Here is a 113473-nt window from a genome sequence, read left to right on the forward strand (position 1 = left end):
GCATCGAGCGCCTGGCCTATACCGACAACCTGACCAACCTGGGCAACCGCCCAGCGTTCATCCGCAACCTCGATACCCACTTCACCCGCGACGGTGACAGCCCGATCTGCCTGCTGCTGGTGGACATCGACAACTTCAAGCGGATCAACGACAGCCTCGGCCACCAGACCGGCGACAAGCTGCTGGTGAGCCTGGCCCGACGCCTGCGCAACAGCCTCAGCCCCAATGACATCCTTGCCCGCTTCGCCAGCAACGAGTTCGCTGTGCTGCTCAACGGCACCAGCCTGGAGGATGGCCAGGGCGTCGCCCTCCAACTGCTGCGCACCCTCGACAAACCGATGTTCGTCGACAACCAGCTGATCAACGTCACCGCGTCGGTGGGCTTGGCCTGCGCGCCCATGCACGGCAGCGACCCGACCACCCTGATGAAGAATGCAGGCCTTGCCCTGCACAAGGCCAAGGCCAACGGCAAGCATCAGGTGCAAGTGTTCACCGAGGTGCTAAACGCCGAGGCCAGCTACAAGCTGTTCGTCGAGAACAACCTGCGCCGCGCCCTGACCCAGAACGAGCTGGAGGTGTTCTACCAGCCCAAGCTGTGCCTGCGCAGCGGCCGTTTACTCGGCCTGGAAGCACTGCTGCGCTGGAACCACCCCGAGCGCGGCATGATTCGCCCGGACCAGTTCATCAGCGTGGCCGAGGAAACCGGCCTGATCATCCCCATCGGCAAATGGGTGGTGCGCCAGTCGTGCCGCATGAGCCAGCAACTGCGCGAGGCCGGCATGGGCAACCTGCACGTGGCCATCAACCTGTCGCCAAAGCAGTTCTCCGACCCCGACCTGGTCGCCTCGATCAGCTCGATCCTCAAGGAAGAAGAACTGCCACCGCACCTGCTGGAGCTGGAACTTACCGAAGGCCTGCTGCTGGAGGCCACCGAAGACACCCACCGCCAGCTCGATGAGCTCAAGGCCCTGGGCCTGACTCTGGCCATGGACGACTTCGGCACCGGTTACTCATCGCTGAGCTACCTGAAGAAGTTTCCGATCGACATCATCAAGATCGACCGCAGCTTCATCAATGAAATCCCGGACAACCAGGACGACATGGAGATCACCTCGGCGGTGGTGGCCATGGCCCACAACCTCAAGCTCAAGGTAGTGGCCGAAGGGATCGAAACTCCAGAACAGCTGGCGTTCCTGCGCAGGCACCGTTGCGATGTCGGCCAGGGCTACCTGTTCGACCGGCCCATTCCGGGCCGGGAGCTGGCGGAAAAACTCAAGCGCTACCCGCGCGGTCCAATGGACTGACAGCAGCCTCAACCTCGGGCACTATAGAACCCATTCGGCCTCATCGCCGGCAATCCCCAGTACCTGCGGAACGACCCTGTAGGCGCCGGCTTGCCGGTGATCGAGCCCCCATCTACCTGACACACAGAGGAACGGCCATGGTCCTGCGTTCGGAAATCCTGGTGAACAAAAACGTCATGCCTACTGCGGAACAGGCCCTGCCTGGCCGCGAAACCCCAATGGCCCTGCCCGAATTCCACTATGTCTTCAAAGACACCCCACTGCTGGGCCCCTTCTTCGAGGGCAGCATCGACTTCGCCATCTTCGGCCTGGGCTGCTTCTGGGGTGCCGAGCGCCGCTTCTGGCAGCGTGAAGGCGTGGTCAGCACCGTGGTCGGCTATGCCGGTGGCTTCACGCCAAACCCCACCTACGAAGAAGTCTGCTCGGGCCTGACCGGCCATACCGAAGTGGTGCTGGTGGTGTTCGACAAGGATAAGGTGAGCTACCGCGAACTGCTGGCGATGTTCTGGGAACTGCACAACCCGACCCAAGGCATGCGCCAGGGCAACGACATCGGCACCCAGTACCGCTCGGCGATCTACTGCACCAGCCCAGAACAGCTGGAGCAGGCCAAGGCCAGCCGTGATGCGTTCCAGGCAGAACTGACCAAGGCAGGCTTTGGTGAAATCACCACCGAAATCGACCAGGCCCCGACCGTGTACTTCGCCGAAGCGTACCACCAGCAGTACCTGGCCAAGAACCCCGATGGCTATTGCGGCATCGGCGGTACTGGCGTGTGCCTGCCACCCAGCCTGCAGGGCAACTGAGCCATGAGCACGATGACCCTTTTCCACGGGCCACTTTCGCCTTTCGTGCGCAAAGTCATGGTGGTGCTGCACGAAACCGCCCAGCTCGACCGCGTGGCCCTGCAGCCCGTGAACATCAGCCCAGTGAGCGGCGACGAGCAACTCAACCAGGGCAACCCCATCGGCAAGATCCCAGCACTGCGCCTGGAAGATGGCACCGTGCTGCACGACAGCCGCGTCATTTGCGAGTACCTGGACTGCCAGCACGTCGGCACTCCGCTGATTCCCCGGGAAGGCTCGGCGCGCTGGCGGCGCATGACCCTGGCCTCCCAGGCCGATGCGATCATGGATGCGGCGGTATCGACCCGCTACGAGACCTTCCTGCGACCGCAAGACAAGCGTTGGGATGGCTGGGTGGCCGCGCAAAGCGAGAAGATTCGGCGCAGCCTGGCCAACCTGGAACGCGAGCACCTGGCCGAGTTGGCATCGGGGTTCGACATCGCGGCGATTGGTGTGGCCTGTGCGCTGGGTTACCTGGACTTGCGTCAGCCTGAGTTCGGCTGGCGGGCGCAACAGCCCGGACTCGCGGCGTGGTATGCCGAGGTGATCAAGCGGCCGTCGATGGTAGCGACGGCGCCGGCTGCCTGATCAGGCGCATCGCCGGCAAGCAGGCTCCCACAGGGGTGTGAAATCTGTAGGAGCCGGCATGCCGGCGATGCCGCCATCATAGCCAAAACCGAATCAGCAGTCCGGCTTGCCCGCCGTGAACCGCTTGGCCGGGTTGACCGCGGCCTTGAACTCGCGCAGCGCCTTGGCGCCCACCAGCAATGGGTAGTTGAAGCTGCTGCGGTCGACCAGATTGACCTCCACCGTGCGCTTCACATCACCCAGACACAGTTCCAGGTCGACCACCGGCCGTTTCGAGAGCTCCGGTGCATCGCCCTCCTCCTCTTCGTCAGCACGGTTCTTGATCTTGCTGATGCGCGCCAGCTTGTGCTCATAGACCTTGCCGTCGGCGTCCTTGGTCGCCAGGCGGAAGCGGACCCACTCCTCGCCATCGCGGGTGAACAGCTCGATATCCTTGGCCGACAGCGACGCGGTGTAGGCACCGGTATCCATCTTGGCTTTCAGGGTTTCGCCAATCTCAGGCAGGGCGATGTATTCGTAGCGACCGTATAGGGTGGGCTCGGCAGCCATCACCGGCAACGCCAACAGCGACAACAGGGCAAGCAGAGGTTTCACAGGCAAACTTCCTTGAGAAGAGTCAGTGCTTAGACTGCGCAAGCAGGATAGGTTCGTTGTCACACCTTAAACAACACAATGTGAAACATTTGTACCAACCGTCGAGCATTCGACGTTTGGCGTATGGCACAGCCCTGCTTATCATTGCCACCCGCAAAATTCACACAACAAGAGTCTGCTTATGCGTCGCCTGTTTACCGGCATTCTTACGACCACCCTGCTGCTGCTCAACACCCTGGTGCTGATCGGCCCGCTGCTGGTCTTCGCCCTGCTAAAACTGGTGTTGCCAGGCCGTGGGCGAGACTACGCCTCGTGGGCGGTGATGTGGATTGCCGAAACCTGGTCGGAGATCGACAAGATGATCTTCGCCCTGTGCATCCCGACCCAATGGGACATTCGCGGCATCGAGAAGCTGCGTCAGGACACCTCGTACCTGGCCGTCAGCAACCACCAGACCTGGGTCGATATTCCGGCGCTGATCGAAAGCCTCAACCGTCGTACGCCGTTCTTCAAGTTCTTCCTCAAGAAGGAGCTGATCTGGGTGCCCCTGCTGGGCCTGGCCTGGTGGGGGCTGGATTACCCCTTCATGAAGCGCTACAGCAAGGCCTTCCTGGAAAAACACCCCGAGCTCAAGGGCAAGGACCTGGAGATCACCAAGGCGGCCTGCGAGCTGTTCAAGCGCCAGCCGGTGACCGTGGTCAACTACCTGGAAGGCACCCGTTTCAGCGAGGCCAAGCGCCAGGCGCAGCAGTCGCCCTACCGCCACCTGCTCAAGCCCAAGGCCGGCGGCGTGGCGTTCGTGCTGGCGGCGCTGGGCGAGCAGCTCGATGCACTGCTGGACGTGACCATCGTCTACCCCGGCAACCAGGCGCCTGGGTTCTGGGCGTTGCTCAATGGCAGCATTAGTCGGGTGATTATCGACATTCGGGTGCGCGAGCTGGACCCGGTATTGTGGTCGGGGGACTACGAGAACGACCCCGCGTTTCGCCAGACCATACAGGCCTGGGTAAACCAGTTGTGGGTGGAGAAGGACCAGCGGATTGAACAATTGCGCGCCGAGATGAACTGAATTAATTGCCTGTAAGGGCCTCTGCACGGGTTTACCCGCGAAGAGGCCGGCACAGGGTTAGGCGTAACCCCGATTAAAAACGAGGCTAATAATTAGAATAAGTAATACTTTTTTGTCATTACCTACCTAAGTGGATAAAAATCGACCAAAGCACAACTACAAAAAGCCTGGATCGAGTCGATGGCCAATCAACCTAGCTCCGCCCCCGCCCAACTGCGCCGTGTCCTAGGGCTGCCCGCCCTGGTGTTCTTCGGCCTTGTGTACATGGTCCCGCTGACCATCTTCACCACCTACGGCATCGTCACTGAACTCACCGGTGGCCGCACTGCCGGCGCCTACCTCGTCACCCTCGTAGCCATGCTGTTTACCGCTGCGTCCTACAGTTTCATGGTCAAGCGCTTCCCAGTCGCGGGCTCGGCGTACTCGTACACCAACATGGCCTTCGGCCCCAATGCGGGCTTCCTCGCAGGCTGGTCGCTGCTGCTCGACTACCTGTTCCTGCCGATGATCAACTACCTGCTGATTGGCCTGTTCCTCAACATTGCTTTCCCGGCCGTTCCCGCCTGGGCCTTCGTGCTTGGCTCGATCGCACTGGTGACAGTGCTCAATGTGGTCGGCATCAACTCGGTGGCCAAGACCAGCAACCTGATCGTCGGTGCGCAGATCGTCTTCATTGGCGTGTTCATCGGTCTATCCTGCAAGACCTTGGCGGGCCAGCCGCTCGACCTGCTGTCGCCGCTGCTGGGTGACGGCACCAAGCCAGGCTTCGGCCCCCTAATGGCCGGCGCGGCGGTACTGTGCCTGTCGTTCCTCGGCTTCGATGCCGTCTCGACCCTGGCCGAGGAGTGCCGCGACGCCCGCCGCGATGTACCCCGGGCGATCATCCTCACCACCCTGTTTGCCGGGTTGCTGTTCACTGTGTTGGCCTATGCCAGCCAGCTGGTGTTACCAGGCAGCAGCTTCGCTAACGCCGATGCGGCGGCCAATGAAGTGATGTTCAAGGCCGGGGGCCAGTTCCTGACCAACTTCTTCACTGCCGCCTATGTCGCCGGCAGCCTGGGCTCGGCGCTGGCCTCGCAGGCGGCGGTGTCGCGCATCCTGTTCACCATGGGACGGGACAACGTGCTGCCGCAGCGCACGTTCGGCTACCTGTCGCCACGCTTCGGCACGCCAGTGTTCGCCATTGCCCTGGCGTCTGCGTTCTCGCTGCTGGCGTTGGTGATCGACCTGTCGACCCTCGCTTCGCTGATCAGCTTCGGGGCGCTGGTAGCGTTTTCGGCGGTAAACCTGGCGGTGGTGAAGACGCACCTGATGAACGATGGGGCTCAGCGTCACCTCGTAGGGCTGCTGCGCTATGGCGTGGTGCCGTTGGTGGGGTTGGGGCTGACCTTGTGGCTGTGGACCAGCCTGTCGGCACTGACGCTGGTGATCGGGTTGTGCTGGTTTGCACTGGGGTTAGCCTACCTGGCGGTGCTTACAGCCGGCTTCCGTCGTCCAGTCAGTTTGGTGGATTTCTCCGAAGCGGGCTGAGCTTGGCCTGCGGATACTGATAATTCTGCTAGTTGTGCGAGGCCTCGCAAAGGCAAAGACTTACGTAGCACCGTCTATTGCGAGGTATCTGCCATTGAAGATAGCCGCTTTGGCCTACACCCCATACGGATACATCGACAGTCAAGCTTGGTTTGGCACCCTGCTTGGCTTCAATGGCGAAAAGAGCGATCCGCTGACCGACAGCTACCCATTGGGACAATGGTTACCGTAGCTACAGTCCAACCCTAATGCGCTTCCATAAGCCCGATAATCTCAGCCCCTTTGGGCAGGGCGGATATAACGCTTATGCAGACTGTAACTGTAATCCGATCAATTTCCGGGATGACACAGGTCATGCGCGAACATTTGCTCAGCTACGGAAGTTTTGGGCTGAAAATAGCCAGCCGCCCCACCCTCAACTACCCAGTTGAAACGCGCGCCAAAAAAGAAAGTAACATTTGATAGGAAAATAACTAGCGTCATCTACACGGACGAACACGACATACAAAGAAGCCGGCCTATTAAAGAAAAGCAGTCCTTACAAGACTACATTCAAAAATTTACTCAACGCGTAAGGCGGAAAACAAAAGAATTCAATTTTCTCATGGAGCCCTCGACGTCCGTCTTCGCGAAAAGTTTGGGCATCAGTGCGAAAAGATACCAGACTGAACTGGAGGAACTTGCAACGTGGCTTGACGAGGCGCATGACCGATTGAAATATCTCAACGTCACACTCAGAAGCTATCGAGTTTAAGGGGAACGCATGTGAAATATCGGATAAATAGTGCATCGCTTCGCGCTTACACACCTTATGGACATGTTCAATATCGCTTTTCACATCAGGAACTACTCGGCTTCAACGGGGAACTGCTAGAAAGGCACTCTGAAACATACCTGCTTGGAAATGGCTATCGTCCTTACAACCCGGCAATCATGCGTTTTAGCGCACCTGATAACTTGAGCCCGTTTGGCAAAGGCGGCCTGAATGCGTATGGCTATTGCACAGGTGATCCAGTGAATCAACGAGACCCCAGCGGGCATGCGGGCATGCAACAAAAAGTCAGACCTGATTTGTGGCGCTCCCGGGGGCCGATTGTTGAACCCGAGCAAATGTTTCAACAGCAGGGTCGGCGGTTAATGCCTAGGCAACAACACGCCGCCCGACAGCCTGGTAGACACCCGTTTGCTCCAGAAGGTGGCCGTGGATTGTATTCGCGACGGGATGTAGCCAACGCCCGAGCTGGCCAGGCTCACAACGCGCCTGCCCGGTCAGGCGATAGGATCGCAGTGCCCAGTGCTGCGCAACCTAGCACGCCACCGACACGGAGCATGGAAGATGCCTCAAGGATTTACGATGACTTGGTGGTGGCTCATGGGCACATACAGCGATTCGAGCGAGACGTTGCCCTTCTGACACCCGGCACCGAACTCTATATCGACCATCAAAACACCATCGATAGCATCCGAAGACATGCTGCCAGCCTGCGGTCGCAGCTTGGCGTTGATAACCTACGCTGGCTTCACTTGTGAAAGGCCACGGCCATTTCAATCGGCTCAACTGAACAGTGCCAATCAAACCGACGGTGTTGTCGCCGGTACCGGCGTGGTCCACAGGCTACCCAGGTTCTGCAGCAGCGACCCAGCGATGCCCTGCTGTCCGAGGTACTGCAGGATCAGTGGAGCAAACTGCCCGATCATCCCAGTGTCCATGCCCAGCGCCTTGAACGCAGTGTCTAGGTCGCTGCGGTTTTCCACGTTGTTACCCAACGCGTTACTCAGCGCCGACTGGCTTTCGCTGTTCTTGCCCAACAAATCGCCCAACCCACTCAACCCGCCCAGCGCATTGGCGCCCGACAGCAGGTCCAGCCCTGGCACAGCCTTGGTCAGCTGGCCATAGTCGTCGCTGCTCAGGTTGTTACGCGCCAGCCCCAACATCGCCCCTGCCCCGCCGATGGCCTGTTCCGGGGTGATGTTCAGTTCGCTGCCCAAGGTATTGAGCAAACTGGCCTGCGCTTCGGGCGCCTGTATCTGGCCTTGCTGGCTCTGATTCTGGTTCTGCATGGCCGACACGGCATTGGCGGCGTCGCTGAGGTTGAAGGCGAACACCGGGCTTGCGGCCAGGGTCATCAGGGTTGCCAGGGTGAATGCTTTCATCGGGAGGGACCTCATGGGCCGGAATGGCCGGGGAAACGAGGCGTTGGACTGGGCGTTTGGAGGTTTGTTCCGGGCCGCGTATCGGAGGAAGCGTCAGCATACCGATACGACACCCTAACAATCTGGCGCTCCTTTACCGCTACGCATGTTCAATGACCTGATATTTCTGCCAGTTGTTGCCAACGGCTCGCAGGCGCAGGCTTTGCAGTCAGGTGAAAGTACATTGGGCGATCAAGCATCACGCCTAGAGGTTTCCGATACCTCCAGACGAGTTGGCCAAAGGTATCGGCAAGCCGACTCTGGCTTTTCCAGGAGCACTGCCATGGGGTGAAAGGGACCACAGGGCAGCCGTCGGAAAGATAGCAGCAAAGCACCACATATCAGTGAACGAGGACTTAACATTGAAACGACACACTACTGAGAAAAGTTTGCTCTTCTACAATGACGGCCAGTTAACCAATATACAGCGGGGCAATTTGACCAGCTCAGTTATTAGACATAGGAGCTTGCCACTGGCTGAGAGATATAGCGAGTCAGGCACCTTCGGAGGAAAACGTATAGCGACTGATGATTCGGGCTCTGTTTTTCTTATCAAAACCTCAAACATGCCTAACGTGTTAAGCTATGCTGCATACGGGTACTGTCCGACTGCGCAGGCACAGCTTTCACTGCTGGCATATAACGGCGAATACGTGAATGCTACAGGCACCTATCTGCTAGGCAATGGCTACCGGTGCTACAACCCCAGCCTAATGCGTTTCCACTCAGCTGACGACCAGAGTCCTTTTGACGCTGGGGGAGTGAACGCCTATGCATATTGCGAGGGTGATCCGATAAACAAAATTGATCCGTCAGGTCATAGCAGCATTTGGAATTTTTTCACAAATAAGAGCAAACGTCCCACATCGGCTGAGCGACTGGAAGCGGCACACCTCCCCCTCAAGGATCTCGCTCAAGCAAAACAACAATCATTAAGCAAGACAGAGTACAATAAATTAAAGAAAAACATGCAAATAACAACCTCTTTCCTCACCAGAAAAGTCAAACAGTACAAGGCCATAAACGCACCGAACTACGGAAGCAAGACAGCGCCTGGAAACACGCGTACAGAAGGAATTAAATTGAGCGAATACGAGACGCATCTCGGTTACGCCATAGAAAACCAAAAAGCGTTAGAGACGTTCACAAAAATAACACTCGGCGGTAAAGAACGATACATGACCCAGGCGAACCAGGAAAGCTACCTGAAGCTTCTAACGACAGACACCAAGGATACCGCCAGCGATATTAGAAAAACTTGAGGTCTTACCTGGCCTCATCTACCGCGGCACCTAAAATTCCTATCTGGGGTTTCAGGTGTCGCCGAAGTTTATATTTTGAGCAGTGCTATCGCTAACTTGTTAAATGCCTAAACTCTATGCAAAAGACGGCATTATCAACTGACAAAGATCACGTTCTTCTTGGCCTCCCAGTAGATTCTTCGGACTTCCCCTAATCCCTGTAAGACGTTTCCGAAACATACTCGCAATCCCCCAAAGCCATTGCGGTGATCTGGGTCGCGCTCTAGTGTCGGGCGGTCGTTACTGATCAACGACCGGCTTTGACAGGCCGATTTCGACGGACGCATTGTGGATTGCCTTATATGGTGGCTGTGCGTGGGGCACCTCGTGTGCGCCGGGTTTACTCTGTCGACCGGTCTGTCAACCCGCGTACAGCCGCCACCCATATGTTTGACAGCAGGGGCGTCGGCGCAACCGACAGAGGTTTACACCATGCTAACGATGATCCCCGATCCACCCCACAATTCCCCTTCCTCGAAGACACCCTTATCCAGGCCACGGACTATGCCTGCGCTCAAACCGTCGTGCACCAGGCCATTCTGCTGCAGCCCAAGTCGCCGACCTCGATCCTTATCATGGCCACGATGCATGAGCTTGAAGCGCTGCGCATACTGCTGAAGACGGCGTTGATACACGTGCAGATGCCAGCGGAACCGCGAACGCTGCATTAAGGCGTGAGACTTGTGTTGGCTGGGCTGGCCCTATCGCGGCTAAAGCCGCTCCTACAAGTATTGCGCTGGGCCTGTAGGAGCGGCTTTAGCCGCGATAGGGCCGGGCCTGGCAGTCGAGAAACTGCAGGGAGGTTGAATGATGACCAGCGACGACACCAAGACCACCGTCGGCAAGACCTCTTAGGAGTTTACCTATTCCGTGTAGGACGTTTGCGAAACATACTCGCAATCCCCCAAAGCCATTGCAGTGACCTGGGTCGCGCTCTAGTCTCGGGCGGTCGTTACTAATCAACGACCGGCTTTGACAGGCCGATTTCGTCAACCACATGGCTTTGCCTCTATGGCAGCTGTGCATGGGGCACTCACGTGCGCCGGGTTTTGGTTGACCTACCGGTCTGTCAACCCATGTACAGCTGCCGCCTTCTTGTTTGACAGCAGGCTGGTGGTGGCACCATTAGAGGTCATCCATCATGCTCAAGATCGTCCCCGATCCACCCCACAATTCCCCTTCCCTCGAAGACACCCTCATCCAGGCCACGGACTATGCCCTGTGCGCCCAAACCGTCGCGCACCAGGTCATTCTGCTGCAGCCCAAGTCGCCGACCTCGATCCTGATCATGGCCACGATGCATGAGCTTGAAGCGCTGCGCGTACTGCTGGAGACGGCGTTGATCCAGGTGCAGATGCCAGCGGAACCGCGAACGCTGCATTAAGGCGTGAGACTTGTGTTGGCTGGGCTGGCCCTATCGCGGCTAAAGCCGCTCCTACAAGAATTGCGCTGGGCCTGTAGGAGCGGCTTTAGCCGCGATAGGGCCGGGCCTGGCAGTCGAGAAACTGCAGGGAGGTTGAATGATGACCAGCGACGACACCAAGACCACCGTCGGCAAGACCTTTTTCTACCAGGCCGAAGGCCACAACCACCCGTTGTTCTGCATTGCACCGGGCATTCCCTGCCAGAGTGCCCGCGAACAGGCTTCGGAGCTGATGGGCTATGTCCGGGATTTGACCATTGACGGGCTGATGGACAACAAGCCGCAGTTGCTCTGGGCTTCACATTATCTGAGCGCATTGGCCAAGGCGCTGCTGGATGATGCCGAACTGGGGATGATGCGCTGAGCCATGGGTCGCCAGGGCTGGCCTCTTCGCGGGGCAAGCCCGCTCCCAAACTGTTAATTCTGCCAGTATCAAAATTCCTGCGGCTGTTCAAAATGGGCTTCGAGCAGCCTCCATTCAACCGATACGGCAGGGACTTGAATCATGAGCACATCATCGAAACGCAAGCTTTTCTTCTACAACACCGACAAGCCAACTACCGTAAAAGAAGGCGACTGCTACCACATCATCATTCGACATGCCGATATGCCCTTGGCCGAGCAGCGAGTAGACGTGGTATCGAGCACAGGGTTGCTGGCAACCGATGACAAAGGCTCTGTATTCGTGGTGCAAGGCAAAGAAAGCGAAAGCTCCACCACCCGCAATGACCAGGCGAACTGACCCGCTCCACCGCCCTCGGACAACCCAGAAAAAACAAAGCCCCTCACGGGAGGGGCTTTGTCTTGTCAGTCACTTCACGCCGCGCCCCACATCTTGTGTGGGTCGATCACGAATTTCTTCGGCGCACCGGCATCGAACTCGCCGTAGCCTTCCGGCGCCTGATCCAGGTTGATCACCTGCACGCCCACCACTTCGGCAATATTGATGCGGTCCCACATGATCGCCTGCATCAGCTGGCGGTTGTACTTCATGGTCGGGGTCTGGCCGGTGTGGAAGCTGTGCGACTTGGCCCAGCCCAGGCCGAAGCGGATGCTCAGCGCACCGATCTTGGCAGCGGCATCTACCGCGCCCGGGTCTTCGGTCACGTACAGGCCCGGGATACCGATGTTGCCGGCGACGCGGGTAACCTGCATCAGCGAGTTCAGCACCGTGGCCGGGGCTTCGTGCTTGGCACCTTCGTGGCCATGGCCACGTGCCTCGAAGCCTACGGCGTCGACGGCGCAGTCCACTTCCGGCTCGCCGAGGATGTCGACGATCTGCTCGTGCAGCGGGGTGTCCTTGGACAGATCGACCACTTCAAAGCCCTGGGACTTGGCGTGGGCCAGGCGGGCTGGGTTGAGGTCGCCGACAATGACGCAAGCAGCGCCCAGCAGGCGTGCCGAGGCTGCAGCAGCCAGGCCGACCGGGCCGGCACCGGCAACGTAGACGGTACTGCCTGGGCCTACGCCGGCAGTCACGGCACCGTGGTAGCCGGTTGGCAGGATGTCGGACAGGCAGGTCAGGTCACGGATCTTCTCCATCGCCTTGTCGCGCTGTGGCAGTTTCAACAGGTTGAAGTCGGCGTAGGGCACCAGCACGTACTCAGCCTGGCCGCCGGTCCAGTCGCCCATGTCGACGTAGCCGTAGGCACCGCCGGCGCGGGCCGGGTTGACGGTAAGGCAGACACCGGTGTGCATCTCTTTGCAGGAGCGGCAGCGGCCGCAGGCAACGTTGAACGGTACCGAGACCAGGTCGCCGATCTGCATGCGCTCGACGTCGCGGCCCTTCTCGACGATTTCACCGGTGATTTCGTGGCCCAGAACCAGGCCGACCTGGGCAGTCGTGCGGCCACGGACCATGTGCTGGTCGGAGCCGCAGATGTTGGTGGAAACCACCTTGAGGATCACGCCGTGCTCGATCTTCTTGCCGCGTGGGTCTTGCATTTTCGGGTAGTCGATCTTCTGTACTTCGACCTTGCCAGCGCCGAGATACACCACTCCACGATTGCCAGACATGCTCTTACCTCGCTTGATTTGTATTTATGCAGCGTTGGTTGAAGCGCCACCATCCATGGGCGGCTTGTGTTACTGGAATGCAGAGAATTGTGGGCCTGATACCGCAGGGTGCACTGACTGGGAGCGACAAGCAGATGCCTTTTAGCGGCAGCAGTGTCGCGGGGAAACCGGCGGGATGAAACCGAGGGGGTGAACTGTTCGGGCCTCTTCGCGGCCAAGGCCGCTCCTACAGGTACCACGTTGCCCCTGAAGGCATGATATCCGTGCGGGAGCGGCGTCAGTCGGGAAGAAGCTGGAACAGCCGTTAGAGAACGACAGTCCGATTGGCGTTCAGGAACACCCGCCGCTCGATGTGATAGCCCACCGCTCGCGCCAGGGTCAGGCACTCGATATCACGCCCTTTGGCGATCAGGTCTTCCGGGTAATGGCTGTGGTCCACCACCTCGACGCCCTGGGCGATGATCGGCCCCTCGTCGAGGTCGTTGTTGATGTAGTGCGCGGTGGCACCCACCATCTTCACGCCCTTGTTGTAGGCCTGGTGGTACGGCTTTGCGCCTTTGAAACCAGGCAACAACGAGTGGTGGATATTGATCGCCCAGCCATCCAGGCGCCGGCACAGCTCAGGCGACAGTACCTGCATGTAACGCGCAAGAATGACCAGCTCGGCGCCAGTTTCCTCGATCACGTTCAACACCTTGCGCTCTTGCGCAGGCTTGTCCTTGGGGTCGAGGGCGAAATGGTAGTAGGGGATCTTGTGCCACTGCGCGAGCGGTTCGAGGTCGGGGTGGTTGGACACCACCGCGACCACGTCCATGCCCAACTGGCCGATGCGCTGGCGATACAGCAGGTCGTTCAGGCAGTGGTCGGCCTTGGACACCATGATCACCACCTTGGGGCGGTGATTCGGCGCGGTCAGCTCGAACGTCATGCCGAACGCATCGCTACGCTCGGCAAGGCCGGCACGGAAACCGGCTTCGTCGAAATCGTCCGGCTGGCGGAACTCGACGCGAATGAAAAAGCGCCCCGACAGCCGATCATCGAAGGAGTGGTGCTCCGTGACATAGCAACGCTGCTCGAAGAGGTAACGCGTCACCACATCGACGGTGCCGAGCATGCTCGGGCAGTCGGCGGTGAGAATCCAAGTATCCGGTGCCCGACTCATGTTCCGTTCTCCTTAGGCTTCGATGCTCAGGCCATACTCGGCCGAAGCGTCCTGCAGCCACAGCCACCAGTAGTCGGAGAAGCTGCGGCGAACCACCAGTTCCCAGGTGTCCTCGGCAGTACGGCGGATCACCAGTTGCGACTTGGCGAACACGGTACCGACCGCCTTGCCCACCGGGAAGTTGTTCGGGTGAACATCGTAGCTGGTTGACTTCATCAGCACGTCGCGCACGTTCGGGCCGCGTAGCTCCAGCACGCTCTGTCCGCCGCTGACGTTGACCACTTGAATGTGCTGGCCTTCGAGGGCCGCACGCAGTTTCTGCTCGGTTGCGAACTCCTGGCCGCCTGGGACGATCAGTAGCCACTCATCTGGGCCCATCCATTGCAGCGACATTTCGCCATTGGCGACCACGGTCAGCGCCACCGGCAGCTCCAGGCCCAGGGCCTTGTGCACGCCTGCGGCGAACTCTGGGTCATGGCCATCGCCACGGATGGTCAGGTGACCGAGGAATTTCTTCTCACGCAGGGTCACGCCTGCGTTCTTGCGGCCTTTGCCCACCAGGCTGGCCAGGTCGGCGTGGTGCAGTGGCGACTGGGCCTTGGCCTCGGCGCCGGGGTTTTGCTGGAAGACGTTGATAGCGCTCATTTCTTACCTGCCTTGAATTCTTGTTCGTCGATGCGAAGCAGCTTCTGTGGTGTGGCCACCGGCACTATCGCCGGCAAGCCACCCCCCACAGGGCCCAGAGTCAAACGTTCTGCCGCTCACCCTTCGGATCGAAGAACACCGAAGACACGATTTCCGCCTCGATCACGCTGCCGTCGGCCTGCGGCGAGTAGACACGCTCGCCCATGCGCTTGAGGCCGCCCTTGACCACACCCATGGCGAACGAGTAGCCCAGGGAGTTGGCCGCGTAGCTGGAAGTGACGTGCCCGACCATGTCCATCGGGATCGGCTGTTTCGGGTCGAACACCAACTGAGCACCTTCCGGCAGCCACTTGGTTGGGTCCACGGGCTTGAGGCCCACCAGCTGCTTGCGGTTTTCGCGCACGCAGTCTTCGCGGTTCATGCCACGCAGGCCGATCCACGAGAACGGCTTGTTGCGGCCCACGCACCAGCTCATGTTCAGGTCGTCCGGGGTCATCGAGCCGTCGGTATCCTGGCCAACGATGATGAAGCCCTTCTCGGCACGCAGCACGTGCATGGTCTCGGTGCCGTACGGGGTCAGGTTGTACTTCTTGCCTGCCTCGACGATCTTCTCCAGCACACCCATGGCGTAGTTGGCCTGGACGTTCACTTCGTACGAGAGCTCACCGGTGAACGAGATTCGGAACACACGGGCCGGCACGCCGCCGACGGTGCCTTCCTTCCAGGTCATGAACGGGAAGGCTTCCTTGTCCAGGTCGATGTCGTCGGTCAGCTCGCTCAGCAGCTTGCGGCTGTTGGGGCCGGACAGGGTCAGTGTGGCCCAGTGGTCGGTGACCGAGGTGAAGTACACCTTCATCTCTGGCCATTCGGTCTGGTGGTACAGCTCCAACCACTGCAGCACACGGGCGGCGCCGCCGGTGGTGGTGGTCATGTAGAAGTGGTTGTCGCCAACGCAGGCGGTCACGCCGTCGTCGAAGACCATGCCGTCTTCCTTGCACATCAGGCCGTAGCGAGCCTTGCCCACGTCGAGCTTGGTCCAGGCGTTGGTGTACACGCGGTTGAGGAACTCGCGGGCATCCGGGCCCTGGATGTCGATCTTGCCCAGGGTCGAGGCGTCCAGCAGGCCCACGCTGTCGCGCACGGCCTTGCATTCACGGGCCACGGCGGTGTGAATGTCTTCACCCGCCTTGGGGAAGTACCACGGACGTTTCCACTGGCCGACGTCTTCGAATTCGGCGCCGTTCTTCACGTGCCAGGCATGCAGGGCGGTGAAACGCACAGGCTCGAACAGGTGGCCGCAGTGGCGACCGGCTACCGCACCGAAGGTCACCGGGGTGTAGTTCGGGCGGAACATGGTGGTGCCCATTTCCGGAATGCCGATACCCAGCGAACGGGCAGCAATGGCCAGGCCGTTGATGTTGCCCAGCTTGCCCTGGTCGGTACCGAAGCCCAGCGCGGTGTAGCGCTTGACGTGCTCGACCGACTCGAAGCCTTCGCGAGTGGCCAGTTCGATGGCCGCGGCAGTGACGTCGTTCTGCTGATCGACGAACTGCTTCGGCGCACGGGCAGTGCCCTTGTCGTGCGGAACCTGGAACAGCGCGACGGTCGCTTCTTCCTTGCGCTGCACGGCTTTTGGCAGGGTGCCGACGGTAGCCTTGAAGCCGGCTTCGGTGGCGGCTTGCACACCACCTTCGAAACCATTGGCAATCACGTCACCGAGTGGGTACACGCCGTTCACGCCGCCTACGCACACGCGCTTCTGCGGTGCGTCGCCCGGCACGAAGCCGAGGATATCTTCACGCCATACCGGACGGCCGCCCAGGTGCGAGGCCAGGTGAACGACCGGGCTGTAGCCGCCGGAGGTGGCGATCAGGTCGCATTCGAGCACTTCGCCAGGGCTGGTGACCTTGTGCGCTTGGACGTCGATGGCGGCCACACGGGCGCCGGTGACGTGCTTGCTGCCCTTGGCCTCGATCACAGCGCTGGAGGTGAGGATGCGAATGCCCTTGGCGCGCGCTTCCTCGACCAGCGAACCGCGTGGATTGTGGCGCGCGTCGGCGATCGCCACCACTTGCAGGCCGGCGTCGTGCCAGTCCAGCGCGGCGCGGTAGGCGTGGTCGTTGTTGGTCGACAGCACCAGTTTGCGGCCTGGGGCCACGCCGTAGCGGCGTACGTAGGTGGAAACGGCACCGGCCAGCATATTGCCCGGCACGTCGTTATTGCCGTACACCAGTGGGCGCTCGTGGGCACCGGCCGCCAGCACCACGCGCTTGGCGCGGACACGGTGGACGCGGTGACGCACCTGACCGATCGGGGCACGGTCACCGAGGTGGTCGGTGAGGCGCTCGTGGATGGTCAGGAAGTTGTGGTCGTGGTAGCCGTTGACCGTGGCACGCGGCAGCAGGGTCACTTCCGGCAGGCTTTCCAGCTCTTTGACGACGCTGTTGACCCAGTCCGCGGCAGGCTTGCCGTCGAGGGTTTCGCGGCTGTCGAGCAGGCTGCCACCGAACTCTTCCTGTTCGTCGGCCAGGATCACACGGGCACCGCTACGGGCGGCGGCCAGTGCGGCGGCCAGGCCAGCAGGGCCGGCACCGACGATCAGCACGTCGCAGTGCTGGTTCATGTAGTCGTAGCTGTCCGGGTCGTTCTGCAGCGGCGCGCGGCCCAGGCCGGCTGCCTTGCGGATGTACTTCTCGTAAGTCATCCAGAACGATTTCGGGTACATGAAGGTTTTGTAGTAGAAGCCCGGCGGCATCATGCTGCCGCCAACCTTGCCGAGAATGCCCATGACGTCGTTGTTGACGTTCGGCCAGCCGTTGGTGCTGGTCGCGACGAGGCCTGCGTACAGCGCCTGCTGGGTGGCACGCACGTTAGGGATCTGGGTGGCTTCGCTGGAGCCGATCTGCAGGATGGCGTTCGGCTCTTCGGTCCCGGCGGCGATGATCCCGCGAGGGCGCGAATACTTGAAGCTACGACCGACGATGTCGACGCCGTTGGCCAGCAGCGCGGCGGCCAGGGTGTCACCGGCATAGCCCTGGTAGGTCTTGCCGTTGAAGGTGAAGTTCAGGACCTTGCTGCGGTCGATACGGCCGCCGCTGGCGAGGCGATAGGTCTGGCTCATACTTTTTCCCCTTGGCCTTTGACGGTCGACGGTGCGCTGCTGGCCTTGCCGTTGGCGGTCACCTGTGGCTTCTCGCCAATCTTGTAGGTTTCCAGAATTTCGTAAGTCACGGTGTCACGGGTGACGTTGAAGTACTGACGGCAGCCGGCAACGTGGTCCCACAGTTCGTGGTGAATACCGCGAGGGTTATCGCGGAAGAACATGTAGGTGCCCCACTCCTCGTCGGAGCAGGCGTTGGGGTCCAGCGGGCGGGCGATGTGCGCCTGGCCAGAGGCGTGGAACTCTTCTTCGGAGCGCAGCTCGCCGCAGTGGGGACAGAAAATTTGCAACATGACGGTTGTCTCCGGTTAGTGGGCGACGGCAGCAGCGCCGTGTTCGTCGATCAGTGCGCCGTTGTAGAAACGGTCGATGGAGAAAGGCGCAGCCAGCGGGTGCATCTCGCCCTTGGCCAGGCTCGCCGCGAAGACGTTGCCCGAACCCGGGGTGGCCTTGAAGCCGCCGGTACCCCAACCGCAGTTGAAGAACATGTTCTTGACCGGGGTCTTGGAGATGATCGGGCACGCATCCGGGGTGGTGTCGACGATGCCGCCCCACTGACGGTTCATGCGCACGCGGGACAGGTTCGGGAACATTTCGACGATCGCTTGCAGGGTGTGCTCGATGATCGGGTAAGAACCACGCTGGCCGTAGCCGACCCAGCCGTCGATACCCGCACCGATCACCAGGTCGCCCTTGTCGGACTGGCTGATGTAGCCGTGCACGGCGTTGGACATGATCACGCTGTCGATGATCGGTTTGATCGGCTCGGACACCAGTGCTTGCAGCGGGTGCGATTCCAGCGGCAGGCGGAAGCCGGCCAGTTTGGCCATGTGCCCGGAGTTACCGGCGGTGACCACGCCGACGCGCTTGGCGCCGATGAAGCCCTTGTTGGTTTCCACGCCGATGACCGCGCCGTTTTCCTTGCGGAAACCGATCACTTCGGTCTGCTGGATCAGGTCCACGCCCAGGGCATCGGCGGCACGGGCGAAGCCCCAGGCCACGGCGTCGTGACGGGCCACGCCGCCACGGCGCTGAACGGTCGCGCCGAGGATCGGGTAACGGGTGTTCTTCGAGCAGTCCAGATACGGGATCTCGGCCGCGACCTGGGCGGTGTTGAGCAGCTCGCCATCCACGCCGTTGAGGCGGTTGGCGCTGACACGACGCTCGGAGTCACGCATGTCCTGCAGGGTGTGGCACAGGTTGTAGACGCCGCGCTGGGAGAACATCACGTTGTAGTTGAGGTCCTGGGACAGGCCCTCCCACAGCTTCATGGCGTGCTCGTACAGGTGCGCCGACTCGTCCCACAGGTAGTTGGAACGCACGATGGTGGTGTTACGGGCAGTGTTGCCGCCGCCCAGGTAGCCCTTCTCGACTACCGCCACGTTGGTGATGCCGTGCTCCTTGGCCAGGTAGTAGGCCGTGGCCAGGCCGTGGCCGCCACCGCCGACGATGACCACGTCGTAGACCTTCTTAGGGGTCGGCGTGCGCCACATGCGCTGCCAGTTCTCGTGGTGGCTGAGAGAGTGTTTGAAGAGGCCGAAGCCCGAATAACGTTGCATGGTGGGTTACTCCCTCAGCGGTAAACCGGGAAATCGGCGCACAGGGCGGCGACGTTCTTGGCCACATCGGCTTCGACGTCGGCATCGCCGAGGTTGTCGAGGATGTCGCAGATCCAGCCGGCCAGGGCCACGCACTGGGCAACCTTGAAGCCGCGGGTGGTGACGGCCGGGGTACCGATGCGCAGGCCAGAGGTGACGAACGGCGACTGCGGGTCGTTCGGTACGGCGTTCTTGTTGACGGTGATGTGGGCGCGACCCAGGGCGGCGTCGGCGTCTTTGCCGGTCAGGCCCTGACGAATCAGGCTGACCAGGAACAGGTGGTTGTCAGTGCCGCCGGAGACCACGTCGTAGCCGCGATCGACGAACACCTGGGCCATGGCCTGGGCGTTCTCGATGACTTGTTTCTGGTAGGCCTTGAATTCAGGTTCCAGCGCTTCCTTGAAGCACACGGCCTTGGCAGCGATGACGTGCATCAGCGGACCGCCCTGGGCGCCTGGGAAGACGGCCGCGTTGAGTTTCTTCTCGATCTCTTCGTTCGACTTGGCCAGGATCAGGCCGCCACGAGGGCCGCGCAGGGTCTTGTGGGTGGTGGTGGTGACCACATCGGCGAACGGAATCGGGTTCGGGTACAGGCCAGCGGCGACCAGGCCGGCCACATGGGCCATGTCGACGAACAGCAGCGCGCCCACTTTGTCGGCGATGGCGCGGAAGCGTGGGAAGTCGAGGGTCTTGGAGTAGGCCGAGAAGCCAGCAACGATCATCTTCGGCTTGTGCTCGACAGCCAGGCGCTCGACTTCGTCGTAGTCGATCAGGCCGGTGTTGGTGTCGATGCCGTATTGGACGGCGTTGTACAGCTTGCCCGAGGACGACACCTTGGCGCCGTGGGTCAGGTGGCCGCCATGGGCCAGGCTCATGCCCAGGATGGTGTCGCCGGCCTGCAGCAGGGCCAGGTAGACAGCGCCGTTGGCCGAGGAGCCAGAGTGTGGCTGGACGTTGGCGTAGTCGGCGCCGAACAGCTGCTTGGCGCGCTCGATGGCCAGCGCTTCGACTTTGTCGACATGCTCGCAGCCGCCGTAGTAACGCTTGCCTGGGTAGCCCTCGGCGTACTTGTTGGTCAGGCCGCTGCCCTGGGCCTGCATCACGCGCTTGCTGGTGTAGTTCTCCGAGGCGATCAGCTCGATGTGATCTTCCTGACGCTGTTCTTCGGCATTCATCGCCGCCAGCAGTGCATCGTCATAACCTTGGATCTGGTCTTGCTTGCTGAACATCTTGTTTCTCCCGGCAGCGATCGTTTCTTGTCTGTAAGGCACTGTGGCCCTTTATGGCGATGGTATGACTGGCCGGGGTGACTCAGATGCCTGCGCACGCCTTGCAATGGCGCGTTTACGACATTCGTCGTTGTGCTGTTTATGCCGGCCCTGTCACGGGCGAACCCGCGTCCACAGCCAGTGCGGTGTGCTGAAGGCCTGTGGTATCGCTGTGGGAGCGGGTTTACCCGCGAGAAGGCCAGCCCGGCCACCACACATATCAACCGATTCGCAGCTTGTATAGGCAACCGCCGAAGCGATGGTTTAGAGTGCTGTTCTGCGTCGTTCACAGGACCGTGTCATGCCAGATAACAGCCAACAATTCGCCAGCGACAACTACTCCGGAATCTGCCCCGAAGCCTGGGCGGCGATGGAAAAGGCCAACCATGGCCACGAACGCGCCTACGGCGACGACCAGTGGACCGAGCGCGCCTCGGAGTACTTCCGCAAACTGTTCGAAACCGACTGCGAAGTGTTTTTCGCCTTCAACGGCACTGCCGCCAACTCCCTGGCCCTGGCCTCGTTGTGCCAGAGCTACCACAGTGTGATCTGCTCTGAGACCGCCCACGTCGAAACCGACGAATGCGGCGCGCCGGAGTTCTTCTCCAACGGCTCCAAGCTGCTCACCGCGCCTAGCATCGCAGGCAAGCTGACCCCGGCGTCGATCCGCGAAGTGGCACTCAAGCGCCAGGACATCCACTACCCCAAGCCACGTGTGGTCACCATTACCCAGGCCACCGAAGTGGGCACCGTGTACCGCCCCGACGAGCTCAAGGCGATCAGCGCCACCTGCAAGGAGCTGGGCCTTAACCTACACATGGACGGGGCGCGCTTCACCAATGCCTGTTCGTTCCTCGGCTGCTCGCCGGCCGAGCTGACCTGGAAGGCCGGCGTCGACGTGTTGTGCTTTGGCGGCACCAAGAACGGCATGGCCGTCGGTGAGGCGATCCTGTTCTTCAATCGCGCCCTGGCCGAAGACTTCGACTACCGCTGCAAGCAAGCCGGGCAACTGGCTTCGAAGATGCGTTTCCTGTCGGCGCCATGGGTCGGGCTGCTGGAGGATGGCGCCTGGCTGCGCCACGGCGCCCACGCCAACCGCTGCGCACAGTTGCTGGCGTCGCTGGTCAGTGATTTGCCTGGGGTGGAGCTGATGTTCCCGGTGGAGGCCAACGGGGTCTTCCTGCAGATGCCGGAACCCGCCATCGAAGCGCTGCGTCAAAAGGGCTGGCGGTTCTACACCTTCATTGGTAACGGTGGGGCGCGCTTCATGTGCTCGTGGGATACCGAAAAGGCCAGAGTTCGCGCGTTGGCGGCGGATATCAGAGCCATCATGGGCCATTGATCGAGCCCACTATTGAGGCTCGGCACATCGGGCCTCAATACCGGTTAATTAGTTGCAAGCTGCAACTGGCAGTTCTGACAGTTGTGCACTTTCCGACGGGCGCCCTATTTTGATATGCCTCGTGACGTGACCGAATACCCACAGGAAGGTGCCAGATGCCAAGTGCGAATAAAAAAATCGATAAAAATTTAGTCATCATCGACCATACCCCCTATACATTAGATGAGTTTGCCGGGTTACCCTTGTTCTGCCTGACCGCCAATGACTGGTTCACTTATGTGACGGGCGGAGACTTTCAGACTTTCATTCTCAAGGAAGTACAAAAAAAGCAGGAGGCAGACTGGAGTACAAGGCTCAACCTAACTTCGACAAATGGCGGAGTAACCACCGAGGCACCCGCGCCTCTACTTGAACTTGCACAACGCAGTCCAACCCCAAACGGAAATAGCCTCACACTCACGGTCGATAATGAAGGCATCATAATCCAAGATAAAATAACTGTTTATGACGTGCTCACCACATTGGCCCAGTCAGCGGATCGAAGAATCGCCTTCAGCAGCAAAAAGTATCGAGTGAAACTCTATCAATATGCTTACTTTAGCGAGCAGGGTTTCGCCTTTGTAAACCTTAACCTCGAATCGCTCTGACACAACTGAATTACGCTTTCGCCCGAACAGCAGGCCTGTTCGTTGCGTCGTCGAGGCAGCATCGCTGGCAAGCAGGCTCCTACAGAGAGCGGACAGCACCTGTAGGAACCGCTTGCCGGCGATGAACGCAGCACCAATCTAAAGCTTGAACCCGCCCATTTGCCGCGCCAGGTCATCGGTCAACCCGCGCAAGGCCTGACACTCTTGCCTACAGCCCTGCACCTCGGCCGCCGTCTCCCTGGCCAAGTCGGAAATCCCCTGCACTGTCCGATTGATTTCCTCGGTCACCGCCGACTGTTCTTCGGTCGCCGTGGCCACTTGGCTGTTCATGTCGCTGATGTGCTCGACCTGATCGGTAATCGCGCCCAGCGATGTCCCGGTGCGCTGGCTGGACTCGACACCGCTACCGGTCGCCTGCTGCCCGGCCTGCATCGAACTCACGGCCATGCCGGCGCCATGCTTGAGGCGCTGGATCATGTGCTGGACTTCGTCGGTGGACACCTGCGTACGCCGCGCCAACGTGCGTACCTCGTCGGCGACCACCGCGAAACCACGGCCCATTTCCCCCGCCCGCGCCGCTTCGATGGCAGCGTTCAGCGCCAGCAGGTTGGTCTGCTCGGAAATGCTGCGGATAACGGCAAGAACTTCGTCGATAGAGGAGACTTCATCCGCCAACTGCGCAACTGCATCCGCCGCTTTGCCGATATCGCCGGACATGCCCTCGATGCCCTGTATCGACCGGCGCACCACCTCGCGCGCCTGCAAGGCTTCGTCACGAGCCGACTGCGATGCCTGGGCTGCATCACCGGCGTTGCGGGCGATGTCCTGCACGGTCAGGCCCATCTCGTGCACAGCCGTGGCGACCATCTCGGTCATTTCCTGCTGCCGCCCCGAGCGCTCGGCGGTGTTGTCCACTACCCGGGTCACTTGCCCGACCGCCAGGTGCAGGCGCTCGGTGGTGCGCAGCACCTCGCCGATCAGTGCGCGCTGGCTGTCGACGAACTGGTTGAAGCCGCGCGCCAGGTCGCCAAGCTCATCTTCACGCGAGTCATCCAGGCGCTGGCTGAGGTCTCCCCCGCCACTGCCGATCTGCACCAATGCCGCAGTGACCTGGCGGATTGGCCGCACCAGCCCGCGCGCCATCAGTACCACCAACAGCAATGAAACCAGCGCCACGGCACCACCGATCAGGCTGGTGAGCCACACGGCCTGGCGCGCCTGGGCGTAGATCTCGGCTTCCGGCACTTCGGCCACCAGCGTCCAGTTCAAGTCGCGCAGGGGCAGGCCCAGGGCCAGGTAGTCTTCACCGTCACGGCTGAAGCGGGTGCTGTGCAGGTTGTCACCTGCAGCCATGACCGCCTTGGCGGCCTCGGCGCCGATCTGCTCCGTAAGCTGGCGTTTGCCGCTGAACGTGTTCTCTGGATGCACCTGGATCAGGCCATCGTTGCGCACCAGCATGACCCGTCCGTGCTCGCCGAAGCTGAAGTCATGGATCAGCTTCGACAATTCGGTCATGCGCAGGCCCATGCCCGCCACACCCACCAGTTGGCCGTTCTTTTCCACGCGATAGTCGATGAACAGCGCCAGCTCCCCGGTGGAGCCGTCGATGTCGATATTGATCAGGCGCTCGGCGCCGCTGTCGATGTAGCCATAGAACCACGTGTCCTTGGGGTTGTCGCGGCTCAGGGTTCGGTCCAGGCCCTTCTCGTTGTAGTAGTGGCCAGTTTCGGTCGAGGCGAACAGGGTGGTGAAGGCTCGGTTGCGCTGCTTGGCAGCCTCCAAGTACTCGATGAAACGGGGCGCTTCGGCGGGGTTCTCACCGGCTGCGAGCCAGTCGCGCAGCAGGGTGTTGCCCGCGATGTCGGCCGCTGCGGTCAGCGGCTGCCCGAGCATACGCTCGATGTCGTTGCGGATGGCTTCGATGCTGGCCGGCAATGCCGTGTCGACCAAATACCGGTCGGTCAGGCGGTTGACCGCCACCGTATAGATCGCCACCACCACCAGGATGCTCGCCAGCAGGGCCGCGCCCATGCTCGCGATCAACTGCCACTGGATACTGCGCCGCCAGATACGCATGCCACCACTCTCCCACCAATTATTGTTTTGGGGGAAGTGTATACACTTACGTATCCAGTTAATCCAGCGATCTGACGCAAGCTGCTGCGCCTTGTGGGAGCGGGTTCGCCGGCGAATGCGATGTTGCGTTCACCGCCGCATTCGCGAGTAAACCCGCTCCTACAAAGGGTCGGTGCAGAAGTTATTGCTCGGCAATGGTCCGAACGATCGCGTCCACGGTGGCGTCGATCTGCGCCTGGGTACGCTCAAGGGTCTGCTGGTGTTCGCGTTGCAGTTCAACCTGCTTGGAACACAGATTCAGGGCCGCCAGCACCAGCAGTTTGTCACCGATCAGGGTCGGGTACTGTCGCTTGGTCTCGGCCAGGGCGGTGTTGAGCATCCGTACCGCCTGCGCCAGGGTCTCCTCCTGGCCTTCGGGCGCCTTGATCGAATAGTCGTTGCCAAGGATCGACACGACGTTGATCGGCTGCGCTTGCAGTCTCATGCGCCGACGACACCTGCGCTGGCGCGCTCAACCAATGCCTGGATACGGGCAGCGGTAGCACCGTGCTTTTCTTCCTGCTCCATCAGCGACAGCTGCAGGGTCTCGTTTTCCTCCTTGGCTTGGGCCAATTGCTGGCCGAGGGCGGTATTTTGCTCGGTGAGCTGAGCGTTTTTCTGCATCAGGTCGCTGACCAGTTGCTCGAGTTGATTCAGGGAGGCTTCCAACATAGGTCTATCTCGGGTTGTTGCAAAGGGCGCACACGATAAAGAAAAGCGCGAACCCTCGCCATTAAATATCGGATTCTCAAGGCTATTGCCTGCGCAGATTGACAGGGTAAGCAGCACCTTGTTCCGACCTGGGTCAACCGCCGGTCAGGAAAACCGTTAGCGACCTCACATAATTGTCCGGTCGCACTCAAGACCGATCAGTCACGTCCGATAGCTTGTCAGGTCATATTTTGTCGCACGGACCGCGCCTTCATTTCTCTGGACCCCTCTCCCATGTCCCTACGCAACATGAACATTGCCCCGCGCGCACTCCTCGGGTTCGCGCTGATCGGCCTGCTGATGCTCGGCCTCGGTGTTTTCTCGCTCATCCAGATGGGCAGCATCCGACAGGCGGGCGTCGCCATCGAGAACATCAGCGTGCCGAGCATCAAGACCCTCGATGAGCTGACATCGCTCAACCTGCGCCTGCGTACCCTCTCGTACCGCCTGTTGACCAACCGGGAGCCAGAAACTCAGCGCGATACCCTGGCCCTGCTGGACCAGCGCAATGCCCAGATCGACCAGGCCCGTCGTGCCTACGAGCCACTGATCAGCGCAGCCGATGAACAGGCCGCATTCGACCAGTACACGCAACTGCTCAATCAGTACCGTCAGCTCGAAGCCCGCATGCGCAGCCTGAGCCAGGCCAATCGCACCGACGAGCTGCGCGACCTGCTCAATCGCGATCTGTTGGCAAACTCCGAACAAATCAACAAGGTCATGGATACCCTGGTACGGATCAACACCGAGCAGACCCGCGCGACCAACGAAACCGCCGCCAGTCAGTACGACACCGCCTTCGCCCTGGTGGTCGGGCTGTTGATTGCCGCCACCGTACTGACCTTCCTCTGCGCGTTTCTACTGACCCGCAGCATCGTCAAACCTATCGAGGAAGCGCTCAAGTGCGCCGAACAGGTGGCCGATGGCGACCTGACCCACACCATCCGTGCCGAAGGCACCGACGAAGCTGCTCGCCTGCTGCGTGCCATGGCCCGCATGCAGGACAAACTGCGCGACACTTTGCAATTGATCGCCGGCTCCGCCACCCAGCTGGCGTCGGCTGCCGAAGAGTTGAACAGCGTTACCGACGAAAGCGCCCGTGGCCTGCAGCAGCAGAACAATGAAATCGAACAGGCCGCCACCGCCGTCACCGAGATGACCAGCGCAGTGGAAGAAGTGGCGCGCAATGCGGTCAGCACTTCGGAAGCCTCCAGCGAGGCCAGCCGTTCGGCAGGCGATGGCCGCGACCTGGTGATGGAGACGGTCGGTGCCATCGAACGCATGAGCGGCGATGTGCAGGCCACTGCCAAGCTGATCACCCACCTGGCCGAGCAATCACGCGACATCGGCAAGGTGCTGGATGTGATCCGGGGCCTGGCCGACCAGACCAACCTGTTGGCGCTCAATGCCGCCATCGAGGCCGCCCGCGCCGGTGAAGCTGGCCGTGGTTTCGCGGTAGTGGCCGATGAAGTGCGGGCGCTGGCCCATCGTACCCAGCAATCGACCAGCGAAATCGAGCGCATGATCGGTAGCATCCAGGGCGGTACCGACGAGGCCGTGGCGTCGATGCGCACCAGCACCGAACGCGCCGAGTCCACCCTCAACATCGCCCGTGGCGCCGGTATGGCGCTGGATACCATTGCCGGCGCAGTGGCGCAGATCAATGAGCGAAACCTGGTGATCGCCAGCGCGGCGGAAGAGCAGGCCCAGGTGGCGCGGGAAGTGGACCGCAACCTGGTCAACATCAATGACCTGTCGGTACAAAGCGCGACAGGAGCGCATCAGACCAGTGCGGCGAGTGCGGAGTTGTCGCGCCTTGCAGTGGATTTGAATGGACTGGTGGCGCGGTTCCGCACCTGAGAAAGCGGGGCCGCTCGCGGCCCATCGCAGCAAGCCGGCTCCTGCACAAAAGGGTGCAGGAGCCAGCCATTTCGGATCAGTATTCGATCCGTACATCCCCCTTCGGCACACTGCAGCACGACAGGATGTAGCCTTCGGCTTCGTCTTCCTCGGTAATACCGCCGTTGTGCTCCATCTCCACTTCGCCACCGAGCTTGAGTACCTTGCAGGTGCCACAGATGCCCATGCCGCAGGCTTTGGGAATCATCAGCCCGACCTTTGCCGCCGCCGCATGCACTGTCTCGCCCGGCGCGACGCGGATGCTCTTGTCGCTGCCGACGAACTCCACCAGGTTCAGGTCCGATGCGTCCAGTTCCGGCGCGTCGGCGGCCTGTTCGGCATGTTCGACCGCATCGGCCTTGGCCTCTGGCGGCGTGGCGCCGAACGACTCTTCGTGGTAGTTCTTCATGTCGAAGCCCACCGCTTCGAGCATGCGCTTGACCGCGCTCATGTATGGCGTCGGCCCGCAGCAGAACACCACGCGCTCCATGTAGTCAGGGGCGATCAGCTCCATCAGCCGCTGGTTCAGGTAACCACGGTAGCCCGCCCACGGCTCGCCCAAACCATGCTTCTCGCAAATGATGTGCAGGCTGAAGTTAGGGATGCGCGACGCCATCTGCTCCAGCTCGCGGTGGTAGATGATGTCTTTGGGCGAACGGGCGCTGTGGACGAACACCATGTCGACATTGCCGTTGGTGTCATAGAACCAGCGCGCCATCGACATCACCGGGGTAATGCCCACGCCACCCGACAGGTAAAGCACTTTCGGCGCGGGGAAGTCGATGGCGTTGAACAGCCCGACAGGGCCGTGCACCGGCACCTCAAGGCCTTCGTGCATAGTGTCGTGCAGGAAGTTGGACACCAGCCCCCCCGGCACGCGCTTGACGGTGATCGAGAAGCTGTAGGGCACCGATGGCGAGCTGGAGATGGTGTACGAACGCATTACCTGCTTGCCGTCGATTTCAAGCTCCAGGGTGACGAACTGCCCTGGCTTGAAGAAGAACATGATCGGCTGGTCGGCCATGAAGCAGAAGGTGCGCACGTCCCAGGTCTCCTGGATGACCTTGACGCAGCGCACGATGTGGCGGCCGTTGGCCCAGGTCTGGGTGGTGACCGGATTGAGGAAGGTATCGGACATGTTCATCTCCAGCGGCCGACTATTGGCCTTTTATGGCTTGGATAATGCGCAAGCTGAAGGCGACGTACATTCCTGCCAGCGACATCGGCGTGCTTATCGCGACCAGCCGCGCACTACAAGGGTTGGCGCGTCGGAATTCGAATCGGCCATGTCGCCCATGGATACGGTTGCTGACGTCTTCGGACGCACACTCCACGGCAAAACAACATGCTGTTTCTTGACGAGCAGCCTTGCGGCACCACAACAACGATTAGCCACCTTTTGCCGGCCGCACACGGCCCCGAGGAATACACGATGGACGTCACCGCAACACTGAGCCTGGGCGATCCACTGGAACCTGCACGCAAGGCCACCGCCGAGATGCTGCAGACCCGCGAGCGCACCTTCTCGCTGCCCCAGCCGTTCTACAACGACGAGCGTCTGTTCCAGATCGACATGCAGGAGATCTTCCACAAGGAATGGTTGATCGCGGGGCTTGTCAGCGAGATCCCGACCAAGGGCAACTTCCTGACCCTGCAGATCGGCAAGAACCCGATCATCGTGATCCGCGGTGCCGAGGGCAAAGTGCATGCCTTCCACAACGTCTGCCGTCACCGCGGCTCGCGTCTGTGCACCAGCGAAAAAGGCAAGGTGGCCAAGCTGGTCTGCCCTTACCACCAGTGGACCTACGAGCTCGACGGCCGCCTGCTGTTCGCCGGCACCGAAATGGGCGCCGACTTCGACATGAACCAGTACGGCCTCAAGCCTGTGAATGTGAAGGTCGCCGGTGGCTACATCTTCATCAGCCTGGCGGAAAACCCACCCGCCATCGACGAGTTCCTGGCCACCCTGGACCACTACATGGAACCGTACGACATGGAAAACACCAAGGTGGCGGTGCAGACCACCTTGATGGAAAAAGCCAACTGGAAACTGGTGCTGGAAAACAACCGCGAGTGCTATCACTGCAACGGCTCCCACCCTGAGCTGCTGAAAACCCTGCTGGAATGGGACGACACCAACGACCCACGCGCCGACCAGGCCTTCAAGGACCACGTGGCCGCCTCCGCCGCTGCCTGGGAAGCCGAGAAGATCCCGTACCTGCACAAGAGCCATGGCCTGCGTAACCGCATCGTGCGCATGCCGCTGCTCAAGGGCACCGTGTCCATGACCATGGACGGCAAGCAGGCGTGCAAGAAGTTGATGGGCCGCATCAAGAACCCGGACCTGGGCTCGATGCGCATCCTGCACCTGCCGCACTCGTGGAACCACTGCATGGGCGACCACATGATCGTGTTCACCGTGTGGCCGATCAGTGCCCAGGAAACCATGGTCACCACCAAGTGGCTGGTGCATAAGGATGCCGTGGAAGGCGTGGACTACGACCCTGAGCAGATGCGCAAGGTATGGGACGCCACCAACGACCAGGACCGCCGTCTGGCGGAAGAGAACCAGCGCGGGATCAACTCCACCGCCTACCAGCCTGGGCCGTATTCGAAGACCTATGAGTTCGGCGTGGTGAACTTCATCGATTGGTACAGCCAGCGGTTGCTGAACAATCTGGGGGCCGAGCCTGCGCCGTATCTGAAGGAAGTTCAGGCACAGTGATCGATGCCGCGCCTCGCCCACACTGGGCGAGGCGCGGTCAACCCGGGCCCCGCCGGACGGTACGACACCGACCCGGTCAGCGGCTTCTAACCATCACGCTGTTCAACACATCCTCATCTGCACGAGAAACCTGCCTGGCCAGCGCGGCCCCTGGTAGTCGATAGGCCCAGTGCACCGTATCCAGTGCCGCCTTCCCTGTTCTGATCCCTGCCTGCAAGGCCGCCCTTCGCACGAAAGAAGGGAGAAGCACCTGGCCCATGGCCTCTATCGCTACGCTCCATCTATTTATTCCGTGCTGGTCAGCCAGCGCGGTCCAGGTTCTGAATGTCTGGTAACTGTGCAAATTGGTCCCCACTGCGACAAAACCACTGCTTGCGGCCCCGGCCCAGGCGAGCTGCCCTGCCAATGACGCTGCAGGGGATGAGGGGGTCTGGAGGACATTTCGGGTGACATTGGCGACAGCCCCCATGGGCGCTGCGGCGTAACCGATCAGACTGTCCGCAAGCTCGGGGAGCAAGGGCGCCTGGCTCACCGTCTCACCTTGTGCCCTTTGCACCCGCTGTTTAGTCACGACCAGCGCCCTACGATTGCCAGCGGCAAGCGCCGTCGACAGGCTGGAAAATGCCTGAGTGCCCACAGGGATCCACTCCAGAACGCGACCTGTCGGATCATATTTGTTCACCGGGTCGCCCGCGCAATAGGCGTAGCTGTTCACCCCCCCCTCACCGAAGGGGCTGCGTGAATCCGGCGAGTGGAGACGCATGATCGCTGGGTTGAATTGACGATACCCATTGCCCAAGTGGTAGCAAGCTGTCAGCTCATCTCTGGGCTCCCCACAGAATGCACTCATTGGCCCACCCTGGGCGGCAGTCGATCCATAGGCTGTGTAGGCTCTTGCTTGGTTGTGCGCACCATTGAGGACCGAATGCTGCCGATCAGTCGCCAACAACTGCACAAAGCTCATGGTGACAGGCTCCAAAGAATGGTTGTGCCCAACCTAGTGGAGTTCGAAGCGGCTGAAAACTAGCAAAAATGATAGGTGTGAAGCCTCTTACTCACAGACTTACCCACAACCCAAGTACAAAGACAACGCGCGTCTACCTCTCGTCATACGACCGTGTGTTTGATCATTTTCTGATCAAACCTCTACAGGCACTGTAAACAAAGGCCTGGAAGCCTCTGCGAACACATTGTCCACAGAGCAACCAACAAAGAATGTGGGAAACAGCAGTTCAGCCGAAAAGGGATGTGGAAAAGTGTCTAGAACTCCCGAAATCAGTGGCTTGTGTGCGTAACAGGAGAATTTGGACAAAAAATGATCGTTTCCATGAAGCCCTTTGATTTCACCGCATCCAGGGATGGGCGAACATATTATCCACAGACCGGCTAACAGGGATTGTGGGCAATATCAGGTCAATGCCGCGAATCACGACTCAAGCACGCTCGCTGAAGGCTGATCATTTTTTGATCTAATCTCTGAAAGGCGCATGATCAAAGGCGCACAGCCATGCACCAACACTTTATCCACACCTTGGCGAACAGATTCCGTGGGCAAAATTGCGGTTCACCTGGTATTTCTGCCAGTTTCGCTCCTGGGAGGGGCGTGATGAAGTGGATGCCACTATTAAGGCATCACTGCGAGCGCACTTATGCACAATCGTCTGCTGGGTACCGTGAAGTGGTTCAACGAAGACCATGGGATGGGTGTTATCAGCAGCGATGAGGAAGAGGTGGATTACTTCGTGACTCAGCTTGCGATCATCGAGGGTGGCCAGGGCAGCCTGCAGGAGGGAGAGCGGGTATCGTTCGAGCCGGTGATAGAGGGAGTCGCTTGTTGGGCGTTCAATGTCATACGGGAACAGCCTTGAAGGCCCTATCGCCGAGAAGCCGGCGACAGGGCCGTTGGATTCAGCGCAAGACCCCCTCCTCCACCAGCAACTTGAGGATGGCCTCGGCCCCTTCCTGCGGCGAAACGTCCTTCAACACCTTGCCCCCACCACCGCTGGCCTTGGCCGTCGCCGCCTTCATCCGGTCGGCTCCGCTCTTGGCCTTGATCACCTTCAGCCGCTTTGGACGTGGCCGCGCCGGTTGCAGCTCGGCGTCCGCCAGCAGTTCATCCTCGAGGATATCCACATTGCGCGCCGCCAACACGCCCCGGCGCGCTGGCCCAAAGGCGCTCTGACGGGGCTTAGGTGCGGCGTTATCCACAGTCGCCAGCAGCGGCAGGCGTACCTTCAAACGGCGTCGCTGACCACGCGGCAGCGCTTGCAGTACCTGGGCAGTACCGTTCTCGATGGATTCGACTTCGGCCAGCCCTACCACCAGCGGCCAACCCAGCTTCTCAGCCAACAGAAACGGCAGCATGCCCGAACCTTCACCCGTCTCGGCCTGGCTTCCGGTCAATACCATTTGGGCCCCTGCGTCACGCAGGTAGTCGCTCAACACTCCCAGCACATCGGCGCCGGCAGGCTGTTCCAGCACATCCAGGTGATCCAGCCCCATGCCCAGGTAAGCACGCAGCGCTTCCTCACGAGGGTCACCTGCGTGCACCACCTGCAAGTTATCCCCAGCCAGTTGCAAACCCAGTTCCACGGCTCGGGCGTCCTGCTCGGCGCGACGGGCGCGGCCGGAGCTTGGGTGGGCACCGATGGAAACCAGGCTGATGACTTTCGTACTCATGCTCGTGCCCTTATGCCGCGTCGCGCTGGCCGCCGCTGCGGAAGTTGTCCACAGCCTCGATCAGTGCCTTGAGAATCGCCGAACTGTCGCCAATCACCGACAGGTCCGCCCGTTTGATCATGTCGCAGCCAGGGTCCATGTTGATCGCCACCACCTTGTCGCAGGCACCGATGCCCTGCAGGTGCTGGATCGCACCAGAGATACCCACCGCCACGTAGACCCGCGCGGTTACCCAGGTACCCGTGGCACCCACCTGACGGTTGCGCGGCATGAAGCCGTCGTCCACCGCCACCCGCGAGGCGCCTTCGGTGGCACCGAGCGCTGCGGTGGCCTTGTGGTACAGGTCCCAGTCCTTGACACCATTGCCACCCGAGACGATGAACTCGGCCTCGGCCATGGCGATGGTGGCCGGATCGACCGCGACCGAACCCAGGTCTTCAATACGCGACAGGCTGCGCGCAACGCTTGTGGACAACTCCACCGGCAAGGCTTCGTGACGGGTTTCGCTGACCGGCTCGGCGCACTCCGCGGCGGCCAGGATCAACCGAGGCACACTGCGTTGCAGGTCCTGCTGACCGGCACCGGCGCGGCCGATGCACTGGCCGTCCTTGACCTGCCAGACCCGCGTTGCCGGGCGCTCGCCCAACGTCGCGCCCAGACGCCGCCCCAGTTCGCCGCCCCCGGTGCGGCTGTCGGGCAGCAACCAATGGCGCGGGGTGAATTGGTTATCCACAGCGCGCAGGGCTTGTACCAGTTGTTCCGGCGCATAACCTTGGTACTGCTCGCCTTCGATGACCAGCAAGCGGTCGACGCCGGCTGTGGAAAAGTTGCTTTCCTTGTGCTCGCCAAACACGATCGCCAGCACCGCACCGTCGCTGCCAGCCAGGCTATGGGCCAGGCCAAGCAGGTCACGGTCGTGGCTGCTCAGGCGACCACCGACCATGTCTGGAACCACGGCGATGTAGAACGCCGGGGCCGGCACCTGGTGCAGCGGCAGCTGCACTTGCGCGGCGGCGGCGCGGCGCCCGCCCACACCAGTGCCCTGCTGGGCGCCACTGCGGTCGATGCGCTTGATGCCATGGGGGCCGATGAAGCCTGCGGCAATGGCATGGGGGTTCTTGCGGATGAGGCCGTTGGGCCCCATCCAGCTGGTCTGCTGCGTCTGCATCGCCGCGTGCAGCGGATGCAGACGGTTACGGGCGATCCACTCGGCGCGTGGGTCGCGGCGGATGATGTCGCTCATCAGTGCACCTCCGCAGGTTCACGTTTGGCCGCTTGCGACTTTGCGCTTGCAGGGGTTTCCTCTTCGATCAGCACATCGGCCACCAACTCGGCGAGGTCCTTGATCTGTGGACGCGGTTCGACCACGCCTTCGAGCATTGCCGTGCACTGCGGGCAACCAACCGCCACCAGCTCGGCTTCGGTCTGGCGGATATCGTCCATGCGCATGTCCGGAATACGTTGCTTGCCAGGGATGTCAGTGATCGGCGCACCACCACCACCGCCGCAGCAGCGGGAGCGGAAGCCCGAACGCTCCATCTCGCGCACTTCGATACCCAGCGCCTTGAGCACCGCGCGCGGGGCTTCGTACTCGCCGTTGTAGCGCCCCAGGTAGCATGGGTCGTGATAGGTGACGCTGCCGCCCTTGTGCTGGCCGAGGTTGAGCTTGTTCGCGGCGATCAGCTCGGCGATGTAGGTGCTGTGGTGCTGCACCTGGTACTCGCCACCCAGCGCGCCATACTCGTTCTTCAGTACGTGGAAGCTGTGCGGGTCGCAAGTGACGATGCGCTGGAACTTGTACTTGGCCAGGGTCTGGATGTTGCGCTTGGCCAACTGCTGGAAGGTCGCTTCATCGCCCAGGCGCCGCGCCACATCACCGCTGTCGCGCTCTTCCAGGCCGAGCACGGCGAAGTCCACGCCAGAGGCCTTGAGCACTTTCACGAACGAGCGCAGGGTGCGCTGGTTGCGCATGTCGAAGGCACCGTCGCCGACCCAGAACAGCACCTCGGTGGCTTTCACGTCCGACAGCAGCTTCAGGTTGAGGTCGGCCGCCCAGTTCATGCGCCCGCCAGGGTTGAAACCGCCCGGGTTGTCGGTGGCGATCAGGTTGTCCAGCACCTCGGCGCCTTTGTTGGGGGTCGCACCTTTTTCCAGGGTCAGGTGGCGGCGCATGTCGACGATGGCATCGACGTGCTCGATCATCATCGGGCATTCCTCGACGCAGGCGCGGCAAGTGGTGCACGACCACAGCGTTTCAGCGTCGACCAGGCCGTTGACGATCGGCTGGTGCGGGTGGCCGCCGTGTTCGCCGATCGGCTTGCCCGGATATGGGCTGCCCGCGAACTGGGCGTCAGTACCACCGGCCAGGCCGATGACCATGTCCTGAATCAGTTTTTTCGGGTTCAGCGGCTGACCGGCGGCGAACGCCGGGCACATCGCTTCACATTTACCGCACTGCACGCAGGCATCGAAGCCAAGTAGCTGGTTCCAGGTGAAGTCCACCGGTTTTTCCACGCCCAGCGGTGCGTTGGGGTCTTCCAGGTCCAGCGGCTTGAGGCCGGTGGAGCGGCCACCGCCAAAGCGTTCTGCGCGCCGGTGCCAGGCCAGGTGCAAAGCCCCGGCGAAGGCGTGCTTCATCGGGCCTCCCCAGGTCATGCCGAAGAACAGCTCCGACACGCCCCACAGCACGCCCAGGCCCAGAACCGCGACCATGACCCAGCCGCCGGTATCGGCCGGCAGGATGCCAGCGACTGGCAAGGTGGCGATGAAGAAGCTCGCGGCGAACGCCAGCAAGCTCTTGGGTAGCCGCATCCACGGGCCCTTGGACAGGCGTGCGGGTGGGTTGCGACGGCGTTTGAAGACGAAGATGGCGCCGCTGAACATGATCACCGTGGCTACCAGCAAGGCATAGCCAAGAATCTTGCTCTGCAGGCCGAAGCCATGCACAAGGATCGCCAGAACGGCCGACAGCACGAAGCCGCCCGCGGTGGCGACGTGGGTCTTGGACATGTACTTGTCGCGCTCGACCACATGGTGCAGGTCCACCAGGTAGCGCCTTGGCATGGCCAGCAGGCCGCCGATCAAGTCGACCTTGGCGGCCCGACCACGCCGCCACATGCGCACGCGACGCAGGGCGCCGAGCACTGCCAGGCCAAGGGCAGCGAACAGCAGGATGGGTAGAAGGGTGTTCAACATGGGAGGCTCCCACAACAGCTGAATTCTTGCGCCGCCCTGAAGGTCGGCGCGGACCCCTGTAGGAGCGAGCGTGCTCGCGATAGCGACCGATCAGACAACCTGGTTGCCAGGGCTGCCGCCATCGCGAGCGAACTCGCTCCTACAGGGGGGCCAGTCCGCCTCTAGAGAGGCGGAGCGATCAGAAGTCCTTGCACAGGCGAAGGGCGTCATAGATCGCAGCATGCACGTTGCGCTGGGCCACGCAGTCACCGATGCGATACAGCAGGTAACCTTCGCCCGGCTGGCTGAGGATCGGCTGCGGCTTGATCGCGAACAGGGCCTCGATGTCGATCTGGCCTTTGTTGCGCGAACCCTCCTTGAGCGCGTAGTACAGCTGCTCGTCAGGACGCACGCCGTTCTCGATCACCACCTGGTCGACCACCCGTTCTTCCTTGGCGCCGGTGTACTCGTTCTCCAGCACCGCCACCACCTTGTCACCCTCGCGGTAGACCTTTTCCAGCATCATGTCGCCGGTCATGATCACTTCTTTCGGGTAGATGCTGCGGTAGTAGGTCGGGAAGGTGGTCCCCCCCATCGCGACACCCGGCTTGATATCGTCAGTGACGATTTCCACCTGGCTGCCCTTGTCGGCCAGGAAGTCCGCGGCAGACATACCAGTGAATTCGCAGATGGTGTCGTACACCAGCACGTTCTTGCCCGGCGCGACCTTGCCGTCGAGTACGTCCCAGCTGCTGACCACCAGCCCTTCGGCAGCGCCCCAGTGCTCGTTCTGTTCGACGAACGGATGGCCGCCCACCGCCAGGACGATGATGTCCGGACGCAGGTCCTGGATGGCATCCACGTCAGCGGCAGTGCCCAGGCGCAGGTCGACTTTCAGGCGGGCGAACTCCAGCTGGTACCAGCGGGTGATACCGGCGATCTGGTCGCGCTGCGGCGCCTTGGCGGCGATGGTGATCTGCCCGCCGATCTGGTCTTTCTTCTCGAACACGGTCACGTCGTGGCCACGCTCGGCGGCGACACGCGCAGCTTCCATACCGGCAGGGCCGGCACCGACCACCACCACCTTGCGCTTGGGCCCGGTGGACTTCTCGATGATGTGCGGCACGCCCATGTATTCACGGGAAGTCGCGGCGTTCTGGATGCACAGTACATCCAAGCCCTGGTACTGACGGTCGATACAGTAGTTGGCACCGACGCACTGCTTGATCTGGTCGACCTGGCCCATCTTGATCTTGGCGATCAGGTGCGGGTCGGCGATATGGGCGCGGGTCATGCCGACCATGTCCACGTAGCCGCCTTCCAGGATACGCGTGGCCTGGTTCGGGTCCTTGATGTTCTGCGCGTGCAGCACCGGGACCTTGACCACTTCCTTGATGCCCGCCGCCAGGTGCAGGAACGGCTCCGGCGGGTAGCTCATGTTCGGGATGACGTTGGCCAGGGTATTGTGGGTGTCGCAACCCGAGCCGACCACGCCGATGAAGTCGATCATGCCAGTGGCGTCGTAGTAGGCAGCGATCTGCTTCATGTCCTCGTGGCTCAGGCCATCAGGGTGGAACTCGTCGCCACAGATACGCATGCCCACGCAGAAGTCGTCGCCGACTTCCTTGCGCACGGCCTTGAGCACTTCCAGGCCGAACTTCATGCGGCCTTCGAAGGTACCGCCCCATTCGTCGGTACGTTTGTTGACCCGAGGGCTCCAGAACTGGTCGATCATGTGCTGGTGCACGGCCGACAGTTCGACGCCGTCCAGACCACCTTCCTTGGCACGACGCGCAGCTTGCGCGTAGTTGCCGATCACGCGCCAGATCTCTTCCACCTCGATGGTCTTGCAGGTAGCGCGGTGCACCGGTTCACGGATGCCCGACGGCGACATCAGGGTCGGCCAGTTGAAGCCGTCCCAACGCGAACGACGACCCATGTGGGTAATCTGGATCATGATCTTGGCGCCATGCTTGTGCATGGCGTCGGCCAAGTTCTGGAAGTGCGGGATGATCCGGTCGGTGGACAGGTTCACCGACGACCACCACTCCTGCGGGCTGTCGATGGCGACCACCGACGAGCCACCGCAGATGGCCAGGCCGATGCCGCCCTTGGCCTTCTCTTCGTAGTACTTCACGTAACGGTCGGTAGTCATGCCGCCGTCGGTGGCGTAGACCTCGGCATGCGCGGTGCTGAGCACGCGGTTGCGGATGGTCAGTTTGCCGATCTGGATCGGCTGGAACATTGCTTCGAATGCCATGACGCTCTCTCCGACTTACAACGGCTTGACGACGAACAGGCCGTCATCGTGACCTTCTTCCGAACCGCCGTAGACCTGCTCGGCCACGGTGCGGATCGAACTGCCACGGGCGGCGAGAATCTGGTCCATGGCACCGGCGAACCAGCCAGTGAACATGTAGTCGACCTTGCGGCCGCACTTGCCATAGACGTACACGAACGCCGAGTGCTTGAGCTTGACGCTGCAGGTGCCTTTGTCGAGGTCGATGTCCTGGATTTCGAACAGGCCCCAACCACGCTGGGACAGGCGCTTCATGTAGTGCTCAAACACCGCGACGCCTTCCAGGCCATGGCATTCGGCTTCTTTTTCACACCAGTGCCAGGCGGACTTGTAGCCGGCCTTGTACAGAATCTCGGCGTAGGCTTCGGCGCCCAGCACTTCCTCGATGCCGATGTGGTTGTTAACGAAGAAATGGCGCGGCACGTACAGCATCGGCAGGGCGTCGCTGGTCCAGACACCGGTCTCGCTGTCGACTTCGATTGGCAATTGCGGGGCGATCTTGGCCATGGAAACTCAACTCCATAAAAATTTTTATGTGGGTGCCCCGGCGTTGCTGGCAGGGGCTATCAGGCTTGGAGAGCGGCTTACTCGCCCCAGACATCCTTGAGGACGTTGACCCAGTTCTCGCCCATGATCTTGCGCACCACACGTTCGGAGTGGCCGCGCTTGAGCAGGGTTTCGGTGAGGTTGGGGAACTCGCCGACAGTGCGAATGCCGAGCGGGTTGATGATCTTGCCGAAGTTGGTCAGGCGACGGGCGTAGCCCTTGTCATGGGTCAGGTATTCGAAGAAATCCTGGCCGTGGCCTTGGGTGAAGTCGGTACCGATACCGATAGCGTCTTCGCCGACGATGTTCATGGTGTACTCGATGGCCTCGGCGTAGTCGTCGATGGTCGAGTCGATGCCCTTGGCCAGGAACGGTGCGAACATGGTCACGCCGACGAAGCCGCCGTGGTCGGCGATGAACTTCAGCTCTTCGTCCGACTTGTTGCGCGGGTGCTCCTTCAGGCCAGAAGGCAGGCAGTGGGAGTAGCAGACCGGCTTTTTCGATTCGAGGATGACTTCCTCGGAGGTCTTGGAGCCCACGTGGGACAGGTCGCACATGATGCCGACGCGGTTCATCTCGGCGACGATTTCGCGACCGAAGCCCGACAGGCCGCCGTCACGCTCGTAGCAGCCGGTGCCAACCAGGTTCTGGGTGTTGTAGCACATCTGCACGATGCCCACGCCCAGCTGCTTGAACACGTCGACGTAGGCGATCTGGTCTTCGAACGCATGGGCGTTCTGGAAACCGAAGAGGATGCCGGTCTTGCCCAGTTCCTTGGCCTTGCGAATGTCGGCGGTGGTACGTACCGGCATTACCAGGTCGCTGTTCTCGCGGATCAGCTTCTGGCTGGCGGCGATGTTATCGACGGTGGCCTTGAAGCCCTCCCACACCGACACCGTGCAGTTGGCCGCGGTCAGCCCGCCCTTGCGCATGTCCTCGAACAGCTCGCGGTTCCATTTGGCAATGATCAGACCGTCGATGACGATGCTGTCGGCGTGAAGTTCGGCTGGGCTCATCAGGCTGTCCCCTTTTATCGAGTTGGCTCGCGCCAAACCTTGTGCCGGCGCTTTGGAGCCAGCATATGCCTGTGCCCCGAGGCGCCCCGATGCAAAAACGACAGGGGGTTTGCCGAAAGCGTCAATGCGCGACATGGCACGCTCTGGCGCGCCATCCGCCGATGAGAGCCAGTCTCGATAACGACATTCGCCAGGCGTTTATGAACATTTCGTCAGGGAGCTACCGCACAGACGTGGGCTGAGCGAGAATCGCGGCGATTCGTCAGCCGGTTCGAGGAGATAACGGATGAAATCAATGGCATGGCTGGTTCTGATGGCCTTTGCGATGGGCGCCCAGGCCGGCGAGGAAGAAAGCACGCCCTGCGATAACGTCGAGAGCGACCAGCAGGCCTTCGCTTGCGCGGCGTTCAATAAACAGACCGCCGAGCGCGAGTTGAAGTCGGCGTATGACGACCTGATTCAGCGCATTCGCGACCAATATGCCGATGAAGGCGACAAGGCCACAGCCCTGGTCGGGCGCATGGATGCCGCCGAAAAACTGTGGACGCAGCTGCGCGATGCCGACTGCAAGGTCGAAACCTATGCCGAGAAACCCGGCAGCAAAGCGTTCCAGGCGGCCTGGGATACCTGCGTTGCACAGCGCAGCGATGACCGCTCGGAGTACCTGCAATCCATCGGTCAGCAGTAGCCCTGTAACGGCCTCTTCGCGGGCAACCCCGCAAAGAGGCCAGCGCAGGAAGACCTCAGACCACCCGAGCCAACCGGTCCTCCCGCGGGCAGCGCTCGAACCGCGTTCGGTAGCAGCGGGTAAAGTACGACGCAGACTCGAACCCGCATGCCACGCCGACCTCCAGCACGCTCATGTCGGTCTGACGCAACAACTGCCGCGCCTTGTCCAAGCGCAGCCGCAAATAGAAGCCACTGGGCGTGTCGTTCAGGTACAGGCGAAACAACCGCTCGAGCTGCCGCCGGGTCACCTGCACGGCATCGGCCAGCACCTGGGTATTGAGCGGCTGCTCGGTGTTGCGCTCCATCTCGCCAATGACCTTCACCAGCTTCTTGTTGCTGATGCCGTAGCGGGAGGCGATCTGCATGCGCTGGTGATCCTGTCGCGGACGGATACGCCCCAGCACGAACTGCTCGGAAACCTGCACCGCCAACTCGCTGCCATGGGCCTGGCCAATCAGGTCGAGCATCAGGTCGATCGACGCCGTGCCACCCGCGCAGGTAATTCTTCGGCGGTCGATCTCGAACAGCTCCTGCGTCGCCTGCAACCGTGGATAACGCTCCTTGAAAGCCTCCAGCGCCTCCCAATGCAAGGTCGCCCGATGCCCATCCAGCAGGCCCGCTTCGGCCAATACCATCGCGCCGGTATCGATGCCGCCCAGAATCACCCCCTCGTGGTCGAGACGACGTAGCGCTTGTTGCAAGCCATGGCCATAACTGGCCAACGGATCGAACCCTGCGACCACCAGCAGCATCTGCCCGTGCGGCTCATCGCCCAACGCGCCATCGGCGTTGACCGACATACCGTTGCTCGCCTGCACCGCCCCGCCATCCAGGCTCAGCACCTGCCAACGGTACTGTGGCCCACGGAAGCGGTTGGCCACGCGCAGCGGCTCCAAGGCGCTGATGAAGCCCATGGCCGAAAAGCCTGGAAGCAGGAGGAACTGGATAGTTTGCGACATCGAGGTTTCTCTGATGAGGACAGGTCGCCAGGGTGCAAGTGTGAGTCGCCAGCGTGCGATTTTCCAGTGTGCCACCCGCGTAGCTTAAACACACGGTCCAGAGAGACCGGCCCCTATAACAATATGCACTGCCGTTGGAGAGCCACCATGCACAGCTTGATCCGCCGCAGCCTGTTTTCCCTCGCTCTGAGCACCACCCTTGCAAGCCCCGTATTCGCCGCCGAACCCGCCGTCTGCAAGGACGTGCGCCTGGGCGTGGTCAACTGGACCGACGTCATCGCCACCAGCGCCATGGCGCAGGTGTTGCTCGATGGGCTGGGTTACCAGACCAAGCAGACCAGCGCCTCGCAGCAGATCATCTTCGCCGGTATCCGCGACAAGCGCCTGGACATGTTCCTGGGTTACTGGAACCCGCTCATGACCCAAACCATCACCCCGTTCGTCGATGCCAACCAGGTCAAGGTCTTGGACAAGCCAAGCCTGGAGGACGCCCGCGCCACCCTGGCCGTGCCGAAATACCTCTATGACAAAGGCCTGAAAACCTTCGCCGACATCCACAAGTTCGAGAAAGAACTGGGCGGCAAGATCTATGGCATTGAACCGGGTTCCGGCGCCAATACCCAGATCAAGGCGATGATCACCAAGAACCAGTTCGACCTGGGCAAGTTCCAGCTGGTCGAATCGAGTGAGGCAGGCATGCTCGCCGCTGTCGACCGCGCCGTACGGCGCAAGGAAGCGGTAGTGTTCTTTGGCTGGGCGCCGCACCCGATGAATGTGAACATCGAGATGGCCTACCTGGGCGACAGCCAGGATGCCCTGGGCCCTGACGAAGGCCGGGCGACGGTGTGGACGGTCACGGCGCCAGACTACGCCCAACGCTGTCCCAATGCCCACCGCCTGCTGACCAACCTGAACTTCAGTGCCGAGGACGAGAGCCGCATGATGCAGCCGTTGCTCGACCACAAGGACGCCCTGGAATCGGCCCGCCAGTGGCTCAAGGACCACCCCGAAGACAAGGCCCGCTGGCTTGAGGGTGTGACCACCTTCGACGGCCAGCCAGCTGCCGAGAACCTCAAGCTCAGCGCCAACTGATCCGGCCTCTTCGCCAGCAAGCTCGCGCCTACAGGTACAGCGCTACATTCAGGGTCACGTCGATCCTGTGGGAGCAGGCTTGCCCGCGAAAAATCCACCCCCGATATCACCAGGAACCACGCCATGAACCATGACGTCATCATCACCTGCGCCCTCACCGGTGCCGGCGACACCGTTGCCAAGAGCCACTTGGTCCCGGTCACCCCCAAACAGATCGCCGAATCCGCCGTCGAAGCCGCCAAGGCTGGCGCCACCGTGGTCCACTGCCACGTCCGCGACCCGCAAACCGGCCGCTTCAGCCGCGATGTAGCGTTGTACCGCGAAGTGATGGAACGCATCCGCGAAGCCGACGTGGACATCATCGTCAACCTCACTGCCGGCATGGGCGGCGACCTTGAAATCGGCCCAGGCGAGTCGCCAATGGAATTCGGCCCAGGCACCGACCTGATCGGCCCGCTGGAACGCCTGGCCCACGTCGAGGCACTGTTGCCGGAAATCTGCACCCTCGACTGCGGCACCCTCAACTTCGGCGATGGCAACGCCATCTACGTCTCGACCCCCGCGCAACTGCGTGCCGGCGCCAAGCGCATTACCGAGCTGGGCGTGAAAGCCGAGCTGGAGATCTTCGACACAGGCCACCTGTGGTTCGCCAAGCAGATGATGAAGGAGGGCCTGCTAGAGGACCCGCTGTTCCAGCTGTGCCTGGGCATCCCGTGGGGGGCACCGGCCGACACCACCACCATGAAGGCGATGGTCGACAACCTGCCGGCGAACGTGACCTGGGCAGGCTTCGGCATCGGCCGCATGCAGATGCCCATGGCGGCGCAGGCGGTACTGCTCGGCGGCAACGTTCGCGTGGGCCTGGAAGACAACCTGTACCTGGACCGTGGCGTACTGGCGAGCAACGGCCAGCTGGTCGAGCGGGCAGCGGAAATCATCACCCGCATGGGCGCCCGCGTGCTCACCCCGGCAGAAGGCCGGGAAAAAATGAACCTCAAGCGCCGCTGATACCGAGCCAAGGAGATCGACATGCCCTTCATCACCGAAATCAAGACCTTCGCCGCCCTCGGTAGCGGCGTGATTGGCAGCGGCTGGGTCGCCCGCGCCCTCGCCCATGGCCTGGATGTCATCGCCTGGGACCCGGCCCCCGGTGCCGAACAGGCGCTTCGCAAGCGCATCGCCAATGCCTGGCCGGCCCTTGAGAAACAAGGCCTGGCGCCCGGTGCTTCGCAGCAGCGGCTGAAGTTCGTCGCGACCATCGAAGAATGCGTTCGCGACGCCGATTTCATCCAGGAAAGCGCCCCGGAACGCCTCGACCTCAAGCTCGACCTGCACGCCAAGATCAGCGCCGCGGCCAAACCGAACGCCATCATCGGTTCCAGCACCTCGGGGCTGCTGCCCAGTGAGTTCTACGAGTCGGCCACCCACCCCGAGCGCTGCGTGGTCGGCCACCCGTTCAACCCGGTGTACCTGCTGCCGTTGGTCGAGATCGTCGGTGGCAACCGCACTTCCCCGGACGCCATCGAGGCCGCGAAGACCTTCTACACGGCCTTGGGCATGCGCCCGCTGCACGTACGCAAGGAAGTCCCCGGCTTCATCGCCGACCGCCTGCTCGAAGCGCTGTGGCGCGAAGCCCTGCACCTGGTCAACGACGGCGTAGCCACGACGGGCGAGATCGACGACGCCATCCGCTTCGGTGCCGGTCTGCGCTGGTCGTTCATGGGCACCTTCCTCACTTACACCCTGGCGGGCGGCGATGCTGGCATGCGCCACTTCATGTCCCAGTTCGGCCCGGCGCTGAAGCTGCCCTGGACCTACCTGCCAGCACCGGAGCTGACGGACAAACTGATCGACGACGTGGTCGAAGGCACCTCGGAGCAACTGGGCGAGCGCAGCATCGCCGCGCTGGAGCGCTATCGTGATGACACCCTGCTGGCAGTACTGGAAGCTGTGAAAAACAGCAAAGCCAGCCACGGCCTGGCGTTTGGCGAGTGAGGAGACCGCAATGCCCGCTTCGATCACCTACCGTACCCCGGTCCAGGAGGACTGGGTCGACTACAACGGGCATCTGCGCGATGCCTATTACCTGCTGATCTTCAGCTACGCCACCGACGCATTGATGGAGCGCATCGGCCTGGATGCCGACAGCCGTGGGCAAAGCGGACATTCGCTGTTCACCCTCGAGGCGCACATCAACTACCTGCATGAAGTGAAGCTGGGCACCGAAGTGTGGGTGCAGACGCAGATCATCGGTTTCGACCGCAAGCGCCTGCACCTTTACCACAGCCTGCACCGGGCGGGGTTCGACGAAGCATTGGCGGCAAGCGAGCAGATGCTGCTGCATGTAGACCTGGCGGGGCCTAAATCGGCGCCGTTCGGGGAGCGCAGCGTGGCATTGCTCAACGACTGGGTAGAGAACCAGCGCGACCTGTCAGCGCCTGAATTCGCCGGGCGTGTGATTGGTCTTCCTGCATAGATTCCATTGCCCGCTCGCGGCTGAACCCGCTCCTACAGGTGTTCCACGGCTCACGAGAGCAGCGGGTATCTAGAGGAGCGGGTTTTTCCGCGAATGGCCCTTGGACGCAAAAAAATAACCCCGGAAAGCCGTGAGCATCCGGGGCCAAGAGCGAGCAAACATCCACTGTGTGAGCGAGGGTGACCAAACCCCCTGGTACCGTGAATGAGTTCAGTGTGCTGACTTCCCCGCTCGCAGATTTAGTCGGGAACGACCTGTTCTTAGCCAAAGCAGCCATTGCGACATTCTGTCCTTGCCGCCTTGCCTGGCACGTCACAGAATCGGCTGACGATCACAGCAGCAAACAAGGACAACAGCCATGATGCATGCGGATTTGATTGATCAGGACGACCTGTTGGGCCACCTGCGCGCACGGGGATTCGACATTCCGGCCGGTGCCAGCGCCGAGCAGGCGTGCGAGGTGGTGGTTCGCGGGTTGACCGAGCCCAACGCCCGTGCCCTGAAGGGTATGGTCGAACAGATGTATACCGGTAGCGCAACGATTCTGCCGGCCGTGCGCCAGGCGATCGACAAGCAATTGCTGCCTGCGTTGGCGCAGTTCAACAAGCGCACCTGATTTCACCCACGCCCATCGCCGGCCAGCCGGCGCCTACAGGTTAGCGGGTTACCTGTAGGCGCCGGCTGACCGGCGATTGAGCGTCAGATCCTCACACTGGCGAACGTCGACTCGTTGCGCGCCTGGCTCAGGGCGGCCATCGGCCCGCTGTGCGGCGACAGGGTCATGGCCTGCGGGATCGGCATCATCGCTACCTGCTGAGCGGTGTTGGAACCGACACGCTCGTCACGCGGCGGAATACCGAAGTATTCGCGGTAGCACTTGGAGAAGTGCGGTGTGGAAACGAAGCCGCACACCGACGCCACTTCGATGATCGACATCGGCGTCTGCTTGAGCAACTGCCGCGCACGAATCAGTCTCAGCTTGAGGTAATAGCGCGACGGCGAGCAGTGCAGGTATTTCTGGAACAGGCGCTCGAGCTGGCGCCGCGACACCGACACATAAACAGCCAACTCGTCCAGGTCGATCGGCTCTTCCAGGTTGGCTTCCATCAGCGCGACGATCTCTTGCAGCTTCGGCTGGTTGGTACCAAGCATGTGCTTGAGCGGCACGCGCTGGTGATCCTGCTCGTTGCGGATGCGCTCGTAGACGAACATTTCGGAAATCGCTGCCGACAGTTCACGACCATGATCGCGGCTGATCAGGTGCAGCATCATATCCAGCGGCGCAGTGCCACCCGAGCTGGTGAAGCGGTTACGGTCCAGGGTGAACAGACGGGTGCTCATGTTCACGCGAGGGAAGGCTTCCTGCATCGCCGCCAGACATTCCCAGTGCACGCTGCAATCGAAGCCGTCGAGCAGGCCGGCACATGCCAGAGCCCAGCTGCCGGTGCATACCGCGCCAAGCCTGCGCGACTGGCGGGCCTGGGCCTGCAGCCAGGTGACATGCTCGCGGGTGACCGAACGCTGGATGCCCACGCCACCGCAGACGATCACGGTGTCCATGGGCGGTGCGTTGTTGATGGCTGCATCCGGGGTGATCTGCAGACCATCGCTGGCCCATACCTGGCCGCCATCGACTGTCAGCGTATGCCAGCGGTACAGCTCACGACCGGAGAGCTGGTTGGCCATGCGCAGCGGCTCGACGGCCGATGCCAGGGAAATCAGGGTGAAATTGTCCAGCAGGAGAAAACCGATGGACTGTGGGGCTGTGCGGTTCTGGGTTGGGTTCCCGGAGGTGTACGACGTCATCGCGATTTCTCCTCACACAAATGCAGGGTGTGCCTCAGGCGGACACTGATTTCTTGTTAGTGCCCCCGTTCGTTATGCAGGGGCTTTGCCAATCTCAACGCAAACGGCGTGCCGGAAATTGAACGCGCATCCAAAAAAAACCAAAAACGACGTCTTCTTTCGGCAAATCAAGCGTTTCGTACGCGCTTGCGGAAAAACGCAAACAGGCGCGCCAGCGCCTTTGCGTGTAACTGCTGAGCAGAACGGTAGCACGGTTGGGAAGGATGCCCAGAAGCGACACATTTGAGTGTCACCGACAATACCCACACTGAGTGCGACAGCCGACAGCCGGTACTTCCAAAAACAGCGCCCCAAAAAGGGGCGCAGAGCTCACATCAGTTCGAAATCAGCGCATCAGCATTCGATGGCACTGACTGCTAGGCCACCACGCGAGGTTTCCTTGTATTTGTCGTGCATGTCGGCGCCGGTGTCTCGCATGGTGCGGATCACCTGGTCGAGGGAAATGAAGTGCTCGCCATCCCCACGCAAAGCCATCTGCACGGCGTTGATCGCCTTCACCGCGGCAATGGCGTTGCGCTCGATGCACGGCACCTGCACCAGCCCACCAACCGGGTCGCAAGTCAGGCCAAGGTTATGCTCCAGGGCGATTTCCGCCGCGTTCTCCACTTGTGGAGGCGTTGCCCCCAGCACTTCGGCAAGGCCTGCCGCCGCCATGGCGCACGCCGAGCCCACCTCGCCCTGGCAGCCGACCTCGGCACCAGAGATGGAAGCGTTCTTCTTGCACAGGATGCCCACGGCTGCCGCGGCGAGGAAGAAGTCGACCACGCTGGACTCGTTCACCGCATCGCTGAAGCGCATGTAGTAGTGCAACACTGCCGGAATGATGCCCGCGGCGCCGTTGGTGGGCGCCGTGACCATGCGCCCGCCCGCGGCGTTCTCTTCATTGACCGCCAGGGCGAACAGGTTGACCCACTCCATCGCGCTCATGGTCGAGCCGATCACGTTGGGCTTGCCGATCTCCTTCAAGCTGCGATGCAGCTTGGCGGCGCGACGGCGGACGTTGAGCCCGCCGGGCAGCGTGCCTTCGTATTTCAGGCCGTTGTTGACGCATTCCTGCATGGCATCCCAGAGCTTGTGCAAGCCGGCGCGAATCTCTTCTTCGCTGCGCCAGACCTTCTCGTTGGCCATCATCAATTGCGACACGCTCATGTCGTTTTGTTTGCACAGGCGCAGCAGTTCGGCCGCGCTGTTGAAATCGTATGGCAACACCGTCTGGTCGGCGTCCAGCACACCGCTGGCGGCCTGGGCTGCATCGACCACGAAGCCGCCGCCTACCGAGTAATAGGTATCGCGGTGCAGCTCGCCCTGCGCGCCTTCGGCGATCAGGGTCATGGCGTTGGGGTGGTACGGCAGGTTCTCATCCAGCAGCAGCATGTCGCGGGCCCAGACGAACTCGATGGGCAGGCGCCCGTCCAGCTGCAGGGTGTTGGTTTCACGCAGGTCGGCGATGCGCGGGACGATCTGGGTGGGGTCGATGGCGTCAGGCCATTCGCCCATCAGGCCCATGATGGTGGCGTTGTCGGTGCCGTGGCCGATACCGGTGGCCGACAGCGAGCCGTACAGCCTCACCTCGATCCGTTTTACCTGTTCCAGCTCGCCGCGCTCGCGCAGCCCTTGGACGAACAGGGCGCCGGCACGCATGGGGCCAACGGTGTGGGAGCTGGAAGGCCCGACACCAATCTTGAACAGGTCGAACACGCTGATGGCCATTGTCGCTTCACCTCTTGCTGGGCTTGTCTCTGCGCGCCATGCGCAGGGCGGGGCAACTGCTAGGCTGAAGCTGCGAGCCGCCACGAATGCACGCATCATCGGGCTTTTATGCCTCCCCTCGCCGTCTGCAACCGACGTACTTTTGCTCAGCAGCGCCGCTGTCGATCCGGCCACCCGTGCGCCGTTTTCAAGCGACCTTGTGACGCAAAAACGCGGCCGACGGGGTGGAGAAATCCATAAACGACGTCGCCGATACTGGATGCGACCCGTTCCGTACTGGTTACGACCCTACCAGTAGGCGATTAACCGGCGCTGGAGGATTATCGAAAGCGACTCGTTTTGCACGGCCTCGCATCCTGCCCTCTGCAGGCCTGGTCTACCGGACCCTCAGAAAGCCCGGAGACCCACGCGAACCCGAAGATAAAATCACAGGAGTCCATCCATGAAAGGTTCACCCTCGCTGTTGCTGGTTGCGTTGCTGTCCGCACCGATGCTGGCCCAGGCTGCAGAGCCTGAGCAGTGCCAGACGGTACGTTTTTCCGACGTCGGCTGGACTGACATCACCGTAACCACCGCTACCACCAGCGTTGTGCTCGAAGCACTGGGTTACAAGACCCACACCACCATGATCTCGGTACCGGTGACCTACAAGTCGCTGGCCACCGGCAAGGACCTGGACGTGTTTCTCGGCAACTGGATGCCGACCATGGAAAACGACATCAAGCAGTACCGCGATGCCGGTACCGTGGAAACGGTGCGCGCCAACCTGGAGAACGCCAAGTACACCTTGGCCGTCCCCCAGGCGCTCTATGACAAGGGCCTGAAGGATTTCTCCGACATCCCCAAGTTCAAGAAAGAGCTGGACGGCAAGATCTACGGCATCGAGCCGGGTAACGACGGTAACCGCACCATCCAGAGCATGATCGACAAGAACGCCTTCGGCCTGAAGGACGCAGGCTTCAAGATCGTGCAGTCCAGCGAGGCCGGCATGCTGTCGCAAGTGGACAGGGCACAGAAGCGCGGCGAAGCGATCGTGTTCCTGGGCTGGGAACCGCACCCGATGAACACCCGCTTCAAGATGCAGTACCTGACCGGAGGGGACGAATTCTTCGGTCCCGATTTCGGCAAGGCCACCGTGCTGACCAATACGCGCAAAGGCTATACGCAGGAATGCAGCAACGTCGGGCAACTGTTGAAGAACCTGTCGTTCGAGCTCAAGGATGAAAGCACCATGATGGGCTATGTCCTGGACGACAAGATGAAGCCCGAGGACGCCGCCAAGAAATGGCTCAAGGCCAACCCCGGCAAGTTGGATAACTGGCTGGCCGGCGTTACCACCGTTGATGGCAAACCCGGCCTTGAGGCGGCCAAGGCCAAACTGACGCAATAACGCAAGACGCTATGGCAACACCGCCGGGGCGGGAACCTTCCCGCCCCGGACTGATTTCAATCTTTGCAGGTGGAAGCTCGCTATCATGCTTATCGATCAGAAAATACCCCTGGGGCAGTACATCGCCTCATTCGTCGAATGGTTGACCCAGAACGGCGCCAGCTACTTCGACGCCATCGCCCAAGGCCTGGAATTCATGATCCACGGCGTCACCAGCGCCCTGACGTGGTTCAACCCGTTCGTTCTGGTGGCTGTATTCGCCGCCCTCGCGCACCTGATTCAGCGCAAGTGGGCGCTGACCGCTTTCGTTGCCCTTTCCTTCCTGCTGATCCTTAACCTGGGGTACTGGCAGGAAACCATGGAGACCCTGGCACAGGTCACCTTCGCCACAGTGGTCTGCGTGGCCATCGGCGTGCCGCTGGGCATCGTCGCCGCGCACAAGCCAATGTTCTATACCGCCATGCGCCCGGTCCTCGACCTGATGCAGACCGTGCCCACCTTCGTTTACCTGATCCCGACCCTGACCTTGTTCGGGCTGGGAGTGGTGCCGGGGCTGATCTCGACGGTGGTGTTCGCCATCGCCGCCCCCATCCGCCTCACTTACCTGGGCATTTGCGACGTGCCGCAAGAGCTGATGGACGCCGGCAAGGCATTCGGCTGCTCACGCCGCCAACTGCTGACCCGCATCGAGCTGCCGCACGCGATGCCGAGCATCGCCGCCGGCGTGACCCAGTGCATCATGCTGTCGCTGTCGATGGTGGTGATCGCTGCACTGGTAGGGGCCGATGGCCTGGGCAAACCTGTGGTCAACGCACTGAACACCGCTGATATTTCCCTGGGCTTCGAAGCGGGCCTGGCGATCGTGCTGCTGGCGATCATGCTCGACCGTATCTGCAAGCAACCGGAGCTGCCGGTAAGGGGTGAAGCATGAGCATCATTCGATTCGAAGACGTCGACGTCATCTTCTCCAACAAGCCACGCGAGGCGCTGGCCCTGCTCGACCAGGGCAAGACCCGCGAGCAGATCCTCAAGCAGACCGGCCTCGTGGTGGGCGTGGAAAAGGCCAACCTGGATATCAACAAAGGCGAGATCTGCGTGCTCATGGGCCTGTCGGGCTCGGGCAAGTCGAGCCTGCTGCGCTGCATCAACGGCCTGAACACCGTCAGCCGCGGCAAACTGTTCGTCGAGCATGAAGGCCGGAACATCGACATTGCCCACTGCACCCCGGCCGAGCTGAAAATGATGCGCACCAAGCGCATCGCCATGGTGTTCCAGAAGTTTGCCCTGATGCCTTGGCTGACGGTGCGCGAGAACATCAGCTTCGGCCTCGAAATGCAGGGCCGTCCGGAGAAGGAACGGCGCAAGCTGGTGGACGAAAAGCTTGAACTGGTGGGCCTGACCCAATGGCGCAACAAGAAGCCGGACGAACTGTCAGGCGGCATGCAGCAACGTGTGGGTCTGGCCCGCGCACTGGCCATGGATGCCGACATCCTGCTGATGGACGAACCCTTCTCCGCGCTTGACCCGCTGATCCGCCAGGGCCTGCAGGACGAGCTGCTGGCGCTGCAAAGCAAGTTGAGCAAGACCATCGTGTTCGTCAGCCACGACCTGGACGAGGCGCTGAAACTGGGCAGCCGCATCGCCATCATGAAAGATGGCCGGATCATCCAGTACAGCAAGCCCGAGGAAATCGTCCTCAACCCGGCGGATGAGTATGTGCGCACCTTCGTCGCCCACACCAACCCGCTCAACGTGCTGTGCGGCCGCAGCCTGATGCGCAGCCTGGACAACTGCAAACGGGTCAACGGCTCGGTTTGCCTGGACCCAGGTATCGACTCGTGGCTGGACCTTGGCGAAGGAGGCTCGCTCAAGCGCGCACGCCAGGGCCAGAACGGCCTGGACATGCAGAAATGGGCACCGGGGCAGGATGTAGAGCTGCTCGAACGCAGGCCAACTGTGGTGCACGCCGATATCGGCATGCGTGAGGCGCTGCAGATTCGTTATCAGACGGGCAACAAGCTGGTGCTGCAGGATAACGACAAAGTGGTAGGGATTCTCGGGGATACCGAGTTGTATCACGCGTTGCTGGGCAAGACCCACGGATGATGCAATTGGGGCCGCCTTGCGGCCCATCGCCGGCGAGCGGGCTCCTCTGGAGGGCCGGCTACGGCAGATGGGCCGCAAAGCGGCCCCAATCATTGTTCAGCGCACCACAATCCCGCGCGAAGCCATGTAGGCCTTGGCTTCCGGTACCGTGTACTCACCGAAGTGGAAGATACTGGCCGCCAGAACCGCACTGGCATGCCCTTCCAGAATGCCGTCGGCCAGGTGCTGCAGGTTACCCACACCACCCGAAGCGATCACCGGAATCCCCAGCGCATCGCTGATGGCCCGGGTCACACCCAGGTCGAAACCGTTCTTCATGCCGTCCTGATCCATGCTGGTCAGCAGGATTTCGCCGGCCCCCAGACCTTCCATCTTCTTCGCCCACTCGACGGCATCCAGGCCGGTCGGCTTGCGGCCACCGTGGGTGAAGATCTCCCAACGCGGCGCTTCGCCGGGGCCGGAAACCTTCTTCGCGTCGATGGCTACGACGATGCACTGCGAACCGAAACGGTTGGCAGCTTCACCGACGAACTCGGGGTTGAACACCGCCGCGGTGTTGATCGAGACCTTGTCGGCACCGGCATTGAGCAGGTTGCGGATGTCCTGCACGGTGCGCACGCCACCGCCCACGGTCAGCGGAATGAACACCTGGCTGGCCATGCGCTCGACGGTATGCAGGGTGGTGTCGCGACCGTCGACGCTGGCGGTGATGTCGAGGAAGGTGATCTCGTCGGCACCTTGCTCATTGTAGCGACGGGCGATTTCCACCGGGTCGCCGGCATCCCGAATGTTCTCGAACTTGACGCCCTTGACCACCCGGCCGTTGTCCACGTCCAGGCAAGGGATGATGCGCTTGGCCAGTGCCATGGTTCAGTCCTCAGCCTTGGTAGTTGTCGCAGAAGGCCTGGGCCTCGGCGACATCGAGGGTGCCTTCGTAGATGGCACGGCCGGTGATGGCGCCAATGATGCCAGGGGCCTTGGCATCCAGCAGGGCCTTGATGTCGCCCAGGTTGTGAATGCCACCCGAAGCGATGACCGGGATCGACGTGGCTTCGGCCAGGGCCTTGGTGAAGGGCACGTTGCAGCCCTGCATCATGCCGTCCTTGGCGATGTCGGTGTAGACGATCGCCGAGACGCCATCGGCCTCGAAACGCTTGGCCAGGTCGATGACCTGCACCGAGCTGACTTCTGCCCAGCCATCGGTGGCGACGAAACCGTCCTTGGCGTCCAGGCCGACGATGACCTTGCCCGGGAAGGCCTTGCAGGCCTCGGCGACGAACTCAGGCTGCTTGACCGCCTTGGTGCCGATGATCACGTAGCTGACGCCAGCCTTGACGTAATGCTCGATGGTTTCCAGCGAGCGGATGCCACCGCCGATCTGGATCGGCAGGTTCGGGTAACGCTTGGCGATGGCAGTCACCACCTCGCCATTGACCGGCTGGCCTTCGAAGGCGCCGTTGAGGTCAACCAGGTGCAGGCGGCGGCAGCCACCTTCGACCCACTTGGCGGCCATGCTCACCGGGTCGTCGGAAAATACCGTGGAGTCTTCCATACGGCCCTGGCGCAGACGTACGCAGGCACCGTCCTTGAGATCGATAGCGGGGATAATCAGCATCTTGGAAACCTGTCTATTCGGTGGAGTTCAGGGCTTCTCGAGCGCCCACAGGTCGCTTTCGATGCTCTCGAACCGCTCCTTGAGGTGCAGCTGAACATCGGCAATCGCCCTGTTGTAGTAAAGGGGTGCAATTTCTTTGCTGAACAGCTCGAGGACCTCAGCCACCTCGAACGACCCCAGCTCCAGCTCGAAGCGGTCTTCAAGGAAGCGCTTCAAGGTATCGAGCGCTTCGCGCTCCTGCTCGGGTGCCAGGGTGATGACCGGGGCCTTGGTCCGCGACCTGCTCATTTACCAGCGCCCGTCCCAGGCCACGAAGTTCTGCAGCAGCTGCAGACCGTGGGTGTGGCTCTTCTCCGGGTGGAACTGCACGGCAAAGCGCGAACCATCAGCCAATGCTGCGGCGAAGTCGACGCCATAGTGGCCACGACCGACCACCTGGCCGGGCTTGCCGGCGTTGATGTAATAGCTGTGCACGAAGTAGAACCGTGCGCGGTCGGGAATGTCATGCCACAGCGGGTGGTCGATGGTCTGGCTGACTTCGTTCCAACCCATGTGCGGCACCTTCAGGTGCTCGCCGTCTTCTTGCAGGTCTTTGCCGAAAAAGCGCACCTGGCCGGGGAACAGGCCGATGCAGTCGACACCGTCGTTTTCCTCGCTGTGGTCCAGCAGCGCTTGCATGCCGACGCAGATCCCGAGGAACGGGCGGTCCTGGCTGACCTCGCGCACCAGGCTGTCGAAGCCCAGGCGGCGGATTTCGGCCATGCAGTCGCGAATCGCGCCCACACCCGGGAACACCACGCGGTCCGCCTCGCGGATGACTGCGGCGTCGCTGGTCACCAGCACCTTGCCGGCGCCGACGTGTTCAAGCGCCTTGGCCACCGAGTGCAAGTTGCCCATGCCATAGTCGATTACGGCTACCGTCTGCATTTACAGGCATCCCTTGGTGGAAGGCATCTGTCCGGCCATGCGCTCGTCCAGCGTCACCGCCATGCGCAGCGCGCGGCCGAAGGCCTTGAACACGGTTTCGATCTGGTGGTGGGTGTTGTGGCCCCGCAGGTTGTCGATGTGCAGGGTCACCAAGGCATGGTTGACGAAGCCCTGGAAGAACTCCTGGAACAGGTCGACGTCGAAACCGCCAACGGTGGCGCGGGTATAGGGCACATGCATCTGCAGGCCTGGACGGCCCGAGAAGTCGATGACCACGCGCGACAGGGCTTCGTCCAGCGGCACGTAGGCATGGCCGTAGCGGAAGATACCCTTCTTGTCACCGATGGCCTGGGCGAATGCCTGGCCCAGGGTAATGCCGACGTCTTCGACGGTATGGTGATCGTCGATATGCAGGTCACCCTTGCACTCGATATCCAGATCGATCAGCCCGTGTCGGGCGATCTGGTCGAGCATGTGTTCAAGGAAAGGCACGCCGATATCGAATCGGGCCTTGCCACTGCCATCGAGGTTGATCGAGCACTTGACCTGGGTTTCCAGGGTATTGCGCTCGACGGAAGCCTTACGTTCGACCATCACCAGCTCCGCAAAATCATTGGGCGAAAAGGGCTCCATTATAGGCCCAAGACGCGCCAGCTTGAAACGCGGATGACATATGGCAGGCAAAGCAATTTCGCAAGGCCGAGTGCGCTACAGGTCTATACAAGCTGTGTTGCCCCTATCACCAGCAAGCCGACGCCTCCACCAGACACCGGTAGGCGGCGGCTTGCCGGCGATAGCGGCCGGACGATCAGTGGAACAGAACGGCCGTCTTCTGCAGGGTGATCCACACCCCCCAGGCCAACGGAATCACCACCACCGCCCAGGCGAACAGCACCAGCGGCAGGCTGCCCGGTGCCGCATGCCATTCCAGCGAGCGAGCGCCATCGGCGCCTTTGTCATGGCTCAACGCACGCTCTGCGGCCAACTCGGCGTCGGTCATGAAGTGCTTGTCCGCCACCGGACGTACCAGCAGGTTGCAGATGAAACCCAGCACCAGCAGGCCGGCAAGGATGTACAGGGTCATGTCATACGCCGCTGCACGTTCGACACCCGCTGCCAGCTGATATTCGCGCAGGTAGGTGATCAGCACTGGCCCCAGCACGCCCGCCGCCGCCCAGGCAGTCAGCAGGCGACCGTGAATGGCACCCACCATCTGTGTACCGAACAGGTCGGCCAGGTAAGCCGGCACCGTGGCGAAACCACCACCGTACATCGACAGAATGATACAGAACGCCGCTACGAACAGTGCCACGTTGCCCAGGTGGCCCATGTTCGGCACCAGGCTGTAGAGGCCCACGCCCAGGGCGAAGAAGGCAAAATAGGTGTTCTTGCGGCCGATGTAGTCGGAGAACGAAGCCCAGAAGAAGCGACCACCGATGTTGAACAGGCTCAGCAAACCAGTGAAGCCAGCGGCAATGGCGGCGATCTGCGCCAGTTGCGCGGCATTGAGTTCGCTGAAGCTGAGCTGGTTGCCCAGCAGCTTGCCGGCGAAGACTTCCTGCAGCAGTGGCGAAGCCATGCCCAGGATGCCAATGCCCGCCGAAACATTCAGGCACAGCACCAGCCAGATCAGCGCGAACTGCGGGGTCTTCCAGGCCACGCTGACGTGAACGTGGCGGTCGGTGACCATCGCGTTGGCTTTCTTCACCGGCGCGGTCCAGCCCTCAGGCTTCCAGCCGGTCGGCGGCACGCGGTAGGCCAGGGCGCCAGCGGTCATGAACACGAAGTAGATCGCGGCCATCGCCACGAAACTCTGCCATACGCCCACTTCCTGCGCGTTGCCGAAGTGGCCCATCAATGCAGTCGCCAGCGGGGCGCCAACCATCGCACCACCGCCAAAGCCCATGATCGCCATGCCGGTCGCCATGCCACGCTTGTCCGGGAACCACTTGATCAGGGTCGACACGGGGGAGATATAACCCAGGCCCAGGCCGATGCCACCGATGACGCCGGACCCCAGCCACATCAGCCACAATTGGTGGGTCTTCACGCCAATCGCCGAGATCAGCATGCCACCACACCAGCACAGCGCCGATACCAGGCCAGCCTTGCGCGGACCGGCGTGTTCCAGCCAACCGCCAAGCACAGCGGCCGAGCAGCCGAGGAAAACGAAGAACAGGGTGTAGATCCAGCTCAACATCGAGATAGGCCAATCGCACTCAGCGGTGAACAACTTGGCGATGAAGCCCATGTCGGCCGAACAGGCGACTGGGGCACTGATACCGATGGCCTGGGACAGTGGCAACCAGAATACCGAGAAGCCATAGGCCATGCCGATGCACAGGTGAATGGCCAGGGCTGCCGGGGGTACCAGCCAGCGGTTGAAGCCCGGACGGGCGATGATGCGCTCCTTCGACAGGAAGCTCGGCGCAGTGGCGACCGCTCCTGCCGTGATACTGCTGTTCATGGATTCGATCCTTTTGTAGGTAGACGATGCTCGCGGATTGAATGCCCGGCTCTTCTGGCTGCACACAAGGCAAGGCCCGGCCATTTGCGGCAACGTCCGCGACAATCCGTCGCGGCGCTCCGTGGAAGCGGCGCAAGGTTAACAGGATCAAGTGACATGAAAGCAATCTGATATCGTTATTTTTTGAACCGCTGAATCGGTATTGCTGCACCCTTCCTTCGTAGGAAATACCCTGTGCCTCTTGTCGAATACGCAGGCACAACCCGTGCGGCGCTATACTCTGCCGCTTGAATTCAAAAATCGGACTACAAGGACTCGCCCATGAAAGCGTTCGGCAAAATCCTGGGGCTTGGGTTACTCGGGTTGCTGCTGATCATCGTGGCGCTGGGCTTCGCCCTGACCCACCTCTTCGATCCCAACGACTATAAAGACGAGATTCGCCAGCTGGCGCGCGACAAGGCGCACGTTGAACTGACCCTCAATGGCGACATCGGCTGGAGCCTGTTCCCCTGGTTGGGCCTGGAGCTGCACGATGCCAGCATCGCTACGCTCACGGCGCCGAAGCAACCGTTCGCCGACCTGCAGATGCTGGGCCTGTCGGTACGTGTGCTGCCGCTGCTGCGCCGCGAAGTACAAATGAGCGATGTCCGTGTAGAAGGCCTGAACCTGACCCTGGCCCGCGACGAGCACGGCCACGGCAACTGGGAAGACATCGGCAAACCCCTGCCCGCACAGACCGGCGCCCCCGCCGACGCGCCTGCGCAAGCTCCCGCCGAACCCACCTCGACACCCTCGGACAGCGGTAGCGAACGCTCGGTCAAACTCGACATCGACAGCCTGACCGTGAACAACGCGCGCGTGCAGTACACCGATGCCAAGAGCGGCCAGGCCTTCAGCGCCGAAAGCATCCAGTTGAGCACCGGCCCCGTTCACGAAGGCGCGAACATCCCGCTCAAGGCCAGCGCCTTCCTCAGTGCCAGCCAACCGAATATCAAGGCCCGCACCGAGTTGGCGGGTGAACTGCGCTTCGATCGCAAGCTCAAGCGTTACAACTTCGAGGACATGCGACTTTCTGGCGAAACGTCGGGCGAGCCCCTGGCCGGCAAAACCATGACCTTCTCCGCGCAAGGCCAGCTGCTGGTGGACCTGGCGGCCAACGTGGCCTCCTGGAGCGGGCTCAAGGTCTCGGCCAACCAGATGCGCGCGCTCGGCGAGCTGAACGTGCGTGACCTGGACAAGACACCGCAGCTCAGTGGCGGCCTGTCCATCGCCCAGTTCGACCTGCGCACCTTCCTCGACGGCATCGGCCACCCGCTGCCAGCCACCAACGACCCGACCGTCTTCGGCAAGCTGGAACTGGTCAGCCGCCTGCAAGGCACGCCCAATAGCCTGACCCTGGAAGACCTGGCGGTGAAGCTCGACGACAGCGGCTTCAGTGGTCGGGTGGCCATCGAAGACTTCGCCAAGCAGGCCCTGCGCCTGCAACTCAAAGGCGACACCTTCGACGCCGACCGCTACTTGCCGGCCAAGAGCGAAGAGGCCAAGGGCGCCACCGCCGCCCGCCAGGCCGAGGTCAAGCAGCAGGAGGCCAGCGCCGTCGCAGGTGCCGGCACCTCGCCGCTGCCCAATGCCCCGACCCAGGTAGCCTGGAGCAACGACAAACTGTTGCCGGTGGACCGCCTGCGTGCCCTGGACCTGCAGGCTGACATTGCGTTCGGCTCGCTGACCCTGGACAAGCTGCCCATCAGCGACGCCCAGCTGGCCGTCACCGGCCAGGGTGGCTTGGTCACTCTGCAGACCCTGCGCGGCGGCCTGTACAACGGCAGCTTCGACGCCAAAGGCACCGTCGACGTGCGCCCCGCTGTGCCGCAAATCGGCATCAGCACCAAGATCAACCGGGTGCCGGTCGAGCATTTCATCAAGGCTGAAGGCAAGGAACAGGCACCTCCAGTCAAGGGGCTGCTCACCCTGTCCAGCGACCTGACCGCCACCGGCAACAGCCAGAAAGCGCTGATCGACACCCTCAACGGCGCCGCCAACTTCACCATCAATGACGGTGTGCTGGTCAATGCCAACCTCGAACAGCAACTGTGCCAAGCCATCGCCACGCTGAACCGCAAGTCGCTCAGCGGCGAGCCACGCGGCAAGGACACCCCGTTCGAAGAACTGCGCGGCAGCCTGGTGATACGCAACGGCGTGGCCAGCAACCCGGACCTCAAGGCCCGCATTCCCGGCCTGACCGTCAATGGCCAGGGCGACCTCGACCTGCGTGTGCTGGGCATGGACTACAACGTTGGCGTGATCGTGGAAGGTGACCAGCGCGCCATGCCGGACCCTGCCTGCCAGGTCAACGAGCGTTTCGTGGGCATTGAAGTGCCGTTGCGTTGCCGTGGCCCGCTGGAGCTGGGCGCCAAAGCCTGCCGCCTCGATCAGGAAGGCCTGGGCAAGGTCGCCGCCAAGCTGGCCGGTAACCGCCTTAAAGACAAGATTGACGAAAAACTCGGAGACAAGGTGAGCCCAGAACTCAAAGACGCGCTCAAGGGGCTGTTCAAGCGATGAGCCCCGAGCAGTTCTCCAGCGCCGTGCTGGATTGGTACGACCAGCACGGTCGGCATGACCTGCCCTGGCAACAGGGCATCACCCCGTATCGGGTGTGGGTGTCGGAAATCATGTTGCAACAGACCCAGGTGAGCACCGTGCTCAACTACTTCGACCGCTTCATGCAGGCCCTGCCCACCGTGCAGGCCCTGGCGGCCGCGCCGGAGGACGAAGTGCTGCACCTATGGACGGGCCTGGGCTACTACACCCGCGCCCGCAACTTGCAGAAAGCCGCGAAAATGGTGGTCGAGCAGTACGGCGGCGAGTTCCCGCGCAGCGTCGAGCAGCTCACCGAGTTGCCGGGTATCGGCCGCTCGACGGCCGGCGCCATCGCCAGCATCAGCATGGGCATCCGCGCACCGATCCTCGATGGCAACGTCAAGCGCGTGCTCGCCCGCTACACCGCTCAAGCTGGCTACCCAGGCGAGCCAAAAGTGGCCAATGCACTGTGGGCCACCGCCGAGCGCTTCACCCCGCAGCAGCGCGCCAACCACTACACCCAGGCGATGATGGACATGGGCGCAACGCTGTGCACCCGCAGCAAGCCCAGTTGCCTGATCTGCCCATTGCAGCGCGGCTGCGAGGCGCACCTGCACGGCGAAGAAACCCGCTACCCCGAACCCAAGCCGCGCAAAGCCCTGCCCCAGCGCCGCACGCTGATGCCGCTGCTGGCCAACCACGAAGGCGCCATTCTGCTGTATCGCCGCCCCTCCAGCGGCCTGTGGGGTGGCCTGTGGAGCCTGCCCGAACTGGACGACATCGAACAGCTCGACGACCTGGCCTACCAACACGGCTTGCGCCTGGCCGACAGCCGCGCGCTAGAAGGCCTGACTCACACTTTCAGCCATTTCCAGCTGGCGATCGAGCCTTGGCTGGTCCGCGTCGACCCGGTCGGCCAGCCCGTGGCCGAGGCCGACTGGCTCTGGTATAACCTCGCCACCCCGCCGCGCCTGGGCCTCGCCGCCCCGGTCAAGAAGCTGCTCAAACGCGCGGCCGACGAACTGATTGCAGGAGAAGCACGATGACCCGCACCGTGATGTGCCGCAAATACAAAGAAGAACTGCCAGGCCTGGACCGCCCGCCCTACCCCGGCGCCAAAGGCCAGGACATTTTCGAACACATCTCGCAGAAGGCCTGGGCCGACTGGCAGAAGCACCAGACCATGCTGATCAACGAAAAGCGCCTGAACATGATGAACGGTGAAGACCGCAAGTACCTCCAGGGCGAAATGGACAAGTTTTTCGCCGGCGAAGAATACGCCCAGGCCGAAGGCTACGTTCCGCCGGCCGAATGACCCCAGAAAACGTAAGCGACGGAATTAATTTAAAATTTTTTCAAAAAGTCGTTGACGGACGGTCTGGAAATCTATTTAATGCACCTCGTCGCCCAGATAGCTCAGTCGGTAGAGCAGAGGATTGAAAATCCTCGTGTCGGCGGTTCGACTCCGTCTCTGGGCACCACCTTAAAGCTTCTGGTGGTTGCAAAGTTACCCGAAGCGACAACAAAAAACCCGCCTAGTGCGGGTTTTTTGTTGTCTGGGATTTTCTCCGATAAAGGCAGCGCTTGTTGTACGCGCCTGATGCAGTGCGCTCGCCAAGCTGGCAGTAAGCCTTGATCAGTATCAAGTCGCCAGCAATTGCTCATCCCTACACTGCGGTTCAACCCTCCGAGTCGACCCGCAAGGACCTCCATGAGCGAAGAATCCCCCCTCCTCCTTCCCGCCCCCAGCGAATCCGCCCCAAGCGCCAAACCGACACCTCGCCCCCGCCGGCCACGCCAGCGCAAGCCCGAACCCACCATTACCCGTGTCAGCCAGCAGCCCGCCGCGCTTGAGGTGGCGACGGCCCCCAAGGGCAGCAACGAGGACAGCACTTCAGCGCGCCTGCCGGCCACCTACCCGTACCGCACCCGCCTGCGCCGCCAGGACTATGAGAAGGCCAAGCACGCGCTGCAGATCGAGTTGCTGAAGGTACAAAGCTGGGTGAAGGAAACCGGCCAGCGCGTGGTGATCCTGTTCGAGGGTCGGGACGCGGCAGGCAAGGGCGGCACCATCAAGCGCTTCATGGAGCACCTCAACCCACGGGGTGCCCGGATCGTCGCACTGGAGAAGCCTTCGGAACAGGAAAAGGGCCAGTGGTACTTCCAGCGTTACATCCAGCACCTGCCCACGGCAGGCGAAATGGTGTTCTTCGACCGCTCCTGGTACAACCGCGCCGGGGTCGAGAAGGTCATGGATTTCTGCACACCGCTGCAATACCTGGAGTTCATGCGCCAGGCGCCCGACCTTGAACGCATGCTGTGCAACAGCGGCATCCTGCTGTTCAAGTACTGGTTCTCGGTAAACCGCGAGGAACAGCTACGCCGCTTCATCTCACGCCGCGACGACCCGCTCAAGCACTGGAAGCTGTCGCCGATCGACATCAAGTCGCTGGACAAGTGGGAGGACTACACCGCCGCCAAGGAGGCGATGTTCTTCCATACCGACACAGCCGATGCGCCATGGACGGTGATCAAGTCCGACGACAAGAAACGCGCACGCATCAACTGCATCCGCCATTTCCTGCATTCACTGGATTACCCCGGCAAGGACCACAGCGTCGCGCACGCCCCAGATCCCTTGCTGGTGGGCAAAGCCTCCAAGGGCTTCGAAGAGGATGAGCCGGCTCAGTTGAATACCTAGGGGGTCTGCGTTTCAATACGCGCAATTTCCGGACATACCCAAGGATTCGCCCCATGGCCTCCAATACCAAGCAACAGAAACGCGCCAAACGCGCCGCCACCAAGGCCAAGCAGAACCGCATGGTGCGCAGCGGCCAGGCCGTGAAGGCCAGCGCCGGTGACAGCGCCAGCATCGAACAGGTGTTCAACAAGGCCATGGAGTCGGACAGCTACAAGGAGCTGTTCGCCAAGATGAAGGTGGCGCAGGAAACCAGCCTGGTGGCGATGATCTCGGTGTTCCTGGTCGACCCGCTGCTGGCATTGGTGCTCAAGGGCCACAAGGAAGAGCACGCCACCGACTACATCGTGCTGGTGTTCAACGCCTACCGCACCTGGCTCGATGGCGCCGACGAAGACACCACCATGGCCTGGCTGGAGAGCGACGAGTTCCAGGAGGCGTACATCGCCGCTTCCGAGCTGGTGGCCAAGCAGCAACAGCAGCAGAAGCAGTTTGGTTGAGACCGAGCGGCGCATCGCGAGCAAGGCTCGCTCCTACAGTAACGCCGATGATAGACGTAGGAGCGAGCCTTGCTCGCGATGCGCCCAATAAAAAGGCCGCGCCCTTCACAGGACGCGGCCTTTTTATGTCAAGCAGCCCGGATCAGTTATCCAGCGCCACTCGCCCAGCCGCTTCGCGCTTGCGATGCACCAGCAAACCAGCCGCCACCACACCAATGCTCAACAGTGCAGTCGCGAGGATCTCGACACGGTGATCCTCACGCAGCCCCATCACCACCAGAATGGCGATGATGAACGCGATGGTCGCCCAGGTCAGCCCAGGGAACAGCCACATCTTGAAGGAGATCTTCTCGCCGCGGGCTTCACGCTGGCTGCGCATGCGCAGTTGCGACACGGCGATCACCAGGTACACCAGCAACGCGATGGCGCCCGAGCTGGCCAGCAGGAATTCGAACACCTGGGCCGGCGCGACGAAGTTGGCGAACACGCAAAGGAACGCTGCGGCGGTAGACAGCAGCACCGCCCAGTGCGGGGTGCCGGCCTTGGTGGTGCGCTGCGCTACGGCAGGTGCATCCCCACGCTTGCTCAGCGAGAACAGCATGCGCGACGAGGTGTACAGCGCCGAGTTCAGGCAACTGGTCACCGCGATCAGCACGACGATGTCGACGATCAGCTTGGCGTTCGGCACGCCGATGCGGCTCAGCACGGTCTGGTAAGAGCCCAGTTCAGCCAACGCTGGATCGTTCCACGGTACCAGGGCCACGACCAGGAAGATCGACACCAGGTAGAACAGGCAGATACGCCAGATGACCGAGTTGGTGGCACGGCTGATCTGCTTGCCTGGGTCTTTCGACTCGGCAGCGGCGATAGTGACGATTTCGGTACCCATGAAGGAGAACATGGTAGTCAGCATCGCTGCGAGCACGGCGCCCAGGCCGTTAGGCATGAAGCCCTGGGTGTCGAACAGGTGGCTGGCACCGCTGACCTGGCTGCTCGGTACCATGCCGAACAGGGCCGCGCAGCCCACGACGATGAAGCCGATGATCGCCAGCACCTTGAGCAGGGCGAACCAGAACTCGAACTCGCCATAGTTCTTGACGCTGCACAGGTTGGTCAGGGTCAGCGCCAGGGTAATGACCAGCGAGAAGGCCCACAGGTCCACAGCCGGGAACCAGGCATGCAGGATTGCCGCAGCGGCGTTGGCTTCCAGTGGAATGACCAGCACCCAGAACCACCAGTACAGCCAACCGATGGTGAAACCGGCCCAGCGGCCAATGGCGCGGTCGGCGTATGTCGAGAAAGAACCCGTGTCAGGCGAGGCGACGGCCATTTCGCCCAACATGCGCATCACCAGCACCACCAGGGTACCGGCAGCGGCATAAGCCAGCAGCACGGCCGGGCCGGCTGCAGCGATGGCATGGCCGGAGCCCACGAACAAACCGGCGCCGATCACGCCAGCAATGGACAGCATGGTCACATGCCGTTGTTTGAGCCCCTGAGCGAGGTCATTGGAATTGTGCTTACCGCTCATAAAACTACCTTTGTAAGGAGTGGACCACCCGATTGCTGTAACGAAGCGCGCCCGGGGTTGATTTAGGCGTCGCTGCAATCGGCGGTTTCCCTAGGGCAATAAGCGGGCCAGGTACACCAGGCATTCGTCCGATCGTCCGTTGCACCCGTATAGAACGCGGGTTGCAGGCCCTTCGGCCAGCCAATGGCCGAAAGGCCGCCAAATTTCCATACGACTTCTGGATTACTGAAATACCCACTTACAAATGCACCAGAGGTGCTCCTCGGTAACACCTGTGCACAAAAATGCGGCAGGCAAAAGCGCAACCGGAAGGCGCAACCGCACCGAGACACAACTGGCGGCAAAGCGCCACCCGGCCAAAAACGGCTTTTCAGGGCTGTCCAAAGCTGGCACCATCGCGCCTTTTTTCATCAAGGCTCCGGTGCTGGACAAAACCCATGCGGACATCTGCGCGACGTTGCACTGCAACGATGCGACAAACCGCCCCGCCAGCACCCCAAGCCCCCTGCAACCCGGTTGGCCGCCATATTGCCGCTATGCTAGCGTGGCGCTCGCCAGGAAGGCCGCCAACAGCTGGGAACGCACCCGTACACATGAGGACCGCACATGGCTCAGGCCACGCCCGCGCTGGAAATCCGCAATCTGCATAAACGCTACGGCGATCAGGAAATTCTCAAGGGCATTTCGCTGACCGCCCGCGACGGTGACGTGATCTCCATCCTGGGGTCGTCCGGTTCCGGCAAGTCCACGCTGCTGCGCTGCATCAACCTGCTGGAGAACCCGCACCAGGGTGAAATCCTGGTCGCCGGTGAGTCGCTCAAGCTCAAGGCTGCCAAGAATGGCGACCTGATCGCCGCCGACAATCGCCAGATCAACCGCCTGCGCAGCGAAATCGGCTTTGTCTTCCAGAATTTCAACCTGTGGCCGCACATGTCGATCCTCGACAACATCATCGAGGCGCCGCGCCGCGTGCTTGGCCAGAGCAAGGCCGAAGCCATCGAATCCGCCGAAGCGCTGCTGAACAAGGTCGGCATCTACGACAAGCGTCACAGCTACCCCGCCCAGCTTTCCGGTGGCCAGCAACAACGCGCGGCCATCGCCCGCACGCTGGCCATGAAGCCCAAAGTCATCCTGTTCGACGAGCCGACCTCGGCGCTCGATCCGGAAATGGTCCAGGAAGTGCTTAACGTTATCCGCGCATTGGCCGAAGAAGGCCGTACCATGCTGCTGGTGACGCACGAGATGAACTTTGCCCGCCAGGTGTCCAGTGAAGTCGTCTTCCTGCACCAGGGCCTGGTCGAAGAGCAAGGATCGCCGCAGCAGGTCTTCGAGAACCCGACCTCGGCGCGTTGCAAGCAATTCATGTCCAGCCACCGCTAACGGAGCAATACATGCAGACCTACAAGAAGTTCCTACTGGCAGCTGCTGCCACCCTGGTGATGTCGGCAAACGCCATGGCCGCGGAAAAACTGCGCATGGGTATCGAAGCGGCCTACCCACCCTTCAACAACAAGGATGCCAGCGGTAACGTGGTTGGCTTCGACAAAGACATCGGCGACGCCCTGTGCGCCAAGATGAAAGTCGAGTGCTCGGTCGTCACTTCCGACTGGGACGGCATCATCCCGGCCCTGAACGCCAAGAAGTTCGACTTCCTGGTGTCTTCGCTGTCGATCACCGACGAGCGCAAGCAGGCCGTTGACTTCACCGACCCGTACTACTCCAACAAACTGCAGTTCATCGCGCCGAAGAACGTCGACTTCAAGACCGACAAGGCCTCGCTCAAGGGCAAGGTGATCGGTACCCAGCGCGCTACCCTGGCCGGCACCTGGCTGGAAGACAACTACGGCGACGCTGTTGAAATCAAGCTGTACGACACCCAGGAAAACGCCTACCTGGACCTGGTCTCCGGCCGCATCGACGGCATCCTGGCCGACAAGTACGTGCAGTACGAGTGGCTCAAAAGCAAAGACGGCTCGAACTTCGAGTTCAAGGGCGAGCCTGTGATGGACAGCGACAAGATCGGCATCGCCGTGCGCAAGGGTGACCCACTGCGCGAGAAGCTGAACAAAGCCCTGGCTGAAATCAAGGCCGACGGAACGTACAAGAAGATCAACGACAAGTACTTCCCATTCAGCATCGAATGATCCGCCCCGACCGGCGCGCCCCTGCGGCGCGCCAGTCCCTAGAACGCACCTGCCAATGAATATCGACCTGCACGGATTCGGTCCGGCCATGGCGGCCGGCACCCTGATGACCGTAAAACTGGCGCTCTGCGCATTGCTGCTGGGGCTGGTCCTCGGTCTGCTCGGCGCACTGGCCAAGACTTCCTCGGCCAAGCCACTGCAATGGCTTGGCGGCACCTACTCGACCCTGGTTCGCGGCGTACCGGAACTGCTTTGGGTCCTGCTGATTTACTTCGGCACCGTCGGCCTGATGAACAGCCTCGGCGAAGCCCTGAACCTGCCCGGCCTTGAACTCAGCGCCTTCGCCGCCGGCGTGATCGCCCTGGGCCTGTGCTTCGGCGCCTATGCCACGGAAGTGTTCCGCGGCGCCATCCTGGCCATCCCCAAGGGCCACCGTGAGGCCGGCCTGGCGCTGGGCCTTTCGAAAGGGCGCATCCTCTCGCGGATCATCCTGCCGCAGATGTGGCGTATCGCCCTGCCTGGCCTTGGCAACCTGTTCATGATCCTGATGAAGGACACCGCGCTGGTGTCGGTGATCGGCCTTGAAGAGATCATGCGCCACGCGCAAATCGGCGTGACCGTGACCAAGGAGCCCTTCACCTTCTACATGGTCGCGGCCTGCATCTACCTGAGCCTGACCATCGTCGCCATGACCGGCATGCACTTCCTGGAAAAACGCGCCGCTCGCGGCTTTGCGAGGGCCGAATAATGAATTGGGAAGTGATCATCAAGTGGCTGCCACGCCTGGCTCAAGGCGCCACCCTGACCCTGGAGCTGGTGGCCATCGCGGTCGTCGCCGGGCTGATCCTGGCCATCCCGCTGGGCATCGCCCGCTCGTCGCGGCATTGGTACGTGCGCGCCCTGCCCTACGGCTACATCTTCTTCTTCCGTGGTACGCCGCTGCTGGTGCAGTTGTTCCTGGTCTACTACGGCCTGGCTCAGTTCGACCTGGTGCGCTCCAGCAGCCTGTGGCCGTACCTGCGCGATCCGTTCTGGTGCACGGTGCTGACCATGACTCTGCACACCGCCGCCTACATCGCCGAGATTCTGCGCGGTGCATTGCAGGCCATCCCCAAGGGCGAGATCGAAGCGGCACGGGCGCTGGGCATGTCTCGCGGCAAGACGCTGTTCTACATCATGCTGCCGCGCGCGGCCCGCATCGGCCTGCCGGCCTACAGCAACGAAGTGATCCTGATGCTCAAGGCCAGCGCCCTGGCCAGTACGGTGACCTTGCTGGAACTGACCGGTATGGCCCGCACCATCATCGCCCGAACCTACCTACCGGTGGAGATCTTCTTCGCGGCCGGGGTGTTCTACCTGGTCATCTCGTTCGTGCTGGTGCAGGGCTTCAAAGTGCTCGAACGCTGGTTGCGCGTCGACGCCTGCCAAGGCCGCTGACCCCCGTCGCCGGCTCCTGCAGGAGCCGGCTTGCCAGCGATACCCCTTCCAATCAACCCGCTCCCCGACCCCATGCGCCCCGTCCTCCACAGCCACCACTTAAGCGACCGCTTCCAGGCCCTCGACCAGTTCCTGATCGAGCATCAACAGCTGTGGAAACCAAGGCCATTCACCCGCCTTCGCCTGGATTGGGAAGTCCAATACCCCGAACTCGCCGCCCATCTGCGCCAAGGCTCGCTGGCCGACGCCGAAGCCGAGCAAGCCCCCGACTTGCTGCCCTCGCCGTTCCCCCAGCTGGCCCAACGGGCCGCTGAGCTGTCGGCCCTCGGCGACCTTCCGGACGTCAGCGCCTCCTTCGCCAACCACCGTCTGGAGGTCAACGTTCCCGGTCGCAAATGGCAGCAGATAGACGCCTTCAGCCGCCGCCTGGGCTTTCGCGAGCAACCGCGTCACTGGCTGGATTGGTGTTCCGGCAAGGGCCACCTGGGGCGCAGGCTGTTGCAGCCGGGCCAGCAGCTGACCTGCCTGGAGTACGACGCCGAGCTGGTGGCCGCCGGCCAGGCGCTGAGCGATCACCACCGTCTGCCAGCCACCCACGTGCAGCAGGACGTGATGGCCGCCGACAGTGCCCGCCACCTGGGCCCAGACACCAGCGCCGTGGCCTTGCACGCCTGCGGCGACCTGCATGTGCGCCTGCTGCAATCGGCCAGCCAGGCAGGTTGCCGCCACCTGGCGGTCGCCCCTTGCTGCTACAACCGGATCCGTACCCCGCAGTACCAGGCGTTATCCACAGCGGCGCAGCGTTCAGCGCTGACACTGTCCGTGGATGACCTGGCGTTGCCCTTGTGCGAAGCCGTCACTGCCAGCGCCCGCGTGCGCCGCCAACGTGACGCCTCGATGGCGCGCCGCCTGGGCTTCGACCTGCTGCAGCGCCAGCAGCGGCAATGCGACGATTACCTGCCCACCCCGTCGCTGCCAACCGCATGGCTGGACAAGACCTTCGAGCAATACTGCCGCGACCTCGCAGCGCTCAAGCAGCTGCCCCTGCACGGCACACCGGACTGGCAAGCCCTGGAGGCCGCTGGCTGGCAGCGCCTGGCGCAGGTGCGCAACCTCGAACGGCTACGCAACCTGTTCCGCCGACCGTTGGAGCTTTGGCTGGTACTGGACCGTGCGCTGTATCTGCAAGCGCACGGTTACACCGTGCAACTGGGATTGTTCTGCGACTATCCACTGACTCCGCGCAACCTTCTGTTGCTGGCAGAACGCGACCGTTAGCCGCAGAAAAACCTGTGGATAACTCTGTGAACAAGCTTGTGATGAATCGTTGGATCCAAGCGCTATTTGAGGCTCACGGCTTATTCCAGCCAGCCACTGAAGCCAGTAAAAACAGGCATTTGCGCAAAGACCAATGGTAATGAAAACCGGCACGCGTTTCGCTCGGCCCCCCGCTGCCGATTGTGCATAAGCATAAGCCACTCCATTGAGCTCCATCCCCAAACCCACCTTGTGGGAGCGGCTTTGCGTCGCGAAAAGGATGCAAAGCGACCCCAATGACCCTGAAGTGTCATCGCCACTCCGGGCCACCTTTCACAAGAGCCTCCCTCAGTTCATCTTGTTCCTGGCAATCTCGACATCATTCATCAATGCCTTCGCCAAGGCGCTCAGGTAATCGGCTGCACCGAGCAGCTTGTGGTCATCCTCGGCATCGCCTTCGCGCACAAGATGCGTGATGTAGCCCAGCAGCACCGACACCTAATCGTAGGCATAGTCCACCGGGATGCCCGCGACCACGCGCAGCAGATCCACCGGAGGGTTACCCACTTCGATCAACGTTGCCACGCCAGCGGTGACGGCGGTTTTAGGTTGGTCGCTCATCGCTTTCAGTCCTCTTGCTTTGTGGTGCTGATGCGGGCCAGTGCATGTTCGGCCAATGCCCGGGCAGATTCGGCGGCATGCGCGGCGGTGCTCAGCATGTTCAGGCCTGGTTCACCGGCATGGAGTCGGCAGTGTTCGTCGATGGTTTCGGCCACGCCGCGCATGAGTTCGCTGGCGTGAGCGAGGGCGTCGGGTGGGGTGATGCCGCTGTGGATGGAGAAGAATGGGAAATCGAGGATGCGACGGGGTGGGTCGGGGACAATCTTTTTCATGGCCAAATCATTATTCCAGTGGATGTGCCTGCCACGAAAATCTTTCTCACGGAATTGGGTGGCAGCCGTACACGGGGTGAGAAACCGAGGGAATAAGGAAGCTCGGCCAGGCCGAAGCCTGCCCGCGTACGGCCACCATTTGGCTACTGCTTATTCACCGTCGGGTTCTCACGCCCGGTCACCAGAAATCGGCGACCGAGGAACGGTATCCCTGGGGCTTTACCCCGCCAACAGCGAAACATCAGTAGCGCGCGTAGGATAATTCCCAAACCGCCCAACCCCGAAGCATTTGGTTTCAAGTTCAGAAATGCCCTACAGAAGAGCGGAAAATCAGAAGGCTCCAGCCCTTCTCTGCGTGAGCGAGGCTCAATCCCGAACCGATGCACCGCCTTGCGAGCCAACGGTGTATCATCCGCCCCCCAAATCATTAAAAAGCGACGTCGCATGCTGCCCGCCAGCCTCGCGACCTTCTGGCGTTGCGCCAGAACCGACAGTGGACAAACGGATTTAGACATCGTGAACCGAGCCAAACTTTTCGCCCTGCTGGCTTCCGCCCTGACCCTGAGCGCCTGCGCGAGCAGCGCCCCGACGCACCATCACGGCAACTTGGACTGGAACACCCCAGGCATGCAACTGGGCGGCGACAACGGCCTGCCGCTGCGCGGCGAAACCCCATGCCGCAAGCGCGGCTGCGACAACCACAAGCTGTTCTTCAACCCCGGCAAGACCGAGCCCAGCGTCAATACCATCCACCGCGGCTGGTAAGAAAATTCTCCTTTTAGGCCGGTGACTTAGCTCATTTGCGCTGAATCGAAAGGAAGTGGTTTACAGGCGCCAACCGATCGTTATAATGACGCCCCATTGCCGGTATAGCTCAGATGGTAGAGCAACTGACTTGTAATCAGTAGGTCCCGGGTTCGATTCCTGGTGCCGGCACCATACGCAGTACTCAAAAGGCTCACCGAAAGGTGGGCCTTTTTTGTTTTCGGTGTCGCAAATACCTTAACTCCAGCGCGATCGGTGTGGGAGCTGGCTTGCCTGCGATGGGCTGCGCAGCGGCCCGGCAATCCCTGTAAAGCAAATTTTCTGGGCAACAATGCAGCTCAAAAAACAGACACGCCTTCAAACAGAAACGCTTTGACTCTCCAATCGAGCCCCGCTACGATTTATCTTAAATTTTAGATAATTCAACTGAGGCAAGCCAATGGCGCTTCAATTCCACGAGAGCCCTTTCCACGTCACCCACGATGCGGAAACTGCCAGCAAGATGGCCTTGAAGATGGACCTGTCGATCTTTATCACAGACTGCATCAAGAAAATGGGCCTCAAGCAGCACGAGGCCGCAGCCAGGCTCAACGTGGCACAGTCACGGGTGTCCGAGCTGGCCAATGGCAAGATCGAGAAATTCACGCTGGACGCCATGATGGATATGCTCGACAAGCTCGGCTTTCGCACCAGCCTTGTCTTGCCCTCGAACGAAGCTGGCGCCCTTCCCCAGATTGTCATCTCGCAAGCGCAAGGCAGCTAAACCCTGTACCCCATTTTTCTCAGCTCCAGCTTCAGCTCCTTCAACCGGTCTTCAGCGACTTGCATCGCATGCCGGTCAGAGCGGTTGGTCGTTTTCACGAACGAATGCAGCACAACGACCATATCTGCGTACTTGGCTACGTACACGCATCTGAATGCCGGGCTGCCATTGATGATGAGCTCAATCGCCCCCGCGCCCACCGAGTCAGTCAGTGACTTGATCGGCCGCTCAGGATCCTGCCCGTACTGAATGCGCCGCAGGTCCTTGCCAAAGTCGTCCTGCACATCCTGTGGCAGGTCCTTGTACTCACGCTCAGCTGCAGCACTCACAAACGCAAACTTTCTCACAGCGGTATCCAGACAAGATCACCAGAGATGTGGAGGCATGGATGCCAAAGGCTAGGGAATGTAGCGCAGTTGCATACGCCTGACGGGTGCAAAAATGTTTCTGGATTTCGCCCGTTGGACCGTGAAAACCGATGTCCGAGAACACGGTGAATGCCGCGCTCAGGACGATGGGCTATGACACCAAGGTGGATGTCTGCGGGCACGGGTTCCGAGCCATGGCGTGCAGTGCGCTGGTCGAGTCCGGGCTGTGGTCGGAAACGACTATCGAGCGGCAGATGAGCCACAAGGAACGCAACAACGTGCGGGCTGCTTATACCCACAAGGCCGAGTTCCTCGAAGAGCGCCGGATGATCATGACCTGGTGGAGCCGGTTTCTGGAGGCGAACCGCGAGGACCATGTGACGCCGCATGAGTTTGCCAAGCAGACGGGCGAGAACGTCACGCACCTGCGCAGTGCCAAGAGGCCCGAGTAACCCGCCGCACCGCCACCTCAAACTCGCTGTGAAGTTACCCACAGCACCCCATGAAGCTCCTCCGCGCGGGTCCTTTCAAACGGGGCTGCAAAGCCGCCCCGCTTGAAAGGACCATACCTAAGAAAAAAACTGCTGGCACAGCTTACGTCTGTGGAAAACCACTGATGTCCACCGAGGGATAGTTTTATCCACAGGCGCTAAATCCCTGAAATCGCTTTGCTTGACGAATATTGTCCACAGGCGTAGACCGGGAGTTGCAAGCGCTGTCGATGACAGCACCCTAGGTGACCCGAACCTTAAAGGTCACGCCGCTCCCGCGGTGGTTCTCCCCAAGGGCGATTCGCATCCCGCAGCTCGCCCGGTCACTACCCATGTGATGGATGCTCTTACACATATAGCGCTCGTGCGCCAGCTACACCGTACCTCGCTGCCCTGCAGCAACCTATCCGCTTGGCCGACTACTGCGCCAACCTGTGCCCGTCTCTTTCTTCTGGAAAGAGACGGGCACGTCTACCACTGCTGCAGCCCTGATCGCACATGGCTTTGCGGCATTCCCCCTCGTGACAATCGGCGTGACAAACGCCGATGTCACCAGCAACAGCGCTGTAGATGATGGTGCCGCAGACCAAGGAATGGACTGCACCTGACTGACAGTCAGGCATGCCCCGGTCATCGCATTGCTGCGTTCACCCGGCTCAGGATCTTCAGGCGCTGGTTTAGTCAGCCAGCGCTGCCTCCACCCGCCCACCGGTAACGGTGCTCAGGAGGCCAGATCATGAGATGCCCTTGCTCCCGGACGTAAGGAGCCGCCAGTCCCGCGTAGAGGACATTCCCCACAGGTCGCAGGGGCCTTGATCCCTGATAACACTCAACATTCTTGGCGGGATGACGTGGGGCGAGGATCGGAAAGCGGTAGATGAGGTGACCGACATGGCATTGGTGGGTAGACGCGATGGTCGTAATTTCGCTTGCGGCAGGCAATTGAGCTACACGGGGCCGCAAGCGCTGAAAGAGATGTTCGGCGGTGATCAACACGTCACGGTCAAAGGGTACTGTGATCGGTACTTGGCATTCGTGACGTGGTGCCGCTCCGAACAGGATCCCGGTACAGCCTGTATGAAAACCCAGTGCAAAAATAGAATTAGCCGTAGTAGCTTCCCCCCTCCGGCAGACTCAAAAAGTTAAGTAGAAACCGAAGCTAGTCTACCAAATCAATATAGCTCAATAACCATAGGCATCCATATGAATCACGTTGGAACTCTCACATGCGAAACATGTGACGGCGACATTGACTGTCGAGTAGGTTTTTCCAATAGAGCGGTACAGCCTCTAAGCTTCCCTTGTCCGCACTGCCATACACTCATCGAAATCACCATAGTGCTGGATAGCTCCCCACCACTACAATTGAATGGTGTAACCCAAAACAAGGATCGACAATACGGAATGTTTGATGGGAGAAATCCATTTATAGACCTCCACCTAGACTTTCCAGTTTGGTCTAAAGAATACGTGATGGGTCACACACCGTTCATTGCTGCTTTGCAGAAGATGAGAAAAATAGCCGATGAGACAAGAAATACCGACTATCATCATTTCCAGCTCAGGCTCAACCATTTAAACGAGCTTCACGAGAAATCAAAAGACTTAAAACGAACAATTAAATTATATTACGGCGAAAACAAAAAATTATTCGTCAAAAAGTCAGAAGATTTCCTAGACGAAAGATTAGAAAGAACTCTTGCCATGAAGGACATAAACCTAGTCCTTTATAGGTTGATTAGCAAGACGTTCTTACCATTTATTGACCCAATTTCTACCGCAAACTTCGCAGAAGAAATCTCTAACTTAGTAATATCAATAGCTGAAAAAAACAAGGAAAACTTCAATGCATTCATGGATTCTATGATCACGACCAAATTTCTTGGGAATTTACAAAAAGATTGCTTGGAAATCTATCCACGAATACTGGCTGCAGAGATAGCACTGAGGCCTGCACTTTTCATGGACTTCGTTGAAGAAGAAGCTGATAGCCGAATTGCTGGAAAAATTTCCACAAAAGACTTCAACGAATACAAAGATCTTTATAAAGACATCACGGAAATCCTAGGAAAACAACTATGCATTGTCGCTGCAATCAACAATATTATACAACGCGGCGATCACGAAAAGTTCAAAGCGAAAGACGGGGGCGCCTTGTCATCCCTTGCAAAATTCGCTGGAAAAACCATATCTGAAAAATTGAAATACCTAGACGAGTGCTGGTTCAGATTTGAAGAATCAGCCATCAATACCGGAGCGAGGAATGCGATAGCTCACTACGCTACAGAATACGACGAAAGAACACAAATAATTCAATACTATAGTAGCAAAGAAGGGCTAAAACAAGAGTCTCCACAAGAGATGTACTTTCTCGAATTCATGGTTATATTACTCAAGGCCTTCCGTGAAATGCACTACCTACACCACGTTATAAAGTGCCTATTCTATTACGAATACATAGTAAGACAAAGCGAAGACTGAGCTATATTGATGGGCTTTGGCGCTTAGCTAGATGTGAGCGCCATTAGCTGATCGGCATAGCATGCTGTCATAGCTCAGACAAATTAAAAATTGCATTTACTACGCGACAACATAAATCGATCAGGGGGCAACCAGATATATATCTGGCCGCTGCAAAGCCTGTTCCATCTGTGTGTCCAGTACAGGCCATCTCTCACACCGTCGAAAATAGTTACTGTAGCGATATAAGATCGTTAATGGGTGCATTTGAGACTAGAAGGGGCGATGCCAACCCTCTAGAGGAACTAAAGGATTGGCATGTTAGCTGGGTGGCTTTACAGGTGAAACAAAACGCTGAGACTCCTCCATCATACCAGTCTCCTCCAAAAACCGACATCGCTTGAAGATGTGGGCGACTTACAGTTGAAGTTGAGAAGCCGGTATGCCATATTGCCATCACACATTTCTAGCGAAGCCTTTGCAACGGAGCCTGCGCCCATGAAGCTAGCTAAAAGCTTATTAATATTTGGGGTATTCGGCCCTATCGTTCTAGCGCCCACAAATTCATTCCCGATCGATCCATCATATAAGTTAATCGAGACTCTACTTATAGTATTAGCGACCTGGATCATTTTCAATTTAACCATAATGGCCTATAGCATTTTTGCAGCTAGCCTTCCGGATGAAAAAGTTGCATCACCTATAGAGCTGCTTCCTATTTTCAACATATTGACTGCATCTTTCTCATTGTATATCACACTTAAAATCACCAATCTATTTTGCCTGCTCCTAGCCGCAGATGAGTTACTACAACTCACTTGCTCAGTGCAACTACTCCCCTCAACCGCCCAACTATTAACTTTTGGTCTTTTTTGCGGCGGACTTCAAACTTCTTTTACACATAAACATTCAATAAATATCGTAAAATTTGCAGACATACCAAAAGCAATTAACGAGTTCAGATATCTGGCAACCCAAGCCAAGAAACTTTGGTGGACACTGCCACTACTAACCACCCTGGCTATATTTTTGTTGTTTTACAACGGTCTCTTTCCCTTAAAAGGTGATAGCTTAGAAACGCGCGGACAGTTTGGTGATAGTTTCGGTGTATTAAACTCTCTATTCTCCGGCCTTGGTTTTGGAGGACTTATAATAACCCTGCTGTATCAGCAAAAGCAGATTTCCCACCAAGAAAAAGAGTCTACGATCAGACGACAGTTTGATGAGACTCAACATTACGAAGGGATTTTCTACAAGCTCTTATCTATTTATTCGAAAACCCTTGATGAGGTATCAAGTAATAATGGTGAGCTCGTTGGAAGACAGGTTTTACGGGGCTCTATTGATAGAGCTTACAGCTCACTGAAATCTCAAAATGTAAATTCCATTCCACAAGCGCTTCAAAGAAAGCATGAAAAAAATAAACTCTCAAAAGAAGAGTCACTGCTCATTGACTATGTATACTTCAGAAACTTTAAAATTCTCAGTGTAGAAATAGAAAAACAAAAAAGACTCGTTGAAACCTTCAAAATACTCCTTCGCCACACCGTCCAATCGCTACCAATGCATCTAGATGGGAAACCATATTTCGACATAATCAAGTCTCAATTAAACCACACTGAAGCATCCTATTTTTTTCTTGTCTCATTAACATTTGAAGATGAGAAAGAGCTTCGGAAGCTGATTTGCGAATCTGAACTATTTGAAAAAATTGCAAACACGAAGATAACTCGCGTACATGAAATGATGTACAAAGAGTTCTGGGGCATTGACATCCGACAGCATAAAATAAAACAAAGACTTCCAATGGGGCGTGCAAGAATCGATCAAGCAGTCCGTGCATTCAAGCATTCATCAGAAGAAAAACATTTAACCAACTTACTAAAGTACACCCCTGCGAGGGTTACAATGAGCACCGCAATTGTATCAAATACAATCATGAGCGGGCACGCAAGCAACCACGAAACTTTCGACAACACTTAAAAACCAAAACCAATACAACAATTAAGAGGGTAAGAGGTCAAAGACAAAATATAAAACACCAAAACACATTCAACTTAGAAACCACCATAGGCCTTATGGACGAAATTAATAAATTAATTGAAAAGTACAACCCTAGGTTCATCGATGAGCACTTAGATAGCCTGGACAAACTAGATGAATTTGCAGCGGTCTTTTATCAGGACACCGTAGAGATTTATGACATTGTAACAAGAATACGCAACATAGATCGCAACCCAACAGGCTTCGACTTGGAAGACGCACCTATCTTAGGGCTTTTAGTACGCATATGGAAATTATTAAAGGAAATTGTTCGATACTATCAAGAGCAGAACGGTGAGATTATCAGCGTTCTCGAAAGACCATTGATTGAAGCATCCATACTAAGCACATATCTAATTAACAGCAACACCGATGTTGTTGAGGACTATAGAAAATGCTCTTATAAAGACCGACTTAGAATATTGGGAAATCTGGAGGACCGCTCTGCGTTTTATGAGACTAAAGCAGGGAAGCGCTTACTAGCCTCCATAACAGAAAAAATGAACTACGAAAAATTAACTGTTAATGATTTTTCTCAGCAAAAGAAAAACAGATGGAAGCTCCAAGGTAAGTCTTTTTTTGAGATATTTTCAACCATTGAACACCACGACTTGTATTCTTGTACGTATGGGATGATGTCAGAGTCGATCCATGGGTCTTGGAACGAATCTATGGATTTCTGCCTGGCTCGGAATAGCGATGAGAGCTTTTCAACTTATCCATTTTACCAGCGCCCAGACATTCGCTTTATATCGCCAACCATCCGTTTTACCAATCGACCTTATAAATTATGGCTTGAGAGGATAGACGTTAAAGAGCCGCGGCTATTAAATCTGCTTGACTCGATCGATGAAATCAACCACAAACTATTTTTGGCTTTTGATCGTCAATATAATGGCCAGACTTGACCACAAAAACAACAGAACGATATCATTCCGCGGCAACACCCAACTCCAAACAAACTTAAACAAGCCCCAAGACATGGCAACTTATTTTTATCAGCGTCACCGACTCTCAAAAGCAACTTATATAATTAATTCTTTTCCGCAGCACATTAGCCCCGAATCATGACTACAACCATCAAACCTTGGAAACTCATATATTATATACCTCCCCCCTTTTAATTTTGGATGCCCCCCTATGCCTAATATACGTGATGACCAAGCAGGCAATAATAAACCTCATGCAGTTACATGTTTTGATATATGGGAGCCCTGGCGAGAGTCGATAATTGAGCAACATCGCTTCTATGTCGATCAGGGAAGAAAAAAGCTTTTGTCTCAATTCAGTAATATGGAGCAGGAGTCTGAGGAGGCAGCAGAACGCTGGCTAGAAAAGAGGTCCGAGCATTTCGATCCCGACCGAGACGATCCCGGAAGTCTTGAAGAGGATGCCCACCATGAAGGAATAGAGTTTTATCGGCTGCTGAGTGAACTACGAGACCAAGTCAGAATGAGCATCGTTGCAGGGATGTACCATACGTGGGATAAAGAGTTACGCCGGTGGCTTCTGAAGGAAATTGGACATTGGCATAGAGGTGCTGCTGTTACAGAGCGGGTGTGGCAAGCAACACATGAAGAAATTGCTGAGTTACTGGATGCTTCAGGGATTGCTAGCCGTGATGCAGACCACCTTCAAAAGCTAAGCGCTTGCCGATACGTTGTAAATGTTTACAAACATGGTGAAGGCCTATCTTTGAAAAAACTTAAAAATAATTATTCCGAATTCTTGCAGACCTCTTCTTTTGCAGGAGTTGCTCCGGATGTGAGACAGGTAGATTACACCCACTTGTTCATAACTGACGAACACTTTGATCAGTTTTCCAACGCAATCATCACTTTCTGGCGTATGATCCCTTCCAGAGTAAGAAGTAAAACTCTTAATATGCCTAAATGGTTTCAAAGGGCTATGGAAAAAGACCGAAATATATTTTAATTATCACTTTCACATAAAACGCATCTATTTTCGACGCCCCATCAAACGGCAGATTATGCCTCTACCAAGCAATACGCCATCATGCATAACTGGGGGCAAGCATGCATAAAAGGCAATCGATCATCGCTTGTTTTTCCGCATTTCTAAGCAACCGAGCCGGGCAAAGGGTAGTTTTAGAGGTAGCGGAGCATAACTTAAGACATCAAATTCTTATAAATCATATGATTATAATTTTTTTTGACTCCTGGTGCCGCACCATTCAAGGTTCCATAGAAAGCTTTCAAAATCTCTGGAACCCCCGAAAAACCCGCCTTCTGGCGGGTTTTTTCGTTTTGGCGTTCCGTCGGATTCCGAGGGTAGCCAGCGCTAGGCGCTGTCTGAAAAAAGCCGTCGCATACACCGCATGACACAAGCCAGCGAGACCATTGCGGCATAACTTTTTGCGAGCTTGTCGAAGCGCGTGACGATTCGGCGGTTCTCTTTTAGCCAGCCGAACATGCGTTCGATGATGTTGCGCTGTCGATATTTTGGGCGGTCAAACAGTCTTGGCAAGCCGGGTTTGGGCTTGTGTTTCATTGAGCGCAGCGGAATGACCGGCTGCATCCGATATCGATCGCAGTAACGGCGCAAGGCCTCGGCGTCGTAGCCTTTGTCAGCCAGCAACCATTTGCATCGTTTGCGTGGACGACCACGCTGGTTTGTCGGGATGCTGACATCATCAAGTAACGGCTGGGCATAGCTGATGTCGCTGGCTTGGCCGCCAGAGAGAAGGAAGCGCAACGGTATCCCGTTGGCATCGCAGAGCATATGAATTTGGGTTGTCAGTCCGCCGCGACTGCGGCCTAGAGCGTGATCGGTAGGCTCGTCAGGCCCCCTTTTTTCCGCGCTCCAGATGAAGCACGGGTTGCTCGAACAGCGGTCGAATCGATCATCCAGGTGTGGGGATCAATCAAGCCTTTGTCATTGAGTCTGAGGTGCAATCGTCTGAGCATCTGATCGAATGTTCCGCGGTTTCGCCAGACCCGGAAGCGGTGATAGACCGTCGCCCAAGACCCGAAGCGCTCGGGCATATCTCGCCAGGCTGCTCCTGAGCACAGCACCCAGAGCACACCATCGAGCATCAAGCGATCACTGCTGCGGGGCCTGCCCCTGACGTGGGCTGCCGTAAAGAGATCGGCGACCACTGCCCACGCCTCATCCGAGAGTTCATAACGCTTTGCCATCACAGAATTCCTTTCCGCAGATGGCCGGCGACTGTACAGAACCCCGGCTGTTCCGGGGCCACCTTTCAGTTTCTTGGGATTTCAGACAGAGCCTAAAACTGCCCTTTAACAGTTTTTCGTTATGACGTTTTACCTACCACTCGCTCTGCCGCCTTAAGATAAGCCTGTTCCCGCTCGCGCTTATCCACAGCTACCACAAAAACTACAACCTCTTGTTCGATCACCTGGTAGACCAATCGGTAGCCGCTACTGCGCAGCTTGATCTTGTAGCAGTCCGGCAAGCTATGCAGCCGGTTCGCCTCAACCCTCGGATTCAGCAAAACCGAGGCGAGTTTTTTCTTGAGTTGCTGCCGGACCGTATCCCCCAGCTTTTGCCATTCCTTTAGCGCTCGCGCATCGAACTCAAGGCTATAGGTCATCCAGCGAAACCCTCACTCGCTGAGGGTCGGCAAGGCGCTCGCGAACGATCGCTAGCAGCGCCTCATCTTCATCAGTCATGAGCACAGGCTTAAAAGGCAACTGCCCGCGCTCGGCGACGTACTGCAAGGCTTGGCGCATGAGCTCGGAGGGCGTAACACCCAACCGCTCAAGCTCACGATAGGCTCGGATTTTGAGATCGTCGTCGATACGAACATTGATGGATGCCATGATGGCTAGCTCACTGTAATGACAATAGTCTTTACAGTGGCGCAATTCTGGGCAGCAGACAAGTGGCTTATGAGCACAGACCGACGAAGGACAAGGCTGTTACACGCCGATTCGATTCCGAATCCCCTGCCCTCACAGCGTTAAACCGTTCGTCTGGCGGGTTTGTTCGTTTTGGCGTTCCGTCACCTGAATCCGCCCCGCAAAAAGCGCACTCCACCGATGCGACGCACTGGTATCACCAAAGGGCTGCAACGCAGCCCTCGCCTGATCAGAACGCCGTACTCACCGTCACCGCCATATTCCGCGGATCCCCGTAGATCGCCCCCGCATAGAACCCGTACTGCGTGTAGTAATGCTTATCGAACAAGTTATCGACGTTGAAGCTCACCGTGGTGTCGTCAGTCAGCTGGTACTTGGCCATGGCATTCCAAATCGCATATCCGGACCAGTTCACGTCAGTAGCCCCTCCACTCACACCGTTCAACGGCTGCCCAGCCGGGCTTGAGATTGCGCGGATGTTGGTTTGTGCCTTGACGCCTGCGCCGAGGGTCAAGCGGTCGAGCGGGCCGCTCAGGCGGTAGGTGGTCGATGCCTTGAACAGATGCGACGGGTCACTTCTGCCGTCGCTGTCGACGCGGCGGAAATGCAGGTAGGTGTAGCCGGCATAGACGTTCCAGTTCGGTGTCAGGGCGCCAGCGATTTCGAGGTCGATACCGTCGGTTTCCTGGCCGGTGCCGGCCTTGTAGGCGTCGCCGCCGGTTGGCGTGGTCAGGCCGTCGTCTAGCACGGCCTTGTTCTGCTGCTTGGTGCGGAAATACGCCGCCGATGCGTTCAAGCGGCCATCCAGCCACTCACCCTTGATACCGGTTTCGTAGCTCTGGCCGCGAATCGGCTCGACCTTGGTGCCGCTGGCCGTTTCGGCAGTCTGGGGGTTGAAGATGTCGGTGTAGCTGGCGTACAGCGAGTAGGTGTCGTCGAGGTCATAGACCGCCCCCAGGTAGGGCGTGACGATGCCGTGGTTCTGCTGGTTGCTGCGCACGCCGCTGACGTTGCGGGTGGTGGCCGAATAATCAGTGCTGCGCACGCCGACGATCACCGACAGGGGGTCGGTGATGCTCAGGCGGGTGGCGGCGTACAGGCCTTGCAGGCGGGTGGTGGTCTTGGTGTGGCGGCCGGTGCGGGAGGCGATCATGTCGTAGTCGCTGTCAACGCCGTTGTGCCAGTCGGTCACCGGGAAGCCGTTGTTGGCGCGGAACTGGCAGCCCACCGATGGCGCGCTGATGCGGTCGTCGCTGACCATGGTGCAGCTGTATTCCGGCGACCAGGCCACGGTGCGGCTGTCGTTGTAACCGACCATGGCCTGGTGGGTGCGGCCGAACAGCTGGAACGGGCCCGAGAGGTCGATCTGGGCGGATTGCTGGGTGGTGTCGCTGGTGCTGTGCAGGCCGTTGAGCACGGCGCCGCTGCCGTCCTGGTCCCAGTAGCCGCCGTAGCGGCCGCGCCCCGCCGAGTTGACCTTGGCCAAGCCTCGGTGGTTGAGCACTTCGGCAGTGCTCTGGGCGGCCTTGAGGTCCAGTGTCCAGTCGTTGTCGAAATGGTGCTCCAACGAGCCGAATGCGGTGCGGGTGGCGTACTCGCCAAAGCTCCAGCTCGGGACCAGGTTGGTGCTGCGCGGCAGGTCGGTCTTGCTGCCGTCGCGATACCAGATGGGGATGTTCGCGCCCCATCCGCCGCCGACCACTTTGTTGTACTCGTACTGGTAACCGGCACCGAGGGTGGTGGCGTCGTCCAGGTCGAACTCGAAGTTGGCCAGGGCAGCGCGGGAGCGCTCGGACTGGTTGTCGCGGAATGAGTTGGCGTCCTGCTGGGTCATCACAAAGCGTGAGCGCAGGCGGCCATCTTCGGACAACGGCAGGTTCAGGTCGGCGCCCAGGCGGCGTTTGTCCCAACTGCCATAGGTGGCGTATGCACTGCCACCGAAGGTGCGGGTCGGGGCCTTGCGGATCAGGTTGACGGTGGCCGACGGGTCGCCGGTGCCGCCGAGCAGGCCGTTGGCGCCGCGCACGATGTCGATGCGCTCGTACAGGTCCATGTTCAGCGCATTGCCGCCGCCGCTGAAGTCGGAACCGCCCTGGAACTGCAGTCCATCGACCTTCCAGTTGCTGATCGAGTAACCCCGGGCACGAAAGTCGGTGCGACCACCGACCTCGGACTTGGTGGCGCTCACTCCTGGCGTGGTGTCCAGCGCCTGTTCGAGGGTATGGATGTCGCGGTCGTCCATCTGCTGGCGGGTGATGGTAGTAACCGATTGCGGGGTCTGGCGTGGGGTCAGATTCAGGCCGGTGGAGCTTCGGGTGCTCTCGACCGTGTAACCCAGCTGGCCAGCCTCGTCGGCCGGGACCAGGGCGCTGTCCTCGATTTGCGTGGCCTCCAGCTCCAGCGGTTGGCTGTCGGCAGCCATGGCACCGCCGCTCAAGGCGACGGCAATGAAGAACGCAAGCGGGTGAAGGTGGTTAACGCCTCGGTGGATGGGTGAGACGTCGGGCATGATGCGCTGATGATTCATTTGGGAAGGCTTCGTATTCGCAGTTGATTTTTTGTTACGATTCTAGGCATCCGCCCTTCGGGCTCCATGTCCGGCTTGTACGGGCATGTAATCGAACGTAACGAGCGCTGCCGACCTTCCGCCAACAGGTGTTTTTCGATGAGCACAACCTTGCTTGTCGTCGATGATGACGACGAGATCCGCGAACTTCTTTGCGAGTATTTGACCGAAGCCGGCTACAGCGTGCTGGCAGCAGCCCATGGCGACGAGATGCGCGCGCAGTTGGCGCGGCACAAGGTCGACCTGGTGGTACTCGACCTGATGCTGCCTGGCGAAGACGGCCTGAGCCTGTGCCGTCAGTTGCAGGCAACGCCCGGCCTGGCGGTGATCATGCTGTCGGCCAAGGGCAGCACCCTGGACCGCATCATCGGCCTTGAGGTGGGTGCCGACGATTACCTGGCCAAGCCCTTCGAACCGCGCGAATTGACCGCTCGCATCAAGGCGGTGCTGCGCCGTCCCCAGCGCCTGGAGGCGACCACCGACGCGCCGGTGGCCGAAACACAACACTTCGCGGGTTTTGCCATCGACCATATCAAGCGCCTGCTCACCCGCCCGGACGGGGAGTCGCTGACCCTGCCGCGCTCGGACCACCGTGTCCTGCGCGAGCTGCTGGACGCCAACAGCCGCGTGGTGTCCCGCGACCAACTGACCCGCAGCGCGTTCGGTCGCGATCACCACCCCGACGACCGCTCGGTGGATATGTGCATCAGTCGCCTGCGCCAGCAGTTGCGCCGCGCCCCGGAAGGCGACGTGCAGATTCTGACCATTCGCAACGAAGGCTATCTGTTGAACATCGCCCGCGCGGGGGCGGATGCCTGAGGTGCCTTGGCTGCGCCGACTGTGGCCGCGTACGTTGTTTGGCCAGCTGCTGCTGATCATGGTCAGTGGCACGCTGGTGATCCAGCTGATGTCGAGCAGCATCTGGTTCGATGTGCGTTTCGCTCAGGTGCTGGAAGCGCCAGTGCGGTTGCTCGCCGCCCGCAGCGCGCCGCTGATCGCCCAGGCGGACTGCCCGGTCGGCCAACTGCAGGCGCCGACGCATTACCGCTTGCGCTGCGTCGAGGCCTTGCCGGGGGCGAAACAGGACGAGCGCCGGGGGCGACGGCGAGTCGAGCTGCTACTGCGCCAGGCGTTGGAATACGAGCTGGGCAAGGCTCAGGATGTGCGCCTGTTGAACGTGCAACTGACCGATGAACTGGGCCAACCGATCGTCTGGCGCAGCCTGTTCGGCCTGCGTACGGCGCAGGCGCATATCCAGTTCGCGGTTCCCTTGGCCGACGGCCATTGGCTGACCATCGACGGCCAGGAGCTGCAAGGCTGGAGCGGTGAATCGGCTTGGCTGCTGATCAGTGACTACCTGCTGCGGGTATACGCCTTGCGGATCGTTGCGGTGCTGCTGGTCTGCCTGGTCGCGGTGCGCCTTTGCCTGCGCCCACTAAGGCGGTTGGCCGATGCTGCACGTGGGTTGGGCAGCAACCTGGAACAACCGCCGCTGGCCCTGGACGGGCCCCAAGAAGTGCGCCAGGCAGCGCAGGCATTCAATGCCATGCAGCAGCGCCTGATTGCCATGGTCAACGACAAGGCTCATTTTCTGGCCGCCGTATCCCACGACTTGCGCACGCCGCTGACGCGCATGCGGCTGCGATTGGAACGCCTGCAAGACGCCGAACAGCGTGAACGCCTGCGGCAGAACATCACCCAGATGGACAACATGATCGGCCAGGTGCTCGATTACCTGCGCGCTGGCGAGCAACAGAACCTGCAGCCAGTCGACCTCGACCGCTTGGTGGCCCGGTTATGCGCCGACCTGGCCAGCGCCGACGAGCCACTGCCGGTACAGGGCAAGGTGGGCAATGTGGAGGGCGACGCCTTGCTGTTGCAGCGCTGCCTGCAAAACCTGCTGGTCAATGCCCTGCGTTATGCCAAAGCGGTGTCGGTGACGCTGGAACGTGCTACCACGCATGTGCTCATCCACATCGACGACCGCGGGCCGGGTATCGCACCGGGGCTGCTGGCGACCATCGTTGACCCGTTCGTGCGGGGTGAAGGTTCGCGCAACCAGGCCTCGGGTGGCTACGGGCTGGGATTGAGCATCGCCCAGCGGATCGCTGCCAGCCATGGTGGCGAGCTGAGGTTGATGAACCGCGAGGGCGGTGGCTTGCGGGTCAGCGTTCTACTGCCGGGGTAGGGCCGGATTGGCCAACGGTTTGCCCCCATGAGGCCAAAAGCGCCCGCACAACCCATCATCGCGTAACAGTGTTTTACCGATTCTCCAGGTTTTCCCAACTGTCGCTTTGCCTATCCTAGGCCCGGTCATCCTGTCAGCGATGGATCCATGAAACACTCTCTTCCCAGCCGTTACGCCTGCCTGGCGACTTGCCTGATCTTCACCTTCGCCAGCCTCCCGTACCTTGGCCAACATGACTGGCTCTGGCCCGTCACGGTCATCACCGCGCTGCTCAGTCTGATCGGCCTCAACGACCTGCGCCAAAGCCATCACGCGGTGCGGCGCAACTACCCGATCCTGGGCAACATTCGCTACTTGATCGAAACCATCCGCCCGGAAATCCGCCAGTACCTGATCGAGGGCGATGACGACAAGCTGCCCTTCTCCCGTTCGCAGCGCTCGCTGGTGTACGCCCGGGCCAAGAACGAGAGCGCCGAGAAGGCATTCGGCACCCTCAACGATGCCTACAAGCCTGGCTTCGAGTTCATCAGCCACTCCATGGTGCCGGTGGCCACGCCTGACCCGGCGTCGTTCCGCATCGCCATCGGTGGTCCGCAGTGCCGGCTGCCGTATTCGGCGTCGATCTTCAACATCTCGGCCATGAGTTTCGGCGCACTCAGCGCCAACGCCATCGCCGCCCTCAACCAGGGCGCACGCATGGGGCGTTTCGCCCATGACACCGGCGAGGGCAGCATCAGCCCCTACCACCGCGAACACGGTGGCGACCTGATTTGGGAGATCGGCAGCGGCTACTTCGGTTGCCGGACCGAGGAGGGTCGCTTCGACCCCAAACGCTTCGCCGAGCAGGCGCGCTCGCCCCAGGTGAAGATGATCGAGGTCAAGCTCAGCCAAGGCGCCAAGCCTGGCCACGGCGGCATCCTGCCAGGGCACAAGGTCAGCCCGGAGATTGCCGCCACCCGTGGCGTGCGCATTGGCGAAGACTGCATCTCACCCGCCGCCCACAGCGCCTTCCGCACGCCGGTGGAACTGCTCAAGTTCATCGCTAGCCTGCGTGAGTTGTCAGGGGGCAAACCCGTGGGGTTCAAGTTCTGCCTGGGCCACCCGTGGGAGTTCATGGCCATCGCCAAGGCCATGCTGGCCACCGGCATCACGCCTGATTTCATCGTCGTCGACGGCAAGGAAGGCGGCACCGGCGCGGCGCCACGCGAATTCAGCGACAACATGGGCGTGCCCATGCGTGAAGGCCTGATGTTCGTGCACAACACCCTGGTGGGCCTGAACTTGCGCAGCAGTATCCGCATCGGTGCCGCCGGCAAGATCGTCAGCGCCTTCGATATCGCCAGCGTGCTGGCCATCGGTGCCGATTGGGTCAACTCGGCGCGTGGCTTCATGTTCGCCATTGGCTGCATCCAGTCGCAAAGCTGCCATACCAACAAATGCCCGACCGGCGTCGCGACCCAGGACCCACTGCGTCAACGCGCCCTGGTGGTGCCGGACAAGGCCGAGCGCGTCGCCAGCTTCCACCGCAACACCTTGCACGCGCTGGCCGAGATGCTGGCCGCGGCGGGCCTGGAACACCCGTCGGAGCTCAAGCCCAAGCACCTGGCGCGGCGCATCAGCACCAGCGAAATCAGCCTGTTCTCGGACTTGCATCAGTTCCTCAAGCCAGGCGAATTGCTCAGTGGCTCGATCGAAAGTGAGTTCTACGCGCGGATGTGGCGCATGGCCCGCAGCGACAGCTTCGCGCCAGATACCGTTGAGGCCCTGGAGGCGCCAGCGGTGGCTGCGGTACGCCGAAACGAAACAGCCCCGGCATAGGCCGGGGCTGCTGGTGACGCGATCAGGATCAGAAGATGCTGATCGGGTACTCGACGAACACACGAACTTCGTTGCCGTCGTCCATGTAGTTGCCGTTCTGCTGGACAGCGTTGTTGGTACGCACGAACGAGCTACGCAGCTTGATCGACAGGTCCTTGGCCGGACCGTCTTGAACGACGTAACGGATCTGGTTGAAGATCTCGCGCTCTTTACCTTCACCGAAGCCTTGCGGGGCGCCGACCTTGCGGGTGTTGATGTTGTCACCCACGACGTAGGCCACTTTGTAGGTCAGACCCGGAATGCCGAAGGCACCGAAGTCCAGGCCATAGCCCAGCTGCCAGGAACGCTCGTCCTCGGCGTTGAAGTCGGACCAGTAGGAGTTGGCCAGGTAGATGGTCGAACCACCGTCACCCACGCCACCTTCGTTCTGGTACCAACCGTAGTTGTAGCCAGTGCTGCCGGTGCTGCGCTGGTGCGCAAGGGTGAAGGAGTGCGGGCCGTAGGCGTAGGTCGCAGCCAGGCTCCAGATGGTGTTGGAGTCGCCGTTAAGACCAGCGGACTGCACATACTTCTTGTCGATGTCCGACTTGTAGCCGTTGAAGTCCAGGGTCAGGGACTGGTCATTGGCGATCGGGAAGACGTAGTTCAGGCCCAGGTAGTGCTTCTTCATCACGTCTTCGTTGTCTGCGGTGTACAACGAAGCGGTGAAGTTATCGGTGAACTTGTAGCTACCGCCGAAGACGTTGATCGACTTCAGGCCGCCACCGTCACGACGCTCGGCACTCTTGCGCGCTTCCTGGGTGAAGCGGCCGGCGTTCAGCTCCAGGCCTTCGATCTCCTTGGAGGTGATCAGGGTGCCGGTGAAGCTTTCTGGCAGCAGACGTGCGTCGTCGTATTGCAGCACTGGCAGGGTTGGCATCTGGTCACCGTACTTGAGCACGGTGTTGGAGATGCGGAACTTCACGGCAGCGCCCGCACGGGCCAGATCATGCGGCGAGCTGGCATTGTCATCGGCGTTCTTGGTGTTGTGCGGTTTGAAGAAGTCGACGCCGGCACCGCCATTGTGACCTTTGCCGCCATCCAGACGCACGGCGTACAGGCCGAATGCGTCGACGCCGACACCAACGGTGCCTTGGGTGAAGCCAGAGGAGAAGTTGGCGATGAACGCTTGGCCCCATTCGATCTGGTCATCGGTACCGTGCTTCTTGTCACGGTTGATGTAAGCGTTACGCAGGAGAACGTTTGCGTGGCTGTCTTCGATGAAGCCCTTGCTTTCGGCCTGCTCGTTGGCCTGGGCCTGGGTCGCGGCGATCATCGCCAGCGCGACCAGGCTGATCCTGGTTTTCAACATGTTGTTTTCCTTATTTCTTAATCAAAAACGCTCTGCAATATGACGCCAGGAACCAACGCCCCTTCGTAGGTTCGACGCTTTGCGGATCCAAACTGAAAAGCCCGCCAATGGTCGGGTGGCGGGCCTTGTGCAGCAGCATGGCCATAGGTGGCCAGCAGGCGTTGGCCGAATCGTAGCCGCGTGCGATTACAAATGTCAAAAACTCGTGAAATGCAGGTTGATATAACCAAAATCACCCTAAGGTCTGGTGCATTTCAATGCAGGTGCCCGGTCAAGACAGACAATTTATCTCTGGCCGAGGAAAAATCGACCGGCCGAAGTGGACACTACCCACAGCGCTTGTTGAACAAGCCGAGGGGAGCAGATACGCAAAAAGCGCACCCCAAAAAAAACGCCACCGCAAGTGCGGTGGCGTTCATTTGTTGACAGGTCAACCCCTGATCAATGCCATACGGCCAGCAGCGCTTCTAGCTCTGCATCGCTGATCAGCCCTTGGGGGTATCGCCCGTCCAGCAGGCGGCGAGGGTCGGTCGTCCTGACCCGTTTGCATCCATGGTGTTTCAACCACTGCGCCAGAATTTGGAGCGATTGGTGATCCACTGCCGATGGGGGCAATGCCGACTCACTTGCTGCATTCATCTTTCCACGTACTCCCTGGGCCCCGTGAGCGGCAAATTTACGTTGGTATTGTTACAGAACGGCACTTCCCGTCTGCTGGGTCTAAGCCCATGAAAAACAATACAAAACATATGCCATGTGGCCTGCCGAACATCTGCCGGAAACAAAAGGCCCGTCAATTGACGGGCCTTTTGTGGGAGTTGCGTATCAGCGCTTGACCGGTGCCGGTTGCTGTTGAGTCAGGCAGTGGATGTTGCCTCCGCCCAGCAGCAGTTCACGCCCCGGAATCATGACCACCTCGTGGTCCGGGAAGACCTTGGCCAGAATCGCTCTAGCCTGCGCATCTGCTGGGTCGTCGAAGCTTGGAGCAATGATGCCGCCGTTGACGATCAGGAAGTTCACATACGACCCTGCCAGGCGGACCGAGGGGTCGCGCTCCTGGCTACCCGCGACATGGTCGACGCCGTCACATTCTTCCTGGGTGGCGAACAGTGGGCCCGGAATCGGCATCTTGTGCACCACAAACTCGCGCCCTTTGGCGTCGCGGCTATTTTTTAGCACCTCATAGGCCGCGTGGCAGCGTGCATAGTTGGGATCGTTGGAATCATCGGTCCAGGCCAGTAACACTTCGCCTGGGCTGACGTAACAGCAGAAGTTGTCGACATGGCCGTCGGTTTCGTCGTTGTACAGGCCATCGGGAAGCCAGATGATGGTCTCGACCGACAGGTGCTCGCGCAGGATGTCTTCGATCTGCTCGCGGTTCAGGTGCGGGTTACGGTTACGGTTGAGCAGGCATTCCTCGGTGGTGATCAGGGTGCCTTCACCATCCACGTGAATCGAACCGCCCTCAAGCACGAAACCTTCGGTGTGGTAACGCTGGCAACGTTCCATTTCCAGGACCTTGGCCGCCAGCTCTTCATCGCGGTTCCACGGCGCGTACAGGCCCCCGTCGAAACCACCCCAGGCATTGAAGCCCCAGTCCACACCGCGCACTTCGCCATGGTCGTTGATGACGAAAGTCGGGCCGGTGTCGCGCACCCAGGCATCATCGTTGCTGATCTCAACCACACGGATGTTCGGCAGGTCGAGCTGACGACGGGCGTTCTCGTACTGGCCCGCGGAAACCGCCACGGTAACAGGCTCGAAGCGCGCGATGGCCTTGGCCAGGGTCACATGGGCGGCCTGCGCCGGCTTGCCACCCAGGCGCCAGTTGTCCGGACGCTCCGGCCAGACCATCCAGACCTGGCTCTGCGGCGCCCACTCGGCTGGCATGTGGAAGCCGTCGGCGCGGGGTGTCGAGTTAAGGGTTTTCATGGTTAACCTCTTGTAGAGCCCGGCGTGCTGGCCAGGGGTTGCGCTGTTCAGTTGCCTGCCAATTTAACCGATAAATATCGGCTTTAGAAGCCACAAGACCAACCGTTTAAGCATAAGAGAACGAAATCACGCCGATAACAATCGACTTAAATGTGTAACATAGCCACATTAAACCTGTCAGCAAAGCGGCCCCGCATCGCAGGCACTGAAGATGAAACCTCTTTCACATTTCACTTATCTCGCCCGCAAAATCGCCGATAAACAAGCGTTGAAGATGAAATGATGAGCGTGACCGCAAGCGCTGCCATGCTGGCAATCTAGGCTGCAAGAGGCCAGGGTGGCTAAATTGAACAGGGACTGACACGGTCGAATCAGAGCTCAGGGGGCCAGTTATCGCCATGAACATCATTGCCACCGACATCCCTGATGTGCTGATCATCGAACCCAAGGTCTTCGGCGACAGCCGCGGCTTTTTCTTCGAGAGTTTCAACGCCCGCGACTTCGCCAGGCAAACAGGTTTCACTTCGCCCTTCGTCCAGGACAACCACTCACGCTCTCGACGCGGTGTGCTGCGCGGGCTGCACTACCAGATCGACAACCCCCAGGGGAAATTGGTTCGGGTAACGCATGGCGAAGTGCTGGATGTGGCCGTGGACATTCGGCGCAGCTCGCCCACCTTCGGGCGTTGGGTGGCTACCCGACTGAGCGCCGATGGCCACCGCCAGTTCTGGATTCCCCCTGGGTTTGCCCATGGCTTCCAGGTGCTGAGCGAGTCGGCGGACTTCCTGTACAAGACCACCGATTACTACAACCCCGCCGCCGAACGTTGCATCCGCTGGGACGACCTTGAGCTTGCCATCGAGTGGGACAAGAAGTACCCGCCCATCCTTTCTGCCAAGGACCAGGCAGGCGCCCCGTTGAGCGAAGCGGATCTGTTCCCCTGAGTCGCGTGATGGCCGCAGGCGCTGATGACCTGCCGTAACTAGCGCATAATTGCGCCAGACTCTTCTGGCGCCTTTACGCGATGATTGCAAAACCCACGCCCCCTCGCCGCCCCCGCTGGCGCAGCCTGGCCCTGCTGGCCCTGTGCCTGGCTCCGTTGCTGTGGCCCCTGCACCACCTCGCCGAACGTTACTATCAGGACGAACTGGCCTCGCAGAACCGCCAGACCCTCGACCTGTATGTCGCGAACCTGCTCGGCACCCTGCACCGGTACGAGACCTTGCCGCAGATCCTCGGCGACCTGCCGGCGCTGCGCAACGTGCTGGCCGACCCGTTTCGCATAGAAGCGGTCACCAACGCCAATCGCTTGCTCAAGGACATCGTCCACCAGACCGGTGCCGAGGTGATGTACCTGATGGACGTGAGCGGCAACACCCTGGCCGCGTCGAACTGGGACAAGCACGACAGCTTCGTCGGCCGTAACTTCGCCTTCCGCCCGTACTTCATCGAAGCCATGGAAGGACGTCTGGGGCGCTTCTTCGGTCAGGGCACCACCTCGGCCAAACGCGGCTACTTCTTCGCCGCGGCCGTGCGCGACCGCGAACGGGTGGTCGGCGTGCTGGTGGTCAAGGTCGACCTGGACCACACCGAAACCCTTTGGGGCCGGACGCCCGAGCAACTGCTGCTGACCGACCAGAACGGCGTGGTGGTGCTGACCTCGCGGCCAGACTGGCGTTTCCGCTCCACCCGTGAGCTGACCGAGGCCGAACGCCAGGCGATCATCGCCATCCAGCCCTACCCGACCCAGGCGCCGCAGCCGTTGACCCTGGACCCTCAGGCCTGGCTGATCCAGACCCGCGACATCAAGGAAACCGGCTGGCAAGTCAGTATTCTCGCCCCACGCATCCTGGTCGACCGCTCGGTGCAGACCGTCATGGCCATCGGTGGCGGCGCCTTGCTGGTGCTGATGTTGCTGGCCGGGCTGGTAATGCAGCGACGACGCCACTACATCGATCGCATCGACTTCGAAGCACGTGGCCGCCAAGAGCTCGAAAAGCGTGTGATGGAACGTACCGCCGACCTCGAAGGCCTCAACGCCCGCCTCAAAAGCGCGGTGCTCGAACGTGAGAATGCCCAGCAGGAATTGGTCCGTGCCCAGGACGAGCTGGTCCAGGCCGGCAAGCTGTCGGTGCTCGGTACCATGTCGGCGAGCATCAGCCATGAGCTCAACCAGCCCCTGGCCGCGATCCGCAGCTACGCGGAAAACGCCGAGATCCTGCTCGACCACCAGCGCACCGAAGATGCCCGCGGCAACCTCAAGCTGATTGGCGAGCTGACCGGGCGCATGGCTTCGATCATCGCCCACCTGCGTGCGTTCGCCCGGCGCGATCGCCATGCCCCGGAGAGCGTGGCCCTGCAGCCGGCCCTGGATGATGCCCTGGCCCTGCTGGCCAAGCGTCGGCGCGCCATGGCCGTGGAACTGATCCGCGACCTGCCGGACGCCACCCTTTGGGTGCAGGCCGGTGAAACCCGCCTGCGCCAGGTGCTCGGTAACCTGCTGGCCAACGCCCTCGATGCACTGACCGAAAAAGCCAACCCACGTCGACTTTGGTTGAGTGCCGAAAAGCGTGACGATTACGTCTACCTGTACATTCGCGACAATGGCCCAGGTTTCAGCCGCCAGGCCCTGGAGCATGCCAAGGAGCCATTCTTCACCACCAAGACCCGCACCCAAGGCCTGGGCCTGGGCCTGGCTATCTGCGAAAGCCTGATGCGCGCCCTGGGTGGCGAACTGCTGCTCGGCAACCACCCGGAAGGTGGCGCCCTGCTGACCTTGCAGCTGCGTGTGGCCAAGCCTGGCGCCAACCTGCAACCTTCGGAGGACCCCTCGGCATGACGACCGAGACATTCATCGACAGCCACGCCCAGGTCATTCTGGTGGACGACGATCCACACCTGCGCCAGGCCCTGAGCCAGACCCTCGACCTGGCGGGGCTGAAGGTGGTCGCCCTGGCCGATGCACAGGACCTGGCCGGGCGCATCGAGCCTGACTGGCCGGGGGTGGTGGTCAGCGATATCCGCATGCCTGGCATCGATGGCCTGCAACTGCTGGAACAACTGCACGGGCGCGACAACGAGCTGCCGGTGCTGCTGATCACCGGCCACGGCGATGTGCCGCTGGCGGTACAGGCCATGCGCGCCGGGGCCTACGACTTTCTGGAAAAGCCGTTCGCCACCGATGCCTTGCTCGATAGCGTGCGCCGCGCCCTGGCCTTGCGCCGCCTGGTGCTGGACAACCGCAGCCTGCGTCTGGCCCTGAGCGACCGTCAGCAGCTGTCCACTCGCCTGGTTGGCCAGTCGCCCGCCATGCAGCGCCTGCGCGAGCAGATCGGCGCCCTGGCCGGTACCCGCGCGGATGTCCTGATTCTGGGCGAGACTGGCGCCGGCAAAGAGGTGGTCGCACGTGCCCTGCATGACCTTTCCAGCCGCCGCGATGGGCCGTTCGTGGCGATCAACGCCGGGGCGCTGGCCGAGTCGGTGGTGGAAAGCGAACTGTTCGGCCATGAGCCGGGCGCCTTCACTGGCGCGCAAAAACGCCGCATCGGCAAGTTCGAGTTCGCCAATGGCGGCACGCTGTTCCTCGACGAAATCGAGAGCATGAGCCTGGATGTGCAGGTCAAGCTGCTGCGCCTGCTGCAAGAACGCGTGGTCGAACGCCTGGGCGGCAACCAGCTTATCCCGCTGGATATCCGCGTGATCGCTGCCACCAAGGAAGACTTGCGCCAGTCCGCCGACCAGGGCCGCTTCCGCGCCGACCTTTACTACCGCCTGAACGTCGCCCCGCTGCGTATCCCGCCACTGCGTGAACGCGGCGACGATATTCTGGTGCTGTTCCAGCATTTCGCCGATGCCGCCAGCCAGCGCCACGGTCTTGCGCCACACAGCCTGCAACCGGCGCAACGCGCCATCCTGCTGCGCCACGACTGGCCAGGCAATGTGCGCGAACTGCAGAACGCCGCCGAGCGTTTCGCCCTGGGCCTGGAGCTGGCCCTCGACGGCCAGTTGCCAGCCGCGACGGCACCGGCAGCCCCGGTGCTCAGCGGCAATCTCAGCGAACAGGTCGAACAGTTCGAACGCTCGCTGATCGCCGCCGAGCTGGCCCAGCCGCACAGCTCGATGCGCAGCCTGGCCGAAGCCCTTGGCATCCCCCGCAAGACCCTGCACGACAAGCTGCGCAAGCATGGCCTTAGCTTCGAAGGCGCCAGCAGCGGAAACGACGACCAAGAGGACCCTCGCCCATGACCACCGACAGCCAGTACCTGCAGTCCGTACTGCACCATGACATTCCCCTGACCCGCGAAATGGGGCTGGAAGTCGTTGGCTGGCAAAATCACTGCCTGCAGCTGCAACTACCGCTGGAGGCCAACGTCAACCACAAGAGCACCATGTTTGGCGGCAGTCTGTATTGCGCCGCGGTGCTGGTAGGTTGGGGCTGGTTGCACCTGCGTCTACGCGAGCTGGGCATCGATGACGGCCACATCGTCATTCAGGAAGGCCAGATCAGCTATCCGCTGCCGGTGACGGGTGCGGCCCAGGCGCGGTGCCCGGCGCCAGACGACAAGACCTGGGAGCGGTTCATCACGCTGTATCAGCGTCGCGGACGGGCGCGGCTGACGCTGGAAACCACCGTCAGTAATCTTGGCAGCGACGAGCCTGCGGTGCGTTTCAGCGGGCAGTACGTACTGCATCGCTAAAGCAGCAGATCGCCGGCAAGCCGGCGATCGACCCGCACACCATCAACGTTTGACACAGTGCTCGATGAACGCCTCACGCCAGCTGGCAGCGGCCGGCAAGGCCAGGAAGAAGGGGTTGAGCAGCGACTCCCGCGCGGGATAGCGAAATGGCTGACCGTCCACTTCGATGACCTCGCCGCCCGCACCCTCCACGACACCCTGGGCAGCTGCCGTGTCCCATTGCGAAGTCGGCGCCAGACGCGGGTAGCAATCGGCGCTCCCCTCAGCCAGCAGGCAAAACTTCAGGGAGCTGCCGATATTGGCCAGTTCCAGCTCACCGACAGTGCCTCCCAACCCCGCCAGTAGCGCCTCCTGCTGAGGGCTGGAATGACGACGGCTGGCCACCACCGTGAAACGGCTACCGGCAGGCGGCGTGTTGCGCACCCGAATAGACAGGGGATCGGCACCTGGATCGGCACGCCAGGCACCGAACTGCCGACCACCGAAGTAGCAGCGACCATTGGTCGGCATGGCCACCACGCCAAACACCACCTCGCCTTCCTCGATCAGGGCGATATTGACCGTGAACTCTTCGCTGCCGGCGATGAACTCCTTGGTGCCATCCAGCGGGTCGACCAACCACCAGCGCGTCCAGCCCTGGCGCTCGGTCAGCGGGATGTTGCAGTCCTCTTCCGACAGCACGGGAATGTGCGGCGCCAGGGCCGCCAGGCCGTCGGCGATGACCCGGTGCGCTGCCAGGTCGGCAGCCGTCACCGGCGAATCGTCGGCCTTGGCGGTCACCGCTACGTCCGACTGCCAGAACGGCAAGATAGCCTCGCCCGCCTGCACGGCCAGCTTCACCACTTCATGCATCAGCTGTTGGTCGTTCATGCGTCGAGCAGCCCCCGCTGGATCAGCAGGTCGCGGGCCAGGTACAGCGCCGCCAGCGCCCTGCCCTCGGTGAACTGCGGGTGCATGGCCAAGGCGGACAACTCGCGCAGGTTGACCTTGTCGACCCGCATCGGCTCCGGCTCGTCACCTTCCAGGCGCTCTTCGTACAAGTCAGTGGCCAATACCACCTGGATCTTCTGGCTCATGTAGCCCGGCGACAGCGACAGCTCGGTCAGGTGCTCAAGCTGCCGAGCGCCGAAACCGGCTTCTTCCTTGAGCTCACGGTCAGCCGCCGCCAGCACGTCTTCGCCCGGTTCGATCAGGCCTTTGGGCAGCGACAGCTCGTACTCGTCGGTACCGCCGCAATACTCTTCGACCAACACCGCGTGCTCTGCATCGAGCATAGCCACCACCATCACCGCGCCGTAACCGTTGCCTCGGCCCACCAAGCGCTCGTAGGTGCGCTCGTTGCCGTTGGCGAAGCGCAACTGCACGGCCTCGACGCGAAACAGGCGGCTGCTGGCGACGATCTCGCGATTGAGGACGGTAGGTTTCTGGCGCATGGGGCGGCTCCTTGGCGTGAACGGGTTACTATACCGTGGCTTGCCGACTGATCGAGAGTTTCCCATGCCTGTTCTTCCCTGGTCCGCCATCGATACCGTCCTGCTGGACATGGATGGCACACTGCTCGACCTGCACTACGACAACCGTTTCTGGCTGGACCACCTGCCCCAGCGCTACGCCGAACTGCATGGGGTGAGCCGGGCCATGGCGGAACTGGAGCTGCAACCGTTGTTCGAGCGCAACGCCGGTACGCTCAACTGGTACTGCCTAGATTTCTGGAGTCGCGAACTGAACCTGCCGATCCGCGAACTCAAACGCGAAATCGCCCACCTGATCGCCCTGCGACCCGATGCCGACACCTTCCTGGCGGCAGTCCGCAAGGCAGGCAAGCGGGTGGTAATGATCACCAATGCCCACCGCGACTCGCTGTCGCTGAAACTGGAGCGTGTGGAGCTGGCGTGTTACTTCGAGCGGCTGATCAGCTCCCATGACTATGGGTACCCAAAGGAAAGCCCGCAATTCTGGGACGCACTGCAAGCCGATATCGGTTTCGATCCGGCCCGTAGCCTGTTCATCGACGACACCCTGGCGATTCTGCGCAGTGCACAAAGGTTTGGCGTGGGGCATCTGCTGGCGGTACGCCAACCCGACAGCCAGGCAGCCCCGCGGGACACCCAGGAGTTTGCGGCGGTCGAGGATTACCGGGAATTACTGGCCGGGCTGTAGCACCGTGATCGACGCCAAGCCTTCCCCTGCACGAGCCGGCTTGGCCTCGATAGCACCACCCGATCAGTCCGGAATCCGCAGCACCTGCCCCGGATAGATCTTGTCAGGGTGCTTGAGCATCGGCTTGTTCGCCTCGAAGATCTTGTTGTACTGGTTGGCATCGCCATATTCGGCTTTGGCGATGGCACTGAGGGTGTCACCCTTCTTGACCGTGACGAACCGCGCGGCCTGGGCAACCGGCCCGGTGACGGTGATCTGGTCCTCGACAGTGGCCACTCCGGCGATATTGCCGGCTGCCAGAATGATCTTTTCCTTTTCCTCCTGGCTGGCCACCTCGCCCTTGAGGATGATCTTGTCTCCTTCCACAGTGGCGCTGATGTTCGGGTTTCCCAGCCCGACGGTCTCCACATGCTTCTTGAGCTGTTCCTCGGCCTTGGCATTGCCGGGGGTCAGCAGGTCGATCAACTTCTCGCCGGCTTCCTTCACGAAACTGAACAGGCTCATGACGCGCTCCTTGTTGATGAAACCTCGGAGCCAGGAGTCTAGGCCAGGATCGCCGCCCCCGCTCCCCTGCGACCAATCGACGCGCTCTATCAAGGCATAGACCCTAGCGATTAGACGTGGGCAGCCCACGCGCCTAGGCTTGTGCTATCAAAAAGCCGTCGAAAGCCAGCTCCGATGAACAGCAAGCCTCCGGTCTGCGCGGCCTCCACACCCCTGTCCATGCCGGCCGCCAGCAATACCTACGATTACGTGCAGCTCGACGATGGCGAACGAGCCAGCACCCCGCTTGCCGAGGAAGTCGCCCTGGCCATCGCCTACAACGGCCTCAATCAGGCCGTGATGCTGGTCAGCCCCACCGACCTTGAGGACTTCGCGGTCGGCTTCAGTGTCGGCAGTGGCATCGTCGAAGGCACAGCGGAAATCTACGACCTCAAGCTCTCGGGCAGCGGCTCGGCCATGTATGCCGACATCGAGATATCCAGCCGCGCCTTCTGGAACCTGAAGAACCAACGCCGTCAGTTGGCCGGCACCAGTGGCTGCGGCCTGTGCGGGGTCGAGGCCCTGGAACAGGCCTTGCCAGAGTTGACCGAGTTGCCCGGCGCGCCCCTGCCGCCGGCGGCCTGGCTGGTCGGCCTGCGCCAGCGTATCGACCAGTTCCAGCCCTTGGGGCAGCACTGTGGGGCGGTACACGCCGCACTGTTCATGGACCGTAACGGCGAGTTGCTGCTCGGCCGTGAAGACATCGGCCGACACAACGCCCTGGACAAGCTGATCGGCGCGCTGCTGCGTCGGGAAATCAGCACCGACGGCGGCCTGGCCATCGTCACCAGCCGCTGCAGCCTGGAACTGATCCAGAAAGTCCTGCGCGCCGGGATCCAGACCCTGGTGAGCCTCTCGGCCCCGACCGGCCTGGCCCTGCAGTGGGCGCGCAAGCACAACCTCAACCTCATCCACCTGCCCAAACACAGCGCACCGCGGGTCTACAGCCCAGCGGCGGAGTCGTAACAGTCGTGACCTCGTACCAGCACCTTCCAGACAACGCCCCAGCTTCCACCCCTCGCTACAAGCCCTATGACGGCCCCGCCGGAGGCTGGGGCGCGCTGCGCAGCGTGGCCAAGGCCTGGGTCGCGAGCGACAACGCGCTGAAGAACATTCGCGCACTGCTCAAGACCAACCAGAACGGCGGCTTCGACTGCCCCGGCTGCGCCTGGGGCGACTCGCCCGAAAGCGGCATGGTCAAGTTCTGCGAGAACGGCGCCAAGGCGGTCAACTGGGAAGCCACCAAGCGTCGGGTGGATGCGGCCTTCTTTGCACGCTACAGCGTGAGCGCATTGCTCGAACAAAGCGACTACTGGCTCGAATACCAGGGCCGCCTGACCGAGCCAATGGTTTACGATCCGGCCAGCGACCGTTACCGACCTATCGCCTGGGACGACGCCTTCGCCCTGATCGCCCGCGAGCTGAACGCCCTGCTCACCCCCGATCAAGCTGAGTTCTATACCTCGGGCAGGGCCAGCAACGAAGCGGCATTCCTCTACCAGCTGTTCGTGCGCGCCTACGGCACCAACAACTTCCCCGACTGTTCGAACATGTGCCACGAGGCCAGCGGCGTAGCCTTGAGCCAGAGCGTCGGGGTCGGCAAGGGTACCGTCACCTTCGACGACTTCGAGCATGCCGACGCGATCTTCGTCTGGGGCCAGAACCCCGGCACCAACCATCCACGCATGCTCGACCCACTGCGCGATGCGGTCAAACGCGGCGCCCAGGTGGTGTGCGTCAACCCGCTCAAGGAACGTGGCCTGGAACGCTTCCAGCATCCGCAAAACCCGCTGGAAATGCTGACCAACAGCGACCGCCCGACCAATACCGCCTTTTTCCGCCCGGCCCTGGGCGGCGACATGGCGATGCTGCGCGGCATGGCCAAGTTCGTCCTGCAGTGGGAGCGCGAAGCCCAGGCCAAGGGCGAGCCAGCCGTATTCGACCATGCCTTCATCGCCGAGCACGGCCATGGCGTCGATGAGTACCTGGCAGCAGTGGATGCCACCTCGTGGGAGCATATCCAGGCCCAGTCCGGCCTGGCCCTTGCCGACATCGAGCTGGCAGCGCGCATGTATTGCCGCGGCAAGCGCGTGATCATGTGCTGGGCGATGGGCATCACCCAGCATCGCCATTCGGTGCCAACCATCCAGGAAATCGTCAACTTGCAGATGCTGCGCGGCAACATCGGTGTACCAGGCGCCGGCCTGTGCCCGGTACGTGGCCACAGCAACGTGCAGGGCGACCGCACCATGGGCATCAACGAACGCCCACCGGCAGCGCTGCTCGATGCCATCGAGAAGCGCTTCAACTTCCGTGTGCCACGCCACAATGGCCACAATACCGTCGAGGCGATCCACGCCATGCTCGATGGCCGGGCCAAGGTGTTCATCGGCCTGGGTGGCAACTTCGCCCAAGCCACGCCGGACACCGAGCGCACCGCTCAGGCCCTGCGCAACTGCGAGCTGACCGTGCACATCAGCACCAAGCTCAACCGCAGCCACCTGATCCATGGCAAGCAAGCGCTGATTCTGCCGTGCCTGGGCCGCACCGACATCGACCTGCAGAGCGAAGGCCCGCAGGCGGTCACTGTGGAAGACTCGTTCAGCATGGTCCACGCCTCCAACGGCCAGCTCAAGCCGCTGTCGACCCTGATGCGTTCGGAACCAGCCGTTATCGCCGGCATCGCCGCCGCCACACTGGGCAAGCGTCCGGTGGACTGGCACTGGCTGGTGGCCGACTACGACCGTATTCGCAACCTGATCGGCGACACCATTGCCGGTTTCAGCGGCTTCAACGAGCGCCTTCGTCATCCCGGCGGCTTCTACCTGGGTAACAGCGCCAGCAGCCGTGAGTGGAAAACCAACACCGGTCGCGCCAACTTCAAGGCCAACCTGCTACCGGACACTTTGCTCGATGAGCGCGTCCGGGCCAGCGGCCAGTTGCCCGACCTGATCATGCAGTCGATGCGCTCGCACGACCAGTACAACACCACGATCTACGGCCTGGATGACCGCTACAGGGGGGTACGTGGTCAGCGCGAAGTACTGTTCGCCAACGAAGCAGACATCATCCGGCTGGGCTTCCAGCCGGGGCAAAAGGTCGACATCGTCTCATTGTGGGGGGATGATCATGTACGCCGTGTGCACGGGTTCACGTTGCTGGCGTTCGACATCCCGGCTGGCCAGGCAGCGGCTTACTATCCGGAAGTGAACCCGCTGATTCCGCTTGAGAGCATCGGTGAGGGCAGCCATACGCCAACCTCCAAATTCGTCGCCATCAAACTGGAGCGAGCGCGGGATGATGGTCGTATTCTGTAGGCACCGGCTGGGCGACGATCAGGCCTGAAAACGCACCTGCGAAAACGAAAAAAGCCCTGTCCGTAATGGCTCAGGGCTTTTGTCATAACAGCCTAAGACAAGCGAAAATCGAGAAAGTTTCAACGAAAAAACAGTAACTTAGAGAATTGTGTACAACTCGTGTTACTCGTCGGATTTTCGTTGCCAGCAGCCTCGCAGAGCCTCAAATTCGCCTCGTCATCCCTATGAGGCTTTCTCGATGAAGAAGTACTCCTCGATTCTGTTGTTGTCTTTCAGCTTGCTCAGCGGCGTTGCCATGGCAGGCGGCACCACCGAGGCCGGCATTGGCGGCGCATTGGGTGGGGTACTGGGCTCGGTTGTGGGCCAGTCCATCGGTGGTAGCACCGGCGGCGCCATTGGCGCTGGCCTGGGCGGTGCCGCAGGCAGTGCGGTAGGTGCCGACAAGCACCAGCGTGGTGAGGCCGCCATCGGCGGTGCGCTGGGTGCGGCAGGCGGTAACGTGGTAGGTCGCTCCGTAGGCGGTACCACCGGTAGCTACATTGGCGCAGCAGCCGGCGGTGGTGCCGGTGGTGCGCTGGGTAACTACATGGGTAACAAGGCCGATGAAGACGAGCGTCACGAGCACCGCCGTTATCGTCGTGACTACGACGACCGTCGTCACTGGGACCGTGGCCACCACTACGGTCACCGCAAGCACAAGCGCCACTGGCGCGACTAATGCCTGAGGCCTCTGGCCTGGCAACAAAAAGCCCCGCCCTCACCCGCGGGGCTTTTTTATGTCTGAGGGTCCAACTGCAGGCCCGAGAGAATACTGCTCAACGCGCTCGGCAGCGGCACCGGGCGACCGCTTTCCCGCTCGATGAACACCTGCACCACCCTACCGGCCGCACAGGCATCCTGATCCCCAGGGCGAAACAGCGCCAGACGGTACTCCACCGTGCTGCCCGCCAGGCGGGTTATACCCAAGCCCACCTCCAGCACATCCGGGAAACCCGGCAGCGCATAGAAGTCCGCCGACGAACTGACCACGAAGGCTGCCAACTCACCATCGCGCAAGTCCATATCGGCTTGCTCGACGAGAAATGCCTGAATGGCGGTCTCGAAGAAGCCATGCACGGTGGCACCGGCGACATGACCGTTGTGGTCGTTGTCCTGAGGGCGAGTGAGTATCGGGTGAAAGTGGGAAAAGGCGGTTCGGTTTGGGGATTCTGTCATTGACCTGGCCCGGTGATTTGCACGGATATCGACAAGTGAAACAGAATATTCCTGAAGGCGGATAAATTTTACCGGCTGCTAAAGGGCCCATGGCGGCACAGGGGCAGCGCAGAACCTGCAAGCGCTGGTTTGCCAGCGATGGGGAATCGGCTTGACCGCCGGTAGCAACGCTAGACACGAAAAAGCCGCCCCTTGGGGCGGCTTCTTCGTTGCAACCAGCGACAGCTTACAGCTGCGGACCAGCGGCCTTGATGGCGTCGGATACGTCGAACTTCTTGAAGTTCTCGGTGAACAGCTTGGCCAGACCCTTGGCGGCTTCATCGTAGGCGGCTTTGTCAGCCCAGGTGTTACGTGGGTTGAGCAGCTCGGTCTCGACGCCTGGAACAGCCTTGGGCACGTCCAGGTTGATGATGTCCAGGTGCTCGGTCTCGGCACCGATCAGTGCGCCGCTCTGGATAGCGGAGATCACGCCACGGGTGGTCGGGATGCTGAAGCGCTTGCCGACGCCGTAGCCACCGCCGGTCCAGCCGGTGTTGACCAGGTAGACCTTGGAGCCAAAGGCATTGATGCGCTTGATCAGCAGCTCGGCGTACTCGCCAGCCGGACGCGGGAAGAACGGTGCGCCGAAGCAGGTGGAGAAGGTCGACTTGATGCCGCCGCCCGAGCCCATTTCGGTGGAACCGACCAGCGCGGTGTAGCCGGACAGGAAGTGGTAGGCAGCCTGTTCGTTGTTCAGGATCGAAACCGGAGGCAGAACACCAGTCAGGTCGCAGGTCAGGAAGATGACCGCGTTAGGCTCGCCGCCCAGGTTGGCTTCGGAACGCTTGGCAACGTGCTCCAGCGGGTAGGCAGCGCGGCTGTTCTGGGTCAGGCTGACATCGGCGTAGTCGGCGTGCTTGTTGGCGTCGAGAACGACATTTTCCAGCACTGCACCGTGCTTGATGGCTTTCCAGATAACCGGCTCGTTCTTCTCGGACAAGTCGATGCACTTGGCATAGCAGCCGCCTTCCATGTTGAAGACGACGCCTTCACCCCAACCGTGCTCGTCGTCACCGATCAGGTAACGGCTTTCGTCGGCCGACAGGGTGGTCTTGCCAGTGCCGGACAGGCCGAAGAACAGGGTTACATCGCCTTCTTCGCCGATGTTGGCGGCGCAGTGCATCGGCAGCACGTCGGCGGCCGGCAGCAGGAAGTTCTGCACCGAGAACATGGCTTTCTTCATTTCACCGGCGTAGCGCATGCCAGCGATCAGCACTTTCTTCTGGGCGAAGTTGATGATCACGCAACCATCGGAGTTGGTGCCGTCACGCTCAGGCTCGCAGACGAAGTTGGCGACGTTGAGGATCTGCCACTGGTCGCGACCGGCCGGGTTGTACTGGCCCTTCTCCGGGTTGATGAACAGGCAACGGCCGAACAGGTTCTGCCAGGCGGTCTGGGTGGTCATCTTGACCGGCAGGTAGTGCTCGGCGGCAGCCCCTACGTGAACGTAGGAAACGAAGTGATCCTGAGCGTTGTTGAACGCTTCGACGCGATCCCACAGGGCATCGAACTTGTCGGCCGGGAACTTGCGGTTGATCGGGCCCCAGGCGATGGCGTCCTGAGTGGAAGGTTCTTCGACGATGAAACGGTCAGCCGGCGAACGACCAGTACGGTGACCGGTCTCGACTACCAGTGCGCCAGTATCGGCCAGCACGCCTTCACCGCGGGACAGCGCTTCTTTTACCAGCTCATCGACGCTCAGGTCGGTGTACACGGTGTTGTTGGCTTGCGTCATGAGATACCCCATCCGGCCCGAGGCCGAGTGCTCCAAACGTTTTGTAGTTGTCTGTAAAAAACTACTACAGCGAAAAAAGTGGCCGGATTATGCCAGAAACGCCCAAAAAAAGTAGGCCCCTCCTGTCAGAACTGCTCTTTTGCGCAATTCGACAGGAGATTTCCCTGAAATTAAACGTTTCAGTGGCGAGTTTCTGACGCCGAGTTCGTGCCACCGCCGGCAAACAGTTGCGCAACATCGCTGGCATCGAAGAAATAGCGCTCGTTGCAGAACTGGCAGTCGATCTCGACCTGTCCGCCACATTCTTCCACCAGCTGCGTAGCGTCGTGCTCGCCAAGACTGACAAGCGCATTGCCGGAACGTTCGCGCGAGCAACTGCATTTGAAATGCAGCGGCTGGATATCGAACAAGCGAACGGCGTCTTCGTGGTAGAGGCGGTGCAGCAGGGTTTCGTTGCCCAGCTTCCACTCTTCGGGCTTGAGCGTGCTGGCCATCGCAATGACGTGCTGCCAGCTGTCTTCACGCTCTTCATCGTCCGGCTGACGATCGCGCGGCAACTGCTGCAGCAGCAATCCGCGCGCTTCGCCATTACTGGCATCGAGCCAGAAGCGGGTGTTGAGCTGCTGCGACTGAACGAAGTAATTGGTGAAGCATTCCGACAGCGTGGCGCCATCGAGGTCGACGGTGCCCTGGTAGCGCTGGCCTTTGATCGGGTCGATGGTCAAGGTCAGGTGGCCGTCCGGCATCAACTGCGACAGGGTCGCGTCGTCAGGAATCTGGTCAGCCTCATAGCGCGCCATGCCGCGGATCTCACGCTCGCTCGAGCACTCCATCATCAGCAGTGGGATCGGCCCTGCCGAACGCGCCTGCAGGATCAGCAGCCCGTCGAACTTGAGCGCACCGACCAGCAGCGAGGTCGCCGCCATCAGTTCACCAAGCAGCTTGGCGACCGGTTGCGGGTACGGATGGCGAGCCAGCACATCGGCATAGCTCTGGTCGAGCGACACCCACTCACCGCGCACATCGCGCTCGTCGAAGATGAAACGTTGGGTGAAATCTGTATCTGGCAAGTCGCTCATGGTTGTCTGGCTATCTAAAAATGATGACAAAATAATTACAGGGAGTTACGAACCCCCGTGGCAGAGCGCTCAAAAGGCCGCTCCGTTTCCTGTTGGCAATAGAGGTATTTTATGGACAATCGACCACTGTTCCAAGCAAGGTGGTCCTGGGGCCCCTTGGCAGCCTGCACTTTGCTGCCTATCGCCCTACTGTGTTTCTGGTTATGGCCCATTGGCCAGATCTTGTGTCTGACAGTCGACGAATGGCTATTCCATAGCCTGAACTCACCGCTGGCCGATCACACCCTCTGGCGTTACACCTGGACCGTCGGCAGCCTACGGCCCTTCGACATCGTCGTGGGCCTGATCCTGCTAGCCCTGCTCATCCGTGGCGACTGGGTGTTCAAAGCCTGTCAGGTGCGCCAGGCGTTTTTCGGCTTCCTGGTCACCCTGTTGCTCTTAGTGGTGATTCGCGCGCTGTTTTCCAAGTGGGTGGATGCAATGGGCTGGCAACACGACAGTCCGTCGATGATGTTCGACGACGCCGTGCACCTGAAGGATTACTACCCCAACCTCGAAGCCAAGTGGGAGCTCAAAGACCGCTCCAGCAACAGTTTCCCTGGCGACCATGCCTCGGTGCTGTTGATCTGGGCGCTGTTCATGAGTTTGTTCAGCCGCCGCCTGATTCAGCACCTGGTGATCTGGGGTCTGGCGTTTCTGTTCATGATGCCGCGCCTCGTCGCGGGCGCGCATTGGGGCCAGGACGATTACATCGGCGGGCTGCTGATGGCGGTGCTGGCGTTGGGCTGGAGCTGCCACACGCCGCTGGCGGCCAAGGCAAGCGAAGCACTGGTGCGTTGGACAGAACCGTTGTTCGGGTTGCTGGGGCGGGTACCGTTTGTCGGGCGATTAGCGATCCTTCGTTAGCCGCCTGGGCGTTGCCCCACTGCCATCGCCGACAAGCCGGCTCCTGCAACAATCATCGTGGGGGCTGGCTTGAAAGCGATAGGGCGCAAGGCATCCCAACTACTCGAAACTGCCGTGCAGTTGGTGAATCTGACGCCGCTGCTTCTTGTTCGGCCGGCCATCGGTGGTTACGCCCATCGCCCCTGCCTTGCGCATCTCGGCGGCCTGCTCCCGGCGCCGCACGCTATCCTCGGTCTCCTCGTACAAGGTCTGCGCCTCTGGCGCGCCACGGCGCACCACCGAAAGCGCCTTGACTACCACCGTGCGTTCATCGAAGCCGGTCCGCAGCACGAATTCGTCCCCCACCCGTGGCTCCTTGCCAGGCTTGCAGCGCTCGCCCCGGCAATGCACCTTGCCACTCTCGATAGCCGCCTTGGCCAGGGCGCGGGTCTTGTAGAAGCGCGCTGCCCACAGCCATTTGTCGAGGCGTACTTTGTCGTCGTCTTCCGGCTTCTGAGCCATCCCGATACCTCAAATTCTGTCTTTCATCGAACTGTACTACCTTCACTAACGGATGCAAAAAGTCCGCGCCGTGCTTACAGTTCACCACCTCATTCGCAGGGTGTGCTTAGTGAAGACATTTGACCATCTGACAGTGATCGGCCTGCGCGAGTGGGTCGCCCTGCCCGACCTCGGCGTCGCAGGCTTGCGCGCCAAGATCGACACCGGCGCCAGCACGTCCAGCCTGCATGCCACCGACATCGAACCCTTCGAGCGCGATGGCCAGCCGTGGGTGCGCTTCACCGCTCACCTGGGTTCGGTGGTGCAACTGCGTCACCGTCGCTGCGAGGCGCCGCTGGTGACCATGAAAACCATCAAGAGCTCCAACGGCCAGGCCCAGACCCGCTACGTGATCCGCACATCGCTGGCCCTGGGCGATGGTGTGTGGGAGGTCGAATTCACCCTGGCCTGCCGCAAGAACATGCGTTACCGACTGCTGCTGGGGTCCAAGGCACTCATCCATGGCCAACTGGTGGTCAACCCGGGCCTTAAATACGTTCAAGACAAACCGGCCTTCCCGGCCACTCTCTCCACTGTCACAGGTGCTGCATGAAGATCGCTGTGCTGTCGCGCAATCCGCGTCTGTATTCCACCCGCCGCCTGGTCGAGGCCGGTACCCAGCGGGGCCATGAAATGGTAGTGATCGATACCTTGCGGGCCTATATGAACATCGCCAGCCACAAGCCGCAGATCCACTACCGCGGCAAGCCACTGGAAGGCTTCGACGCGGTCATTCCGCGCATCGGTGCCTCCGTGACATTCTACGGCTGCGCAGTGTTGCGCCAGTTCGAGATGATGGGTGTCTACCCACTCAACGAGTCGGTCGCTATCGCCCGCTCGCGGGACAAGCTGCGTTCATTGCAGTTGCTGTCACGCCGTGGCATCGGTTTGCCGATCACCGGCTTCGCCCACTCGCCGGATGACATTCCCGACCTGATCCAGATGGTCAATGGTGCCCCGTTGGTGATCAAGGTGCTCGAAGGTACCCAGGGCATTGGCGTGGTGTTGTGCGAGACCACCAAGGCAGCCGAGTCGGTGATCGAGGCGTTCATGGGCCTGAAGCAGAACATCATGGTTCAGGAATACATCAAGGAGGCCGGTGGCGCGGATATCCGTTGCTTCGTGGTTGGTGACAAGGTGATCGCCTCGATGAAGCGCCAGGCCAAGCCGGGCGAGTTCCGCTCCAACCTGCACCGAGGTGGCGTCGCCAGCCTGATCAAGATCACCCCTGAAGAGCGCATGACCGCCATTCGCGCCGCCAAGGTCATGGGGCTGAGCGTAGCCGGGGTGGACATCCTGCGCTCCAACCACGGGCCGCTGGTGATGGAGGTGAACTCATCGCCAGGGCTTGAAGGCATCGAGGTGACCACCGGCAAGAACGTGGCCGGGATGATCATCGAGCATCTGGAGAAAAATGGCGGGCCGAATCAGACCCGAACCAAAGGTAAGGGATGAGGGTGATGGCGCCGGCCTATTTTGCGGCTAGAGTCGCTCCCACAGCTACAGCGCAGCGCTCAGGCACTGCGCAGTCCCTATAGGCGCGGGTCTACCCGCGCAGAGACCGGCACAGCCCTGAAGGATCAGACGGCATTACGCGGCAGCAACAGCCCCAACGGCAGACGCACCCGCGCCTCGATCCCGCCGCCAGACCGGTTGCGCAGTTCCACATTTCCGCCGTGCTGCGCCGCGATCCGCTTGACGATCGCCAAGCCCAACCCGGTGCCCTTGCCGCCCCGGGCACGGTCACCGCGGATGAACGGGTTGAAGATGGTCTCAAGCTCCGATTCGTCGATCCCCGCCCCACGATCCAGCACGCTGAGCACCACGTACGGCGCGCTTTCATCACCCGACACGTAAGCCGCCACCTCGACGCCTTTGCCGGCATGGTGCAACGCATTGCCAATCAGGTTGCCGAGCATGCGCTTGAGCGAAACCCGGCGCAGCGGGAACGGTGGAATCGGCTCCAGGCACAGGCGCACCCGCTCCTCGGGCTGGTTGTAGGGCGCAACCACCTCGCGCACCAGGTCCGCCAGGTCCACTTCCTCCACCGGCTCGTCACGGCCATCCCGAATGAAGGCCAGGAACTGGTCGAGAATAGCGTCCATGTCCTCGATGTCGCGGACCATGTCGTCGGTCAGCTCGCTGTCGTTGGCCATCAGCGACAACGACAGGCGCAGGCGCGTGAGCGGTGTGCGCAGGTCGTGCGATACCCCTGCCAGCATCAGCTCGCGCTCGCGACCGGCCTGCTCCACATCCTCGGCCATCTGGTTGAATGCGCGGTATACCTCGGTCATCTCGCTGGGCGTATCGCTGATCGGCAGGCGCACGCTGCGGCCCTGGCCCAGTTGGCGAGCCGCAAACACCAGGCGCTTGAGTGGCTGGTTCAGCTGCCGTACGAAGATCCACGCCGACGCGGTGGACAACAGGCCGATGGCCAGGAACCAGCCCAGCACGTTCCAGATTTTCTGCCCGCGCAGCGGGTGCGGGTACAGCGGCACCTTGAGCCAGCCAGGCCCCAGGCTAGGCGCATTGACCCACAAGGCCGGCGGCGCATGCACGCGCAGGCGAACTTCGGTGTCCTCGCCCAACTCGGCCTGCATCTGCCGCTGATAGATTTCGCTGTAAGGCCAGTGCTGCTCACCCTCGGGCACCCCGGAACCCGTGACCCGGATAAGCCCTGCCGCTTCGGCGATCTTGTCACGGTTTTCTTCATCCGCAGCCCAATAGGCCCGCAGGGTGAGTGCCACGCCGTGGCTGTACTGGCGGTCGACCAGCACGTCCTCGTTCATCAGCAGGTAGACCAGGGTCAGCGCCTTGGAGAACAGGACGACGATCAGCACCAGCCACAGGGTGCGGGCGAAGAAACTTTGCGGAAACCAGAGAGGCGTTTTCATCGAGGACAACTACTGCACAGACGCGAGACTGGCTCGCCAACAACGCCGACCGGCGCAGACGAAAACAGGGCGACCCGTTCGGGTCGCCCTGTCGCGTCCTGGCAAGCCAGCAGGCCGACCATCATTTGCCGGCGTTTCCGTCCGGCACGAAGACATAGCCCACACCCCAGACCGTCTGGATGTAGCGCGGCTTGGACGGGTCCGGCTCGATCATGCGGCGCAGGCGCGAGATCTGCACGTCGATGGAGCGCTCCAACGCGTCCCACTCGCGACCACGGGCCAGGTTCATCAGTTTGTCACGAGTCAGCGGCTCGCGGGCATGCATGACCAGGGCCTTGAGCACTGCGAACTCGCCGGTGGTGAGCATGTGCACTTCATCGCCACGCTTGAGTTCGCGGGTGGCCAGCGACAGCTCGTAGTCGCCGAAGGTGACCGACTCGTCCTCGCTGCCCGGCGCACCCGGCACGCTTGGCGCCTGGCGACGCAACACGGCCTTGACCCGCGCCATCAGCTCGTCCGGGTTGAACGGCTTGCCCAGGTAGTCGTCAGCCCCCAGCTCCAGCCCCTTGATACGGCTGAGCTCGTCGCCCTTGGCGGTGAGCATGATGATGGGGATCTGGTTGTTGGACTGGCGCAGCCGTTTGCACGCGGAAAGGCCGTCTTCGCCAGGCATCATCAGGTCCAGCACCACCAGGTTGAACACTTCACGCGACAGCAGCCGATCCATCTGTTCGGTGTTGGGCACTGCACGGGCGCGGTAGCCCTTGCTGGTGAAGAAACGTTCCAGCAGGCTGCTCAGCCCTGGATCGTCATCGACGATGAGAATTTTTTCGCCTTCAGCGTTGTTTGCAGTGCCGGTCATGAATAACTCCTCTGATATCGCCGTGCATTATGGCGTAGCCATTGCTGCGCGTGCCGTGAGCATTGTTAGCAGATTTTTCCCATGGTGCCACTTCCTGGCCGCGCAGCAGTGGCTGGGCGCCATCACCGCAAGCCGTCCCCGATGGGTATAATGCGCGGCTTTCACCCTGTGTCGCCGGGCCTTGAGCCCCACCGCGGCCCCCAGCATTCACATTTGTCAGGTGGTTTACATGGACAGCATCAACAGCCGTATCGCCGAGGAACTGGGCGTACGCCCCCAGCAGGTCGAAGCGGCCGTGGGCCTGTTGGACGAAGGCTCGACCGTGCCCTTCATCGCCCGTTACCGCAAGGAAGTGACCGGCAGCCTGGACGACACGCAATTGCGCCACCTGGAAGAGCGCCTGCGTTACCTGCGCGAGCTCGACGAGCGCCGCGCCAGCATCCTGGCCAGCATCGAGGAACAGGGCAAGCTGACCCCGGAACTGGCCCGCGAGATCAAGCTCGCCGACACCAAGACCCGCCTCGAAGACCTCTACCTTCCCTACAAGCAAAAGCGCCGCACCAAGGGCCAGATCGCCCTGGAAGCCGGCCTGGGCGAGCTGGCCGACGGCCTGTTCAACGACCCGCAGCTGACGCCGGAAACCGAGGCCGCGCGCTTCGTCAACGCCGACAAGGGCGTCGCCGACGTCAAGGCCGCTTTGGAAGGCGCCAAGTACATTCTGATGGAGCGCTTCGCCGAAGACGCCGCCCTGCTCGACAAGCTGCGCAACTTCCTCAAGCAGGAAGCGGTGCTCAGTGCACGCGTGGTGGCCGGCAAGGAAGAGGAAGGCGCCAAGTTCCGCGATTACTTCGCCCACGACGAGTTGCTGCGCAACGCTCCGTCGCACCGCGCCCTGGCCATCTTCCGTGGCCGTAACGAAGGTGTGCTCAGCGCCTCGCTGAAAGTCGGCGAAGAGCTGCCCGGCACCCTGCACCCGTGCGAACTGATGATCGGCAACCACGTCGGCATCGAGAACCGCAACCGCCCGGCCGACAAGTGGCTGGGCGAGGTGGTGCGCTGGACCTGGAAGGTAAAGCTGTACACCCACCTGGAAACCGACCTGTTCGGCGAGCTGCGCGACAACGCCGAAGGCGAGGCGATCAACGTCTTCGCCCACAACCTGCATGACCTGCTGCTGGCCGCCCCAGCTGGCCCACGCGCTACCCTGGGCTTCGACCCGGGCCTGCGCACCGGCTGCAAGATCGCCGTGGTCGACGCCACCGGCAAGCTGCTGGACCACACCACCGTGTACCCGCACGCACCGAAGAATGACTGGGACCGCACCATTTCCATCATGGCCGCCCTGTGCGCCAAGCATTCGGTGGAACTGATCGCCATCGGCAACGGCACCGCCAGCCGCGAGAGCGACAAGCTGGTGGCCGAGCTGGTGAAAAAGTACCCCGCCCTGAAGATCACCAAGATCATGGTCTCCGAGGCCGGCGCTTCGGTGTATTCGGCATCGGAACTGGCTGCCCGCGAATTCCCGGACCTGGACGTGTCGATCCGTGGCGCCGTGTCGATCGCCCGCCGCCTGCAGGACCCGCTGGCCGAACTGGTCAAGATCGACCCGAAATCCATCGGTGTCGGCCAGTACCAGCACGACGTGTCGCAGGTGAAGCTGGCTCGCGGCCTGGACGCCGTGGTCGAGGACTGCGTGAACGCCGTGGGCGTGGACGTCAACACGGCTTCCGTTGCGCTGTTGACCCGCATCTCCGGCCTGAACGCCACGCTGGCGCAGAACATCGTCGCCCACCGCGACGCCAATGGCCCGTTCGCCACGCGTGCCGCGCTGAAGAAAGTCAGCCGCCTGGGCGAAAAAACCTTCGAGCAGGCCGCCGGGTTCCTACGGGTGATGAACGGCGACAACCCGCTGGATGCCTCCGCGGTTCACCCGGAGGCCTATCCGCTGGTGCAACGCATCGCCGCCGACACCGGCCGCGACATTCGCTCGCTGATCGGCGACAGCGCCTTCCTCAAGCGCCTCGACCCGAAGAAGTTCACCGATGAAACCTTCGGCCTGCCGACCGTCACCGACATTCTGCAGGAACTGGACAAGCCCGGCCGCGACCCTCGCCCCGAGTTCAAGACCGCCACCTTCCAGGACGGCGTCGAAGACCTCAAGGACCTGGAGCCCGGCATGATCCTCGAAGGCGTGGTCACCAACGTCACCAACTTTGGTGCCTTCGTCGACATCGGCGTGCACCAGGATGGCCTGGTGCACATCTCGGCGCTTTCGGAGAAGTTCATCAAGGACCCACGTGAAGCGGTCAAGGCCGGCGATGTGGTCAAGGTCAAGGTCATGGAAGTGGACATCCCGCGCAAGCGCGTCGGCCTGTCCATGCGCATGAGCGATACCCCGGGCGAGAAGGTCGAGGGCAACCGTGGGGGCGGCAACCGCGGCAACGGCGGCAACCGTTCGCAGCAGGCGCCCCGCCAGCGTGAAACCGCGACCGCCGCGCCGGCCAACAACGCCATGGCGGCATTGTTCGCCAACGCCAAGCAGCTGAAGAAGAAGTAATGGACGTTCCTCGCGAATACGTCGAAAGCGCCTTCAGCCAACTGCTGGGCTGCCGCCTGCAACGCCTGGACACAGGTGTTGCAGAGGTGGCCCTGGCGGTCGAAACGCACCTGCGC

General features: G+C 60.8%; 103 protein-coding genes, 2 tRNA genes and 6 pseudogenes (2 of these 111 cut by a window edge). 62 read left to right on the forward strand and 49 right to left on the reverse strand.

Annotated elements, in window-relative coordinates:
• The 3 genes from VXM67_RS00520 to VXM67_RS00530 all read left to right on the forward strand — a co-directional run.
• Nucleotides 1–1304 carry the end of a GGDEF and EAL domain-containing protein gene (locus VXM67_RS00520; RefSeq protein WP_023382744.1) on the forward strand. Its footprint begins 1387 nt before the window's first position, so the window shows 1304 of its 2691 coding nt (coding positions 1388–2691); its start codon lies beyond the left edge, outside the window; its stop codon occupies nucleotides 1302–1304.
• Between the two features lie 137 nt (nucleotides 1305–1441).
• Nucleotides 1442–2110 (forward strand): peptide-methionine (S)-S-oxide reductase MsrA, encoded by a 669-nt coding sequence (gene msrA / locus VXM67_RS00525; protein WP_023382745.1) that lies wholly within the window; start codon nucleotides 1442–1444, stop codon nucleotides 2108–2110.
• Nucleotides 2111–2113: 3 nt separating this feature from the next.
• Nucleotides 2114–2737, forward strand: a complete 624-nt coding sequence (locus VXM67_RS00530; protein ID WP_023382746.1) for a glutathione S-transferase — start codon at nucleotides 2114–2116, stop codon at nucleotides 2735–2737.
• 93 nt (nucleotides 2738–2830) lie between these two features.
• Here VXM67_RS00530 and VXM67_RS00535 read toward each other — a convergent pair whose 3' ends face one another.
• Complete coding sequence (locus VXM67_RS00535) at nucleotides 2831–3331, reverse strand: ATP-dependent zinc protease (RefSeq protein ID WP_023382747.1); 501 nt, start codon at nucleotides 3329–3331, stop codon at nucleotides 2831–2833.
• 181 nt (nucleotides 3332–3512) lie between these two features.
• On the opposite strand from VXM67_RS00535, the gene VXM67_RS00540 reads away from it, so the two are divergent.
• The 4 genes and pseudogenes from VXM67_RS00540 to VXM67_RS00555 form a co-directional block, all read left to right on the forward strand.
• Nucleotides 3513–4400, forward strand: a complete 888-nt coding sequence (locus VXM67_RS00540; protein WP_023382748.1) for an acyltransferase — start codon at nucleotides 3513–3515, stop codon at nucleotides 4398–4400.
• 180 nt (nucleotides 4401–4580) lie between these two features.
• The gene (locus VXM67_RS00545; RefSeq protein ID WP_367237437.1) at nucleotides 4581–5930 is read left to right on the forward strand and encodes an APC family permease; all 1350 of its coding nucleotides are present in this window, start codon (nucleotides 4581–4583) and stop codon (nucleotides 5928–5930) included.
• Between the two features lie 248 nt (nucleotides 5931–6178).
• Nucleotides 6179–6361: a hypothetical protein gene (locus VXM67_RS00550; protein ID WP_367237438.1), complete on the forward strand. Its 183-nt coding sequence runs from the start codon at nucleotides 6179–6181 to the stop codon at nucleotides 6359–6361.
• 346 nt (nucleotides 6362–6707) lie between these two features.
• Nucleotides 6708–6971, forward strand: a pseudogene (locus VXM67_RS00555) (RHS repeat-associated core domain-containing protein); the annotation flags it as partial.
• A 531-nt stretch (nucleotides 6972–7502) separates the two neighbouring features.
• Here the strand turns inward: VXM67_RS00555 and VXM67_RS00560 are convergent.
• Nucleotides 7503–8084 carry a DUF2780 domain-containing protein gene (locus VXM67_RS00560; RefSeq protein WP_367237439.1) on the reverse strand — a complete coding sequence of 194 codons (582 nt, stop codon included), beginning with the start codon at nucleotides 8082–8084 and terminating at the stop codon, nucleotides 7503–7505.
• Nucleotides 8085–8485: 401 nt separating this feature from the next.
• Between VXM67_RS00560 and VXM67_RS00565 the strand changes: the two genes are divergently transcribed.
• The 5 genes and pseudogenes from VXM67_RS00565 to VXM67_RS00585 all read left to right on the forward strand — a co-directional run bounded on the left by VXM67_RS00565 (nucleotide 8486) and on the right by VXM67_RS00585 (nucleotide 11589).
• A complete protein-coding gene (locus tag VXM67_RS00565) occupies nucleotides 8486–9385 on the forward strand; it encodes an RHS repeat-associated core domain-containing protein (RefSeq protein WP_238346487.1) in 900 nt (299 codons plus the stop codon).
• Between the two features lie 471 nt (nucleotides 9386–9856).
• Nucleotides 9857–10095, forward strand: a pseudogene (locus tag VXM67_RS00570) (hypothetical protein).
• A gap of 470 nt (nucleotides 10096–10565) precedes the next feature.
• Nucleotides 10566–10808 (forward strand): hypothetical protein, encoded by a 243-nt coding sequence (locus VXM67_RS00575; protein WP_023382754.1) that lies wholly within the window; start codon nucleotides 10566–10568, stop codon nucleotides 10806–10808.
• A gap of 139 nt (nucleotides 10809–10947) precedes the next feature.
• Nucleotides 10948–11211, forward strand: coding sequence for a DUF3077 domain-containing protein (locus VXM67_RS00580; RefSeq protein WP_023382755.1), 264 nt, complete (start codon nucleotides 10948–10950; stop codon nucleotides 11209–11211).
• A 141-nt stretch (nucleotides 11212–11352) separates the two neighbouring features.
• Nucleotides 11353–11589 (forward strand): hypothetical protein, encoded by a 237-nt coding sequence (locus VXM67_RS00585; RefSeq protein ID WP_027907592.1) that lies wholly within the window; start codon nucleotides 11353–11355, stop codon nucleotides 11587–11589.
• A gap of 74 nt (nucleotides 11590–11663) precedes the next feature.
• Here VXM67_RS00585 and fdhA read toward each other — a convergent pair whose 3' ends face one another.
• The 7 genes from fdhA to VXM67_RS00620 all read right to left on the reverse strand — a co-directional run bounded on the left by fdhA (nucleotide 11664) and on the right by VXM67_RS00620 (nucleotide 20657).
• A complete protein-coding gene (gene fdhA, locus VXM67_RS00590) occupies nucleotides 11664–12863 on the reverse strand; it encodes a formaldehyde dehydrogenase, glutathione-independent (RefSeq protein ID WP_023382759.1) in 1200 nt (399 codons plus the stop codon).
• Between the two features lie 304 nt (nucleotides 12864–13167).
• The gene (gene purU, locus VXM67_RS00595; protein WP_023382760.1) at nucleotides 13168–14025 is read right to left on the reverse strand and encodes a formyltetrahydrofolate deformylase; all 858 of its coding nucleotides are present in this window, start codon (nucleotides 14023–14025) and stop codon (nucleotides 13168–13170) included.
• A gap of 12 nt (nucleotides 14026–14037) precedes the next feature.
• Entirely contained in the window at nucleotides 14038–14670 is a 633-nt protein-coding gene (locus VXM67_RS00600; RefSeq protein ID WP_023382761.1) for a sarcosine oxidase subunit gamma, read from the reverse strand.
• 100 nt (nucleotides 14671–14770) lie between these two features.
• Entirely contained in the window at nucleotides 14771–17791 is a 3021-nt protein-coding gene (locus VXM67_RS00605) for a sarcosine oxidase subunit alpha (RefSeq protein WP_023382762.1), read from the reverse strand.
• A complete protein-coding gene (locus VXM67_RS00610; protein WP_023382763.1) occupies nucleotides 17788–18123 on the reverse strand; it encodes a sarcosine oxidase subunit delta in 336 nt (111 codons plus the stop codon). Before VXM67_RS00610 ends, VXM67_RS00605 begins: the two co-directional genes overlap by 4 nt.
• A gap of 15 nt (nucleotides 18124–18138) precedes the next feature.
• Complete coding sequence (locus VXM67_RS00615; protein WP_023382764.1) at nucleotides 18139–19389, reverse strand: sarcosine oxidase subunit beta family protein; 1251 nt, start codon at nucleotides 19387–19389, stop codon at nucleotides 18139–18141.
• Nucleotides 19390–19403: 14 nt separating this feature from the next.
• Nucleotides 19404–20657 (reverse strand): serine hydroxymethyltransferase, encoded by a 1254-nt coding sequence (locus tag VXM67_RS00620; protein WP_023382765.1) that lies wholly within the window; start codon nucleotides 20655–20657, stop codon nucleotides 19404–19406.
• Nucleotides 20658–20997: 340 nt separating this feature from the next.
• Here VXM67_RS00620 and VXM67_RS00625 point away from each other — a divergent pair, with 340 nt between their 5' ends.
• Both VXM67_RS00625 and VXM67_RS00630 read left to right on the forward strand, forming a co-directional pair.
• Nucleotides 20998–22038: a low specificity L-threonine aldolase gene (locus VXM67_RS00625; RefSeq protein WP_367237440.1), complete on the forward strand. Its 1041-nt coding sequence runs from the start codon at nucleotides 20998–21000 to the stop codon at nucleotides 22036–22038.
• A gap of 155 nt (nucleotides 22039–22193) precedes the next feature.
• A complete protein-coding gene (locus tag VXM67_RS00630) occupies nucleotides 22194–22685 on the forward strand; it encodes a hypothetical protein (RefSeq protein ID WP_027907594.1) in 492 nt (163 codons plus the stop codon).
• A 138-nt stretch (nucleotides 22686–22823) separates the two neighbouring features.
• Here the strand turns inward: VXM67_RS00630 and VXM67_RS00635 are convergent, their stop codons facing one another.
• The 3 genes from VXM67_RS00635 to VXM67_RS00645 form a co-directional block, all read right to left on the reverse strand.
• The gene (locus VXM67_RS00635; RefSeq protein ID WP_023382768.1) at nucleotides 22824–24761 is read right to left on the reverse strand and encodes a methyl-accepting chemotaxis protein; all 1938 of its coding nucleotides are present in this window, start codon (nucleotides 24759–24761) and stop codon (nucleotides 22824–22826) included.
• Between the two features lie 181 nt (nucleotides 24762–24942).
• Nucleotides 24943–25245 carry a cell division protein ZapA gene (locus VXM67_RS00640; RefSeq protein WP_023382769.1) on the reverse strand — a complete coding sequence of 101 codons (303 nt, stop codon included), beginning with the start codon at nucleotides 25243–25245 and terminating at the stop codon, nucleotides 24943–24945.
• Complete coding sequence (locus tag VXM67_RS00645; RefSeq protein WP_023382770.1) at nucleotides 25242–25472, reverse strand: hypothetical protein; 231 nt, start codon at nucleotides 25470–25472, stop codon at nucleotides 25242–25244. Before VXM67_RS00645 ends, VXM67_RS00640 begins: the two co-directional genes overlap by 4 nt.
• 273 nt (nucleotides 25473–25745) lie before the next feature.
• Here VXM67_RS00645 and VXM67_RS00650 point away from each other — a divergent pair, with 273 nt between their 5' ends.
• Nucleotides 25746–27371 carry a methyl-accepting chemotaxis protein gene (locus VXM67_RS00650; RefSeq protein ID WP_023382771.1) on the forward strand — a complete coding sequence of 542 codons (1626 nt, stop codon included), beginning with the start codon at nucleotides 25746–25748 and terminating at the stop codon, nucleotides 27369–27371.
• Nucleotides 27372–27447: 76 nt separating this feature from the next.
• Here the strand turns inward: VXM67_RS00650 and gbcB are convergent, their stop codons facing one another.
• Complete coding sequence (gene gbcB, locus VXM67_RS00655; protein ID WP_023382772.1) at nucleotides 27448–28548, reverse strand: glycine-betaine demethylase subunit GbcB; 1101 nt, start codon at nucleotides 28546–28548, stop codon at nucleotides 27448–27450.
• A gap of 294 nt (nucleotides 28549–28842) precedes the next feature.
• Between gbcB and gbcA the strand changes: the two genes are divergently transcribed.
• Nucleotides 28843–30135 (forward strand): glycine-betaine demethylase subunit GbcA, encoded by a 1293-nt coding sequence (gene gbcA, locus VXM67_RS00660; RefSeq protein ID WP_023382773.1) that lies wholly within the window; start codon nucleotides 28843–28845, stop codon nucleotides 30133–30135.
• A 658-nt stretch (nucleotides 30136–30793) separates the two neighbouring features.
• On the opposite strand, the pseudogene VXM67_RS00665 reads toward gbcA, so the two are convergent.
• Nucleotides 30794–31090, reverse strand: a pseudogene (locus tag VXM67_RS00665) (RHS repeat-associated core domain-containing protein); the annotation flags it as partial.
• A 694-nt stretch (nucleotides 31091–31784) separates the two neighbouring features.
• On the opposite strand from VXM67_RS00665, the gene VXM67_RS00670 reads away from it, so the two are divergent.
• Nucleotides 31785–32003, forward strand: a complete 219-nt coding sequence (locus tag VXM67_RS00670) for a cold shock domain-containing protein (protein ID WP_049818792.1) — start codon at nucleotides 31785–31787, stop codon at nucleotides 32001–32003.
• 40 nt (nucleotides 32004–32043) lie between these two features.
• Here the strand turns inward: VXM67_RS00670 and VXM67_RS00675 are convergent, their stop codons facing one another.
• The 6 genes from VXM67_RS00675 to VXM67_RS00700 form a co-directional block, all read right to left on the reverse strand.
• On the reverse strand, nucleotides 32044–32814 hold the full coding sequence (locus tag VXM67_RS00675; protein WP_023382776.1) for an electron transfer flavoprotein, alpha/beta-subunit-like protein: 771 nt from the start codon (nucleotides 32812–32814) through the stop codon (nucleotides 32044–32046).
• A gap of 10 nt (nucleotides 32815–32824) precedes the next feature.
• Nucleotides 32825–34057, reverse strand: a complete 1233-nt coding sequence (locus VXM67_RS00680) for an electron transfer flavoprotein subunit alpha/FixB family protein (RefSeq protein WP_023382777.1) — start codon at nucleotides 34055–34057, stop codon at nucleotides 32825–32827.
• Nucleotides 34057–36009 (reverse strand): dimethylglycine demethylation protein DgcB, encoded by a 1953-nt coding sequence (gene dgcB, locus VXM67_RS00685; protein WP_023382778.1) that lies wholly within the window; start codon nucleotides 36007–36009, stop codon nucleotides 34057–34059. The genes VXM67_RS00680 and dgcB overlap by 1 nt, the downstream gene beginning before the upstream one ends.
• A gap of 178 nt (nucleotides 36010–36187) precedes the next feature.
• Nucleotides 36188–38248, reverse strand: coding sequence for a dimethylglycine demethylation protein DgcA (gene dgcA, locus VXM67_RS00690; protein WP_023382779.1), 2061 nt, complete (start codon nucleotides 38246–38248; stop codon nucleotides 36188–36190).
• A gap of 15 nt (nucleotides 38249–38263) precedes the next feature.
• Nucleotides 38264–38794: a DUF5943 domain-containing protein gene (locus VXM67_RS00695; RefSeq protein WP_023382780.1), complete on the reverse strand. Its 531-nt coding sequence runs from the start codon at nucleotides 38792–38794 to the stop codon at nucleotides 38264–38266.
• A 77-nt stretch (nucleotides 38795–38871) separates the two neighbouring features.
• A complete protein-coding gene (locus tag VXM67_RS00700) occupies nucleotides 38872–39849 on the reverse strand; it encodes a dipeptidase (RefSeq protein ID WP_023382781.1) in 978 nt (325 codons plus the stop codon).
• Nucleotides 39850–40135: 286 nt separating this feature from the next.
• Here VXM67_RS00700 and VXM67_RS00705 point away from each other — a divergent pair, with 286 nt between their 5' ends.
• Nucleotides 40136–40537: a lysozyme inhibitor LprI family protein gene (locus VXM67_RS00705; protein ID WP_023382782.1), complete on the forward strand. Its 402-nt coding sequence runs from the start codon at nucleotides 40136–40138 to the stop codon at nucleotides 40535–40537.
• Between the two features lie 55 nt (nucleotides 40538–40592).
• On the opposite strand, the gene VXM67_RS00710 is transcribed toward VXM67_RS00705, so the two are convergent.
• Nucleotides 40593–41537, reverse strand: coding sequence for a GlxA family transcriptional regulator (locus VXM67_RS00710; protein WP_023382783.1), 945 nt, complete (start codon nucleotides 41535–41537; stop codon nucleotides 40593–40595).
• 147 nt (nucleotides 41538–41684) lie between these two features.
• On the opposite strand from VXM67_RS00710, the gene choX reads away from it, so the two are divergent.
• From choX to VXM67_RS00735, 5 genes are all read left to right on the forward strand, one after another.
• On the forward strand, nucleotides 41685–42629 hold the full coding sequence (gene choX, locus VXM67_RS00715; RefSeq protein ID WP_023382784.1) for a choline ABC transporter substrate-binding protein: 945 nt from the start codon (nucleotides 41685–41687) through the stop codon (nucleotides 42627–42629).
• Between the two features lie 123 nt (nucleotides 42630–42752).
• A complete protein-coding gene (locus VXM67_RS00720) occupies nucleotides 42753–43637 on the forward strand; it encodes a 3-keto-5-aminohexanoate cleavage protein (protein WP_023382785.1) in 885 nt (294 codons plus the stop codon).
• A 21-nt stretch (nucleotides 43638–43658) separates the two neighbouring features.
• Nucleotides 43659–44624, forward strand: coding sequence for an L-carnitine dehydrogenase (locus VXM67_RS00725; RefSeq protein ID WP_023382786.1), 966 nt, complete (start codon nucleotides 43659–43661; stop codon nucleotides 44622–44624).
• A gap of 10 nt (nucleotides 44625–44634) precedes the next feature.
• Entirely contained in the window at nucleotides 44635–45105 is a 471-nt protein-coding gene (locus VXM67_RS00730; protein WP_104881101.1) for a thioesterase family protein, read from the forward strand.
• Between the two features lie 358 nt (nucleotides 45106–45463).
• Nucleotides 45464–45721, forward strand: coding sequence for a hypothetical protein (locus tag VXM67_RS00735; protein ID WP_023382788.1), 258 nt, complete (start codon nucleotides 45464–45466; stop codon nucleotides 45719–45721).
• Between the two features lie 83 nt (nucleotides 45722–45804).
• On the opposite strand, the gene VXM67_RS00740 is transcribed toward VXM67_RS00735, so the two are convergent.
• Together VXM67_RS00740 and VXM67_RS00745 are read right to left on the reverse strand one after the other, a co-directional pair.
• Complete coding sequence (locus tag VXM67_RS00740) at nucleotides 45805–46911, reverse strand: GlxA family transcriptional regulator (protein WP_023382789.1); 1107 nt, start codon at nucleotides 46909–46911, stop codon at nucleotides 45805–45807.
• A 393-nt stretch (nucleotides 46912–47304) separates the two neighbouring features.
• Complete coding sequence (locus tag VXM67_RS00745; protein WP_023382790.1) at nucleotides 47305–48681, reverse strand: L-serine ammonia-lyase; 1377 nt, start codon at nucleotides 48679–48681, stop codon at nucleotides 47305–47307.
• 442 nt (nucleotides 48682–49123) lie between these two features.
• On the opposite strand from VXM67_RS00745, the gene VXM67_RS00750 reads away from it, so the two are divergent.
• From VXM67_RS00750 to choV, 3 genes are all read left to right on the forward strand, one after another.
• Entirely contained in the window at nucleotides 49124–50071 is a 948-nt protein-coding gene (locus VXM67_RS00750; RefSeq protein ID WP_023382791.1) for a choline ABC transporter substrate-binding protein, read from the forward strand.
• 82 nt (nucleotides 50072–50153) lie between these two features.
• The gene (choW, locus tag VXM67_RS00755) at nucleotides 50154–51002 is read left to right on the forward strand and encodes a choline ABC transporter permease subunit (protein ID WP_177325271.1); all 849 of its coding nucleotides are present in this window, start codon (nucleotides 50154–50156) and stop codon (nucleotides 51000–51002) included.
• A complete protein-coding gene (choV, locus tag VXM67_RS00760) occupies nucleotides 50999–52177 on the forward strand; it encodes a choline ABC transporter ATP-binding protein (RefSeq protein WP_023382793.1) in 1179 nt (392 codons plus the stop codon). Before choW ends, choV begins: the two co-directional genes overlap by 4 nt.
• A 96-nt stretch (nucleotides 52178–52273) precedes the next feature.
• On the opposite strand, the gene hisF is transcribed toward choV, so the two are convergent.
• The 6 genes from hisF to VXM67_RS00790 all read right to left on the reverse strand — a co-directional run bounded on the left by hisF (nucleotide 52274) and on the right by VXM67_RS00790 (nucleotide 57186).
• Entirely contained in the window at nucleotides 52274–53044 is a 771-nt protein-coding gene (gene hisF / locus VXM67_RS00765) for an imidazole glycerol phosphate synthase subunit HisF (protein ID WP_367237441.1), read from the reverse strand.
• A 10-nt stretch (nucleotides 53045–53054) separates the two neighbouring features.
• On the reverse strand, nucleotides 53055–53792 hold the full coding sequence (gene hisA / locus VXM67_RS00770; RefSeq protein WP_023382794.1) for a 1-(5-phosphoribosyl)-5-[(5-phosphoribosylamino)methylideneamino]imidazole-4-carboxamide isomerase: 738 nt from the start codon (nucleotides 53790–53792) through the stop codon (nucleotides 53055–53057).
• A gap of 27 nt (nucleotides 53793–53819) precedes the next feature.
• Nucleotides 53820–54080, reverse strand: a complete 261-nt coding sequence (locus tag VXM67_RS00775) for a DUF2164 domain-containing protein (protein WP_023382795.1) — start codon at nucleotides 54078–54080, stop codon at nucleotides 53820–53822.
• Nucleotides 54081–54719, reverse strand: coding sequence for an imidazole glycerol phosphate synthase subunit HisH (gene hisH / locus VXM67_RS00780; protein WP_023382796.1), 639 nt, complete (start codon nucleotides 54717–54719; stop codon nucleotides 54081–54083).
• Nucleotides 54720–55313, reverse strand: a complete 594-nt coding sequence (hisB, locus tag VXM67_RS00785; protein WP_027907596.1) for an imidazoleglycerol-phosphate dehydratase HisB — start codon at nucleotides 55311–55313, stop codon at nucleotides 54720–54722. It abuts the gene before it with no gap.
• A gap of 214 nt (nucleotides 55314–55527) precedes the next feature.
• Nucleotides 55528–57186, reverse strand: coding sequence for an OFA family MFS transporter (locus tag VXM67_RS00790; protein WP_023382798.1), 1659 nt, complete (start codon nucleotides 57184–57186; stop codon nucleotides 55528–55530).
• A gap of 321 nt (nucleotides 57187–57507) precedes the next feature.
• Between VXM67_RS00790 and VXM67_RS00795 the strand changes: the two genes are divergently transcribed.
• The 6 genes from VXM67_RS00795 to VXM67_RS00820 all read left to right on the forward strand — a co-directional run bounded on the left by VXM67_RS00795 (nucleotide 57508) and on the right by VXM67_RS00820 (nucleotide 62961).
• Nucleotides 57508–59745, forward strand: coding sequence for an AsmA family protein (locus tag VXM67_RS00795; protein WP_023382799.1), 2238 nt, complete (start codon nucleotides 57508–57510; stop codon nucleotides 59743–59745).
• Nucleotides 59742–60809 (forward strand): A/G-specific adenine glycosylase, encoded by a 1068-nt coding sequence (mutY, locus tag VXM67_RS00800; RefSeq protein ID WP_027907597.1) that lies wholly within the window; start codon nucleotides 59742–59744, stop codon nucleotides 60807–60809. Before VXM67_RS00795 ends, mutY begins: the two co-directional genes overlap by 4 nt.
• Nucleotides 60806–61078, forward strand: coding sequence for an oxidative damage protection protein (locus VXM67_RS00805; protein ID WP_023382801.1), 273 nt, complete (start codon nucleotides 60806–60808; stop codon nucleotides 61076–61078). The genes mutY and VXM67_RS00805 overlap by 4 nt, the downstream gene beginning before the upstream one ends.
• 90 nt (nucleotides 61079–61168) lie before the next feature.
• Nucleotides 61169–61244: transfer RNA gene (locus VXM67_RS00810), tRNA-Phe, on the forward strand.
• A gap of 230 nt (nucleotides 61245–61474) precedes the next feature.
• Nucleotides 61475–62464: a polyphosphate kinase 2 gene (ppk2, locus tag VXM67_RS00815; protein ID WP_023382802.1), complete on the forward strand. Its 990-nt coding sequence runs from the start codon at nucleotides 61475–61477 to the stop codon at nucleotides 62462–62464.
• Nucleotides 62465–62517: 53 nt separating this feature from the next.
• Nucleotides 62518–62961: a hypothetical protein gene (locus VXM67_RS00820; RefSeq protein WP_023382803.1), complete on the forward strand. Its 444-nt coding sequence runs from the start codon at nucleotides 62518–62520 to the stop codon at nucleotides 62959–62961.
• Between the two features lie 142 nt (nucleotides 62962–63103).
• On the opposite strand, the gene gabP is transcribed toward VXM67_RS00820, so the two are convergent.
• The gene (gabP, locus tag VXM67_RS00825) at nucleotides 63104–64492 is read right to left on the reverse strand and encodes a GABA permease (RefSeq protein ID WP_023382804.1); all 1389 of its coding nucleotides are present in this window, start codon (nucleotides 64490–64492) and stop codon (nucleotides 63104–63106) included.
• Nucleotides 64493–65098: 606 nt separating this feature from the next.
• Between gabP and VXM67_RS00830 the strand changes: the two genes are divergently transcribed.
• The 5 genes from VXM67_RS00830 to VXM67_RS00850 all read left to right on the forward strand — a co-directional run bounded on the left by VXM67_RS00830 (nucleotide 65099) and on the right by VXM67_RS00850 (nucleotide 69351).
• On the forward strand, nucleotides 65099–65872 hold the full coding sequence (locus tag VXM67_RS00830) for an ABC transporter ATP-binding protein (RefSeq protein WP_023382806.1): 774 nt from the start codon (nucleotides 65099–65101) through the stop codon (nucleotides 65870–65872).
• Nucleotides 65873–65883: 11 nt separating this feature from the next.
• Nucleotides 65884–66636 carry an ABC transporter substrate-binding protein gene (locus VXM67_RS00835; RefSeq protein ID WP_023382807.1) on the forward strand — a complete coding sequence of 251 codons (753 nt, stop codon included), beginning with the start codon at nucleotides 65884–65886 and terminating at the stop codon, nucleotides 66634–66636.
• 55 nt (nucleotides 66637–66691) lie between these two features.
• Nucleotides 66692–67384, forward strand: coding sequence for an ABC transporter permease (locus VXM67_RS00840; protein WP_023382808.1), 693 nt, complete (start codon nucleotides 66692–66694; stop codon nucleotides 67382–67384).
• The gene (locus VXM67_RS00845; protein ID WP_023382809.1) at nucleotides 67384–68073 is read left to right on the forward strand and encodes an ABC transporter permease; all 690 of its coding nucleotides are present in this window, start codon (nucleotides 67384–67386) and stop codon (nucleotides 68071–68073) included. Before VXM67_RS00840 ends, VXM67_RS00845 begins: the two co-directional genes overlap by 1 nt.
• 72 nt (nucleotides 68074–68145) lie before the next feature.
• Entirely contained in the window at nucleotides 68146–69351 is a 1206-nt protein-coding gene (locus VXM67_RS00850) for a methyltransferase (protein WP_367237442.1), read from the forward strand.
• Nucleotides 69352–69678: 327 nt separating this feature from the next.
• Here VXM67_RS00850 and VXM67_RS00855 read toward each other — a convergent pair.
• Nucleotides 69679–69951 (reverse strand): annotated as a pseudogene (locus tag VXM67_RS00855) (DUF3077 domain-containing protein).
• A 5-nt stretch (nucleotides 69952–69956) separates the two neighbouring features.
• Nucleotides 69957–70223, reverse strand: coding sequence for a hypothetical protein (locus tag VXM67_RS00860; protein WP_023382812.1), 267 nt, complete (start codon nucleotides 70221–70223; stop codon nucleotides 69957–69959).
• Between the two features lie 516 nt (nucleotides 70224–70739).
• On the opposite strand from VXM67_RS00860, the gene VXM67_RS00865 reads away from it, so the two are divergent.
• The 3 genes from VXM67_RS00865 to VXM67_RS00875 all read left to right on the forward strand — a co-directional run bounded on the left by VXM67_RS00865 (nucleotide 70740) and on the right by VXM67_RS00875 (nucleotide 71751).
• Complete coding sequence (locus VXM67_RS00865) at nucleotides 70740–70988, forward strand: hypothetical protein (protein ID WP_023382813.1); 249 nt, start codon at nucleotides 70740–70742, stop codon at nucleotides 70986–70988.
• Nucleotides 70989–71086: 98 nt separating this feature from the next.
• Nucleotides 71087–71162: transfer RNA gene (locus VXM67_RS00870), tRNA-Thr, on the forward strand.
• 265 nt (nucleotides 71163–71427) lie between these two features.
• Nucleotides 71428–71751, forward strand: a complete 324-nt coding sequence (locus VXM67_RS00875) for a helix-turn-helix domain-containing protein (protein ID WP_104883150.1) — start codon at nucleotides 71428–71430, stop codon at nucleotides 71749–71751.
• Here the strand turns inward: VXM67_RS00875 and VXM67_RS00880 are convergent.
• Complete coding sequence (locus VXM67_RS00880; protein WP_019096874.1) at nucleotides 71748–72098, reverse strand: type II toxin-antitoxin system RelE/ParE family toxin; 351 nt, start codon at nucleotides 72096–72098, stop codon at nucleotides 71748–71750. The two genes, VXM67_RS00875 and VXM67_RS00880, sit on opposite strands and share 4 nt — an antisense overlap.
• Nucleotides 72099–72223: 125 nt before the next feature.
• On the opposite strand from VXM67_RS00880, the pseudogene VXM67_RS00885 reads away from it, so the two are divergent.
• From VXM67_RS00885 to VXM67_RS00910, 6 genes and pseudogenes are all read left to right on the forward strand, one after another.
• A pseudogene (locus VXM67_RS00885) lies at nucleotides 72224–72571 on the forward strand (tyrosine-type recombinase/integrase); the annotation flags it as partial.
• A gap of 930 nt (nucleotides 72572–73501) precedes the next feature.
• Nucleotides 73502–73678 (forward strand): annotated as a pseudogene (locus tag VXM67_RS00890) (integrase); the annotation flags it as partial.
• Nucleotides 73679–73948: 270 nt separating this feature from the next.
• A complete protein-coding gene (locus VXM67_RS00895) occupies nucleotides 73949–75091 on the forward strand; it encodes a hypothetical protein (RefSeq protein ID WP_367237443.1) in 1143 nt (380 codons plus the stop codon).
• 477 nt (nucleotides 75092–75568) lie between these two features.
• Nucleotides 75569–77053 (forward strand): hypothetical protein, encoded by a 1485-nt coding sequence (locus VXM67_RS00900; protein ID WP_367237444.1) that lies wholly within the window; start codon nucleotides 75569–75571, stop codon nucleotides 77051–77053.
• 95 nt (nucleotides 77054–77148) lie between these two features.
• Nucleotides 77149–78021, forward strand: a complete 873-nt coding sequence (locus VXM67_RS00905; RefSeq protein WP_367237445.1) for a DUF5677 domain-containing protein — start codon at nucleotides 77149–77151, stop codon at nucleotides 78019–78021.
• A gap of 232 nt (nucleotides 78022–78253) precedes the next feature.
• Nucleotides 78254–79048 (forward strand): hypothetical protein, encoded by a 795-nt coding sequence (locus VXM67_RS00910; RefSeq protein ID WP_367237446.1) that lies wholly within the window; start codon nucleotides 78254–78256, stop codon nucleotides 79046–79048.
• 366 nt (nucleotides 79049–79414) lie between these two features.
• On the opposite strand, the gene VXM67_RS00915 is transcribed toward VXM67_RS00910, so the two are convergent.
• From VXM67_RS00915 to VXM67_RS00930, 4 genes are all read right to left on the reverse strand, one after another.
• A protein-coding gene (locus VXM67_RS00915) for an IS5 family transposase (RefSeq protein WP_367237447.1) occupies nucleotides 79415–80271 on the reverse strand; the annotation gives its coding sequence in 2 pieces (ribosomal slippage) (nucleotides 79415–79933 and nucleotides 79936–80271; 855 coding nt in all).
• 119 nt (nucleotides 80272–80390) lie between these two features.
• The gene (locus VXM67_RS00920) at nucleotides 80391–80690 is read right to left on the reverse strand and encodes a type II toxin-antitoxin system RelE/ParE family toxin (protein ID WP_023382869.1); all 300 of its coding nucleotides are present in this window, start codon (nucleotides 80688–80690) and stop codon (nucleotides 80391–80393) included.
• A complete protein-coding gene (locus tag VXM67_RS00925) occupies nucleotides 80680–80919 on the reverse strand; it encodes a type II toxin-antitoxin system RelB/DinJ family antitoxin (protein ID WP_023382870.1) in 240 nt (79 codons plus the stop codon). Before VXM67_RS00925 ends, VXM67_RS00920 begins: the two co-directional genes overlap by 11 nt.
• A 268-nt stretch (nucleotides 80920–81187) precedes the next feature.
• A complete protein-coding gene (locus tag VXM67_RS00930; RefSeq protein WP_367237699.1) occupies nucleotides 81188–83467 on the reverse strand; it encodes a TonB-dependent siderophore receptor in 2280 nt (759 codons plus the stop codon).
• A 156-nt stretch (nucleotides 83468–83623) separates the two neighbouring features.
• On the opposite strand from VXM67_RS00930, the gene VXM67_RS00935 reads away from it, so the two are divergent.
• The 3 genes from VXM67_RS00935 (at nucleotide 83624) to VXM67_RS00945 (ending at nucleotide 87530) form a co-directional block, all read left to right on the forward strand.
• Nucleotides 83624–84343, forward strand: coding sequence for a response regulator (locus tag VXM67_RS00935; protein ID WP_367237448.1), 720 nt, complete (start codon nucleotides 83624–83626; stop codon nucleotides 84341–84343).
• Nucleotides 84336–85712: an ATP-binding protein gene (locus tag VXM67_RS00940; RefSeq protein WP_049818751.1), complete on the forward strand. Its 1377-nt coding sequence runs from the start codon at nucleotides 84336–84338 to the stop codon at nucleotides 85710–85712. The genes VXM67_RS00935 and VXM67_RS00940 overlap by 8 nt, the downstream gene beginning before the upstream one ends.
• Nucleotides 85713–85859: 147 nt before the next feature.
• Entirely contained in the window at nucleotides 85860–87530 is a 1671-nt protein-coding gene (locus tag VXM67_RS00945; RefSeq protein WP_367237449.1) for an FMN-binding glutamate synthase family protein, read from the forward strand.
• 28 nt (nucleotides 87531–87558) lie between these two features.
• Here VXM67_RS00945 and VXM67_RS00950 read toward each other — a convergent pair whose 3' ends face one another.
• The 3 genes from VXM67_RS00950 to aguA form a co-directional block, all read right to left on the reverse strand.
• Complete coding sequence (locus VXM67_RS00950) at nucleotides 87559–88881, reverse strand: OprD family porin (protein ID WP_023382875.1); 1323 nt, start codon at nucleotides 88879–88881, stop codon at nucleotides 87559–87561.
• 441 nt (nucleotides 88882–89322) lie between these two features.
• Nucleotides 89323–89520: a hypothetical protein gene (locus tag VXM67_RS00955; protein ID WP_081669664.1), complete on the reverse strand. Its 198-nt coding sequence runs from the start codon at nucleotides 89518–89520 to the stop codon at nucleotides 89323–89325.
• Between the two features lie 186 nt (nucleotides 89521–89706).
• A complete protein-coding gene (gene aguA, locus VXM67_RS00960; protein WP_023382876.1) occupies nucleotides 89707–90813 on the reverse strand; it encodes an agmatine deiminase in 1107 nt (368 codons plus the stop codon).
• A 398-nt stretch (nucleotides 90814–91211) separates the two neighbouring features.
• Between aguA and rfbC the strand changes: the two genes are divergently transcribed.
• The 4 genes from rfbC to VXM67_RS00980 all read left to right on the forward strand — a co-directional run bounded on the left by rfbC (nucleotide 91212) and on the right by VXM67_RS00980 (nucleotide 95510).
• Nucleotides 91212–91757: a dTDP-4-dehydrorhamnose 3,5-epimerase gene (gene rfbC / locus VXM67_RS00965; RefSeq protein ID WP_023382877.1), complete on the forward strand. Its 546-nt coding sequence runs from the start codon at nucleotides 91212–91214 to the stop codon at nucleotides 91755–91757.
• Nucleotides 91758–91837: 80 nt separating this feature from the next.
• Nucleotides 91838–93652 carry an ATP-binding protein gene (locus VXM67_RS00970; protein ID WP_027907229.1) on the forward strand — a complete coding sequence of 605 codons (1815 nt, stop codon included), beginning with the start codon at nucleotides 91838–91840 and terminating at the stop codon, nucleotides 93650–93652.
• Nucleotides 93649–95058: a sigma-54-dependent transcriptional regulator gene (locus VXM67_RS00975; protein ID WP_367237450.1), complete on the forward strand. Its 1410-nt coding sequence runs from the start codon at nucleotides 93649–93651 to the stop codon at nucleotides 95056–95058. Before VXM67_RS00970 ends, VXM67_RS00975 begins: the two co-directional genes overlap by 4 nt.
• Entirely contained in the window at nucleotides 95055–95510 is a 456-nt protein-coding gene (locus VXM67_RS00980) for a YiiD C-terminal domain-containing protein (RefSeq protein ID WP_023382880.1), read from the forward strand. Before VXM67_RS00975 ends, VXM67_RS00980 begins: the two co-directional genes overlap by 4 nt.
• A gap of 42 nt (nucleotides 95511–95552) precedes the next feature.
• On the opposite strand, the gene cysQ is transcribed toward VXM67_RS00980, so the two are convergent.
• Entirely contained in the window at nucleotides 95553–96380 is an 828-nt protein-coding gene (gene cysQ / locus VXM67_RS00985; RefSeq protein ID WP_023382881.1) for a 3'(2'),5'-bisphosphate nucleotidase CysQ, read from the reverse strand.
• Nucleotides 96377–96943, reverse strand: a complete 567-nt coding sequence (gene nudE / locus VXM67_RS00990; RefSeq protein ID WP_023382882.1) for an ADP compounds hydrolase NudE — start codon at nucleotides 96941–96943, stop codon at nucleotides 96377–96379. Before nudE ends, cysQ begins: the two co-directional genes overlap by 4 nt.
• A gap of 64 nt (nucleotides 96944–97007) precedes the next feature.
• On the opposite strand from nudE, the gene yrfG reads away from it, so the two are divergent.
• On the forward strand, nucleotides 97008–97670 hold the full coding sequence (gene yrfG / locus VXM67_RS00995) for a GMP/IMP nucleotidase (RefSeq protein ID WP_027907228.1): 663 nt from the start codon (nucleotides 97008–97010) through the stop codon (nucleotides 97668–97670).
• Between the two features lie 63 nt (nucleotides 97671–97733).
• On the opposite strand, the gene lysM is transcribed toward yrfG, so the two are convergent.
• On the reverse strand, nucleotides 97734–98174 hold the full coding sequence (lysM, locus tag VXM67_RS01000) for a peptidoglycan-binding protein LysM (RefSeq protein ID WP_023382884.1): 441 nt from the start codon (nucleotides 98172–98174) through the stop codon (nucleotides 97734–97736).
• Nucleotides 98175–98348: 174 nt separating this feature from the next.
• Between lysM and fdhD the strand changes: the two genes are divergently transcribed.
• The 3 genes from fdhD (at nucleotide 98349) to VXM67_RS01015 (ending at nucleotide 102248) form a co-directional block, all read left to right on the forward strand.
• Complete coding sequence (gene fdhD, locus VXM67_RS01005) at nucleotides 98349–99179, forward strand: formate dehydrogenase accessory sulfurtransferase FdhD (protein WP_023382885.1); 831 nt, start codon at nucleotides 98349–98351, stop codon at nucleotides 99177–99179.
• 5 nt (nucleotides 99180–99184) lie between these two features.
• Entirely contained in the window at nucleotides 99185–101530 is a 2346-nt protein-coding gene (locus VXM67_RS01010) for an FdhF/YdeP family oxidoreductase (RefSeq protein WP_023382886.1), read from the forward strand.
• Nucleotides 101531–101768: 238 nt separating this feature from the next.
• A complete protein-coding gene (locus tag VXM67_RS01015; protein ID WP_023382887.1) occupies nucleotides 101769–102248 on the forward strand; it encodes a glycine zipper domain-containing protein in 480 nt (159 codons plus the stop codon).
• Nucleotides 102249–102304: 56 nt separating this feature from the next.
• On the opposite strand, the gene VXM67_RS01020 is transcribed toward VXM67_RS01015, so the two are convergent.
• The 3 genes from VXM67_RS01020 to hslO form a co-directional block, all read right to left on the reverse strand.
• Nucleotides 102305–102745 (reverse strand): thioesterase family protein, encoded by a 441-nt coding sequence (locus VXM67_RS01020; protein WP_023382888.1) that lies wholly within the window; start codon nucleotides 102743–102745, stop codon nucleotides 102305–102307.
• Between the two features lie 226 nt (nucleotides 102746–102971).
• Complete coding sequence (locus VXM67_RS01025) at nucleotides 102972–104519, reverse strand: phosphoenolpyruvate carboxykinase (RefSeq protein WP_023382889.1); 1548 nt, start codon at nucleotides 104517–104519, stop codon at nucleotides 102972–102974.
• 179 nt (nucleotides 104520–104698) lie between these two features.
• Entirely contained in the window at nucleotides 104699–105598 is a 900-nt protein-coding gene (gene hslO, locus VXM67_RS01030) for an Hsp33 family molecular chaperone HslO (RefSeq protein WP_023382890.1), read from the reverse strand.
• Nucleotides 105599–105709: 111 nt separating this feature from the next.
• Between hslO and VXM67_RS01035 the strand changes: the two genes are divergently transcribed.
• Nucleotides 105710–106504: a phosphatase PAP2 family protein gene (locus tag VXM67_RS01035; protein WP_023382891.1), complete on the forward strand. Its 795-nt coding sequence runs from the start codon at nucleotides 105710–105712 to the stop codon at nucleotides 106502–106504.
• Nucleotides 106505–106603: 99 nt separating this feature from the next.
• Here VXM67_RS01035 and VXM67_RS01040 read toward each other — a convergent pair whose 3' ends face one another.
• On the reverse strand, nucleotides 106604–107005 hold the full coding sequence (locus tag VXM67_RS01040) for a S4 domain-containing protein (protein ID WP_023382892.1): 402 nt from the start codon (nucleotides 107003–107005) through the stop codon (nucleotides 106604–106606).
• 109 nt (nucleotides 107006–107114) lie between these two features.
• Here VXM67_RS01040 and VXM67_RS01045 point away from each other — a divergent pair, with 109 nt between their 5' ends.
• Nucleotides 107115–107597, forward strand: coding sequence for an ATP-dependent zinc protease (locus tag VXM67_RS01045; RefSeq protein WP_023382893.1), 483 nt, complete (start codon nucleotides 107115–107117; stop codon nucleotides 107595–107597).
• Entirely contained in the window at nucleotides 107594–108499 is a 906-nt protein-coding gene (rimK, locus tag VXM67_RS01050) for a 30S ribosomal protein S6--L-glutamate ligase (RefSeq protein ID WP_015268602.1), read from the forward strand. The genes VXM67_RS01045 and rimK overlap by 4 nt, the downstream gene beginning before the upstream one ends.
• A gap of 125 nt (nucleotides 108500–108624) precedes the next feature.
• Here the strand turns inward: rimK and VXM67_RS01055 are convergent, their stop codons facing one another.
• A complete protein-coding gene (locus tag VXM67_RS01055) occupies nucleotides 108625–109938 on the reverse strand; it encodes an ATP-binding protein (protein WP_023382894.1) in 1314 nt (437 codons plus the stop codon).
• Nucleotides 109939–110059: 121 nt separating this feature from the next.
• Nucleotides 110060–110800: a two-component system response regulator OmpR gene (gene ompR / locus VXM67_RS01060; RefSeq protein ID WP_023382895.1), complete on the reverse strand. Its 741-nt coding sequence runs from the start codon at nucleotides 110798–110800 to the stop codon at nucleotides 110060–110062.
• A 229-nt stretch (nucleotides 110801–111029) separates the two neighbouring features.
• Between ompR and VXM67_RS01065 the strand changes: the two genes are divergently transcribed.
• Nucleotides 111030–113357 carry a Tex family protein gene (locus tag VXM67_RS01065; protein ID WP_023382896.1) on the forward strand — a complete coding sequence of 776 codons (2328 nt, stop codon included), beginning with the start codon at nucleotides 111030–111032 and terminating at the stop codon, nucleotides 113355–113357.
• Nucleotides 113357–113473: the 5' portion of a PaaI family thioesterase gene (locus VXM67_RS01070; protein ID WP_023382897.1), read on the forward strand. It continues 267 nt past the right edge of the window; the window shows 117 of its 384 coding nt (coding positions 1–117); the start codon lies at nucleotides 113357–113359; its stop codon lies beyond the right edge, outside the window. The genes VXM67_RS01065 and VXM67_RS01070 overlap by 1 nt, the downstream gene beginning before the upstream one ends.

The sequence above is a fragment of the Pseudomonas sp. Rh2 genome (assembly GCF_040762985.1).
Lineage (GTDB): Bacteria > Pseudomonadota > Gammaproteobacteria > Pseudomonadales > Pseudomonadaceae > Aquipseudomonas > Aquipseudomonas taiwanensis.

What these genes read in the sequence shown, in the direction of transcription:
- dgcA (WP_023382779.1), bottom strand. Translation starts at nt 38,248, where the DNA reads ATGGCATTCGAAGCAATGTTCCAGCCGATCCAGATCGGCAAACTGACC.
- VXM67_RS00875 (WP_104883150.1), top strand. Translation starts at nt 71,428, where the DNA reads ATGGCGCTTCAATTCCACGAGAGCCCTTTCCACGTCACCCACGATGCG.
- VXM67_RS00640 (WP_023382769.1), bottom strand. Translation starts at nt 25,245, where the DNA reads ATGAGACTGCAAGCGCAGCCGATCAACGTCGTGTCGATCCTTGGCAAC.
- yrfG (WP_027907228.1), top strand. Translation starts at nt 97,008, where the DNA reads ATGCCTGTTCTTCCCTGGTCCGCCATCGATACCGTCCTGCTGGACATG.
- VXM67_RS00790 (WP_023382798.1), bottom strand. Translation starts at nt 57,186, where the DNA reads ATGAACAGCAGTATCACGGCAGGAGCGGTCGCCACTGCGCCGAGCTTC.
- VXM67_RS00585 (WP_027907592.1), top strand. Translation starts at nt 11,353, where the DNA reads ATGAGCACATCATCGAAACGCAAGCTTTTCTTCTACAACACCGACAAG.
- VXM67_RS01015 (WP_023382887.1), top strand. Translation starts at nt 101,769, where the DNA reads ATGAAGAAGTACTCCTCGATTCTGTTGTTGTCTTTCAGCTTGCTCAGC.
- VXM67_RS00735 (WP_023382788.1), top strand. Translation starts at nt 45,464, where the DNA reads ATGATGCATGCGGATTTGATTGATCAGGACGACCTGTTGGGCCACCTG.
- VXM67_RS00550 (WP_367237438.1), top strand. Translation starts at nt 6,179, where the DNA reads ATGCGCTTCCATAAGCCCGATAATCTCAGCCCCTTTGGGCAGGGCGGA.
- VXM67_RS00920 (WP_023382869.1), bottom strand. Translation starts at nt 80,690, where the DNA reads ATGACCTATAGCCTTGAGTTCGATGCGCGAGCGCTAAAGGAATGGCAA.
- VXM67_RS00935 (WP_367237448.1), top strand. Translation starts at nt 83,624, where the DNA reads ATGAGCACAACCTTGCTTGTCGTCGATGATGACGACGAGATCCGCGAA.
- VXM67_RS00795 (WP_023382799.1), top strand. Translation starts at nt 57,508, where the DNA reads ATGAAAGCGTTCGGCAAAATCCTGGGGCTTGGGTTACTCGGGTTGCTG.
- VXM67_RS00745 (WP_023382790.1), bottom strand. Translation starts at nt 48,681, where the DNA reads ATGGCCATCAGCGTGTTCGACCTGTTCAAGATTGGTGTCGGGCCTTCC.
- VXM67_RS00625 (WP_367237440.1), top strand. Translation starts at nt 20,998, where the DNA reads ATGCCAGATAACAGCCAACAATTCGCCAGCGACAACTACTCCGGAATC.
- VXM67_RS00950 (WP_023382875.1), bottom strand. Translation starts at nt 88,881, where the DNA reads ATGTTGAAAACCAGGATCAGCCTGGTCGCGCTGGCGATGATCGCCGCG.
- hslO (WP_023382890.1), bottom strand. Translation starts at nt 105,598, where the DNA reads ATGAGCGACTTGCCAGATACAGATTTCACCCAACGTTTCATCTTCGAC.
- fdhD (WP_023382885.1), top strand. Translation starts at nt 98,349, where the DNA reads ATGAACAGCAAGCCTCCGGTCTGCGCGGCCTCCACACCCCTGTCCATG.
- nudE (WP_023382882.1), bottom strand. Translation starts at nt 96,943, where the DNA reads ATGCGCCAGAAACCTACCGTCCTCAATCGCGAGATCGTCGCCAGCAGC.
- gbcA (WP_023382773.1), top strand. Translation starts at nt 28,843, where the DNA reads ATGGACGTCACCGCAACACTGAGCCTGGGCGATCCACTGGAACCTGCA.
- VXM67_RS00700 (WP_023382781.1), bottom strand. Translation starts at nt 39,849, where the DNA reads ATGAGCCCAGCCGAACTTCACGCCGACAGCATCGTCATCGACGGTCTG.
- VXM67_RS00605 (WP_023382762.1), bottom strand. Translation starts at nt 17,791, where the DNA reads ATGAGCCAGACCTATCGCCTCGCCAGCGGCGGCCGTATCGACCGCAGC.
- hisA (WP_023382794.1), bottom strand. Translation starts at nt 53,792, where the DNA reads ATGCTGATTATCCCCGCTATCGATCTCAAGGACGGTGCCTGCGTACGT.
- VXM67_RS00925 (WP_023382870.1), bottom strand. Translation starts at nt 80,919, where the DNA reads ATGGCATCCATCAATGTTCGTATCGACGACGATCTCAAAATCCGAGCC.
- VXM67_RS00970 (WP_027907229.1), top strand. Translation starts at nt 91,838, where the DNA reads ATGATTGCAAAACCCACGCCCCCTCGCCGCCCCCGCTGGCGCAGCCTG.
- cysQ (WP_023382881.1), bottom strand. Translation starts at nt 96,380, where the DNA reads ATGAACGACCAACAGCTGATGCATGAAGTGGTGAAGCTGGCCGTGCAG.
- VXM67_RS00845 (WP_023382809.1), top strand. Translation starts at nt 67,384, where the DNA reads ATGAATTGGGAAGTGATCATCAAGTGGCTGCCACGCCTGGCTCAAGGC.
- VXM67_RS00650 (WP_023382771.1), top strand. Translation starts at nt 25,746, where the DNA reads ATGTCCCTACGCAACATGAACATTGCCCCGCGCGCACTCCTCGGGTTC.
- rfbC (WP_023382877.1), top strand. Translation starts at nt 91,212, where the DNA reads ATGAACATCATTGCCACCGACATCCCTGATGTGCTGATCATCGAACCC.
- VXM67_RS00830 (WP_023382806.1), top strand. Translation starts at nt 65,099, where the DNA reads ATGGCTCAGGCCACGCCCGCGCTGGAAATCCGCAATCTGCATAAACGC.
- VXM67_RS00955 (WP_081669664.1), bottom strand. Translation starts at nt 89,520, where the DNA reads ATGAATGCAGCAAGTGAGTCGGCATTGCCCCCATCGGCAGTGGATCAC.
- VXM67_RS00980 (WP_023382880.1), top strand. Translation starts at nt 95,055, where the DNA reads ATGACCACCGACAGCCAGTACCTGCAGTCCGTACTGCACCATGACATT.
- VXM67_RS00695 (WP_023382780.1), bottom strand. Translation starts at nt 38,794, where the DNA reads ATGGCCAAGATCGCCCCGCAATTGCCAATCGAAGTCGACAGCGAGACC.
- VXM67_RS00680 (WP_023382777.1), bottom strand. Translation starts at nt 34,057, where the DNA reads ATGAGCGACATCATCCGCCGCGACCCACGCGCCGAGTGGATCGCCCGT.
- gabP (WP_023382804.1), bottom strand. Translation starts at nt 64,492, where the DNA reads ATGAGCGGTAAGCACAATTCCAATGACCTCGCTCAGGGGCTCAAACAA.
- aguA (WP_023382876.1), bottom strand. Translation starts at nt 90,813, where the DNA reads ATGAAAACCCTTAACTCGACACCCCGCGCCGACGGCTTCCACATGCCA.
- hisH (WP_023382796.1), bottom strand. Translation starts at nt 54,719, where the DNA reads ATGCAGACGGTAGCCGTAATCGACTATGGCATGGGCAACTTGCACTCG.
- VXM67_RS00630 (WP_027907594.1), top strand. Translation starts at nt 22,194, where the DNA reads ATGCCAAGTGCGAATAAAAAAATCGATAAAAATTTAGTCATCATCGAC.
- VXM67_RS00600 (WP_023382761.1), bottom strand. Translation starts at nt 14,670, where the DNA reads ATGAGCGCTATCAACGTCTTCCAGCAAAACCCCGGCGCCGAGGCCAAG.
- gbcB (WP_023382772.1), bottom strand. Translation starts at nt 28,548, where the DNA reads ATGTCCGATACCTTCCTCAATCCGGTCACCACCCAGACCTGGGCCAAC.
- msrA (WP_023382745.1), top strand. Translation starts at nt 1,442, where the DNA reads ATGGTCCTGCGTTCGGAAATCCTGGTGAACAAAAACGTCATGCCTACT.
- VXM67_RS00910 (WP_367237446.1), top strand. Translation starts at nt 78,254, where the DNA reads ATGCCTAATATACGTGATGACCAAGCAGGCAATAATAAACCTCATGCA.
- VXM67_RS00850 (WP_367237442.1), top strand. Translation starts at nt 68,146, where the DNA reads ATGCGCCCCGTCCTCCACAGCCACCACTTAAGCGACCGCTTCCAGGCC.
- VXM67_RS00530 (WP_023382746.1), top strand. Translation starts at nt 2,114, where the DNA reads ATGAGCACGATGACCCTTTTCCACGGGCCACTTTCGCCTTTCGTGCGC.
- ppk2 (WP_023382802.1), top strand. Translation starts at nt 61,475, where the DNA reads ATGAGCGAAGAATCCCCCCTCCTCCTTCCCGCCCCCAGCGAATCCGCC.
- VXM67_RS00705 (WP_023382782.1), top strand. Translation starts at nt 40,136, where the DNA reads ATGAAATCAATGGCATGGCTGGTTCTGATGGCCTTTGCGATGGGCGCC.
- VXM67_RS00750 (WP_023382791.1), top strand. Translation starts at nt 49,124, where the DNA reads ATGAAAGGTTCACCCTCGCTGTTGCTGGTTGCGTTGCTGTCCGCACCG.
- VXM67_RS01065 (WP_023382896.1), top strand. Translation starts at nt 111,030, where the DNA reads ATGGACAGCATCAACAGCCGTATCGCCGAGGAACTGGGCGTACGCCCC.
- purU (WP_023382760.1), bottom strand. Translation starts at nt 14,025, where the DNA reads ATGAGTCGGGCACCGGATACTTGGATTCTCACCGCCGACTGCCCGAGC.
- VXM67_RS01020 (WP_023382888.1), bottom strand. Translation starts at nt 102,745, where the DNA reads ATGACAGAATCCCCAAACCGAACCGCCTTTTCCCACTTTCACCCGATA.
- VXM67_RS00930 (WP_367237699.1), bottom strand. Translation starts at nt 83,467, where the DNA reads ATGCCCGACGTCTCACCCATCCACCGAGGCGTTAACCACCTTCACCCG.
- mutY (WP_027907597.1), top strand. Translation starts at nt 59,742, where the DNA reads ATGAGCCCCGAGCAGTTCTCCAGCGCCGTGCTGGATTGGTACGACCAG.
- VXM67_RS00775 (WP_023382795.1), bottom strand. Translation starts at nt 54,080, where the DNA reads ATGAGCAGGTCGCGGACCAAGGCCCCGGTCATCACCCTGGCACCCGAG.
- ompR (WP_023382895.1), bottom strand. Translation starts at nt 110,800, where the DNA reads ATGACCGGCACTGCAAACAACGCTGAAGGCGAAAAAATTCTCATCGTC.
- hisB (WP_027907596.1), bottom strand. Translation starts at nt 55,313, where the DNA reads ATGGTCGAACGTAAGGCTTCCGTCGAGCGCAATACCCTGGAAACCCAG.
- VXM67_RS00620 (WP_023382765.1), bottom strand. Translation starts at nt 20,657, where the DNA reads ATGTTCAGCAAGCAAGACCAGATCCAAGGTTATGACGATGCACTGCTG.
- VXM67_RS00835 (WP_023382807.1), top strand. Translation starts at nt 65,884, where the DNA reads ATGCAGACCTACAAGAAGTTCCTACTGGCAGCTGCTGCCACCCTGGTG.
- VXM67_RS00540 (WP_023382748.1), top strand. Translation starts at nt 3,513, where the DNA reads ATGCGTCGCCTGTTTACCGGCATTCTTACGACCACCCTGCTGCTGCTC.
- VXM67_RS00670 (WP_049818792.1), top strand. Translation starts at nt 31,785, where the DNA reads ATGCACAATCGTCTGCTGGGTACCGTGAAGTGGTTCAACGAAGACCAT.
- VXM67_RS00725 (WP_023382786.1), top strand. Translation starts at nt 43,659, where the DNA reads ATGCCCTTCATCACCGAAATCAAGACCTTCGCCGCCCTCGGTAGCGGC.
- VXM67_RS00860 (WP_023382812.1), bottom strand. Translation starts at nt 70,223, where the DNA reads ATGAAAAAGATTGTCCCCGACCCACCCCGTCGCATCCTCGATTTCCCA.
- fdhA (WP_023382759.1), bottom strand. Translation starts at nt 12,863, where the DNA reads ATGTCTGGCAATCGTGGAGTGGTGTATCTCGGCGCTGGCAAGGTCGAA.
- VXM67_RS00805 (WP_023382801.1), top strand. Translation starts at nt 60,806, where the DNA reads ATGACCCGCACCGTGATGTGCCGCAAATACAAAGAAGAACTGCCAGGC.
- VXM67_RS00820 (WP_023382803.1), top strand. Translation starts at nt 62,518, where the DNA reads ATGGCCTCCAATACCAAGCAACAGAAACGCGCCAAACGCGCCGCCACC.
- choX (WP_023382784.1), top strand. Translation starts at nt 41,685, where the DNA reads ATGCACAGCTTGATCCGCCGCAGCCTGTTTTCCCTCGCTCTGAGCACC.
- VXM67_RS00580 (WP_023382755.1), top strand. Translation starts at nt 10,948, where the DNA reads ATGACCAGCGACGACACCAAGACCACCGTCGGCAAGACCTTTTTCTAC.
- VXM67_RS00730 (WP_104881101.1), top strand. Translation starts at nt 44,635, where the DNA reads ATGCCCGCTTCGATCACCTACCGTACCCCGGTCCAGGAGGACTGGGTC.
- lysM (WP_023382884.1), bottom strand. Translation starts at nt 98,174, where the DNA reads ATGAGCCTGTTCAGTTTCGTGAAGGAAGCCGGCGAGAAGTTGATCGAC.
- VXM67_RS01025 (WP_023382889.1), bottom strand. Translation starts at nt 104,519, where the DNA reads ATGACGCAAGCCAACAACACCGTGTACACCGACCTGAGCGTCGATGAG.
- rimK (WP_015268602.1), top strand. Translation starts at nt 107,594, where the DNA reads ATGAAGATCGCTGTGCTGTCGCGCAATCCGCGTCTGTATTCCACCCGC.
- VXM67_RS00975 (WP_367237450.1), top strand. Translation starts at nt 93,649, where the DNA reads ATGACGACCGAGACATTCATCGACAGCCACGCCCAGGTCATTCTGGTG.
- VXM67_RS00635 (WP_023382768.1), bottom strand. Translation starts at nt 24,761, where the DNA reads ATGCGTATCTGGCGGCGCAGTATCCAGTGGCAGTTGATCGCGAGCATG.
- VXM67_RS00710 (WP_023382783.1), bottom strand. Translation starts at nt 41,537, where the DNA reads ATGTCGCAAACTATCCAGTTCCTCCTGCTTCCAGGCTTTTCGGCCATG.
- VXM67_RS00575 (WP_023382754.1), top strand. Translation starts at nt 10,566, where the DNA reads ATGCTCAAGATCGTCCCCGATCCACCCCACAATTCCCCTTCCCTCGAA.
- VXM67_RS00940 (WP_049818751.1), top strand. Translation starts at nt 84,336, where the DNA reads ATGCCTGAGGTGCCTTGGCTGCGCCGACTGTGGCCGCGTACGTTGTTT.
- VXM67_RS00675 (WP_023382776.1), bottom strand. Translation starts at nt 32,814, where the DNA reads ATGAGTACGAAAGTCATCAGCCTGGTTTCCATCGGTGCCCACCCAAGC.
- VXM67_RS01040 (WP_023382892.1), bottom strand. Translation starts at nt 107,005, where the DNA reads ATGGCTCAGAAGCCGGAAGACGACGACAAAGTACGCCTCGACAAATGG.
- VXM67_RS00900 (WP_367237444.1), top strand. Translation starts at nt 75,569, where the DNA reads ATGAAGCTAGCTAAAAGCTTATTAATATTTGGGGTATTCGGCCCTATC.
- VXM67_RS00740 (WP_023382789.1), bottom strand. Translation starts at nt 46,911, where the DNA reads ATGACGTCGTACACCTCCGGGAACCCAACCCAGAACCGCACAGCCCCA.
- choV (WP_023382793.1), top strand. Translation starts at nt 50,999, where the DNA reads ATGAGCATCATTCGATTCGAAGACGTCGACGTCATCTTCTCCAACAAG.
- VXM67_RS00945 (WP_367237449.1), top strand. Translation starts at nt 85,860, where the DNA reads ATGAAACACTCTCTTCCCAGCCGTTACGCCTGCCTGGCGACTTGCCTG.
- VXM67_RS00615 (WP_023382764.1), bottom strand. Translation starts at nt 19,389, where the DNA reads ATGCAACGTTATTCGGGCTTCGGCCTCTTCAAACACTCTCTCAGCCAC.
- VXM67_RS00840 (WP_023382808.1), top strand. Translation starts at nt 66,692, where the DNA reads ATGAATATCGACCTGCACGGATTCGGTCCGGCCATGGCGGCCGGCACC.
- VXM67_RS00545 (WP_367237437.1), top strand. Translation starts at nt 4,581, where the DNA reads ATGGCCAATCAACCTAGCTCCGCCCCCGCCCAACTGCGCCGTGTCCTA.
- VXM67_RS01055 (WP_023382894.1), bottom strand. Translation starts at nt 109,938, where the DNA reads ATGAAAACGCCTCTCTGGTTTCCGCAAAGTTTCTTCGCCCGCACCCTG.
- VXM67_RS00905 (WP_367237445.1), top strand. Translation starts at nt 77,149, where the DNA reads ATGGACGAAATTAATAAATTAATTGAAAAGTACAACCCTAGGTTCATC.
- VXM67_RS00560 (WP_367237439.1), bottom strand. Translation starts at nt 8,084, where the DNA reads ATGAAAGCATTCACCCTGGCAACCCTGATGACCCTGGCCGCAAGCCCG.
- dgcB (WP_023382778.1), bottom strand. Translation starts at nt 36,009, where the DNA reads ATGTTGAACACCCTTCTACCCATCCTGCTGTTCGCTGCCCTTGGCCTG.
- VXM67_RS00720 (WP_023382785.1), top strand. Translation starts at nt 42,753, where the DNA reads ATGAACCATGACGTCATCATCACCTGCGCCCTCACCGGTGCCGGCGAC.
- VXM67_RS01035 (WP_023382891.1), top strand. Translation starts at nt 105,710, where the DNA reads ATGGACAATCGACCACTGTTCCAAGCAAGGTGGTCCTGGGGCCCCTTG.
- hisF (WP_367237441.1), bottom strand. Translation starts at nt 53,044, where the DNA reads ATGGCACTGGCCAAGCGCATCATCCCTTGCCTGGACGTGGACAACGGC.
- VXM67_RS00645 (WP_023382770.1), bottom strand. Translation starts at nt 25,472, where the DNA reads ATGTTGGAAGCCTCCCTGAATCAACTCGAGCAACTGGTCAGCGACCTG.
- VXM67_RS00610 (WP_023382763.1), bottom strand. Translation starts at nt 18,123, where the DNA reads ATGTTGCAAATTTTCTGTCCCCACTGCGGCGAGCTGCGCTCCGAAGAA.